A 111,732-nucleotide genomic window follows, 5' to 3' on the forward strand; every position below is an offset into this window, starting at 1 on the left:
CGGAACCTGACCGCGGACGACCTCAAGGAGAGCTACCCGGTACGGGCCGGGCTGGAGCAGGTGGCCGCCGAGCTGGCCGCCGGGCGGCTGGCCGAGGACACCGCGGCGCTGGACCGCGAGGTGGCGGCGCTGTGCGAGGCGGACCGGCACGGGGACGGCGAGGCGCAGGTGCGGCACACGGTGGCCTTCCACCGCGAGATCGTGCGCGCGGCCCGCAACGCCGTCCTGCTGCACACCTGGGAGTCGCTGGGCGTCGAGGTGTGGACGACGCTGTCGATCCGCTGGTTCAGCCCGGAGCCGCGGTCGCACGCGCGGGACCACCAGGAGATCGTGGACGCCTTCCGGCGGCGTGACCCGAGGATCGGCGAGCTGCTGAAGACGCACGTGCTGAGCTGCGCGCCCCGGGTCTGAGGCGCGGGTCCGGGGCCGCTTCCCCCTTCGATTCGGAGACAGAGCCGGCCTGGCACCCCGTGCCTATAAGGCTGGCACCCCGTGCCGACCTGCGGTTTTTCCTTCAACTTGCGTTGATCGATCATCGATCAGAGGCGTATCGTCGTACCCGGGGCGCGACACCCCTGCCTGCCAAGCACTCATCGCACCTCCCTCCTCCGTCCGGAAAGGGGCCACCCATGCCCGATCCCGTACGCCAGCCGTACAGCCAGCTCGACCAGGTCCCGGACCGCGACCCGGAGGAGACGGCCGAGTGGCGCGAGTCCCTGGACGCCGTCACCAAGGCGGCAGGGCAGCACCGCGCCGCCTACCTGATGCGCCGCGCCGTGGAGCACACCGGCGACCCGGGCCTCGCGCCGCTCGAAACCGACTACGTCAACACCATCCCGACCGCCGCCGAGCCCGAGTTCCCGGGCGACGAGGCGATGGAGGCCCGGATCACGGCGTGGAACCGCTGGAACGCGGCCGCCATGGTCACCCGCGGCTCCCGCCTCGGCCTCGGCGGCCACATCGCCACCTTCGCCTCGGCGGCCTGGCTCTACGAGACCGGCTTCCAGCACTTCTTCCGCGGCAAGGAAGCCGACGGGAGTGGCGACCAGCTCTACATCCAGGGCCACGCCTCCCCCGGCATCTACGCCCGCGCCTTCCTCGAAGGCCGCCTCACCGAGGACCAGCTCGACCGCTTCCGCCAGGAGGCGGCCGGCGACGGCCTGCCCTCCTACCCGCACCCGCGGCGCCTGCCCTGGCTGTGGGAGTTCCCCACCGTCTCCATGGGCCTGGGCCCGCTCTCCGCGATCTACCAGGCGCGCTTCAACCGCTACCTGGAGCACCGCGGCATCAAGGACACCTCGGACTCCCACGTGTGGGCGTTCCTCGGTGACGGCGAGATGGACGAGCCCGAGTCGACCGCCGCCCTGGCGCTGGCCGGCCGCGAGGGCCTGGACAACCTGACCTTCGTCATCAACTGCAACCTCCAGCGCCTGGACGGTCCGGTCCGCCCCAACTTCAAGATCGTGCAGGAGCTGGAGGCCCAGTTCCGCGCCGCCGGCTGGAACGTCATCAAGTCCCTGTGGGGCCAGGCCTGGGACGAGATCTTCGCCCAGGACACCGACGGCGCCCTGCTGCGGCGCCTGCGCGAGACCCCGGACGCGCAGTTCCAGACGTACGCCACCCGCGACGCCGCCTACCTGCGCGAGCACTTCTTCGGCTCGGACCCGTCGCTGGACCGGATCGCCCAGGGCCTGTCGGACGCCAAGCTGCTGGAGCTGTTCCAGACCTCCCGCGCCGGCCACGAGCCGCGCAAGGTGTACGCCGCGTACAAGGCCGCCGTCGAGCACAAGGGCGCGCCGACCGTCATCCTGGCGCAGACCGTCAAGGGCTACACCCTCGGCGAGGGTTTCGAGTCCCGTAACGCCAACCACCAGATGAAGAAGCTCACCGGCGAGCAGTTCCGCGCCATGCGCGACCTCCTGGAGCTGCCGATCCCGGACAGCGCCTTGGACGCGGACGTGGTGCCCTACGCCCGCCCGGACGAGAACTCCCCGGAGATGGAGTACCTGCGTCAGCGGCGCGCCGCCCTCGGCGGCCCGGCCCCGGCCCGCAAGGTCGTCGCCAAGCCGCTGCCGATGCCCGCCGACAAGGCGTTCGACGCCCTGAAGAAGGGCTCGGGCTCGCAGGAGATCGCCACCACCATGGCGTTCGTCCGGCTGGTCAAGGACCTGATGCGGGACAAGGAGACCGGCAAGCGCTGGGTGCCGGTCGTACCCGACGAGGCCCGCACCTTCGGCATGGAGTCGCTGTTCCCGTCCGCCGGGCTCTACTCCCCCGTCGGCCAGACCTACGACCCGGTCGACCGCGACCAGCTCCTGTACTACAAGGAAGCCAAGGACGGCCAAATCCTCAACGAGGGCATCACGGAGGCCGGTTCGCTGGCCGACTTCACCGCGGCGGCGACCTCGTACGCCACCCACGGCGAGCCGATGATCCCGTTCTACATCTTCTACTCGATGTTCGGCTGGCAGCGCACCGCCGACCAGTTCTGGGCGCTCGCCGACCAGTTGGGCCGCGGCTTCGTCATCGGCGCCACCGCCGGCCGTACGACGATGACCGGCGAGGGCCTCCAGCACGCGGACGGCCACTCGCACCTGATCGCCTCCACCAACCCGGCGGCGCTCTCCTACGACCCGGCGTTCGCCTACGAGGTCGCGGTGATCGTCAAGGAGGGCCTGCGCCGGATGTACGGCCCGGAGGCGGAGGACGTCTTCTACTACCTGACGGTCTACAACGAGACCAAGGTGCAGCCCGCCATGCCGGAGGGCGTCGAGGAGGGCATCCTCAAGGGCCTCTACCGCTTCAAGGAGGCCGAGCCCGCAGCTGCCGACGCGCCCCGCCTCCAGCTGCTGGCCTCCGGCACCGCCATCCACTGGATCCTGGAGGCCCAGGAGATCCTGGCCCGCGACTGGGGCGTGGCGGCGGACATCTGGTCGGCGCCGTCCTGGACGGAGCTGCGCCGCGACGCGCTGGAGTGCGACGCCGCCCGCCTGGAGGGCGAGGACCGCGTCCCGTACGTGACCCGTGCGCTGGCCGGTGCCCCCGGCCCGGTCGTCGCGGTCAGCGACTGGATGCGCGCCGTGCCCGACCAGATCGCCCCGTGGGTCGAGCAGGACTGGACCTCCGTCGGCACCGACGGCTTCGGCCTCTCCGACACCCGCGAGGCCGCCCGCCGCCACTTCGGCGTCGACGCCCAGTCGGTCGTGGTGCAGGCGCTGGCCGCGCTGGCCCGCCGCGGCGACGTGAAGGCGGAGACGGTCAAGGAGGCCAAGGAGCGGTACGGCCTGTAGGCCACCGGTACGGCCTGTAGGGCCACGAGCGGACGCGGCGGGCCGACCGCCGCGTCCGTACCCCGCGCCGGACCGCGGTCCGGCGCCCCCCGCTCCCGTGCGGAGACCACCTCAACCGCGCCCGGGGTCTCCGCACGGGATCTTCATCGGGGCAGCGCCCGGAACGGCTTCCAGGGCGGCATGATGCAGGCATGCGCGCTGCCCGGCTGATCAAAATGGTGCTGCTGCTCCAGTCACGCGCCTCGATGACCGGCGCCGAACTGGCGCGGGAGCTGGAGGTGTCGGAACGCACCGTCTCCCGCGACGTCCTCTCCCTCTCCGAGGCCGGGGTGCCCGTCTACGCGGACCGCGGCCGGGCCGGCGGCTACCGTCTCATCGGCGGCTACCGCACCCGGCTGACCGGCCTCGGCCGCAGCGAGGCGGAGGCCCTGTTCCTGTCCGGCGTGCCCGCCGCGCTGCGCGACATGGGCCTCGCCGACGCCGCCTCCGCCGCCCGGCTGAAGGTCTCCGCCGCGCTGCTGCCCGAGCTGCGGGACGCCGCGGACGGCGCCGCCCGGCGCTTCCACCTCGACGCCCCCGCCTGGTACCGGGAACCGGCCACCCCCGGCCTGCTGCCCGCCGTCGCGGACGCGGTCCGGGACGACCGGCGCATCACCACCCGCTACCGCCGCAAGGACACCGAGGTGGAGCGGGAGTTGGAGCCGTACGGCCTGGTGCTCAAGGCGGGCGTCTGGTACCTCGCGGCGCGGGCCGGCGAGGACATGCGCGTCTACCGCGTCGACCGCTTCGCGTCCGTCACCCTCCTCGACGACCACTTCACCCGCGTCCCGGACTTCGACCTGCCCGCCTTCTGGGCGGAGCGGGCCGCCCGGTTCGCCCGCTCGATCCTGCGGGACGAGGTGGTCGTACGGCTGACGGCGGCGGGCACCCGGCAGCTGCGGCACGTCACCGACCGCGCCGGCGCCGAAGAGGCCCTGGCCGCGGCGGGCGAACCCGACGAGCAGGGCCGGACCACCGTCACCCTGCCCGTCGAGTCCCTGGACGTCGCCTACGCCCAGTTGCTCGGCCTCGGCCCCGAGGCGGAGGTGCTGGCGCCTTCCGAGTTGCGGGAGCGTTTCGCCGCCACGGCAGCGCGTATGCACCAGGCGTACGGGGAGCCGGCCGGCCACTGATCCGCCGGGCCGCCTACCGGTACCCGGTCGTGTCCGCCGGCTTGCCCTCCTGCTCGACCTCGGTGAGGTAGCGCCAGGCGTCCGGCGCCGAACCGTCCACGTCCGTGAAGCCGTACTCCTTCGCCAGCCCGCCGCTGGAGAGCGCCTGCCCGTTGAAGCGCGCGACGTCCGGGTCGGCGGCCAGCGCCGCCACCGCCCGGCCGACGTACACGGGCGTCTCCGAGATGGCGAAGTGCGGGTTCTGCTCGCAGCCCGCCCGCCAGTTCTCCTCGGTGACCTTGAAGTACGTGTCCAGCATGGCTTCCGACCGCAGCCAGCCCGGCGTCACGCACACCGCCGTGCACCCGTACTCCGACAGCTCCTCGGCGAGCCCCTTCGCCATCCTGATGGGCGCGCTCTTGGCCAGGTCGTAGTAGAAGGGCTCCCGGTAGCGCCGGTTGTACTCCTCCGTACCGTCCGTCACCTCCACCACCAGCCCGCCGGGCCGGCGGACCAGCAAGGGCAGCGCGAAACTGCTGGTGACGATGTGGCTCTCCACCCCCAGCCGCAGGACGCGCAACCCCTTCCCAAGGTCGTGCTCCCACATCTTCTTCCCCCACTCGACCTGCGCGTCCCCGCCCCACAGGTCGTTGACGAGGACGTCCAGCCGCCCCTGCTCGCGGTCGATGCGGCCGGTCAGCGCCCGCACCGCGTCCGGGTCCAGATGGTCCGTCGGCACCGCGATGCCGGCGCCCCCCGCCGCCGTCACCAGTTCGGCGGTCCCCTCGATCGTCTCCGTCGCCCGGCCGACCTCGCTCACGTGCCCTCGGGTCGTACGGCCGGTGGCATAGACCGTGGCACCGGCCCGGCCCAGTTCCACCGCCATCGCCCGGCCCGCGCCCCTGGTGGCGCCGGCGACCAGCGCGACCTTGCCGGCCAGCGGCCGCGGTGTGTCCTTCGCCTCGGTCATGATTCGCTTCCCTTCACGCATGACATGACCCTCGCGTGGAAAGCCGACACCTTGTGTCCGCATTACCCGAAGGAATGTGCGTGCATAACGACACCGTCGCATCTGGGGTAGTCCACGTGCGATGCCGCCCGACAGGAACGATGCTGTACCCGTGATGGACGAGACGGAGTTCTGGGAGCTGATCGACGGCTCCCGCGAGGCCGCCGAGGGCGACCCCGAAGAGCAGGCGGACGCACTGGTCGAGCGGCTGGTGGCGCTCGACCCGGACTCCGTGGCGGACTTTGCCCGGTACTTCGAGTCCCGCTACAACCGCGCGTACAACTGGGACCTGTGGGCCGCGGCCGCCCTTCTGCTGGGCGGCGCGAGCGACGACGCCTTCGACTACTTCCGCTGCTGGCTGATCGGCCAGGGCCGGGAGGTCTTCGAGGGCGCGCTGCACGACCCGGACAACCTCGCCGAACTGCTGGACGCGTTCGACGACGAGGTCGACGGCGACGCGGAGGAGCTGGGCTACGCGGCCGACGAGGCGTACGAGCAGCTCACCGGCGCCGAGATGCCGGACCTCGGCCTGCCGCCCCAGCCGTCCGAACCGCTCGGCACCTACCTCGATCTCGACGACGACCGGGCGCTGGCGGACCGCTTCCCCCGCCTGTGGGACCGCTTCGGCGTCTGAGCGCCACCGCCCCTCAGACCAGCGCCTTCCCCATCATCACGTCGTCCACGTACGCGCCCTCCAGCAGGAACTCCCCGGGCAGCACGCCCTCCACCTCGAAGCCCGCCGACTCGTAGAGCCCGCGCGCCGGGGCGTTGTGCCCGAGGACGCACAGGGTGATCCGGCGGGCCCCCTCGTCCAGCGCACGCGCGCAGGCCGCGTCCAGCAGCGTCCTGGCCACGCCCCGGCCGCGCGCCCAGGTGTCCACGGCCAGCCCCCGGATCTGGCGTACGTGGGCGTTGCACGGCAGCGGAGTCGGCGGTACCACCCGTACGTAGCCCGCGACCCGGCCGGCGACCTCCGCCACGAGCAGGTCCTCGGGGCGGTGCCGGTCGTCGAAGAACCGCTCGTACGGGGGCTTCGGACGGGGTGTCACCGCGTGCAGGACCGACCACGTACGGCGGTCCAGGACCGCGAGTGCCTCCTCGTCGGCGAGCACGGCGGAGCGGACGAACGAATCGGACATGCGTGCCACTGTGTCATGTGCGTGCCTTCGGGGGCAGTATGGCTGCCATGCGGATCGCGATCACCGGCTCGGCCGGTCTCATCGGTACGGCACTCGTCCGCTCCCTGCGGGAGACACCACCGGACGCCGGGGGCGGCCACGACGTCGTCCGCCTCGTCCGGCACGCGCCGCGCGCCGCCGACGAGGTGCGCTGGGATCCGAAACGCCAGACGGTGGACACCGCCGGGCTCGCCGGCTGCGACGCCGTCGTGCACCTCGCGGGCGCGGGAGTCGGCGACCACCGCTGGACCGACGCGTACAAGCGCGAGATCAGGGACAGCCGCGTCCTCGGCACGGCGGCGCTCGCCGAGGCCATCGCCTCCCTGGACACCCCGCCGCGGGCCTTCGTGTGCGGCAGCGCGATCGGCTACTACGGCGACACCGGCGACCGGCGTACGGACGAGTCGGCGCCGCCCGGCGACGACTTCCTGGCCCGCCTCTGCGTGGAGTGGGAGGAGGCCGCCGCACCGGCCGTCGAAGCCGGTATCCGTACGGTCTTCGCGCGCACCGGGCTGGTCGTGGGACGCCAGGGCGGCGCCTGGGGGCGGCTGTTCCCCCTCTTCAAGCTCGGCCTCGGCGGCCGGCTGGGGGACGGCCGCCAGTACTGGAGCTTCATCTCCCTGCACGACCACATCGCCGCCCTCCGGCACCTCGTCGCCACGGACGGCCTCACCGGACCGGTCAACCTCACCGCCCCCGAACCGCTCACCAACCGCGAGGTCACGGCAGCCATGGGCCGCGTCCTGCGCCGCCCCACACCGTTCCCCGTCCCCGCGGCGGCCCTCCGCCTGGCCCTGGGCGAATTCGCCGACAACGTCCTCGCCAGCCAGCGCGTCATCCCCCAACGCCTCCTGGACACGGGCTTCACGTTCGCCCACCCCACGGTGGACGAGGCGATCCGGGCGGCGCTGACGGGGTAGACGGCGCGGGGCGGTTGGGCGGTGCCGGCCGGTTGGGCGCCACTCGCCGTGGGCGGCAGCGGTTCCGTACCGCCCACGTACCGTCCCCGTACCGCCCACGTACGTCTCCCCGCGGCACTCCGTGCCGCTTCGTGCGCCCGTGCGCTGTCTACGCGCGATCGCGCCCCCACCGCCCCGGTTCTTAGGGTTCCAACCTCACGAACTCGGCATCCCGCGCGCCGGAGCGGGGCAGAAGCCCCAGTAGCGCCGGCACCGGGACCGACCTCGGGAGGGCACGTGCTGCGCACCGCATCGACCGTGGACGTCGTCATCGTCGGGGCCGGCCTCGCCGGTCTCGCCGCCGCCCACCATCTGACCAGCGCGGGAGCCACGGTCACCGTGCTGGAGGCCGCCCCGCGCGCCGGCGGCCGGACCACCACCGATCACCTGGACGGCTTCCGGCTGGACCGCACCGGCCAACTACTCGTCACCTCGTTTCCCGAACTCCGCTCCACCCCCGGTCTCACCGGCCTGGTCCTGCGTCACTTCTCCCCCGGGCTCTGTGTCCACAACGGCCAGCGGGCGCTGCGCATCGGCGCCCCCCGGAGCACGAGGGGCGCACTTTCGGCCGCGCGCGCCCTGTCGCGCGCCGAGCGCCGCGCGGACCGCCCCACGGCCGAGGCGCTGACCGCCCGCCCCGTCTTTCCCCCGTACGTCCCCGACGGGTTCCTCCGCCCCCTGCTGACCGCCCTGCTCTGCGACCCGCGGCTCACCGGCTCCAGCCGCAACGCCGCCCTGGCCCTGCGCTCCTTCGCCCGGGGCCGCCTGTGCCTGCCCGCCGGCGGAGCCGCGGCCCTCCCCGAACTCCTCGCCGCCTCCCTTCCCCCCGGCACCGTGCGCACCTCCGTACGCGCCGTCTCCGTCTCGACCACCAGCGTCGGCACCGCCGACCACGGTGAACTGCCCTGCCGTGCCGTGCTCGTGGCCACCGGCGCGCGCGATGCGGCAGAGCTGCTCCCGGGGTTGCGGGTCCCCGATTTCCACCCGGTGACCATCGTGCACCACACCACTGACAGTCCCCCGCTCCGCGAGCCGACGCTGATCCTGCCCACCGCGGGCCCGGTCGCGCACACCTTCGTGGCCAGCGAGACCGACCCCTCGCGCGCCCCGGCGGGCCGCGCCCTGGTCACCACCACCGTGCTGGGCACGCCCGCGACGCTGCCCGCCGGCGCGCTGGACAAGTCCGTGCGGCCCCAGCTCGACCGGATCTACGGGACGTCCACCGACGCCTGGGAGCTGCTGGCCGTCCACCACGACCCGGAAGCGGTCCCGGCCATGCCCGTACCGCACGATCCGCAGCGGTCCGTCCGGCTGCTGGCCGGCCTGTACGTGTGCGGCGACCACCGGGACACCGGCACCGTCCAGGGCGCGCTGCGCTCCGGCCGCCGGGCCGCCCGCGCCGCGCTCGCCGACCTCCAGCTGCCCCCGTTCCACGAACCCTGCGAACTGTCCGCCGCCGCCTGACGCGCCGGCGGGGCGGAGCCGCCACCGCGCCCCGCCCCGCCGGCCCCTGCCGGTCCCCGCCCGTCAGCCCTTCATCGCCGCCACCCGGTCCCGGTACCCGCGTACCGCGGCCGCGTCCCGGTACGGCTCCAGCCGGCGTTCGAACTCGCGCACGTACTCATGCGCGCGCACCGACCGCATCTCGGACGCCTGGAGCGCCGCCTCCGCGCCCAGCGCGCACGCCTGCTCCAGCTCGCCCAGGCCGAGCCGCGCCGTCGCCAGCACCACCCGGCAGAACAGGCGGCTGCGCGCGAAGCCGGCGCCGCGCAGTTGCAGCGAGCGTTCCGCGTGCTGCGCCGCGGCCCTGAACTGCTGGAGGTCGCGGTGGCAGTGCGCCAGTTCGTCGGCGAGCTGTGCCTCGTCGAAGAAGCGCGCCCAGTACGGCGTGTCGTCCCCGGGACGCGCCGTCTCCAGCGCCCGTTCCGCCCGCGCCAGCGAGGCCGTGCACGCCCGTACCTCGGTCAGTACGCCGTGCCCGCGCGCCTCCGCCGAGTGCAGGAGCGCCTGCACCACGGGGGGCGCGTTGCTGCCGACCCCCTGCTGGGCCACCCGCGCCAGCTGTACGGCCTCCCGGCCGTGCCCCAGGTAGACGGCCTGCCGGCTCATGGTCACCAGGACGTACGAGCCGTACGCGCGGTCGCCCGCCGCCTGCGCCAGCCGCAGCGCCTGGACGAAGTAGCGCTGGGCCAGGCCGTGCGCGGCGATGTCGTACGACGTCCAGCCGGCCAGCCGCGTCAGGTCGGCGGCCGCCGCGAAGAGCCGCCGTCCGGCCGCCTCCCCGTAGGTGCCGCGGAGCATCGGCTCGACCTCGTGCTCCAGGTAGCGCACCAGGGCCTGGCGCGCGTGCCCGCCGCCGTAGGCGTGGTCCAGCGCGCGGAACAGTTCGCCGACCGACCTGAGCGCCTTGATGTCACCGGCGGACACCCGGTAGCCCGGCGACCGGTCGGAGCGTTCCGCGCGCTCCGGGCGCTCGGCGCGGTCCGTGCGCCCCGCGCGGTCCTGGTGACCGGGGCGCTCCATCTGCCGCTGCCGGGGCACCGACACCTGCATCCGGCCCGGCGCGGGCAGCCGGGCCGCGGCCTCCGCCGCCTCGCCGTGCGCGACCCGCTCGTCGGCCCGGCCGATCAGCCAGTCGCGGCTGGGCACCACCAGCCCGGCCGGGGTGAAGGCGATCTTGCGCAGCTCCGCGTGGCTGCCGGAGTCCTTGCGCCACAGACCGCTGACGATGTCCACCGCCTCGCTCGGCGTGGACGCGAACTCCAGCCCGGCGTACACCGGCGCGCAGGCGTCCAGGCCGAGGTCCTGTGCCGACAGCCGCCGCCCGAGTCTGCGGGTGAAGACCTCGGCGATCAGTGCGGGCGTGGTGCCTCTGGGCTGCTGTCCGCGCAACCAGCGCGTGACCGACGTCTTGTCGTACCGGAGGTCAAGACCGTGCTCCAGTCCCAGCTGATCGACTCGCCGGGCCAGCCCGGCATTGGAGAATCCCGCCTCCGCGATGAGCGCGGCGAGCTGTCGGTTGGGCGTGCGCTGTGGGGGTCGTTCCGTCATCAGCTTTACCGGTCTCCTGCCTTCCGGGCTGAGCTGCCCGGGTTCGGCTGACCCTGTCCGGCGCTGCTCCCTGCCCTCGTGGAACGGCGTGAATGTAACGGCCCGCGACGGCTTTCTCGTCGCCTTCGCCACGCGTTCATCCGATCGTGTGAGCAGGGCTCGCACTGTCCTCCACGGTTCTCCGGGAGTTCCCGCCCCGAGCCCGCACCGGCGGCCCCAGGAGCGCCTCCGGGGCTCTCGGATCACTTACGTGCGCCCGCGTACCGGGACCACGCGCCGGGCGCCTGCGGGGGCCGCCCGCCCCCGCCGTACAGTTGGCGTGGGCGCAAAGGACTCAACAAAAGTTCGAAGAGGAGCTGCCGTGACTGCGATCTCTCGGGGGGACACCCCCGCACCCGAGGGGCTGCGCTTTGTCCAGTTGGGCTTCGGCGCCGACGCCGTCGAGTACGAGACGGCGTGGCAGGAACAGCGCAGGGTGCACGCCGCCCGGTTCGCCGACGAGATCCCGGACACCTGCCTGCTGCTGGAGCACCCGCCCGTCTATACGGCGGGCCGGCGCACGGACGACAGCGAGCGCCCCTTGGACGGCACCCCGGTCATCGACGTCGACCGCGGCGGCAAGATCACCTGGCACGGCCCCGGCCAGCTGGTCGGCTACCCCATCCAGAAGCTCCCGCGCCCGGTCGACGTCGTCGCGCACGTACGGCGTCTCGAAGAGGCCATCATCCGCACCTGCACCGAGTTCGGCGTGGAGACCACCCGGGTCGAGGGCCGCAGCGGCGTCTGGGTGCTGGGTGACCCGGTCGCGGACCGCCCGTCCCTGGGCGGCCTCTCCCTCGACTTCGACCCGCGCACGGCGGACGAGGAGTTCGACGCGCGGCTGAACGGCCCCGAGTACGCCCCGTCCAACGCCGGCCAGCGCCGCGAGGACCGCAAGCTGGCCGCGATCGGCATCCGCGTCGCCAAGGGCGTCACCATGCACGGCTTCGCGATCAACGTGAACCCGGACAACACCTCGTTCGACAAGATCGTGCCGTGCGGCATCCGGGACGCCGGCGTGACCTCCCTCGCGAACGAGCTGGGCCGGGACGTCACCATCGCCGACGTCGTGCCCGTCGTGGAGAAGCACCTGCGCGACGTACTGGCGCACGCCGAGCTGCTCCCCAGGGCGGTCTAGCGGGTCCTCGCACCGCCGGAACCGGGTGCGAGGAATGCGCCCCTGCCATACGGGGTTGGCCTGCACGTAAAGACGTGCGAATTGACGGGCGTACCCTGGTGTACGCCGAAGAAACGAAGTCGTAGGGAGCCGGACGTGTCCGCTGTCGCACCCGACGGACGCAAGATGCTGCGCCTGGAGGTCCGGAACAGCCAGACCCCCATCGAGCGCAAGCCCGAGTGGATCAAGACCCGGGCGAAAATGGGTCCCGAGTACAACCACCTGCAGGGCCTGGTCAAGAAAGAGGGCCTGCACACGGTCTGCCAGGAGGCGGGCTGTCCCAACATCTACGAATGCTGGGAGGACCGCGAGGCGACCTTCCTCATCGGTGGTGACCAGTGCACCCGCCGCTGCGACTTCTGCCAGATCGACACGGGCAAGCCGCAGGAGCTGGACCGCGACGAGCCGCGCCGGGTGGCCGAATCCGTCCGGACGATGGGGCTGAAGTACGCCACGATCACCGGCGTCGCGCGCGACGACCTGGACGACGGCGGGGCCTGGCTCTACGCGGAGACCGTCCGCCAGATCCACGCCGCGATGCCCGACACCGGCGTCGAACTGCTCATTCCCGACTTCAACGCGGTCCCCGAGCAGCTCGCCGAGGTCTTCTCCTCGCGCCCCGAGGTGCTCGCGCACAACGTCGAGACGGTGCCGCGGATCTTCAAGCGCATCCGCCCCGGCTTCCGCTACGAGCGGTCGCTGGAGGTCATCACCAAGGCCCGCGAGGCCGGCCTGGTCACCAAGTCCAACCTGATCCTGGGCATGGGCGAGGAGCGCGCGGAGATCAGCCAGGCGCTCCAGGACCTGCACGACGCGGGCTGTGAGCTGATCACGATCACGCAGTACCTGCGCCCGTCGGTCCGCCACCACCCCATCGAGCGCTGGGTCAAGCCCGCCGAGTTCGTGGAGCTCAAGGAGGAGGCCGAGGAGATCGGCTACGCCGGCGTCATGTCCGGCCCGCTGGTCCGCTCCTCCTACCGCGCCGGCCGGCTGTACCAGCAGGCGGTCGAGCGCCGCCAGGTCGAGGAGTCGGCCCAGGCCGTCTGACCCGGACGAGGCCCGTTCGGCCCATGGACCGGAATGTGAAACGTGGCACAGAGTGTCATGACGCGGCCCGTACCTCCCCAGGCAGGGGCGGTGCGGGCCGCGTCAAGGTTTCATCGGTGTTTGACCGCTCGGTCATCAGTTGGTAACACCGATCCGTAACGATGGCTTCACACACCGCATCCATCCTTCCTCCAGAAGGGGAACCCCGTCATGCAGGCCGCGCCCGCTCGCGCCACCGCCGCACTCCCCCTCCCGTCGGTCACCGATGCCCTGCGCGCAGTGGAGTCACTGCTGATGCGCGGCGGGCAGCGCACCGCCCGCCGGAACGCCTGGACAGCGGTGCTGGAGGACCGGCGCCGCGCCATGGACCGGCGGGAGGCCGAACACGTACTGGAGGCCGTGGCGACCGAGGGTCCGAGCGACACGTAAACTGCGCCTCATGGCGAGGAAGGCAAAAGCAGACAGCGCTGACGGCGCTGCGAACACCGGGCGACTGAAGCAGATCGCCCAGACCTACAAGATGACCCGTCGGGTCGACCCCAAGGTCGGTCTTGTCGTCGCCGGCGTGGGCATCGTCGTATTCGGCGTTCTCCTCGCCCTCGGCTTCCTGATCGGCCACCCCGTCTACGCGGGCATCCTGGGCTTCGTGCTGGCCTTCCTCGCGATGGCGATCGTCTTCGGCCGGCGCGCCGAGCGGGCCGCCTTCGGACAGATGGAGGGCCAGCCCGGCGCGGCGGCCGCCGTACTGGACAACGTCGGCCGCGGCTGGACGGTCACCCCCGCCGTGGCGATGAACCGCCAGCAGGACGTCGTGCACCGCGCCGTCGGCAAGGCGGGCATCGTCCTCGTCGGCGAGGGCAACCCGAACCGCGTACGCGCCCTGCTGGCCTCCGAGAAGAAGCGGATGGCCCGCATCATCGCCGACGCCCCGGTCCACGACTACGTGGTCGGCGAGGGCGAGGGCCAGGTCCCGCTGAAGAAGATCCGTACGACCCTGCTGAAGCTGCCGCGCACCCTGCCCGGCCCCCAGGTGACCGCCGTGAACGACCGCCTGCGCGCGCTCGGCGACCTGATGAGCAACATGCCGGTCCCGAAGGGCCCCATGCCCAAGGGCATGCGGATGCCGAAGGGCGGCGGCGGCAAGATGCGCTGACCCTCGGCGCGCCGCACCACGACGGCGGAGGGGCCCGGGACCTTGTCGGTCCCGGGCCCCTCCGGTTTTTCAGCTGTCCGTTCCGCTGCGCCGGGGCGCGGCTGACGCCGCCCTCCCGCTCCCGCGGCTCAGATACGCACCTGTACGGCGCGGGCCAGGCGGTCGTGGAGGCCGCGGCCGTCGCGGTCCCAGATCACCGCCGGAATGATGATGACCAGCAGGACCGTCCGCAGGGCGACGCGCCACAGCGGCAGCCGCCCGCCGTCCTCGGCGACGACCCGCAGGCCCAGCAGCCGCTTGCCCGGCGTGAAGCCGACCGTGCCCACCGTCAGCAGGCTCAGTACGGCGAAGACGGCCAGCGCCCAGTTGCTGGTCGCGTTGGCCTTGCCGTCGCCGAGCAGCCCGTACGCCACGAGCATGCACAGCGCCCAGTCGACGAAGAGGGCGGCGAAGCGCCGGCCGGGACGCGCGATCGAGCCCGGCCCCTCCTCGGGGAGCCCGAGCCGCTGCCCGCGGTAGCCGAACTCGACACCCATGTCCTCGGCTGCCGCGCGGGGCCCGGAGATCCACGATCCGATTGCTTGCCTGTTGTCCACCCGTCCACGGTACTGCGACCGCATACGTTCCCCCTTTCGCGGGGCACCGGTGAGAGCCCTCTCACCCTCCGCGCGCCTGCCCCTCCCGGCGGCCCGGCCGTACGTCCCCCACCCCGCCGCACCGCGCGCGTCCCGCGCCCGCCCCTCCCGGAATGATCAATTCCGCCCGCCTCCTTCCCCGCGCATCACTCCCCGAAAAGGGCCGCGCGGCGGTTAACCTCGGCGAAACAAATGGGTCATGCTTGGGAAATCCCGCCTGCCTATGGTCGGGCAAGCGCGCCACCGCACATGGTGCGCTCCGAGTAGCAACCCCGCGTCCGCCGACCTCCGGTGACCGGGCTAGGAGGAGTTGGATGTTCCAGAACGCCGATGAGGCCAAGAAGTTCATCGCGGACGAGGACGTCAAGTTCGTCGACGTCCGGTTCTGCGACCTGCCCGGTGTGATGCAGCACTTCACGGTTCCGGCGGAGGCGTTCGACCCGACCGAGGAGCTCGCCTTCGACGGCTCCTCGATCCGCGGCTTCCAGGCCATCCACGAGTCCGACATGGCGCTGCGCGCCGACCTCTCCACCGCCCGCGTGGACCCGTTCCGCCGCGACAAGACGCTCAACGTCAACTTCTTCATCCACGACCCGATCACCGGCGAGCAGTACAGCCGTGACCCGCGCAACGTGGCGAAGAAGGCCGAGGCCTACCTCGCCTCCACCGGCATCGCCGACACCGCGTTCTTCGGCCCGGAGGCGGAGTTCTACGTCTTCGACAACGTCCGTTTCGAGACGTCGGCGAACCAGTCCTTCTACCACATCGACTCCGAGGCCGGCGCCTGGAACACCGGCTCCGAGGTCAACAACCGCGGCTACAAGGTCCGCTACAAGGGCGGCTACTTCCCGGCTCCCCCGGTCGACCACTTCGCCGACCTGCGCGCCGAGATCTCCCTGGAGCTGGACGCGGCCGGCCTGAAGGTCGAGCGCCAGCACCACGAGGTCGGCACCGCCGGCCAGGCGGAGATCAACTACAAGTTCAACACCCTCCTCGCCGCCGCCGACGACCTGATGCTCTTCAAGTACATCGTGAAGAACGTCGCCTGGCGCAACGGCAAGACCGCCACCTTCATGCCCAAGCCGATCTTCGGTGACAACGGCTCCGGCATGCACGTCCACCAGTCCCTGTGGTCCGGCGGCGAGCCCCTCTTCTACGACGAGCAGGGCTACGCGGGCCTCTCGGACACCGCCCGCTACTACATCGGCGGCATCCTCAAGCACGCCCCCTCCCTCCTGGCCTTCACCAACCCCACGGTGAACTCCTACCACCGCCTGGTCCCCGGCTTCGAGGCCCCGGTCAACCTGGTGTACTCGCAGCGCAACCGCTCCGCCGCGATGCGCATCCCGATCACCGGCTCCAACCCGAAGGCCAAGCGCGTCGAGTTCCGCGCCCCGGACCCGTCCTCGAACCCGTACCTGGCCTTCTCCGCCCTCCTCCTCGCGGGCCTGGACGGCGTCAAGAACAAGATCGAGCCCGCCGAGCCGATCGACAAGGACCTCTACGAGCTCGCCCCCGAAGAGCACGCGGGCGTCCCCCAGGTCCCCACCTCCCTCCCGGCCGTCCTCGACGCCCTGGAAGCCGACAACGAGTACCTCCAGCAGGGCGGCGTCTTCACCTCCGACCTCATCGAGACCTGGATCGACTACAAGCGCACCCACGAAATCGCCCCGATCCAGCTCCGCCCCCACCCCCACGAGTTCGAGCTGTACTTCGACATCTAAAACCCACAGGCCGAACCGGGCTCCCCGGCCCGTTCACCCGAGTGGTCTCCAGCCGTCGGCCGTGCCTTCCTCCTGGAAGGCACGGCCGACGGCTTTGTCGTGCGCGCTCTAACCACACACCCTTGCGAAATGTCAATAGGGGGGATAGCTGGGGCTGGTGGTGGGTAGAGGTGTGGCCGCTGGCGGGCGTGTGGGGGGAGTTGGCGGGGGCGGCTTCCTGGGGCGCCGGTCGTGGGACCGCGTGGGACAAGACGACGAAAGGCAGGTCGTGGTGGGGCAGCCGTTTGAATTGCCGGGGTTTTATCTGCCGTATCCGGCTCGGTTGAATGCGCATGTGGAGGAGGCCCGGCGGCATTCCAAGGAGTGGGCTCGGGGGATGGGGATGCTAGAGGGGTCGGGGATTTGGGAGGAGGGGGATCTGGATGCACATGATTACGCGTTGTTGTGCGCGTATACGCATCCGGATTGCTCGGCGGATGTGCTGGCGCTGGTGACGGACTGGTATGTGTGGGTGTTCTTCTTCGACGACCATTTCCTGGAGGCGTTCAAGCGGACGCAGGACCGGGTGGGCGGGAAGGCGTACCTGGACCGGCTGCCGTTGTTCATGCCGATGGATCCGGGGGCGGCGGTGCCGGAGCCGAGCAATCCGGTGGAGGCTGGATTGGCGGATCTGTGGGCGCGTACGGTGCCTTCGATGTCGGCGGACTGGCGGGCGCGGTTCCGGGAGAGCACCGAGCATCTGCTGAACGAGTCGCTGTGGGAGCTTTCGAATATCAACGCGGGGCGGTTGCCGAATCCCGTCGAGTACATCGAGATGCGACGGAAGGTCGGCGGCGCCCCGTGGTCGGCGGGGCTGGTGGAGTTCGCGGCGGGGGCCGAGGTGCCGGCTTCGGTTGCCGGGTCGCGACCGTTGCGGGTGCTCAAGGACGCGTTCGCGGACGCGGTGCATCTGCGGAACGACGTGTTCTCGTACCAGCGGGAGACCGAGGAGGAGGGGGAGCTCAGTAATGGGGTGCTGGTGCTGGAGAACTTCCTCGGGTGCACGACCCAGGAGGCGGCGGACGCCGTCAACGACCTGATCACTTCGCGGGTGCAGCAGTTCGAGAAGACGGTGGTGACGGAGCTGCCGGTGCTTTTCGCCGAGAAGGGGCTGATGCCGCCGGAGTGCGCGAGTGTGCTGGCTTATGCCAAGGGTTTGCAGGACTGGCAGTCGGGTGGGCACGAGTGGCATATGCGGTCCAGTCGGTACATGAATGGGGGTGGGGCGGCGGCTGAGAAGGGCGGCTGGTCGCCGTTTGCGTTCGGCGGGGTGGGGACTTCGGCCGTTGACGTGCGGAGGGCGGTGGCGGTCACCGGGGCGAAGCGGGTGCGGAATTCCACGCATGTGCCGTTCCAGCGGGTGGGGCCCTCGCAGCTGCCCGACTTCTACATGCCGTTCAAGACGACGCTCAGCCCGCACTTGGACGGGGCGCGGGTGAACGCGGTGGAGTGGGCGCGGCAGATGGGGATGTTGCGGCCGCAGGCGGGGGTGCCGCTGTCGGATGTCTGGAGCGCCGAGAAAGTGGCGGACTACGACTTTCCGTTGTGTGCCGCCGGTCTGCACCCCGAGGCGACGCCGGAAGAGCTGGATCTCGGGTCGCAGTGGCTGACGTGGGGGACGTACGGGGACGACTACTACCCGGCGGTGTTCGGGGCGACGCGGGACCTGGCCGGGGCGAAGGCGTGCACCGCGCGGCTTTCGGCGTGTATGCCCGTGGAGGACGGTGAGGCCGCGCCGGAGCCGGCGAACGCGATGGAGCGCGGGCTGGCGGATCTGTGGGTCCGTACGACGGAGTCGATGGATGCCGCGGCGCGGAAGACGTTCCGGGACAGCGTGGAGGTGATGACGGCCGGATGGATATGGGAACTGGAGAACCAGGCGCTGCATCACATTCCCGATCCGGTGGACTACATCGAGATGCGGCGGGCGACGTTCGGTTCTGACATGACGATGAGCCTGAGTCGTATCGGGCATGGGCGGCGGGTGCCGGAGGAGGTTTACCTCAGTGGGCCGATGCGTTCGCTGGAGAACGCCGCCGTCGACTACGCGACGCTGCTCAACGACGTGTTCTCGTACCAGAAGGAGATCGAGTACGAGGGCGAGGTGCACAACGGGATCCTCGTGGTGCAGAACTTCTTCGGCTGCGACTATCCGACGGCGCTCGCGATCGTCCACGACCTGATGACGTCCCGTATGCGGGAGTTCCAGCATGTGGCGGCGAATGAACTGCCGGTGCTCTATGACGACTTCGCCTTGCCGGGTGAGGCGCGCGCCTTGCTGGACGGGTACGTGAAGGAGCTGGAGAACTGGATGTCGGGGATTCTGACGTGGCACCAAGGGTGCCGGCGTTACCGCGAGGAGGACCTGATCCGGCACAAGGGGCACGGGAGGGGCCGGGAGACGAGAGACGAGGTCGGTGCCGGGGTGCGGGAGTGGGTCGGGCGGCCTACCGGGGTCGGGACTTCGGCGGCTCGGCTGGTGCCGCGGTCGGCGTGTGCGAGCACCGCCGGGTAATCGTTTCCGCGCGCTGGACGGCGTGCGGGCACGCCAGTGGCCCCTCCCGGGTAGTGGCCGGGAGGGGCCGATCAGGTCAGGTCGGGACGGGAGGCCGGTCAGGGGCGGTTGGAGTCGTCACCCGTGGTTGCGCGCCGGTGCGGCGCCTGCCGCCTCAGCGGGCGTTCTCAATGATCAGGGAACGGACCATGCGGCAGGTCGTATTGGAGGGCGGGTGCACTCCGATACGGGCCGCGGTGGAGCGGATGGTGCGGTTGCGGGCGCGCTCCGGGGTGTAGACACCGCCGTCGAGCAGGGCTATCGCCAGGCGCATGGCCTTCAGGCGGCGGTTGTGGGCCTCGTACCACTCGCGCGGGAGGCCGGCGGGCAGCGGCTTCTTCGCTACGGGCCTGGCCACCGCGGGGGTGCGGACCGTCCGTCGCGTGGCGGTCTTGCCGTACCTGCTCGGCTTCGGTACGGCGGGGTTCGTGGACAGTGTGGCTACGGCCATCGGCAACCTCCTGGGACGGCGAAGTAGCGGTCCTGGACGAGTCCGGGACTGCTTCCTTACTGCTGCCAATTTTAGTGGCCACCACTGACAAAGCCCCCTGGTCAGGCACTGCTTGGGGCCGCCGGACGGGAGTGCCGTCAGCGCGTCGCGGGGCCGCCGGAGCCGTTCGGGGCGGGAGTGGGAGCGGGCGGTGCGGAGGAGCCGGGAACGGCGGTGGGCAAGGCGATTCCGTTGCTGGAGCAGCGCAGCGTCCAGGGGGTGTCCCGGCTCGCCGGTTCGTACATGCGCACGTCCACTTCGGTGGCCGGGCGGCCGCCGGGGAGGTCGGCGTTGGCCGCGGTGCAGGCGATCTGGTGGACGGCGGTCGCCTCCATACGGGAGACCGGTACGGGAAGGAAGACGCTCACCGCGCCGCTCGCGGGGACGGCGGTGAGGCGGCCGGGCATCGGCGGCAGCGCGCTGACCAGTCCGCGCGCCCGTTCGGCTGCGGTCGGCCCCTTCACCAGTAGGTCCAGGGCCTCCTGGGGGCCGACCGGGCCGTCGGCCGGGCGGGCGGCGGCGTGGATGCCGACGGGCGAGAGGAAGAAGATGCGGGCGGTGTAGGTCGAGCTGCCCGGTTGCGGGACGCCCTGGGCGGGGGCGCCTGCCTGTACGTAGCCGGTCGGTGTGATGCCGCAGCCGGCGAGGAGGGGGAAGAGGAGAACCGCCGTGGCGGTGAAGAGGATCAGGTACAGGGCCGCGGACGGGGTCGGCCGGGTCGGGCTCCTCATGGGTGGTCCTCGGGGGCGGGGGCGGGGACAGGGCCGGGATTATCGGTGCCGGGTGCGGGCGCTGGTGCGGGCTGTCCGGGTCCCGCCAGCGGATCGAGCGGCACGTCCACGCTGAACACCGCTCCCCCGTCCGGCGCGTTGGCCGCCCGCAGGGTCCCCCCGTGCAGCCGTACGTTCTCCATCGCGATGGCCAGGCCCAGGCCGCTGCCGCCGGAGCGTACGCGGGCGGCGTCGGCCTTGTAGAAGCGCTCGAACACGTGGGGCAGGGCCTCCGGGGCGATGCCGGGCCCCCGGTCGGCGACGTCGATACGCAACCGTCCCGTTCCGGCGTACGCCGTCAGCCGTACCGGCGTACCGCCGTGCCGCAGCGCGTTGCCGACCAGGTTGGCCACGACCACGTCGATGCGGCGCGGGTCGAAGCGGGCCCGCAGGCCGTCGGGCAGCTCGGTGTCGACCTGGTCCTGCCAGCCGCGCAGTTGGAGCGTCTTGCGCAGCGCGACGGCGACGTCGATCTCGTCGAGGTGCAGGTCGGCGGCGCCCGCGTCGAAGCGCGAGACCTCTATCAGGTCTTCCACCATGCGGGCGAGTTTGGCGGTCTCGCCGCTGATGAGGCGTACGGCGTCGGCCGTGTCGGTATCCAGCCGGGCGGCGTCCTCGTCGAGGACCTCGGTGACGGCGGACATCGCGGCCAGCGGGGTGCGCAGCTCGTGCGAGACGTCGGCGGCGAAGCGGCGGGCGTTGGCCTCCATGCGACGCAGTTCGGCGTCGTCCTTCTCCAGGGCGCGGGCCATGTCGTTGAAGGTGACGGTGAGGTCGGCGAGTTCGTCCCGGCCGGTCACCGGGGAGCGGGTGTCCAGCTCTCCCGAGGTGATGCGTTCGGCGGCCTCGCGCAGCCGGCGTACGGGCAGCAGTACGCGGCGGGCGGCGAACAGCGCGGGGACGACGGCCAGCGCGAGGGCGGGCAGCGCGCCCGCCTGTGCGGCGGTGACCAGCGCGTCGACGTCGGCCTTCTCGTCGGCGAGGCTGAACTCGGCGTAGACGACGAGGCCGGAGGGCTTGCCCTTGCCGGGCGCGGAGGACGGCGCCGCGGAGCCGGACGGCGCCGCGCCCCGCCCGCCCTCGGAGGAGCGCCCCCCGGCCGCCGAAGCCCGCGCGTCGGTGAAGTCCACCGGCATGCCGATCGCCAGCCAGGGTTTCCCCCCGCGGTCCACGCGCTGGAAGATGGGCGCGTGGTGGTCGCGGACCGACGCGCGCAGGCCGTCGGTGACCGCGTCACGGCCGCCGCGCCACGGCCGCGGGACGACCGGGCCGTCCTCGTACTGCGCGTAGGTGCGCCAGTTGCGGGAGCCACCGGCCCGGTCGAGCTGCACGACGAGGTTCTGCAGGTCCTCGCGCCGGGGCGGGAAGGGCAGGTCGGGTCCGAGGGATTCCAGCTGGGCGCGCAGGTCGTGCACGGCCGTGTTCTGGGTGCGGGCCAGTATCGCGGTACGGGCCTGCCGGAAGGTGAGCGCCGCGGTGATCAGCGCGCTGAGCGCCGAGACGATGAGGAACCCGACGATGAGGCGGGTGCGCAACCCGCGGAAGCGGGTGTACGCGGCGGCCAGCCGCTCCCGGCCGCGCGACGGTGCAGAGCGTGCCGGACGGCCGTCCGGCGGCGTCTCCTCCCCGCGGGTGCTCAAAGGGGCCCGAAGCGGTAGCCGAACCCGCGTACCGTCTGGACGTACGCGGGTGCCCGCGAGTCGTCCTCGATCTTGGCGCGGAGCCGCATCACGCACGCGTCCACCAGCCTCGCGTCCCCGTAGAAGCTGTGCTCCCAGACCTGTTCGAGGAGTTGCTGGCGGCTGAAGACCCGGCCTGGCGAGTCGGACAGGAAGAGCAGCAGCTTCAGTTCGCTGGGGGCCAGCACGACTTCCCTGCCGTTCTTGGCGACCAGCAGCGCGGAGCGGTCCACGGTCAGTGCCCCGTACGTCTGAGTGGAGGGGGCGGCGGTGCCGGGCGGCCCTGGCTCCCGCGCGTCGGCCCCGGTCCCGTCCCCCTCCCCCGGCGACGCCACGCGCCGCAGCACCGCCCGCATCCGCGCCTGGAGCACCTCACCGCTCGCCGGCTTGACCACGTAGTCGTCCGCGCCGGCCTCCAGCCCGACGACCATGTCGATGTCGTCGCCGCGCGCGGACAGGATGATGATCGGGATCTGCTGTGTCTCCCGGATGCGGCGGCACACCTCCAGGCCGCTCATGCCGGGCAGCATCAGGTCCAGCAGCACCAGCTCCGGCCGGAAGCGCTCCAGCGCGGGGAGCCCGGCCTCGCCGCTGGCGGCCGCCTCGACCTCGTGGCCTCGGCGGCGCAGCGCGAGGACGACGCCCTGGCGTACGGCCGGGTCGTCCTCGATCAGGAGCACTCGTGTCATGGGGCGGGGTCTCCGAAGCGGCTGGCGAAGCGGACGCTCGTCGAAAGCGTACGGCGGGAGGGGTCGCCACCATGGTGCGCGACGCTCGTGACGCCGTGTCTCGCATTGTGTGAGGAATCGATGACGGTTGGGCACTCCCCGCCCCCCGGCCCCTGCGCTCTGCCCGCCCCCTGTCTTTACCGCACGCCGTCTCCCCGCCCCAGCACGTCGGCCTGGAGGCGCTTCTTGTCGGGCTTGCCGACGGAGGTGAGGGGGATGCGGCCGGCCTGGTGCACGGCGCGCGGCGCGTACATGGCTCCCTTGTGCGCCACGACGAACTCGGTGATCGCCTCGGGGTCGACCGTGCGCCCCGGCGTGGGGACGACGACGCAGTGCACCTCCTCGACCCGGTCCGCGGTGGTCACGCCGAAGACCGCGCAGTGCGCGACGTCCGGGTGGGTGTGCAGCAGGTCTTCGAGTTCGCCGGGGTAGACGTGGCCGCCCACGACGATGATCACGTCCTTGACCCGGTCCATCAGGAAGAGGTAGCCGGCCTCGTCCAGGTAGCCGACGTCCCCGGTGCGCACCCAGCCGTCGCGGACGACCTGCGCGGTCAGCTCGGGCTTCTTCCAGTAGCCGGTCATCATGCCCCGGGAGCGGACGTACACCTCGCCGCTGGTGTCGGGCGGGAGGGGGCGTCCTTCCTCGTCGCGGATCTCGATGTCCACGCCGGGTACGGGCCGGCCGACGGTGATCTGGCCGCCCTGTCCGGTGATGCCGTGCTCCGCCGGGCCCATCTCGGTGAGCAGCAGCGCCTCGGACTGCCCGTACCAGCCGTACAGGACCGGGCCGAGCCTCTCCATTGCCTGGCGCAGCCGGGCGGGGGACGACGGGGAGCCGCCGTAGGTAATGCGGGTGAGGCTGCTGAGGTCGGTGGTGGCCAGGGAGGGGTGGTCAATCAGTTGGTAGAGGAGGGGCGGCAGTAGCCACAGGTGGGTGATGCGCTCACGCTCCATCGCGGCGAGGACCGCACCGGGTTCGAAGCCCTCCTGGAGTACGACGCTGCCGCCGGCCGCCAGCGTCATGTCGGACAGCTGCCCGGCCAGGTGGGCCAGCGAGGTGCAGACGAGCAAGCGGGACGGGTCGCCGGCCGACTCGAAGGGGTAGGCCACCGCCTCCGCGTAGGGGCCGTGCGCCATCTGGATGCCTTTGGGCACACCGGTCGTTCCGCCGGTGTAGCGGATGCACCAGTCGTCGTCGGCGCGGGCCGCGCTCTCGACCGTGCGTCCCGAGGGGCGGGCGGCGGCAGCGGCGGTGAGGTCTTCGGCGTCGAGGCCGGTGGCGCCGGGCCCCAGCGTCAGCACCTTCGGCGCGGCGCCGTCCAGGTGGGAAAGCAACTCGGCGGCGGGCTTGGCCGATTCCGGGCCGACGAGCAGCAGCTCGGTCTCGGCGCTCGCCACGATGCGCGCCTGGGTCTCGGGGGCCTGCCCCTCGTAGAGCAGTACGATCCTGGCGCCCAGCAGGTTGACCGCGTACCTGGCGGACAGCGCCTCCGGCCGGTTACCGGCCAGCATCGAGACCGTACGGCCGCGTACGAGGCCGCGGTCGGCCAGCTCCGCCGCCATCCGGTGCACGCCGTCGTGGAATTCGGCGGCGGTGATGTCCCGCCCTTCGGCCGTGGTCAGGACCCGGTGCCCGGGGTTGTCCGCCAGTTTCTTCAGAATGCTTTCGACGTAACTCGTGAACCCTGTCATGTGTTGCGCCTCCTTGTCGTACAACGCACCGCGCGCGGCGGCGACGCGGCGCGCGCGGTGCGTGCGGATGGGGAGCGCCGAGGGCGCGATCACGACGTTAGCGGCGGGCTGCGGGAATCGGCCCGCCCTTTTTGCCGGACCGCGATGGCCGGGTCACCCCTTCGGCCATTCCCCGCTCCCCCCGAGCGGCGCGAACGACGCCTCCGCCGCCGCCAGCACCTCCGTGACGCGCAGCCCGAAGCGCGCGTCGCAGGCGTGCCCTTCGCCGGTGCGTACGGAGGCGAGGAGCGCGTCCACAGCGCGCCGGTAGGCCACCTCGGGGCCGTCCTGGCGGCGCGGGAGCGTGGTGGTGCCCGAAGTGCCGTACAGCGTGACGTTCACACCGGACGCCGCCCGCGGCGCGGTCAGGCTGACCGTCGCCGAACTCGCCGCGCCGCCCGCGTGCCTCAGCGCGAGCAGCACGGTGTCGCCGGGGCCGCGGACGGCCGTGACCTGCTCGGCGTCGCCGAGTACCGGGAGCAGCAGGGACAGCGCGTGCGGGCCGACGTCCCACAGGGCGCCCTTCTCGCGGCGCCAGGGCGAGGCCGCGTACGGGCTGTCGCTGTCGGCGCCGAAGACCGAGCCGAGCCAGTCGGCGTGCGCGGTGAACCAGCCGCCGGCCGCGACCGCCCGGTCCACCCACTCCCCCTCCGCGATCCCGAAGCGCGCGGTGAAGAAGACGACCGAGGCGACGCCCGCCCGTTCCGCCGCCTCGGCCACCGCCCGCGCCTCGGGAACGGTGGTGGCGACCGGCTTGTCCAGGAGGAGGTGCCGGCCGGCGTCGGCGGCCCGTACGGCGAGGTCCGCCTGGACGGCGGGCGGCAGGGCGATGGCGAGGGCGTCGGTGTCGGCGAACAGCTCTTCCGGGGTCGCGTACGGACGGACCCCGTGCTGCGCGGCCAGCGCGGCGGCCGCTTCCGGGCGCCGCCCCCATACGCCCGTGAAGGCGACGCCGGGGTGCGCGGCGAGGGCGGGGGCATGGACGCGCTGCGCCCAGGGGCCGGTACCGAGAAGTCCGATGCGCAAGGTCGTCGTCATGCCCGCCAGTGTGCCTGTCGGAGGTGTTGCCCTCTACGCGGCAACCGCTTCAGGACGCCATGCCGGTGCGCCGGAGGCCGGGGAGGGCGGCGGGGGTCGCCCAGCCGCGCAGTACGGCATCGACCGTTGACCGGAACGCGGTCTCGGCCGCGTCGCCTTCGAGGGCGCCGGCGAGTTCGAGGGTCACGAGCCCGTGCAGGGCGACCCACAGCGAGACGGCGATCAGTGTGGTGTCGCCCGCGAGGACGTCGTCCGCCACGGCGCGGTCGATCGCCGCGACAAGCGGCCGCACCGGGTCGCGGTCGCCGACCCGGGACGACGGTACGAAGGACTGCGCGCCACCGAACAACACCGCGTACAGGTGGCGGTGTTCGCGTCCCCACCGGCGATACGCCACGGCCAGCGCGTACAGGTCCTCCAGGGCGGTATCCGAGCCGGGAACGGCCGTCAGGTCCTGGAAGAGGCCGGCGACCGCCTGGTCGCGCACCTCGCGGATCAGCCCGTCCTTCCCCTGGAACAACGTGTAGACCGCCGCCGTCGACGTTCCGGCGGCGGCGGCCAGCGCGCGGACCGTGACCGACTCCTGGGGACGGGTGGCGAACATCTCGGTCGCGCATGCCACGAGCCGGTCTCTGACGGCGTCGTCGTTCGTTCTCGGCCTTCCCACGCGGACCAGTGTACCGGCGCTGATAACATCGTTTCAAAACGGCGTTTCAAAAAGCTGGGAGAGATCGCCATGGCACCGTCCGCCCGACACTCCTTACGCATCACCGGCCTCCTGCTGGCGGCCGCCGCCGCGGCGGCGGGGCTGATCGCCTTCTTCCTGGCGCTGCTCGTCGCCACCGACGGCGCGGGATCGGGGCTCCCCGCATGGGCCGCGACCGTCGCGGTCGCGGTCGTCGCGGCGCTGTGGCGGGGCCGCCGCCGCTCCTGGCGGGGACGGCTGGTGCCGTTCCTGCCGGTACTCGTCGCCACGGCCCTGACGCTGTCGGTGTGCGTCCCCACCGTCCCCACGACGCGCCGCCACCCGCCCGCCCTGCCGTTCGTGACCACCGAGCACTGGCGCCTGTCCACCGGCAGCCGGGTCGCGGTCTACCACTACCCGCCCACCGGCGGCAGCCCCCGGCACCACGTGCCGCTCGTCTACCTCAACGGCGGGCCGGTACGGGGCATCTCGGTGCTCGACCACCACTTCCTACAGCGGCTCGCCGGGCAGGGCTACGACGTGTACGCCTACGAGCAGGCCGGCGGCGGCCGCAGCGACCTGCTGCCCATGAACCAGTACTCGATCACCCGGTCCGTTCACGACCTCGGCGCCTTCGCCGAGAAGTTCGGCAAGCGCCGCGTCGACGTGCTGGGGTTCTCCGCGGGCGCGGTCGTACTCACCCGCGCGCTGGCCGACCCGGCCATCGCCGCCCGCCTGCGCCGGGCGGTCATCGCCGAGCCGGGACCGGTGGACGGCCCCGGTACCCGGTTCGCGGAGCAGAAGGGCCGGCCGTCGGCCCGGGGCATCGCACCGGCCATGGCCGGACCGCGCTCCACACACGTCCCGCGGTACGCGGTCGCGTTCGGCCTCATGCGGCTCGGACTGCTCAGCCCGGACAACGGGCTGGTAGGGCAGGCGGAGGGCGACAACGCCTTCACCGCCGCCGACCTCGGCAGCGACACCGCCTCCGGCTACTGCGCGCGGGACGCGCACCGCATCCCGGTCGAGGACACGGCACAGAACTTCACCTTCAGCGCCGCCGCCAGCCTCCGCATCCAGCAAACGATCAAAGACTCCCCGTCCATCGCCCCTCGGCTGAGGCGCTCCCGGACACCCGCGATGCTGATGATCGCCGAGTGCTCCTCCCAGGTCCGGCAGTGGCAGACGGCCATCCTCGCGGACAACCCCGCCGTCCAGCGCACCCAGTACATGCCCGGCGTCGGCCACCACATGTGGAACGGCCTGGGTGACAACGACCAACGAGCAGCGGCCGTCATCACCGCGTTCCTCCAGGACAAGCCCGCACCGCTGCCCGACTACCCGGGCCGAGCCGACATCCCTGCCTTCCTCAGGGACCACAAGTAGGCGGATCCCCACCGGCGAGCACGCGCGGAGCGGCCCCCTTCTCCGTGTCGCGCCCATCTGTCTTTACGGGTCGCCTCGTGCTGTTGCCGGAACAGTTCGGGACGGAAGACGTAGTACAGGGCTATCCACAAGAATTCGCCGCAACTTTCGTTGTCCGCTTCCGGTGGCGGCAGTACAAGGAGAGAACTCCTTCGCGAAGGACTCCCTCAGTGCACCCCGAGAACCGAGAGGCTCGGTGACAGCAATGCCGATCGAGTTCCACACCGCCGTGTCGAACGAGCCGGAGGAACAGCAAGTCGTCTACACCGCCGAGGAACTGGCCGTACAGCCGCCGTCCGAGGGCCCGCAGGGCGACACGGCCAGGGGCACCGCCGACGGCCTGGAGAACGTGCGTGGCTACAGCCGTCCCGAAGGCACGCCCGAGCAGCTGTGGCAGCCGCCGACCGCCGCGCTGCCGGACATCGGGGAGGCGTCCTTCGGCCCGCCCCCGGTGGCCGCCGAGACCGTGCACGGCCCGGACGACCGGGTGCAGATCACCGACACGTCCGTGTATCCGTGGCGGGTGCACTGCTCGCTGCTGATCACCGCGGCGGACAACTCCCGCTGGATCGGGACGGGCTGGTTCATCGGCCCGCACACCCTGGCCACCGCGGGGCACGTCGTCTACATCAAAAACAGCGGTGTCGCCGGGCGCGACGGCTGGGTCAAGAGCATCAACGTGATGCCGGGCCGCAACGGCAACACCCTCCCGTACGGCGTCGTCACCAGCACCAGCTTCCGTACGGTCAGCGGCTGGTCCAACAACGGCGACCAGAACTACGACTACGGCGCGATCATCCTGCCCACCAACCTCGGCAACACCACCGGCTGGTTCGGCTTCGGCGTGTGGTCCGACGCCGACCTGCTCAAGACCGTCGGCAACATCTCCGGCTACCCGGGCGACAAGCCGGCCGGTACGCAGTGGTACGACGCGCGCGGCGTGGCCTCCGTCGGTCCGCGCAAGGTGTACTACGACATCGACACGGCGGGCGGCCAGAGCGGCAGCTCCGTCTACCACTTCTACAACGGCGGCCGGTACGGCATCGCGATCCACGCGTACGGCGGCGCGGTCACCAACTCGGGCACCCGCATCACCACGCCGGTGTACAACAACTACGTGGCGTGGAAGGCGTGACCGTACGGCAACAGTGAACGGATGAAAGGTCCCGATATGGCGGTGATCTCCGGAGTCGTGGTGGACGCGGACGGCCGGGCCGTCCCGGACGCCCGGGTGTACCTGGCCGCGGGCCCGGGGTCCTTCCCCGACGTGGCCGCGCTCACCGACGACGAGGGACGCTTCGCCCTCTCCGCAGGGCCCGACGGCAGCTACACCGTCGAGTGCCGGTCGGAGCGGGGCGGCGGCGTGGCGAGCACCGCGGGCGCCGCCGTCACGGTGCGCGGCGGCGCGGCCGAGCCGGTCGAGATCCGGCTCGGCTGAGCTTCCTCCCGCCACCCGCCGGGGCCCGCCCCGGCGGGTGGCGGGAGGGGCCGGGGATGATGGAGGGCATGAAAGCGCCCTCCGCCTACGCTCCCTGGCTCACCCCGCTGTACGTCGGCGCCGTCCAGCTCGGCGCGTACGCCACCGCGCGGCTGCCCGCGCACCGGCGCGCCGAGCTGCTGCGCGCGCACTCGACCAACGTCGACAACCTGCGGGCGGGCCGCTGGCGGACGCTGGCGACCAGCGCCGTGTTCGTGGAGAGCCCGCTGCCCGTGCCGTACGGGCTGGCGCTGATCGCGGCGCTCGGCACGGCCGAGGCGGCGTGGGGCACCCGGCGCGCGGCCGGGATGTTCGCCGCCGGGCACATCGGTGCCAGCGTGCTCGTGTACGGCGGGCTGCGGGCGGCCCGCGCGCTGTCGCACCAGGCCGTCACCCCGGAAACGGAACGGGCCGTGGACGTCGGCGCGAGTTACGGCTTCTACGCCACGGTGGGCGCGCTCGCCGTCTCCGTACCGCACCGCGGCGCGCGGGCCGCGGCCACCGCCGGGCTGCTGGCGCTCGGCGCGAGCCCGGTGCTGAGCAAGCGGCGGGACTTCACGGACGCGGGGCACCTGACGGCGCTGGTGCTGGGCATGGGCGCGGGAGCCGTTTTCAGGAAGCGTCTGCGCCGTCGTCTTCGCGTCAATCCGCAAGGCGCGTGAGGGACAGATCAAGAACGGTCTGGTTGAATGGGGGCATGGCCAGCCTTACCGACACCGCGACGGGTCGCAGCGACCTTGAGCCTTTCTGGCCGTCCCGGCAGGGGCACCACTTCGACCGTCTGTGTTGCCGCGCGCACTGAGCGCGGGCCCGCACACGCCTCACCGACGCCTTCCACCGCGTCCCCAGCCCTGCCCGCGCGCACGACGTCCCCGACGCCTCTCTGCGCGAAAGAGCTGACCCATCATGACGAACCTCCGCACCCTGCCGGCCGCTTCCGCTTCCGCTGCGGCGGCCGCCGCCCCCTCCGTCCCCGGCGTGCCCGGACGGCAGCGACAGCGCCTGCGTGCCGTGGCGCCCGACGAGCTGCCACCGGTCGCCGACCTGCTCACCTCGGGCGCGACCTGGCTGCCGGCGCCGCAGCACAGCCTGCCCGCCCTGCCGGGGCAGCCGCCGATGGTCGGCTACCTCGTCCTCGTACCGGCGGAGCAGGTGCCGGGCGCCGTGCCGGTGCCGCCCGGCGGCCCGGACACCGCCGTGCCGGCCGTCACCGGCAACGAGGCCGTACGGATCGACCCCGAGCAGCGGACGGTGCACGTGCACGGCCGCCCGCTGGACCTGACGTACCTCGAATTCGAGCTGCTCGCCCACCTCGTCGCCCACCCGCACCGGGTGCACACCCGCGACCAGCTGGTGACCACGGTGTGGGGGTACGGGCACGTCGGTGACGGACGGACGGTGGACGTGCATGTCGCCAGGCTGCGCCGCAAGTTGGGCGCGGACCAGCGGTCGACGATCGTGACCGTGCGCCGCGTCGGCTACAAGTACGTACCGACCGCCTGATCCCGGCTGCTGACGGCCGCGCGTGCGAGGTCCGCCAGCGCGCGCCGGTCGTCGGTGCCGGGGCGCGGGTCCAGCGGCTCGTGCACGGTGACGCGCACCGTCAGGCCGCGCGCGCGGACCACCCGCCGTACGGAGGACAGGAATTCCTCGTCGCCGAGGAACCCCGCGACCGTACTGGGCAGCCCCAGCTGGTCGTACGAGAGTGTCACCGGCCGTACGGGAGCGCCCGCGTCCAGCGCCGCCTGGAACGTGGCCCGGCGGAAGGCGCCGTACGCGGCCGAGCACCATGTGCTGGCCTGCGGGAACACCGCCACCGAACGGCCGGAGCGCAGGAGTCCCGCCAGACTTGCCACAGTCGCGGGCAGTTGGCGCGGCCGGGCGCGGTCGATGAAACGGGTGCCGGCGCGGCGGGCGAGGGCGCCGACCAGCGGCCATTCGCCGACCTCCCGCTTGGCGAGCAGGGTCACCGGCTCGACCGCGAGGAGGGCGGGGATGTCGAGCCAGGAGATGTGGTTGGCGACGACGAGGGTGCCGGGGGGCGGTCCCGAAGAGCCCGGCAGGCGCGCTTCCCGGACCACGAGGCCCGCCGTGTCCGGCGGGGTGGCGACGTCGAGCCGTACGCCGATCGCCGCGAGCACCGAGCGCGCGTGCGCCCGCAGCCGCGCCGGTTCGGCCATCCGCTCGCCGTCCCGCAGCGCCCGGCCCGCGGCGCGCGCGAACGCGGCGCAGCGCCGGGCCGCCTCGGCGGCCGGGACGCGGGGCGCGGCGTGTGCCGCGCAACCCGGTGTGCACTCGGACCGTACCTCCCAGGTACTCACGCCCGGCTCCCGGCCGACGAGCCCTTCCGGTCCGGCCGGCCGGCCGGTTCGCCGCCGAGGAAGAAGCGGCGGTAGCGGTCGTTGAGGCGCTCCATGTCCAGCACCACGAAGAAGTCGGCCACGTCGAACTCGGGGTCGTGCGCGGGCGGCCCGCACACCCACGCGCCGATCCGCAGGTATCCGCGCAGCAGCGGCGGGAGCAGCGACGGGTTCGGGCGTGTGTCCGGCGCGGGTCCCGCGTACCGCCACGGCCGGTGCGGGGTGACGCGCAGCCCGCGCGGTGCGGCGTGCCGGGTCCGGCCCAGTTCCCACGCGGCGGCCGCGGCGGCGCCGCCGTCGCCCAGCGGCACGGAGGCGCAGCCCGCCAGGTAGCGGTGGCCGGAGAGCAGGGTGTAGCGGGCCAGCGCGGCCCACATGAGGTTGATGACCGCGCCGCCGCGGTGGTCGGGGTGGACGCAGGAGCGCCCCGCCTCGATGAGCGAGGGGCGCAGCGCGGCGAGCGCCGTCAGGTCGAACTCGCCGTCGGAGTAGAGGCGTTCGCTGCGTCCCGGCGGCAGCAGCCGGTAGGTGCCGACCACGTCGCCGGTGGCGGTGTCCGTGACGATCAGGTGGTCCGCGAGGTCGTCGACGGCGTCGATGTCGTGGCCCGCCAGGGGCGAGTGCAAGGTGGCGCCCAGTTCCTCGCCGAAGACGCGGTGGCGCAGGCGCTGAGCGGCGCGTATCCGGTCCGGTGTGTCGGCGATCGAGGTCTCGTAAGCGGCGGGCACGGACACGGACACGGGCACGGTTGCGGGGACGCTCATGGATCTCTCCGTCCGGGGAGGTCGGTACGTGTGGGGCCCGGCAAGGGCCGCGCAGCCGGCGGCACAGGGGGGACACCGGGCCCTGCGGAGTGCGGGCGGCGGCGGTACGCGGCCCGTACCGGTGGTGCCGGATACACCTCCGTTCCGGGGGTGAAACCCCATGACCTGGTCTTCTCCACGCGGCAGACTGTTCCCGTGCCCGACGTCCGGGCGCGTGAAGCGCAGGGAGCGTACGGATGAGGGTCCGCCGAACACTGGTAGCCGCGGCGCGTGGGTTCGCGCTCGCCCTCGTGACTCTCGCGGGGTCGGTCCTGCTCTTCTCGTTCACGGCCGTCTCGCTCGCGCTGCTGCCCGTGGGGCTGGGGTTCCTGGCCCTCCCGCTCGTGGTCCCCCTGACCCGCCGCTACGCCGACCTGCGGCGGGCGCTGGCGCGGGACTGGGCCGGTATCCGCATACCGGCGGGCTACCGGCCCCTGCCCGCACCGCACCGCGGCCTGCCCGGCCAGGTGCAGCGCTGCCTGCACCTGCTCCGCGACCCGGCCACCTGGCGGGAGCTGCTGTGGCTGCTGGTGGACATCGCCGCGGGGTTCTTGACGGCGCTGCTGCCCGCCGTGGTGATCGCGTTCGGCGTCGAGGGCTTCGTCTACCCGGTGCTGATCTGGTCCGGCGTGGACGCGTCCGAGACGCTCCGGTACGGGTTCCTCGCCGCCTCGGATCCGGTGGCCGTGTTCTTCATGCCGGTGCTGGGCGCCCTGGTGCTCGCGGCCTCCGTCTACAACGAACGGCTGCTGGCGCTGCACTTCCGGCTCTGTGCGGTCTTCCTCGCCCCGTCGAAGAACCAGCTGGCCGCCCGGGTGGAGCGGCTGACCGAGACCCGGCACGACGCGGTGGACGCCTCGGCCGCCGAACTGCGCCGCATCGAGCGGGACCTGCACGACGGCGCGCAGGCCCGGCTGGTCGCGGTGGGCATGGACCTGGGCACGATCGAGGCGCTGATCGAGCGGGACCCGGCCAAGGCCAAGGAGCTGGTCGCGCGGGCCCGTACGTCCTCGGCCGAGGCCCTGACCGAACTGCGGGACCTGGTGCGCGGCATCCACCCGCCGGTGCTGGCCGAACGCGGCCTCGCCGACGCCGTACGGGCGCTGGCGCTGCGCATGCCGCTGCCGGTCGAGGTGACGGGCCGGCTGCCCGGCCGGTTGGCGGCGCCGGTGGAATCGGCGGCGTACTTCGCCGTGAGCGAGCTGCTCGCCAACACCGCCAAGCACGCGGGGGCCGCGCGGGCGTGGGTGGACCTGGAGTACGCGGACGGGCGGCTGCGGATCAGCGTCGGCGACGACGGCCGGGGCGGCGCGGTGCTGCTCCCCTCGCCCTCCCCCACGCCGGACGGTTCCGGCTCCGGCCTGCACGGTCTCGAACGCCGGCTCGGTACATTCGACGGCATCTTGGCCGTCAGCAGCCCGGCAGGCGGTCCGACCCTGGCCACGCTGGAGATCCCGTGCGCGTTGTGCTCGCCGAAGACCTCTTCCTCCTGAGAGACGGTCTGATACGGATGCTGGAGGCGTTCGACTTCGAGATCGCCGCCGCCGTCGACAACGGCCCCGACCTGGCACGGGCACTGGCGGACGAGCGGCCGGACGTCGCGGTGGTCGACGTGCGGCTGCCGCCTTCCTTCACGGACGAGGGCCTCCAGTGCGCGCTGGCCGCCCGCCGCGAACGGCCCGGCCTGCCGGTGCTCGTGCTCTCCCAGCACGTGGAGCAGCTGTACGCGCGCGAGTTGCTGGCGGACGGCACCGGCGGCGTCGGCTACCTCCTCAAGGACCGGGTCTTCGACGCCGGGCAGTTCGTCGACGCGGTCCGCCGCGTGGCCGCCGGCGGCACGGCCATGGACCCGCAGGTGATCTCGCAGCTCCTGTCCCGGCGTTCCCAGGACCGGCCGCTGGCCCGGCTGACGGCGCGCGAGACCGAAGTGCTGGAGCTGATGGCCGAGGGCCGCTCCAACACGGCCATCGCCGCCAAGCTCGTCATCACCGAACGCGCCGTCGCCAAGCACACCTCGAACATCTTCGGGAAGCTGGCCCTGCCGCCGTCCGACGACGACAACCGCCGGGTCCTGGCGGTCCTGGCGTACCTGGACCAGGGCTGATCTTTGCACCTTGCACCATGGCTGGTAGGCCGCCCGGCCACCGCGTACGCTGACGATCCGTACGCAGACCCGTACGGAACGCGAGCGAGGAGTTCACCGTATGAGTGCCGCAGCTGACAAGGAGTGGCTCTACGCCCTCGACATCTCCGACGCCACCTGGCAGCGCGCCCCCGGCGAGTCCGAGGAGGCCGTGGAGATCGCCTTCCTGGAGCAGGGGGCGGTGGCGATGCGGAACTCCAAGGAGCCGGACGTGGTGCTGCGGTACACCGAGGCGGAGTGGCGCGCGTTCGTCCTGGGCGCGCGGGACGGCGAGTTCGACCTCGACCGCAAGCCGGTGGGCCCGGAGCAGTAAGCGGTCCGGGCCGCGGGGGCGCGGGGCGGGTGACCGTCCCAGGATTCACTCGTTTCACGGAACGTGGAGCAGCAGCAGGCAACAGCCCCCCGCCCGGACGGCCGCCGCACCGGCGCCGGTGACGACCCGGCCGCCTTCGTCGGCGTCGAGCAGGCCGAGGCGGCCCTCGTCGAGCACTATCCGCGACTGGTGCGCCTCGCCTACCTGGTGCTGCCGCCGACGCTGGGGCGCAACCGGCGCGTGGTGACGGCGCATGCGGTCGTCCAGCGCGCGCTGCCGCGTCGGCGCGCCCGCGTGCAGGCTCCCGTCCTGCCGGCCCAGCGCCGCCCCGGGCAGCCGGTCACCACCCCCGGTTACGCGTTCGTACGGCTGCGGGTGCTGCGCGCGGCCCTCGCCGCCGAACGGCCGCGGGTGCGGCTCCCCGTGGTGCGCCGCGACGTACCGCTGCCGCCGCTGCCCCCGCTGCTTCCGCAGGTCTGGGGGCTGCGGCTGTTCCCGCACTCCGGCGGCGCCGACGAACTCGCGCTGGACCGGACGCTGTCGGCGCTGCCGGGACCGGCCCGCGCGGCGTTCGTGCTGCGCGACCTGGAAGGGCTGGGCGACGCGGACGTGCGGGCGGTCCTGGAGGCCGCCGGGGCCGAGGACGCCGAGGACGCGCTCGCGGCGGCGGCCGGGACGGCGCCGCCCGCCGGCAGCCGGGACCGGTCGGTGCTGGAATCCCCCGAGTTCGACCCCTGCTCGCTCCAGGCCAGGCCCACCGATCTGGTGCGCCGCCGCCGGCACGCCCGGGCGGCGCTGGCGGCGGGTGCGGCGGTGCTGGCCTGCGGCGCGCTGCTGGGTCTGCCGGGCGGCGGTTGGGGTCCCGACGGCGCGGCGGCTCCCCCGTACGCCGAGAACGCGGCCGCGCGGGCCGCCCTGGACCCCTACCGGGTCACGGCAGCCGCCACCGGAGCGTGGCGGACCGCGGTGCGGCGGGACTTCGCCGCGTGGCCCGCTCGCGGCAACCGCACGCAGGACCGGGACCTGCTCCGGCGCGCGCTGGCCGTGTGGGCGAGGCCGGGCCCGGACGTACAGGTGTCGGCGACGCCGGGCACCGCCAAGGGCCCCGCGGCCGGCCCGCCGCAGCTGCTGTACGCGGGTGTGGTGGACCGTGCCGCCGTGGTGCTGCTGTACGACGGGCTGCGCGTGGTGCGCTATGCGGAACCGGCGGACGGTTCGGGCGCCGAGCAGGACAGCGGGCCCCGCGCGGCACTGGACTTCGCCCGTACCGACGGCGCGGAGGACGGGTCGGCCGCGGCCCTGGTCCTCGGCCGTTCGGACGGCAACGTCCGCTACCTCACGGCCCCGTGGGTCCGGGACGCCGAGCTGGCCGACCTGCTGAAGCCCGCCGGCGCGGCCCGGCCGCTGCCCATCGGCGAGGACGGTTCGACCGGCCCGGTACCGTCCCCGGCCCGGACCACGGACTGCACCTCCTGGCAGGCCCTGCGGATGGGCGGCGGTCTCCTGACCGATCTGGGCGAACTGGTCCCGGCACGGCTGACGTACGGCCCTCCGGAGCAGCCCGGCGACCCGGCCGGGCCGCGGGCGCGTTCGGCCTGGGCGCGGACCGCGTGCCACCTGGGCACCCTGCGCGGCCAGGGCGTACGAGCGGTCAACGACTGGGAGTTCGCGCAGCAGCAGCTGCCCGCCGGCGGCGGCAGCGCTGCGTGGGTGTGCACCCGCGCCGACACCTGGCGGGGCGCCGGCAGCCGCACGTTCGCGCAGATCCAGACGCCGGCGGCGAGCGGCCGGCCGTACGAGCCGGGTGCCGTGGTGGCGCGCTCCGAAGGCGGTCCGGGGTGCGGCCCGCGCCATCCGCTGGCGCTGGCCGGGGTGCTGTGGAAGGCACCCGGCGGGCAGTGGTGGCTGGTGGCCGCGGGCAGCGGGCAGCTCGCGGAGATCACCGCGAGCGGCGGGGTGACGGGCCGGGCGGCGGGCTCGCAACTGGCCGTTCCCGCCAAGGCGGGCGCCCAGGTCGAGCTGTCGGGGCTGCTGGGGAACGGGGTCCCGGTGTCGGGGCTGGAGTAGTCCCCTGTGGCGGGTGGGAGAAATCCGCGTGCCGGGGCTGTTGCCGATCGCGTACCCGCCAGTACATTGACGCCATGTCTAATACGGCCTCGTTGCGGCCCCGGCCGGTCGCGTCCGAGCACACCCCGCTGAAGGCACGCAACGTCGCCTTCGACTGGGCGGACACCCCCCTGCACTGGATACCCGGCGACCCGGACAGCACCCACACCATCAACGTGCTGCACCTGCTGCTGCCCGCGGGCGAGCGCTGGTTCGTGCACGTCTACAAGCAGGTGCTGCCGCAGATCCGGGACGCACGGCTGCGCGAGGACGTGATCGGGTTCATCGGCCAGGAGGCGATGCACTCCCGGGCGCACGACGACGTCCTGCCACACCTCAAGCGGCTCGGCCTGGACCCGGCCCCGTACACCGCGCAGGTCGACTGGCTCTTCGAAAAGCTGCTCGGCGACCGCACCCTGCCGCCGGGCCGGGCGCGCCGGTGGTGGCTGATGGAGCGCGTCGCGATCATCGCCGCGATCGAGCACTACACGGCCTTTCTCGGCGACTGGGTGCTCAACGCCCGGGCGCTGGACGCCCGGGGCGCCGACCCGACGATGCTGGACCTGCTGCGCTGGCACGGCGCCGAGGAGGTCGAGCACCGCTCGGTCGCCTTCGACCTGTTCATGCACGTCGACGGCGGATACCGGCGGCGGGTGCGGACCTGGGCCACCGCCTTCTCCGCGCTCGTCTTCCTCTGGCAGCGCGGCGCCCGCTACTTCATGGAGAACGACCCCTCGCTCCCGGACGGCAAGGCCAGCTTCAGGGAGTTCTTCCGCGCGGGCCGGCAGGGCGTACTGCCCGCCCCCGGCGCCATGGCCCGCTCCATCCCCCAGTACCTGAGCCGCACCTATCACCCCTCGCGCTACGGCAGTACCGAGCAGGCCGCCGCCTATCTCGCCGGATCACCGGCCGCGACCGCCGCCGAGGCTCACCCGACGAAGGCCCACCCGACAGGAGCCGCCTGAGATGCCGACCCTCCCCCGGATACGTACGGTCCTGATCACCGCGGCGGCCGCGCTGGCTGTCCGAAGGGCCCTGCGGCACCGCGTCCGGCGATCGCCGCTGTGGCCGCTGCCCGCGCTGGAGAACCCCACGTCGGGCCGGGGCCCGCACCGCTCGGGCGGCCCCCTGCGACTGCTGGTCGCGGAGCGCGCGGAGGAGGCCGAGGGCGTCGTACGGCTGCGCCTGGAGGGCGACGGGCTGCCGGGCTGGGAGCCGGGCGCACACGTGGACGTGGTGCTCCCGTCGGGCGCCGTACGCCAGTACTCGCTGTGCGGCGACCCGGCCGACACCGGCTCGTACACCATCGCGACGCGGCTGATCGCGGACGGCCGGGGCGGCTCGCGGGAGGTGCACGAGCAGCTGCGCGAGGGCACCGCCGTCGAGGTGCGCGGGCCGCGCAACCGCTTCCGGCTGGAGGAGTGCCACGCCTACCTGTTCATCGCGGGCGGCATCGGCATCACGCCGATCCTGCCGATGCTGCGGCAGGCCGAGTCCGAGGGTGTGCCGTGGCGGCTGGTGTACGGCGGGCGGTCGCGCGCCTCGATGCCGTTCCTGGAGGAGATCGAGAAGCTGGCGGGCGCGGCTTCGGACCGGGTGACGGTGGTCGCCGAGGACGAGGACGGGCTGCCCGACCTGGCGGGCGCGCTCGCCGACGCCCCGCCGCACGCCGCGGTCTACTGCTGCGGCCCCGACCCCCTGATGGACGCCGTCGCCGGGCTGCTGCCGCAGGGGGCGCGCGGGCTGACCCTCCACACCGAGCGGTTCGCGCCCGCCGCCGCGCCGCCCGCGGGCGGGAACACGGAGTTCGAGGTGGAACTGCGGCGCACCGGCCGTACGGTCACCGTCCCGGCGGACGGCAGCGTTCTGCGCGCCATCCGCGAGCAGGCGCTGCCCGACCTGCCGTACTCCTGTGAGCAGGGCTTCTGCGGCACCTGCCAGCAGCGGGTGCTCTCCGGCGAGGTGGACCACCGCGACGAACTGCTCACCGACGCCGAACGCGACGACTCCCTGCTGATCTGCGTCTCGCGGGCGCGGGGGGAACGGTTGGTGCTCGACCTCTGACGCCCTCCGGAGGCCGGTGTCCGATCTCCGGGCACCCGATTCCGCGGTGCGGCCCCGGTGGTTAGGGTGTGCGCATGACCAACGGGGCGCGCCGCAGGATGGGTGTCGAGCAACGACGTGAGCAGTTGATCGCCGTGGCGCTGGACCTGTTCAGCCACCGGTCGCCGGAAGAGGTCTCGATCGACGAGATCGCCGAGGCGGCGGGCATCTCGCGGCCGCTGGTCTACCACTACTTCCCCGGCAAGCAGAGCCTGTACGAGGCGGCGCTGCGCCGGGCGGCCGACGAGCTGGCCGCCCGCTTCGTGGAACCGCACGAGGGCCCGCTCGGTGCCCGTCTGCTCCGCGTGATGGAACGGTTCTTCGACTTCGTCGAGGAACACGGCCCCGGCTTCTCCGCGCTGATGCGCGGCGGCCCTTCCGTCGGCGCCATGGAAGCCGCGGGGTCGGGCCGGACGAGCGCGATGATCGACGGGGTGCGCCAGGCGGCGTACGAGCAGATCCTCGCCCACCTCGGCGTACAGGGCCCGGCTCCGCGCATGGAACTGGTGGTCCGCTCCTGGATCTCGCTCGCCGAGACGACGGCGCTGATCTGGCTCGACAGCCGTGCCATCCCGCGCGGCGAGCTGGAACGCCAGCTGGTGCACGACTTCGCGGCGCTGGCCGCGGTGAGCGCCGCGTACGACGAGGGCATGGCCGGCGTCCTGGCCCGCGTGCTCGCCGATGAGCCGTCCGACGGCCCGTTCGGCGACCTGCTGACCCGGCTGATGGCGCTGGCGCCCCAGCCGTTGTGACGCGCGGGGTGACGCGCGCGGGGCGGCCCGGGCGGTGTGCGACGGACGAGCCCGTTCCGGCCCGCCTCGGGCACAATCCCGCGCATGGACATGATCACCTTCCGGCTCGCCGAGGACACCGAAGCCGACGTGGCCGCCCTCGTCGCGCTCTACGACGGCGCCGCCCGCTGGATGCAGGGCCGCGGAATCGACCAGTGGACGCCCGGCGAGCGCGACGCGGAGCACTTCCGGCTGCGGATCAAGCAGGACGAGGTGTGGTTCGCCGAGGTGGCCGGGGCGGTCGCCGGCGCATGGGAACTGTGGTGGGAGGACCTGCCCGCGTGGGGCCGGCAGCCGCCCGTCGCGGGCTATCTGCACCGCCTGATGACCGACCGCCGCCTGGCCCCCGCGGGCACGGGGCGCGCGATGCTGGCCCGCGCGGAGCAGCGGATCGCCGAGGCGGGCCGCGAACTGAGCCGCCTGGACTGCAAGACGAGCAACCCGCACCTGCGCCCGTATTACGAGAGTGCCGGCTACCGGGTCGTCGGCGAGCAGCCCCACAAGGCGGGCCCGGACGGCAGCAACTACGGCGTCACGCTGCTGGAGAAGCGGGTGGGCGGGGCCGGCCGGCCGTGAACGGGCCGGGGCGGACATCCGGCGCAAGCCGGGGGCGCGCGGAGGTGTGCCGCGCAACCGGCGGCGCCGAACGGCCCTTTGTCCGACGCTTCCGGGGCTTTCGGACAACTCTCCTGCACCGCACAGTGGTACCACCGGGGGCCTGACAGCGAGGGATCACGGGGGCCATGGAGTCCGCCACGGCGGACGGATGGGGGAACCATGGGAGATCCACGGGGGACGTCGGGTCCGCGGAGCCGCCAACGGCGGACGGGCCGTCCATGGGCGGGCGGCCCATGGACGGCCCCACCAGGCGCTGCGGGGCTCGGCCGCACCGGTGTCTAGCGCGCGGCGAACACGGCGACGGTACGCGCCGGTACGGCGAACTTCCCCGTCCGCTTCTCGTACGACGCCGACTTCACGACCGGATCGGCGCCGCGCGCCTGGACGCGGTGCAGCGCGTACCGCTTGCCCGCCAGCGACGGGATGTGCTGGAGCTGCCGCTGCGGCGTGGCGTTGAAGACCACGGCCAGCTTGCCCAGAAGCATGGTCACGACACCCGGTGTCTCGCCCTTGCCCGACAGCGGGAAGGACAGGGCGGCCTGTACGGCGCCGGTGCTGGTCAGGCCGAAGGACGGTTCGGTGGCGTGGATGCGGAGCAGGTCGCGGTAGGCGGCGGAGGCGGCGGTGATCTGCGCGCATCCGGGACGCAGCGCGGGGTCGGCGAGCAGGGGGCGGGCGTACGGCCATGCGGCCTTGTTGTCGGCGGCGGGCGGCAGGCCGCGCCCGAAGCCGTTGCCGTCCCGGCAGTCCCAGTGCAGGGCGTTGAACCAGTCGCCGCTGTCGAAGGAGTTGCGGTCCAGGGACTTGGAGCGGAGCAGGTCCGTACCCGCCTGGGAGAGGGCCGGCCCCTGGGAGAGCGCGGTGGTGGCCATGGCGAGGACCTGCATACGGGCGCGGTCGGCGGCGGATGTGCCCTGCGGGAGCTTGTAGGCGAGGGCGTCGTACAGCGTCTCGTTGTCGTGGGCATCGGCGTACGCGAGGGCGTCGCCGGGTGCGCCCGCGTACCCGGCGGGCGCGCCGTTGTAGTCGACCTGCGAGCCCTTGACCGTACGGCCGGAGGAGTCCGTGAAGGTGTAGTCGGCGAGGTTGCCGGTGAGGCCGACCTTGAGCAGGTCCTGGTAGTGGAGCAGACGCGCGCGCTGTTGGGCCTGGGTGCCGTTGGCGGGCGAGGGGTTGGGGTCCGTGTAGAGGCCGGAGGCGAAGCCCTGGACGCGCGGGTCCTGGTCGAAGGGCCCGCCGCCGCGTACCGCGTCGCGTGAGCGGTCGTTGAAGGTGGCGATCCCGGTGCCCGCCATGTTGCGCTGTGTGGCCTGTACGAAGCGTGCGTCGTCCGCGACCTCGCCGAAGTTCCAGCCTTCCCCGTAGAGGACGATCGCCTTGCCGTCCACGCCGTCCTTGGCGACGGTCAGGGCGTCCAGTGCCTTGCGCACGGCGAGGATGTTGGCCTTGGGGTGGTGTCCCATCAGGTCGAACCGGAAGCCGTCGATCTTGTACTGACGGGCCCAGGTGACGATCGAGTCGACGACGAGCCGCCCCATCATCATGTGCTCGGGCGCGGTGTTCGCGCAGCAGGTGGACGTGGCCACGGAGCCGTCGTCCAGCAGCCGGTGGTAGTAGCCGGGCACGATGCGGTCCAGGACGGAGAGCGCGTCCTGCCCGCTGGCGGCGGTGTGGTTGTAGACGACGTCCATGACGGTGCGCAGTCCGGCCCCGTTCAGGCCCTGCACCATGCGGCGGAATTCGACGGTCCGGGCGCGCGGCGAGTCCGGGTCCGAGGCGTACGAGCCCTCCGGCACGGTGTAGTGGAACGGGTCGTACCCCCAGTTGTAGGCGTCGCGGGCAGCCGTCTTGCCGACGCATTCCTGCTGCCGCTCGGAGTCCGCGGGCAGCGCGGCCAGGTCGCAGCCCGGCCGCGCCTGGTCGGCGCGCCGCTCCGGGATGGTCGCGATGTCGAAGGCGGGAAGGAGGTGGACGTACGAGGTGCCCGCGTCCGCGAGGGACTTCAGGTGCCGCATGCCGTCCGACCTGCGGTCGGTGAACGCCAGGTACCGGCCGGGGTGGCGCGACGTGCGGTCCTCGACGGAGAAGTCCCGGATGTGCAGCTCCTGGATGCGGGCCCGGTTCAGCGGGACGGCCGCGGGCTTCTTGAGCTTGGCCCACCCCTTCGGCGCGAGACGCGGGTCGGCGAGGTCCAGGACGACGCTCCGCGCGGAGTCGGCGGTCAGGGCCGTCGCGTACGGGTCGGTGACCTTGTTCGTGACGAAGCGGCCGACGCCGGGCGCCCAGACGTCCACGACGTACCGGTACGGCTTGCCCGCCCAGCCACGCGTGCCCCGTGCCTGCCACACGCCGCTCGCGTCGTCCCGCCGCATCGGGACGGTCCGGCCGTCGAGTTCGAGCGCGACCGTGCGGGCGGTCGGCGCCCAGACGGAGAGCGTGGGGCGGCCGTGCCGGAAGACCGGCCCGAGCGGGACTTCGGCCGCGTTCGCGCCGTACAGGTCGTCCAGTACCCCGGGTATCTGCACGCCGGTGGTGACGCGCCGCCCGTCCGCGTCCGGCTGGACCGCGACCAGCCGGTCCCGCAGCGCGGCGCGGGCCGACCCGCGGTCGCGCGGGTCGACGGCGAATGCCGGGAAGTTCTTCAGGTGCGGGTACGCGGCCCGCTCGGCGGGGGTGAGGACCCCGGGCGTGAGCCGTATCCGCCGCCCGCCCTCCGCCCCGTACTCCAGGTGGGCGTCCGCGTGCCGGGCGCCCTTCCAGACCACGGTGTCGCGGTCGATCCACTGCGCCGCCGCCTCGGCGGGAGCCGGCGGCGGCTCGGCGGTCGCGGAGGGCGGGACGGGCAGGACCGCCGCGCACAGGGCCATGGCCACGGCTGCGACGGTACGGCGGAGGGTGCGCCTCACGTAAGGGCTCCTTCAGGACGTTCGGGGAAGCGGGGCCGGTGTCAGCCGCAGCTGCGGACGCCGACGTGCAGTGCCAGCGCCGTGTTCGGGGCGAGCGTCGCCGTGAAGCGCCCGTCCCCGCCCACCGTCACCGGCTTGCGGCCCTGTACGTCGCAGTACGTGCCGGCGGGCAGCGAGGTCTGGAAGGTGCGGCTCAGCGCGGTGCTCTCGTGGTTGACCACGGCGTAGCCCTTGTCGCCGCGTCCGAAGGCGATGGCGTCGTTGCCGTTGTCCCACCAGTTGGTGACGGCCGCGCCGTGGGTCGCGTTGCGGAAGCCGACCATGGCGCGGATCTCGGGCCAGTCGTGCTGGCACTTCCACCCGTCCTGCCAACAGGCGCGCACGGCACCCGCGTTGGGCGGCCCCGCGTCGTGGTCGCTGAACTCGTACCCGGAGTGAACGTCCGGCGCCCCGTACGGCCACGCCAGCATGAAGACGTTGGCGAGGGTGTAGTCCGCGCCGTTCTTGTAGCTGAGTGTCGTGCCGTTGCGCTCGGTGTCCCAGTTGTCGACGAAGACGCCGGACAAGCCGGAGGGCAGATACGCCCAGCCCTCCCCGAAGTTCTTCAGGTACGCCAGTTTCTCGTTCTGGAAGACGCGCTTCAGGTCCCGCCCGTACCGGAATTCCTGTACGTCGCCGTTGCCGAGGTACTCGGTGGGCGAAACCGCCTCGCCCTCCCCGTAGATCGCCTCCTGCTTCCAGTACACGGACGGGTTCGTCAACTGCCGCTTGATCGCGGCCAGGTCCTCCGCCGGCATGTGCTTGGCCGCGTCGATCCGGAACCCGTCCACGCCGAGCGACAGCAGGTCGTTGAGGTATGTGGCGATCCGGGACCGCACGTACGGCTCGGCGGTGTCCAGGTCGGCCAGGCCCACCAGTTCGCAGTGCTGTACGTTCCAGCGGTCGCGGTAGTCGGTGATCTGCGCGGTGCAGTCGTCCATGTCCGGGGAGCGGTAGACCCCCGGGTAGTCGTACTTCGTGTACGGCGACCCGCCCGTGCCCGTGCCCGATCCGGCCGACATGTGGTTGACCACCGCGTCGGCGACGACCTTCACGCCGGCCGCGTGGCAGACGTCCACCATGCTCTTGAAGGCCGCCCGGTCGCCGAGCCGCCCGGCGATCTTGTAGCTGACGGGCTGGTACGAGGTCCACCACTGGCCGCCCTGGATGTGCTCGGTGGCCGGTGACACCTCCACGTAGCCGTAGCCCGCGGGGCCCAGGACGTTCGCGCACTCGCGGGCGACCGAGTCGTAGCGCCACTCGAACAGTTCGGCGGTCACGTCTCTGGCCCCGGGCGGCGCCGCGTTCGCGGGCTGCGGCGGCGGCGCGAGGACGACCGCCGCCGCACCGGTCAGAAGGGCGAGGGCGGCGGCCACGGGTCTGCGTGCGGGCCGGCGCCGGCGGGTAGGGGTCATCGTGCCTCCTGAGGGGGTGGGAGGTGTTCGCCCGCTGTTCTATCCGCCGTGGTTGATTGTTGCAAGAGTTTGCGCAAGAGATTGCAACGGCGTTACGGCGGTCCCCACCACCAAAGCGCCGCGCCCGGCGGGGCGTACAGCCCTGAGGCCGCACGTCCCGCCGGGCGCGGGGGAATTCGGGACTACTTCGACCAGCCGGTCCACGTACCGCTCGCCAGGCGGTGGCGGTACCAGCGGTCGCCGTCGTTGCCGACCACGCCGATGGTGGGCGTCCATGTGCCGTTCCCGTCGACGCGCACGCCGCTGCGGGCCCCGCCGCCCAGGGACTGCCAGTTGCTCCAGGAGTTGCCGGAGCCCCAGCGGGTCCAGACGGCGAAGTCGCTGCCGATGATGAACACCTGCTTCGAGCCGTCCGGGAAGGTCGCCCAGGCCTCGCCGTACTCGCAGATGTAGTCGCCACCGAGGCCGGACACGTGGCAGTAGCCCGAAGCGGCCGGAGCGGCGGCCTGCGCCGGGGACGCCACGCCCGCCAGGGCGGCACCGGCCAGCAGGACGGTCGTCGCCGCGAGGGCGGGCTTGCGGAGGATGGAGAAGGACACGGGAACTCCTTGGCTGTTCGGTGCCGGGTGGAGTGCCGGGCGGCCCTCGCCGCCGCTCCCGTTCCGAGGCGGGAGCGACGGGCGGGCGGGCCGCTCGGCACACCACGAGACTGGCAGGCGCCGCGAAGGGTCCCCTAAGCGTCGGCTAACCGCGTTCCGATAGCGCGCGCTTGGGTGCCGGACGATTGGCCTGGTTTCCCCTCTTGACCCGATATCGATCAACATAAGCTCGTCCTGGGCCGTGGACCGATCAACACCGGCGCCGTGGGCCGACGAACGAGGGGTACGCATGGAGTTCCGGGTGCTGGGGCCGGTCACCGCCGTGACGGAGTACGGCAGACCCCTCCCGCTCGGCCCCGCCAAACGCCGCAGCCTCCTGGCCATGCTCCTGCTGAGCCCCAACTCGCCCGTCACCGTCGAGCGGCTGACCGAGGCCCTGTGGGACGGGGAACCTCCCCGGCACTTCCGCACCATGGTGCAGAGCCACGTCTCCGGGCTGCGCGCGGCGCTCGCCGAGCACCGGGCACCGGCACACGGCATCGAACTCGTCACGCAAGGGCGGGCGTACGCCCTGAAGGTCCCCGACGCCCTGGTGGACGCGCACCGCTTCGAGCACGGACTCCGGCTCGCCCGCGCACAGCGCGAACCGGCCGGGGCCGTACCGCTTCTCCGGGAGGCCCTCGCGCTCTGGCGGGGCCCCGCGCTCACCGGAACGCTCCCCCACCCGCCCCTCCAGAACGCCGCCCACGTCCTGGACGAGCTGCGGCTGACCGCCGTCGAAGAACTGGCCACCGCCCACGCGCTGGCCGGGGAGCACGCCGCCGCGGCAGCCGTCCTGCGGCCCGAGGCCGCCGCGAACCCGCTGCGGGAGTCCCTGGTCGCGGCGCTGGCACTGGCCCTGGGCCGGGCGGGCCGCCGCCCGGACGCGCTGGAACTGTTCCACCGCACCCGGCGGCTCCTCGCCGACCAGCTCGGCATCGATCCCGGAGCAGCGCTCGCCGGCGCGTACGCGGCCCTGCTGCGGGAGGACGCCCCGGAGCCCGCGCGGGTGCCGGTCGCCGTCGCCGCGCGCCCCGCGACGCGCCCACCCGCCGACGCCCCCGGCACACCGCCCCCGCCCGACCGCCCCTCCACCGCTCCTCACCTCCACCCGCCCGAACCCCAGTTGCTGCCCCGCCGCCCCCGGGGCTTCACCGGGCGCGAGGACGAACTGACGGCGCTCGACCGGGCCGCGTCCGACGCCCCGGACGCGATCGTCATGATCACCGGCAGCGCGGGCGTCGGAAAGACCGCGCTCGCCGTCCACTGGGCACACCGCCACCGCACGACCTTCCCCGACGGCCGGCTCTTCGCCGACCTGCACGGCTACAGCCCCCTGCCGGCCCGCGAGACCACCGACGTCCTGCGCGACTTCCTCCTCGTGCTCGGCGTCCCCACCGAGCGGATGCCCGGCACGCCCGACTCCCTCGCCGCCCGCTACCGCGAACTGACCACCGGCCGCCGCATGCTGGTCGTACTGGACAACGCCCGCGACGCCGACCAGATCCGCCCCCTGTTACCCGGCGGCGCTCACTGCCTCACCCTCGTCACCAGCCGCCACCGGCTCGCCGAACTCGTCGCCTCGGACGCCGCCCGCCCCGTCCCCCTCGCCGAACTCCCCGCCGCGCAGTGCGCCGAACTGCTCGCCGCGGTCCTCGGCCGCGCAGCGGTCGACGCCGAACCCGAGTCCGCCGCCCGGCTCGCCGGCCTGTGCGGCGGCCTCCCCCTGGCCCTGCGCGTGGCCGCCGCCCGGCTCGCCACCCGCCCGCACCGGGGCCTGGCCGCCTTCGCGGACGAACTCGCCGACGAGCACACCCGGCTCGACCTGCTCAACGCCGGCAGCATCGGGGTCGCCGCCGCCCTCGGCCTCACCGTCCAGCACCTGCCCGTACCGGCCCGGCAGCTGTTCCACCGGCTCGGCCCGCACACCGGCGCCACGCTCGACGCCCCCACGGCCGCCGCGCTGGCGGGCTGCCTGCCCAGCCAGGCGGCCACCGCACTGGACCAACTCGCCGCCGCCCAGCTCGTCGTCGAGACCGCGCCCCAGTCGTACGTCCTGCACGACCTCGTACGGCTCTACGCCCGCAGCCTGTCCCCCGGGTACGACCCCGAGGCGCTGCTGCGCCTGCTCGACCACTGGCTGCAAACGCTCGTCGCGGCCGTCGCCGCCGCCGAGCCCGTGAGCGAGCCGTGCTGCGACCTGCCCCGCGACCTCCGGCGCGCCGCCTCCGTCAGGAAGTTCGGCGACCGCACCAGCGCGCTCGCCTGGTTCTCCGCCGAACGGGACACCCTGCGCGGAGCGGTCGAAGCGGCCGTCGCCGCCGAACTGCACGACCGGGCCTGGCGCCTCGTACTCCTCCAATGGCCCCTCATCCTGTGGCAGGTACGCGACGGATGGGAGCCGCTGCTCAGACAGGGGCTCGCCGCCGCGGTACGGGACGAGAACCCCGGCGCCCAGTCCCGCGCCCGCGCCCTGCTCGGCTGGGTACTGTCCGAGGAGGGAAAGCACGACCAAGCACTCGCCGAACTCGAACACGCCCCCGCCCTCGCCGCGTCGGCCGGCGACCCGGCCGGAGAGGCGACCGCGCTCCTCAACCTCGCCGCCGCCCTGATCCAGCGCGGCGACCGCCGCCGCCCCCACGGCCTCCTCCTGCGGGCCCTGGCCCTCGCCGAAGAACTCCGCGCCACCGAGACGGTGGCCCTGGCACACCTGCACCTGACACGGCACCTGCTCTCCGTCGGCGCCCCCGAGGCGGCCGCCGGTCACGCCGTACGCGGCCTGGCCCTGACCGCCCCGCCCTACCCCGCCCCGCGCCGCGTGCTCCTGCGGACGCTGTACGGCGAGGCGCTGGCCGCGTCGGGCCGCGCGGGCGAGGCCGTACGACAGCTCCGCGACGCGGCCGAGGAGGCCCGCGAGCACGCGTACGAGGCCGGGGAGACGGCGGCACGGGCGGCACTGGCGGCCGTGCCGGCCACGGGGCACGGAACGTGCCGGTGATGCGCTAGACGTGGGTACCCGGCACGAGGTCCAGCTCCGCGCGCACGGTCTTGCCGACCGACGCCCGGTCGAGGACCGCCCACCGGGTGGCGAGCGCCGCCACGACGACCAGGCCGCGCCCGCCCTCCTCGTCGCCCCGCGCCGCCGCGACCGCCTCCGGCCCCGGCGGCCGCCGCTCGCTCCGCGTGTCCGTCACGTCGATCCGCAACGTCCCGCTCCGCGCGAGCCCACCGACAACCGCGAGCCGCAACTCGAAGTCCCGCCCGGGCACGCGGCCGTGCGTCACGGCGTTCGCCGCCAATTCCCCGACCACCGCCCCGACGTCATCGGAGAACGAGGTCCCATAAGGAAACCCCCAAGCATCGAGCCGATGCACGGCCAGATGCCGCGCGAGACGTGCGCCCAGCCGCGTACTGCTGAAGCGCTGGGTGAACACACGTACGGTGACGGGGGGCTGGGGCGGAGTGGGGGTTAGTTGGGCTTGCATGGGCACCACGGTCGCGGTTGGACGGTGGGGTGACCAGGGTTTCCACCCGTACGGAAAGTCAGCGTACGGGCACATGGAGTGGACAGTACGGGTAACAGACCGTGACCATGGCCCAGTTGTGCGCTTAGACACCGGAGGTGCCGGACCATGACAGGTAGCACGGGCAGCAACGAGCCGGAATGCACGGACAGCCTCAAGAGCTTCGGTGCCGTGGCCAAGGTCTTCCGAGAACGGGCCGGGCTGACGCAGGAGGAACTGTCCCCGCTGGTGCGGTTCTCCCCGCAGACCGTCGCGTCCATCGAACAAGGCCGCAGGCTCCCACCGCCGGAGTTCGTCGAGCGGGCGGAGGGGGTGTTGGACGCGTTCGGGGTACTGCGCGCTGCGGCGAAGCACTTGGCCCGTCGGCCTGGGCTGGCAGCGTGGTTCAGGCAGTGGGCAGCCTTGGAGGAACGGGCGATCAACCTGTACACATACGAATGCCGCATGGTCCCGGGCCTCCTGCAGACCGAGGCCTACGCACGCAGCCTGTTCCACAGCCTGGTGCCCCCGCTGGCTGACGAACAGGTCGAGATCCAGCTCAAGGCGCGGCTGGAACGCCAACGTCTACTCCGGGAGAGGCCGAACACCACGTTCAGCTTCATCCTTGAAGAGTCGCTGTTCCTTAGGCGCACCGGCGGCGCGGACGTCACCCGGGAGCTCATCGGACATGTGTTGGAGTGCGCGACTCTGCGGAATCTGGAGATTCAGGTCATGCCGTTGGTGCAGGAGGATCATGCCGGGCTCGGTGGGCCCATGCAACTACTGGAGACCCCAGACAACCAGTGGTTCGGCTACTCCGAGGGACAGCGCACTGGCCACCTGATCTCGGATACCAAGGAAGTCAGCGTGCTGCAAAGGCGGTATGCCAGGATGCGATCGCAGGCCCTTACGCTGGAAAAATCCGTGAGCCTGCTGGAGCGGATCCGAGGAGCGCTATGAGCACCACTGAACTGTCCTGGCACAAGTCCAGCTACAGCAGCGGCGACGGCGACAGCTGCGTTGAAATCGCCACCAGCCCCTCTGCCGTCCACATCCGCGACTCCAAGGACAGGCAAGGGCCTAGGCTCATCATCCCGGCGGACGCCTGGAACGCCTTCCTCTCCTACGCCACCCGGCACGCAACCTGACCCGATCCGTCGTTGACCGCCGTCCCCGGCGGCAGTTGCATGGGGCGTGGTCGTGATGTGGCGTCTAGGGACGGTGGGGTCGATGGCGTACGACGCCCTTGAGCGCAAGTTCAGCATTCTCTTCGACTGGTTCGACCAGACCGACGACGGTTGGTTGACCAGCGAGGACTTCGAGCGGATGGCCGGGCTGTTCACGGCGGTGGCGCGGCCCGGGGACCAGGCGAACAGGACCGCGCTGCGGGCGGCGTTCGTACGGTGGTGGGACGTGTTGCGTGACGCCGGCGGTGTGGACGCCGAGGGGCGGGTGGGGCGTCAGGCGTTCATCGACCTGATGCGCTCGCACGTCACCGACCCGAAGACCTTCGAGCACGTCGTGCTGCAGATCGTCGACGCGCTCATGCGGGCCCTGGACACCGACGGCAACGGCAGGCTCACCGCCGACGAGTACGTACGGATGTACGACGCGCTGGGCATCGACCCGGCGACCTCGACTCCCGCCTTCCACCGGCTGGACCGGGACGGCGACGGCGCCGTCAGCCACGCGGAGTTCCGTACGGCCATCGAGGAGTTCTACCTGAGCCCCAACCCGGAGGCCCCCGGCAACTGGCTGCTCGGGTCGCCGCTCGCGCCGAGCTAGCGGCCGCGGCGTCAGGCGGACGGGGCCGGTTCGTGCACCGTCACGAAGACGCCGCGTGCCTTCCGCCCCGACGGCTGCTCGGTCCAGGTGGCGCTGACGTGGCCCAGCGCCGGCACGGCGGCCTCGGCGCCCTCGGTCAGGACGCGGCGTACGCGCAGGATGAGCGGCCGGGTGGACCGGATGAGGATGTCGCTCGCGTCGGCGCTCTGGTCCACCGCTTCCGGTCCTGGTACCGCCCCGTGGCCGGTCTCCGTGAAGTGCGGGAGGACGGTGGGGTCGAGGGTGTCGCTTTGGCTCTGGGCGTGCGCCTCGGCCTCGCCGGTGAGGAGGGCGAAGAGCTGGGTCACCAGGACCGGGTCGTGGGTGCCGTCGTAGGCCCAGCGCTTGCCGAGTACGCCGTGCTCCAGGGTGCCGACGAGGGCGTGGTCGGCGCCGGGCAGCGGTGCGCCCCGGTAGGTGAGCGGCACGTGGTAGCGGACCGGCTCGGGTCCGGAGGTGTCGGTGGCCACCATGAACTCCATGCCGACCTCGCCCTCGGGGTCGTCGAGGCGGAAGCCGCCCGCCTTGGCGAGGTCCGGCGCGGACCCGTCGCCCGCGTACCAGGGCTGGGCGGGGAGCCAGGCGGCGAGCAGCTCCAGCTTGGTGGGCGAGAGGGTGGTGTTGTGGATGATGGCCATGGTCCGGCACCTTCCCCTTGTGGTTGGTGGGGCTAGAGGGTTTCGGGGGCATCCTGCCACCGGGCCGTCGATCCCCGCACCACCAGCTCCGGTTGGAAGACGAACTCCGTGTGCCGGTCCGGCGGGCGGTCGCCGTCCGCGCGGGCGCGGATCTCTTCGATCAGCGCGTCCACGGCCGCCGAGGCCATCGCCCGTACCGGCTGGCGCACGGTCGTCAGCGGCGGGTCGGTGAAGGCGATGAGCTGGGAGTCGTCGAAGCCGACGACGGAGACCTGGGCCGGCACGCCGAGGCCGCGTTGGCGCGCTGCCCGTACGACGCCGAGCGCCATCAGGTCGCTGCCGCAGACGACCGCCGTGCAGCCCGCGTCCAGCAGGGACACGGCCGCCGCGTGGCCGCCTTCGACTCCGAAGAGGGTGTGGCGTACGAGGCGTTCGGCCTGCCCCCACCGCAGGCCGAACGCCTCCGTGAGGGCCGCGGTGAAGCCTTCGGCCTTGCGGCGCGAGGGTACGTAGCGGGCCGGGCCGACGGCCAGGCCGATGGTGCGGTGGCCGAGTTCGGCGAGGTGGCGTACGGCCATGCGGGCCGCGGCCCGGTCGTCGGGGGAGACGAACGGCGCGGCGATGTCCTCGTGGTAGCCGTTGATGAGGACGTACGGGACGCCACGGCCGGTGAGGCGGGCGTAGCGGGTGGGGTCGGTGGTGCTGTCGGAGTGGAGGCCGGAGAGGAAGATGATGCCGGTGACGCCGCGGTCCTCCAGTTGCTCGACGAGCTCGTCTTCCGTGGCGCCGCCGGGGAGCTGGGTGCACAGGACCGGGGTGTAGCCGTGGCCCGCGAGAGCTTGTTCGATGAGCTGGGCGAAGGCCGGGAAGATCGGGTTGGTCAGTTCCGGGACGATCAGGCCGACCAGCCCTGCGCTGGTGCGGCGCAGGCGTACGGGGCGCTCGCCACCGAGGAGGTCGAGGGCGGCCAGGACCCGCTGCCGGGTGCCGCGGGCCACGCCCGCCTTGCCATTGAGCACCCGGCTGACGGTCGCCTCGCTGACCCGGGCCTGCGCGGCGATGTGGGCCAGGCGGGGGCCGTTGCCCCCGCCCGGCGGCACGTCGGGTCGGTCGGTCACGCTTCCCACCACACGGCGGAGTCCGCCGGGAGGGCCGGTTCGTCGTCGATGGTGAGGAGGTCGGCGGAGGACAGCAGCGGCCGCCAGGCCGGCCCGGCGTGGGCGCTTACCGGTTCCGATGTCGTGTTGACCGTGCAGACGAAGCCGCCGGGGCGGCGGAACGCCAGCACGCCTTCGGGCGCGTCCAGCCACTCGACCCCGTCGCCCGCGCCCAGGGCGGGGTGGGTTCGGCGCAGCTTGAGCGCGGCGCGGTACAGCTCCAGCATGGAGGCCGGGTCGCCGGTCTGGGCGGCGACGCTGAGGTGTGCCCACTCCGGCGGCTGCGGCAGCCAGCTGCCGCCCGTGCCGAAGCCGTACGGGGCCGTGTCGCCGGACCACGGGATGGGGACGCGGCAGCCGTCGCGCAGGCCGTCCTGGCCGTCGCCGCGGAAGAAGGCCGGGTCCTGGCGGACCTCGTCGGGCAGGTCGGTGACCTCGGGGAGGCCCAGTTCCTCGCCCTGGTAGACGTAGGCGGAGCCGGGCAGCGCGAGCATGAGGAGGGCGGCGGCGCGGGCGCGGCGGGCGTCGCCGCCGAGGCGGGTGGCGTGCCGGACCACGTCGTGGTTGGAGAGGACCCAGGTGGTGGGCGCGCCCACCGGGCGCATCGCGTCGAGGGAGGCGTCGATGACGGCGCGGAGTGCGGCCGCGTCCCAGCCGGTGTTGAGGTAGTGGAAGTTGAAGGCCTGGTGCAGTTCGTCGGGGCGGAGGTAGAGGGCGGTGCGGTCGGCGCTGGGGGTCCAGGCTTCCGCGACGCCGATGCGGTCGCCCGCGTACTCGTCGAGGACGCGGCGCCAGGAGCGGTAGATCTCGTGGACGCCGTCCTGGTCGAAGAAGGGCAGGACCTGGTTGCCGAGCAGTTTGAGCTGGTCGGTGCGGCCCATGTCGGGCAGGCCCGGCGCCTTGACGAGGCCGTGGGCGACGTCGATGCGGAAGCCGTCCACGCCGAGGTCGAGCCAGAAGCGCAGGATGGAGCGGAACTCGTCCTGTACGGCGGGGTGTTCCCAGTTGAAGTCGGGCTGTTCGGGGGCGAAGAGGTGCAGGTACCACTCGCCGTCGGCGACGCGGGTCCAGGCGGGGCCGCCGAAGACGGATTCCCAGTCGTTGGGCGGGAGTTCGCCGTTCTCGCCGCGGCCCTTGCGGAAGTGGAAGCGGTCGCGGAGCGTCGAGCCGGGGCCTTCTTCCAGCGCCTGCCGGAACCAGGCGTGCCGGTCGGAGCAGTGGTTGGGAACGACGTCGACGATGACGCGCAGGCCCAGGGCGTGGGCGCCGCGGATGACCGCTTCGGCGTCGGCGAGGGTGCCGAAGGCCGGGTCGATGACGCGGTAGTCGGCGACGTCGTACCCGGCGTCGGCCTGCGGGGAGGAGTAGAAGGGGCTGAGCCAGACGGCGTCGACGCCCAGGTCCCTGAGGTAGGGCAGGCGGCTGCGGATGCCGGGGAGGTCGCCCATGCCGTCGCCGTTGCCGTCGGCGAAGCTGCGCGGGTAGACCTGGTAGATCACCGCGTCGCGCCACCACTGGGTGGCACCGGGCGCGGTCGCTCCGGTGGCGTTGTGCTGGGTGGTCATGTCATCCCTTGGTGGTACCGGAGGTCAGTCCGGCGACGAGGTGGCGCTGGGCGAAGGCGAAGACCAGGGCCGCGGGTACCGCGATGATCACGGCGGCGGCGGTCATCGATCCCCAGTCGTTGACGTACTGGTTGACGAAGGTCTGCAGGCCGCCGGCGAGGGTCAGGTTCTCCTCGCCGGTCATGAAGGCGGAGGCGTACGCGACCTCGGCCCAGGCCGTCACGAAGGTGTAGAAGCCGGTGACGGCCAGGCCGGGGCGGGCCAGCGGCAGGACCAGGCGCCAGAAGGTGCCGAAGGGGTTGAGGCCGTCGACGCGGCCGGCCTCGTCGATCTCCACCGGGATGGTGTCGAAGAAGCCCTTCATCATCCAGGCGCAGAAGGGGACGGCGATGGTCAGGTAGGTGACGACCAGGCCGGCGGGCTGGTTGAGCAGGCCCAGGTCCGCCAGCAGGTTGTACAGCGGCACGATCAGTACGGCCACCGGGAACATCTGCGTGATCAGCAGCAGCCACATCAGCGGGCGCATCCCGGGGAACCGGAAGCGGCTGACGGCGTAGCCGGTGGTGGCCGCGGCGAAGACGCCGACGACGGTGGTGATGCCGACGACGACCACCGAGTTGCCGAACCAGGTCAGGAACTGGGTGTCGGCGACCACGTGCCGGTAGTTGGCGAAGGTGAAGTTGGTGACCGGCTCGGTGGAGAAGGCGTCGTTCTTCGGCTTGAAGGAGGTGACGAGCAGCCACAGCGGCGGGAAGACCGCGACGGCGGCGGCGATCAGCAGGGTCAGGTGCAGCCCGACGGAGGCCAGCGGGCTCCTCGTGCCGCGCGGGGACTTGGCCATCACCACACCTCTCCCTGCTTGCGGAGCGCGCGCCGGTAGACCACCGCGACGACGGACAGCAAAAGCAGGATCAGTACGCCCCAGGCGGCCGAGCCGGCGAAGTCGCGCGGGCTGTCGACGAAGGAGAGCCGGTAGGCGTACGTCACCAGGATCTCCGTGGCGTCACCGGGGCCGCCCCGGGTGAGCAGGAAGATCACGGGGAACATGTTGAACGTCCAGATGGTGGAGAGCAGGATGACGGTGCTGCTCACGCCGCGCAGGCCGGGCAGGGTGATGTGGCGGAACCGCTGCCAGGCGCCGGCGCCGTCCATCTCCGCGGCCTCGTACAGCTCGCCGGGGATCGACTGGAGGCCGCCGAGCAGCGCGACGAGCATGAACGGTACGCCCAGCCATACGTTGACGGCGATGACCGACAGCTTGGCCCAGGTCGGGTCGTTGAGCCACGGCACCGCGTCGATGCCGCCGCCCGCCAGCACCTTGTTGAGCAGGCCGTTCTTCTCGTTGTAGAGCAGCCGCCAGGTGAAGACGGAGACGAAGGCGGGGATGGCCCAGGGCAGGATCAGCGCCAGCCGGTAGAAGGTGCGGCCGCGCAGCGTGCGGTTGAGCAGGTTGGCGAGGGCCAGGCCGATGGCGAAGGTGAGGCCGACGCAGGCCACCGTCCACAGCACGGTCCAGCCGAGCCGGCCCCAGAAGACGCCGTCGCCGAGGATGGCCGTGTAGTTGTCCAGGCCGGTGAACTCGTACGTGGCCGGGATGTGGTTCATGCCGATGTTGCGCTCGACGTTGGCCTCGTTGGCGTCGGTCAGCGACAGGTACAGGCCGCGGACCAGGGGGTAGCCGATGATGACGCCGATGACGAGCACCACCGGGGCGACCATGGTCCAGGCGTACCAGTGGGTGCCCAGGGCTCTGCGTACCCGGCCCGGCGGCGATGTGCGCCGGGCCGCGGGTACCCGTACGGCGTCCGTCACTTGTAGTCCTTGAGGATCTTGCGGTAGCTGTCGCCGACGGCCTTGGCGGCCTGCTCGGGCGTGCTGGACCCGGTCAGGACCTTGTTCATCTGGACCTTGATGGGCTCGAAGAGCGCGTTGCCCTCGGCGATCCAGGGGCGCTGCACGGCCTTGTCGACGGCGGGCTTGAAGAAGCCGACCATCTCGTTGTTCTTGACGGCCGGGACCTCGTAGACGGACTTGCGGGTGGGCAGCAGGCTCAGCTTCTCGGTGGTCTGCTGCTGGATCTTCGCCGAGCTCATGTACTTCACGAAGGCGTAGGACGCCTGGAGGTTCTTCGAGCCCGCGTAGACGGAGAGGTTCCAGCCGCCCTGCGGGGAGCCCTGGGAGGCGCTGCCACCGGGCACGGGCGCGACGCCGAGGTTCTTCGCGTCCTTGAACTCCTTGCCCGCGCGGACGCCTTCGATGTCCCACGGGCCGCTGACCGCCATCGCGACGCTGCCGTCCTTGAGGGCCTTGAGCTGGTTCTCCTGGCCGTCGGTGGCGTCGGTGACGGCGGCCTTGGAGTCGACCAGGTCCTTGATCAGCTTGAACGCCCGGACGCCGGCGTCGTCGTCGATCGTGACGATCTTGTCGCGCGCGTCGACCAGGTCGCCGCCCTCGCCGTAGAGGTAGGGCAGGAACCAGTACGGGTCGTCGCCGCGCAGGTACAGCGCGGTGGCGCCGGTCTTCTCCTTGATCTGCTTGGCGGCGGCGGCCAGCTCGGCGAAGGTCTTCGGGACCTGGACGCCGGCCTCCTTCAGGAGCCGCTTGTTGTAGAAGAGACCGAGGGTGTCGGTGACCTGCGGCGCTGCATACGTCTTGTCCTTGAACCCGGTGCTGCCGAGGGCCTGCGGGAGGTAGTCGCCCGCGTTGTCCAGGGCCGGGGTGCCGTCCAGCGGGGCGAGGTAGCCGAGGTTGGCGAAGTCGGCGACCCAGGCGACCTCGGTGCGCATCACGTCGGGCGCTCCGGCGCCGGCGCCCGCCGCGTTCTTGAACTTGGCGTTGGCCTCGCCGAACGCCACGCTGACGTACTTCACGTCGACCTTGGGGTGCTCCTTCTCGAAGCTCTCGGCCAGCTGCTTGTACGTCGCCTTCTCGGCGTCGTTGGAGGTGTCCCAGAAGGTCACGGTGCCCGACAGCTCGCCCCCGCTCTGCCGGCCGCCCCCGCCGCCGTCACCACCGCACGCTGTCGCTGCCAGTGCCAGCCCCGCGACCAACGCGGTGGCCGCTATGCCACGCCGCATGTGAACTCCTTAGGGAAACGCCCGAGATGGCGCCGGAACGCCTCGCTCGGCCGTTCGGAACGCCTGTGATGGCGGACAGGAACGTAACAGCGCGGAAATGAAACCGAAAGGCCTTGCGGCAATTTTCTGCAAGACTGCTGGCAGAACTTGCAGGGGGCGGCGCCCGCGCATCCCGCGCCCACCGCGCGCCACCAGGCCGCTCACCAGGGCCCTCGCGAGCCCCCGTGCCGTCACCCGGGGTGTACCCCGAGCGTTGAGCCGGTGAACGACCGTCCGTCCTCCGAAGCCCGGACCCTGCAAGACGACGCATGGACGCTCCGCCCGAAACACCCCACTCTCGAACAGGGATGCCAGATGCCCCAGGAGCTCACCTCCACCGATACCGCGCACCTGACGGCCGGCCGCGGCGGCCGTCCGGGCTGGTGGCGCGACGCCGTCATCTACCAGGTGTACGTCCGCTCCTTCGCCGACTGCGACGGCGACGGCATCGGCGACCTGCGCGGCGCCAGAGAACGCCTGCCCTACCTCAAGGAGCTGGGCGTGGACGCCGTCTGGCTCACCCCGTTCTACGCCTCGCCGCAGGCCGACGGCGGGTACGACGTGGCCGACTACCGCTCCGTCGACCCGCTGTTCGGCAGCCTCCAGGACGCCGACGACCTGGTGCGGGCGGCCCACGCGCTGGGCCTGCGGGTGATCGTCGACATCGTGCCCAACCACACCTCCGACCAGCACCCCTGGTTCCGGGACCCGGAGCTGGCCCGGCAGCGCTACGTCTTCCGCCCCGGCAAGGGCGCGTACGGCCAGCTGCCGCCCAACGACTGGGAGTCGGTCTTCGGCGGGCCCGCCTGGACGCGTACGGACCGCGGCGACTGGTACCTGCACCTGTTCGCCCCGGAGCAGCCCGACCTGAACTGGGAAAACCCGGACGTACACGCCGAGTTCGAGTCCATCATGCGGTTCTGGCTCGACCTCGGCGTCGACGGCTTCCGCATCGACGTGGCCCACGGCATGATCAAGGCACCGGGCCTGCCCGACATCGGCCACAAGGAGCAGGCCAAGCTCATCGGCAGCCAGGTACTGCCCTTCTTCGACCAGGACGGCGTCCACGAGATCCACCGCGCCTGGCGCCGCCTGCTGGACTCCTACCCCGGCGAACGCATCGGCGTCGCCGAGGCGTGGGCCCCCACCCCCGAACGCCTCGCCCTGTACGTACGCCCCGACGAGCTGCACCAGGCGTTCAACTTCCAGTTCCTGACCGCCGACTGGTCCGCCGCCTCGCTGCGCGCCGTCATCGACGCCTCCCTCGCCGCGACCACCTCGGTCGGCGCCACCACCTCCTGGGTGCTGTCCAACCACGACGTGGTCCGGCACGCCACCCGCCTCGGCGGCCTGCAACGCGCCCGCGCCGCCACGCTCACGATGCTCGCGCTGCCCGGCTCGGCCTACCTCTACCAGGGCGAGGAGCTGGGCCTGCCGGAGGTCACCGACCTGCCCGACGAGGTGCGCCAGGACCCGGCGTTCTTCCGCGGCGACGGCCAGGACGGGCACCGCGACGGCTGCCGGGTGCCGATGCCCTGGTGCGGCGACTCGGCGGCGTACGGCTTCGGCCCCGGCGGCAGCTGGCTGCCGCAGCCCCGCGCCTGGAAGGACCTGTCCGTACGGGCCCAGACCGGCGACCCCGGCTCCACCCTGGAGCTGTACCGGGCGGCGCTCGCCCTGCGCCGCGACCACCCCTGCCTCGGCGACGGCGGCCTGGACTGGGCCGAAGCCCCCGACGGGCTGCTGGCCTTCACCCGCACCGGCCGCACGGGCCGCACGGAACTGCTGTGCACCCTCAACACCCTGGACCGCGCCGTCGAACTCCCCCGCCCCGGGCGGCTGCTGCTCGCCTCGGCCACCGTCCCCGCCGAGGGCGGCGTGGTCCTGCTGCCCGGCGACTCCTGCGCCTGGTGGGCCGTCTGACCGCCGGTCTCGCGCGGCCCGCCGGGCGCGGCACGGACCGCGGGCGGTGCGGGCAGCGTGGGCAATCCGACAGGCGACCGGTACAGTCCCCTCCATGACCGCCCGGCTGGCCGACATCGCAGCGCAGGCGGGTGTCAGCGAGGCCACCGTCAGCCGGGTGCTCAACGGGAAACCCGGTGTCTCCGCCACCACCCGCCAGTCCGTGCTGGCCGCCCTCGACGTGCTCGGGTACGAGCGGCCCGTGCGGCTGCGGCAGCGCAGCGCCGGTCTGGTCGGCCTGATAACGCCGGAGCTGGAGAACCCGATCTTCCCGGCCTTCGCGCAGGTGATCGGCCAGGCGCTGACCCGCCAGGGCTACACGCCGGTGCTGGCCACCCAGACGCCGGGCGGCTCCACCGAGGACGAGCTGACCGAGATGCTGGTGGACCGCGGCGTCGCCGGGATCATCTTCGTCTCCGGACTGCACGCGGACACCTCGGCCGACATGCGGCGCTACGAGCAGCTGCGCGGCCAGGGCGTGCCCTTCGTCCTGATCAACGGCTTCTCCGACCGGGTGCAGGCGCCCTTCGTCTCGCCGGACGACCGGGCCGCGATCCGCCTGGCCGTCACCCACCTGGCGGCACTGGGCCACCAGCGGATCGGGCTCGCGCTCGGGCCGAAGCGCTTCGTGCCCGTCCAGCGCAAGATCGAGGGCTTCCTGCACAGCATGCGCGAGCAGCTCGGCCTGGACCGGGAGGCGGCCCAGGAGCTGATCCAGCACTCCCTGTACACCCTGGAGGGCGGGCAGGCCGCGGCCGGCTCGCTGATCGACCGCGGCTGCACGGCGGTGGTGTGCGCCAGCGACATGATGGCGCTGGGCGCGATCAGGGCCGCCCGGCAGCGGGGCCTGGACGTGCCCCGCGAGGTCTCCGTCGTCGGCTTCGACGACTCCCCGCTCATCGCCTTCACGGACCCGCCGCTGACCACGATCCGGCAGCCGGTGACCGCGATGGGGCAGGCGGCGGTGCGCGCCCTGCTGGAGGAGGTCGGCGGCACCCCGGCCCCGCACAGCGAGTTCGTCTTCCACCCCGAGCTGGTCGTGCGCGGTTCCACCGCCTCCGCGCCGAAGGCCGGCCGGATTCCCGGTCCGGCCGTCTCCTCTGATAAGGATGGAAGCCGTGCGGGTTCTCAGGGTCCCGCGTCCCCCTAAGGTGCTACCCGGGGCCCTTCGGGACCCGACCAGAGGGTGATCGGCCGCCGACCCCTTTCTGGCAGACTGTCTGCCTATGGGTGAAGCGCATGTGAAGACTCTTGACGGCCGTACGGCCGTGCCGCCACCCACCGAGGAACGCGTGCCGAACGTGTCCTCCGGTGGCCGGCTGGCCCGCCTGCGCTCTCCCCGGTCCCCGCGGCTCTGGTTCGAGATCCTCTTGATCGCGGTCAGCTACTGGGTGTACTCCCTCATCCGCAACGCGGTGCCCGAGCAGAAGGCCCAGGCGCTGAAGAACGCGGACTGGATCTGGCAGGCCGAGCAGGCCCTCGGCATAGCGGTGGAGAAAACCGTCAACCACGCCGTGGACTCGGTGACCTGGCTCATCGTCTCGATGAACTATTACTACGCCACGCTGCACTTCATACTGACCATCGGCGTGCTGGTCTGGCTCTACCGCTGGCACCCCGGCCGGTACGCGGCCGCCCGCCTCGCGCTCTTCGCCACCACGGGCGTCGCCCTCCTCGGGTACTACTTCTACCCGCTGGCGCCGCCCCGCCTGATGGACGGCGGCGGCTTCATCGACACCGTCATCGTCCACCACACGTGGGGCTCGATGGCCTCCGGCAACCTGGCCTCGATGTCCAACCAGTACGCGGCGATGCCGTCGATGCACATCGGCTGGTCGCTGTGGTGCGGCGTGATGATCGCGCTGATCGCCAAGCCGGTGTGGGCCAAGGCGCTGGGCCTGCTCTACCCGGCCACGACCCTGATGGTCATCGTCTCCACCGCCAACCACTTCTGGCTCGACGCGGTGGGCGGCATACTGTGCCTGGCCTTCGGGATCGGCCTGGCCTTCGCCTGGTACGCGGCGCTGCCGCACCGGCTGCCGCGGCTGCCTCAGCCCGCCGCCCCGTAGAAGATCTCCTCGACCACCGCGCGGGCCCTGCGGGTCGTCCGGCGGTAGTCGTCCAGCATCTCCCCGACGTGCCCTTCCTCGTACCCGAGGTAGCGGCCGACCGCCGCCAGCTCGCGCGCGTCCGAGGGGAACGTGTCGCCGGGACGGCCCCGTACCAGCATCGCCGCGTTGCGCACCCGGGAGGCCAGCACCCACGCCTCGTCGAGGATCTGCGCGTCCTCGGTGGTGAGCAGCCCCGCGGTGCGGGCCGCGGCCAGGGCCTCGCGGGTACGGGTCGTGCGCAGGCCCGGTCGGGCCCAGGCGTGCTGCATCTGGATCAGCTGCACGGTCCACTCGACGTCGCTGAGACCGCCACGGCCCAGCTTCGTGTGCGTGGTCGGGTCGGCGCCGCGCGGCAGCCGCTCCGTCTCCATGCGGGCCTTGAGCCGCCGGATCTCCCGTACGGCGTCCTCGCCCAGGCCCTCCACCGGGTAGCGCAGCGGGTCGACCAGCTCGATGAACCGCTCCCCCAGCCCGGCGTCGCCCGCGACCGGCTCGGCGCGCAGCAGGGCCTGCGCCTCCCACACGAGCGACCAGCGCCGGTAGTAGGCGGCGTAGGAGGAGAGGGTGCGCACCAGCGGGCCGGTCTTGCCCTCCGGGCGCAGGTCGGCGTCGATCGGCAGCGGCGGGTCGGCGGACGGCAGCTGGAGCAGGCGGCGCATCTCGTTGGCGACGGCGTGCGCCGCCTTGGCGGCCTCCTGCTCGTCGGCGCCCTCGCGCGGCTCGTGCACGAACAGCACGTCGGCGTCGGAGCCGTAGCCCAGCTCCCGGCCGCCGAAGCGGCCCATGCCGATGACGGTGAAGCGGGTGGGCAGGGTGTCGCCCCACTGGTCGCGCACGGCGGCGCGCAGCGCGCCCGCGATGGTGGCGGCGGTCAGGTCGGAGACGGCGGTGCCGACCACGTCGGCGGCGTGCCCGCGGTCCGCCTGGGCCGGATGGCCTTCCGTGCCGTACGCGCCGATCAGGTCGGCGGCGGCCGTACGGAACAGCTCGCGGCGCCGTACCCCGCGGGCCGCGGCGGCGGCCTGCTCGGCACCCTCCGCGCGGCCGACAGCGGCCAGCACCTCCTGCTCCAGCGCGGCACGGCCGCGCGGCTGCAAGCCGTCCTTGGCGCCGAGCAGCGCGACCGCCTCGGGGGCGCGCAGCAGCAGGTCGGGGGCGAAGCGGCCGGCCGACAGGACGCGGGCCAGGTTCTCGGCCGCGGCGCCCTCGTCGCGCAGCAGCCGCAGGTACCAGGGCGTCTTGCCGAGCGCGTCGGAGACCTTGCGGAAGTTCAGCAGGCCCGCGTCGGGGTCGGCGGAGTCCGCGAACCAGGCGAGCAGGACCGGCAGCAGGGTGCGTTGGATGGCGGCCTTGCGGGTCACGCCGGAGGCCAGCGCCTCCAGGTGGCGCAGCGCGGCGACCGGGTCGGCGTACCCGAGCGCTTCGAGGCGCTGGCCCGCCGCCTTGGCGGAGAGCCGGGTGCTGCCGGGCTCCAGGTGGGCCACGGCGTCCAGCAGCGGCCGGTAGAACAGCTTCTCGTGCAGCCGCCGCACCTCGCGGGCGTGCCACTTCCACTCCTTGCGGAGCGTCTCCACCGGCTCGGTGCGCAGGCCCATGGAGCGGGCCAGGCGCCGCAGGTCGGGGGCGTCCTCCGGCATCAGGTGCGTACGGCGCAGCTTGTAGAGCTGGATGCGGTGTTCGAGCGTGCGCAGGAAGCGGTACGCGGCGTCGAGCGCCTTGGCGTCCTCGCGGCCGACGTAGCCGCCCGACGCGAGGGCCGAGAGGGCGTCCAGGGTGGTCGGGCTGTGCAGGGTCGCGTCGCCGCGGCCGTGCACCAGCTGGAGGAGCTGCACGGCGAACTCCACGTCGCGCAGGCCGCCGGGGCCCAGCTTCAGTTCGCGGTCGACCTGGGCGGCGGGGATGTTCTCCACGACGCGGCGGCGCATCTGCCGTACGTCGGTCACGAAGTTCTCGCGCTCGGAGACCTGCCAGACCAGCGGGGTGACCGCGGCCACGTACTCCTTGCCCAGTTCCTCGTCGCCCGCCATCGGCCGGGCCTTCAGCAGCGCCTGGAACTCCCAGGTCTTGGCCCAGCGTTCGTAGTAGGCGAGGTGGCTGTTGAGGGTGCGTACGAGCGGCCCGTTGCGGCCTTCGGGGCGCAGGTTGGCGTCCACCGGCCAGATCGTGCCCTCGGCCGTGACGTCGGAGCAGATCCGCATCAGCCGGCCGGCCAGCCGCGTCGCGGCCTGGAGCGCCTTGGCCTCCGCCGTCCCGTCGCGCGCCTCCGCGACGTAGATGACGTCCACGTCCGAGACGTAGTTCAGCTCCCGGCCGCCGCACTTGCCCATGCCGACGACCGCCAGCCGGCAGGCCGCGGCGTCGGTGGGCTGCTCCTCGCAGGCGATCTCCAGCGCGGCGCGCACCGTCGCGGTCGCCAGGTCGGCCAGCTCCGCCGCGGTCTCGGCCAGATCGGTCGTGCCGCACACGTCGCGCGCCGCGATGCCCAGCAGGCACCGGCGGTAGGCGGCCCGCAGCGCGTCGGGCCGCGGCCGGTCCCGGCCCCGCTCGCCCCAGATGCCCTCGGCGAGCGCCGCCTCGAACTCGGGCGTGGTCGGGTGCAGGTCCGCCGCCTCGTAGGTGACCAGCGAGTGCCAGTCGTGCGGGTGCCGCACGAGGTGGTCGCCGAGCGCCTCGGAGGCGCCGAGCACGCCCAGCAGCCGGTCGCGCAGCGGCTTGGCGGTGATCAGGGTGCTCAGCAGCTGCTGCCGCTCGTCCGGGTCCTGCGCCTCCACCATCCGTACCAGCGCGGTCAGCGCCAGGTCGGGGTCGGCGGTGGCGCCCAGCGCCTCCAGGAGCACCGAGTCGTCCCGTACGGCGGCCAGTTCGGGCGCGTCCAGCAGGCGCCCGGCCGCCGACGGGTCGGTGAAGCCGTACCGCAGCAGCCGGGAGAAGGCGCTGCTGCGCCGCCCCTGGTTCTGCGGAGCGGGGTGCGCGGTCACAGGACCGGCAGCATCTTGCGCAGCTCGAAGGCGGTGACCTCGGAGCGGTACTCCTCCCACTCCTGCTTCTTGTTGCGCAGGAAGAAGTCGAAGACGTGCTCGCCGAGGGTCTCCGCGACCAGTTCGCTGCGCTCCATCAGGTCGATGGCCTCGCCGAGGTTCTGCGGCAGCGGCTCGATGCCCATGGCGCGGCGCTCGGAGTCCGACAGCGCCCACACGTCGTCGTCGGCGCCGGCCGGCAGCTCGTAGCCCTCCTCGATGCCCTTGAGGCCGGCGGCGAGCAGCACCGCGTACGTGAGGTAGGGGTTGGCGCCGGAGTCGATGGAGCGGACCTCGACCCGGGTGGAGCCCATCTTGCCCGGCTTGTACATGGGCACGCGGATGAGCGCGGAGCGGTTGTTGTGGCCCCAGCAGATGTACGAGGGCGCCTCGCCGCCGGCGCCCGCGGTGCGGTTGGCGCCGCCCCAGATGCGCTTGTAGGAGTTGACCCACTGGTTGGTGACGGCGGAGATCTCGCCCGCGTGCCGCAGCAGGCCGGCGATGAAGGAGCGGCCGACCTTGGAGAGCTGGTACTCGGCGCCGGACTCGTGGAAGGCGTTGCGGTCGCCCTCGAAGAGCGAGAGGTGGGTGTGCATGCCCGAACCCGGGTATTCCGAGAACGGCTTGGGCATGAACGTCGCCTGCACGCCCTGCTCCAGCGCGACCTGCTTCATCACCAGCCGGAACGTCATGATGTTGTCGGCGGTGGACAGCGCGTCGGCGTACCTGAGGTCGATCTCCTGCTGCCCTGGCGCGCCCTCGTGGTGGCTGAACTCCACCGAGATGCCCATCGATTCGAGCATGGTGATCGCCTGGCGGCGGAAGTCCATGCCCACGTTCTGCGGGGTGTGGTCGAAGTAGCCGGAGGAGTCCGCGGGGCTGGGCCGGGTGCCGTCCACCGGCTTGTCCTTGAGCAGGAAGAACTCGATCTCGGGGTGGGTGTAGAAGGTGAAGCCGAGGTCGGAGGTCTTGGCCAGGATGCGCTTGAGGACGTAGCGCGGGTCGGCGTAGGACGGCGAGCCGTCCGGCATCAGGATGTCGCAGAACATCCGGGCGGTGCCGGGGGCCTCGGCGCGCCACGGCAGGATCTGGAAGGTGCCCGGGTCCGGCTTGGCGATCATGTCGGACTCGTACACCCGCGCGAAGCCCTCGATCGCGGAGCCGTCGAAGCCGATGCCCTCGTCGAACGCCTGCTCAAGTTCGGCGGGCGCCACCGCGACGGACTTCAGGAACCCCAGCACATCGGTGAACCACAGTCGTACGAAGCGGATGTCGCGCTCCTCCAGCGTTCGGAGCACAAACTCCTGCTGCTTGTCCATGGCTCACCATTCCTTGCAGGTCAATCGGCCTGTCCGCACCCCGTCGGACAACGAGGTGTGGCACACCAGTATCACGGGAGGGGGTTACCGTCACATTACGCACCCTCGGCCGAGATCAGAACTGCCGGGCCGGGAGGCGGCGGCGGCAGGTTTGGCCGGAAGCGGCGGGCGGTACCCCGGGAGAGGAAGATCCGGACCGTCCGGTTCCGCGAGGAGAACCCCGTGCCCGACCGTTTCGACGTCACGGCCGTGACGTTCCACTTCGACCCCGTGTGCCCCTGGACCTGGCGCACCGCGCAGTGGCTGGTGGACGCCACGGGACGGCGGGGCATCCCGCTCTTCTACCGCGCCTTCGACCTGACCGGCGGCGCGCCGCCGGCCGAGCTGCCCGACGAGCGGCGCGCGGCGGCGGCCGGCAGCCGCTGCCTGCTGCGGATGACCGAGGCCGCGCACGCCGACGGCCGGGACGCGCTGGCCGGCGCCGTATACGCCGTCTACGGCGCGGCGGTCCACGACGGCGGCGCCGACCCGACCCCGGAGCTGGCCGAGCGGGCCCTGTCGGAGGCGGGCGGCGGGGCGTACGCCGCAGCGCTGCACGACACCGCGCTGGACCGGCCGGTGGCACGGGCGCGCGAGGAGGCGCAGGAGTTCTCCGGCGAGGACGCGGGCTCGCCGGTCACGGTCCTCACCACGGCCGCCGGCGCACGCGGCTTCTTCGGCCCCGTGGTGGCACCCGCGCCCACCGGCGCGGCCGCCGACCGCCTGTGGGACGCGGTCGCCGGCGCGGCGTCCGTACCGCAGTTCTTCGAGGTGCGCGCGCGGCGGACCGCGAAGCCCTAGTCGGGCCGGCGTTCGCGCGGGCCGTCTTCCAGGTCCGGGTCGGTGGCCAGGGACAGGACGGCCGTGGCGACCGCCTCCGGGGCGTCGGCCATCACCAGGTGCCCGGCCGGGGCGGCCACCGCGAAGGCGCCGCCGAGCTGGGTGGCCAGCCCGCGCTGGCGTTCCAGCCAGCGCAGCTCGCGCGGGGTCTCGCTGCCGTCGTACGCGGCCAGGATCGTCACCGGCACGCCCCGCAGCGGATGCCCCGGGCGCAGCGCGGCGACCTCGGCGGCCTGGTAGGAGTACGTGGCGTTCTCCAGGGCGCAGGCGCGCAGCACCCGGCTGGTGCGGTAGCTGCCGGACTCGTACGGGTCCGGCGGATGGTTGCGCACGGTCGAGGCCCGGGTGGTCAGGCGGCGCGCGGCGGGGCCGAGGGCGCGCGGCAGCCCGGCCGCCGAGAGCACGGACGCCAGGCCGCCGGCCCAGGCCGTACGGACGGCGCGCGGCAGCCGCGGGCGCGGGTCCTCCTCCACGCTCCCGTCGACGAGGACCAGGCCCGCGACGCGGTCCGGGTACAGCCGGGCGAACGCCTCGGCGTGGAAGGCGGCCAGCGAGTGGCCGACCACGGTGCACGGCCCCGGCAGCCCGAGCGCGTCCAGGACGCGCGCGATCCGGGCCGCCTCGCCCGCCGCGGTGGGCGGGCCCTGGGCGGGCGCGCTCAGCCCCAGCCCCGGCCGGTCGAAGCGGACCACCGTACGGTGCGGGGCGAGGCGGACCGCGACCTCGTCCCAGTCGAACCAGCTCATGCCCAGGCCGCCACTGAGAACGCACACCGGGCCGCCGCCCTCCCGCAGGACGTGCAGCACCGCCCCGTCGACGCGCAGCATGCGTCCGGGGGCGGGCCCCGGGCCGTCCGGGAAGCCCTTGCCCGCGCCGTTCCTCGTGTCCCGCCGTCCCTTCCGCCCGCCGTCCCCGTTCATGCCGTGTCCCCTTCCCTCCCCGTAGTGGTGCCCGCTCGCCCGACGCACCACGCGAGCAGCCCCACGTACAGGGCGACGAGCAGGACCTGGAGGCGCTGGCCGACGCCGAGCGCCCAGGTGCCGTGGCCCTCGGTGAAGGCCGCGATGGAGCTGAGCGTCCAGGCGGTGGCGGCGAGTTCGGCCAGCGTCAGCCACGGCGCGAGGCGGCCGAGCGGCGGCCACCAGCCGTACCGGCGGGCGGCGGCCGTCAGCAGGACCAGCGCGGCCAGAGCGCCCACCATGGCCAGCGAGCTGCTGATCGCGTGCGCGGTGTGGGTGGCGGGCACCAGGCCCGCGGTCTCGCGGGCCGCGCACTCCGGGTCGCTGGTCGGCGCGCAGCTCAGCGGCAGCCGGGAGTCGACGGCGGTGGCGGCGCCGAAGAGGGCGAGCGCCGACCAGCCGGCGGTCGCCCAGGGCCGGCGCGGGAGGGTGCGGAGGGCGGCGAGGGCGCCGGCCAGCACGAGGAGTCCGGCGAGCAGGTCGGTGGCGCGGAAGAGCCCGCCGAGCGGCTGGTCGGCGGCGGCCAGTTCGCTGACGTACGTCCGGATCGGGTCGAGGCCGGTGGACAGGACCACCTCCAGGAGCCAGGCGGTGTACGCCACCGCACCGAGCAGGAGGAGTACGGGGGCGGCGCGGCGGCGCTTGCTCGTCTGCACGGACATCCTGGTTGGTCGGGCTCGGAGGCCAGGGGCGCTTGCAAAGGTCAAGAATAGGCAAAGTGGGCGCGGCCCGGGGCACCTGGGGGCGGCATACCCCTGAGGGGTAGGGTGCTGGACAGTGGCACCGGGAGGACCGTCGACATGCCGTACGCAGTGCGAGGACAGGGCAAGGCCGCCGCGTGGTGCGGCCGCCTGCTGCTGTTCGCCGCGCTGCTCGTCGGCATCGTCGGCATGCACACCCTGGGGCACCCGGTGGGCGGGCACGGATCGGCCCCGGCGCCGGCGGCCCACCAGCAACAGCCCACCCACGAGGCGCAACCGTCCCATCAGCCCTCGCAGCACGCCCAGCACGCCTCCTCCCCTTTCTCCCCGTCCTCCCCCTCCTCCTCCACCGCCGACGACCACCACGCCATGAACCCCGGCGCGGTCTGCCTCGCCGTGCTCTCCGTCTGGGTGCTCGCCCTCGTCCGCACCGGCCGGCTGCTCGGGCGGCAGGCGGTCGATCTCCTGGCCGCCGTACGGGCCCGGCTGCTGCGCGGCCTGCGGCCGGAACCACCGCCGGTCCCCCGGCACAAACACCTCGCCCGGCTCTCGGTCCTGCGCGTGTAGCAGCGCGGCCGGCCGCCGACGCCTGCGCGCGTCCGCGACCCGGCTCCCACGCGCTCACCACAGACCGCACTCCACCACGAGGTGTTTCTTCAGCATGCGTACGCACACCCGCCGCGCCGTACTCGGCGCGGGCATCGCGGCCGCCGGCAGCGGCCTGCTCGCCGCCTGTTCCGCAGGCTCGGACCCGGCCGGCAACGGCCACTCCGGGCACGGCAAACCGGCCGGGACGCCGGGCGGTTACGTCTCCCCCGACGGCCCCGAAGTGGCCGCCGCCGAGGCCAAGCGCGGCTCGGGCCCGGTACGGAAGGTCGCGCTGACCGCCACCGCCGCCCGGCTCGACCTCGGCGGCCGTTCGGTCGCCACCTGGGCGTACGGCGACGAACTGCCCGGCAAGGAGGTCCGCGTCACCGCGGGCGACACCCTGGAGCTGGCCCTCGCCAACCACCTGCCCGAGGCCACGTCCCTGCACTGGCACGGCCTGGCGCTGCGCAACGACATGGACGGCGTGCCGGACCTGACGCAGCGCGCGGTCAAGGCGGGCGGCTCGTTCACGTACCGCTTCGCCGTCAGCCACCCCGGCACGTACTGGTTCCACCCGCACTCGGGGGTGCAGCAGGACCGCGGCCTGTACGCGCCGCTGATCGTCGAGGACCCGAAGGAGCCCCTCGCCTACGACAAGGAGTGGGTGGTCGTCCTGGACGACTGGGTCGACGGCGTGGACGGCAGCACGCCGGACGCGGTGCTGGCCGAACTCTCCAAGGGCATGGGCGGCATGGACCACGGCTCCGGCGGGATGGGCCACGGCGCGCACTCCATGGGCGGCCGCGAGGAGCCGTCGCCCACCGGGCCGTCCCGCATGATGATGGGCGCCACCAGCAAGCTGCTGGGTGGCGACGCGGGCGACGTGGCGTACCCGTACCACCTCGTCAACGGCCGTACGCCCCAGGACCCGCAGACCTTCCGCGCGCGGCCCGGCGACCGCGTCCGCATCCGGTTCGTCAACGCGGGCGGCGACACCGCCTACCGGGTCGCGCTCGGCGGCCACACCATGACGGTCACGCACACCGACGGCTATCCCGTCACCCACGCCCCGGCGGACGCCCTACTGCTGGGCATGGGCGAGCGCTACGACGTGGTGGTGACGGCCAAGGACGGCGTCTTCCCGCTGACCGCGCTCGCCGAGGGCAAGAAGCGCACCGCACTGGCCCTGCTGCGCACCGGCGGCGGCGCGGCGCCCGACGCGTCCGTACAACCGGACGAGCTGGACGGGCGGCTGCTGACGGCCGACCGGCTCAAGGCCGACGGTTCCGTACGCCTGGCACCCCGCGAGCCGGACCGCACCCTCCGGTTCGACCTCACCGGCTCGATGGCGAAGTACGACTGGGCCGTCAACGGCAAGAAGTACACACCGGACCAGCGCTATCCGGTGCGGGCCGGTGAGCGGGTACGGCTGTCGTTCCGCAACAACACCACGATGTGGCACCCGATGCACCTGCACGGCCACACCTTCGCGCTGCCGGACGGCGGCCCCCGCAAGGACACCGCGATCGTGCTGCCCGGCCGCCGGCTGGACGTCGACCTCGACGCCGACAACCCGGGCCTGTGGATGCTGCACTGCCACAACGTCTACCACGCGGAGTCGGGAATGATGACGGTCCTCGGCTACCGGAAGTAGGCATACGCGAGCGGGGCCGGCCCGTCACCGGCCCCGCTCGCGCGCTTCCGGCCCTCGGAGAAGGAAGCGCTCCTAGCCCTTGAGGAAGGAGTAGTCCTTGACCTTCCCGTTGTCGTCGACGTGGACGGTGGCCGTCGACATGGCCGAGTCCATCGTGTAGGTGGCCTTGCCCTGGTCACCGAAGTCGCTGGTGATCGGCCCCGGGTTGTCGCCGGAGAGCACGCCGACGGCCTCGCCGTCCGGGTCCAGGACCGTGGCGGTGCCCGCCTTGCCGTCCCACGCGAGGGTGTAGTGGTTGGCGATCTTCACCTTTTTCACGCCGTGCGACGCGGCGGCGGACGCCGCGGGGGCGGGGGCCGCGGAGTGCGCCGGGGCGGCGACCGCGGCGGCGACCGGTACGGCGACGGCGGCACCGGCCGCCACGGTGACGACCGCGGCGCGCAGGCCCGCCCGCTTGCCGGTGCGGGCGGCGGAGACGGGCGCGGACTCGTCGGCCCTGCGGCTGGCTGCGAAGAACATGCTGCTCCTTGCTGTGGGTGCGACGTCCGGGGCCGAGCCCGGACCTGGCGTGCGGGCCCGTGGAGACCCACGCCAGGAACGCTAGGAAGCCGCTGTTGCCGCTTCCCGGCCATCGGGTAACAGCCACCGCGCGGCCGTGGCACAGGGCCGTTGCACACAGCGGGCACACAGCGGGCGCACAGCTCGCGCTCATCCGGTGCTTACGGACGCCCGCGGGCGGGTTCCGGAGGGTGCCGGTCCGGCCGCCGAGACTCCCGCCGTCCGACGGGGCGGACAACGAGAGCGGCCCCCGACCACGGTCGTGGTCGGGGGCCGCCCCGGGGCGCCGGTCCGGCGGGGCCGGGTCAGCTCACCCGGTCCGGCAGTTCCGCCGGTACGTCGTCGGTGTCCTCGCTGCTCGCGACGATGCGCGAGGACGCGGAACCGCCGCGGTCGAGCAGCCCGGCGGTCACCGCGATGCCCAGGCCGACGACGGCCAGGACCGCGCCGACCAGCGCCGGGGAGGTCCAGCCCCAGCCCGCCGCGATGGCCACGCCACCGATCCAGGCGCCGCCCGCGTTGGCCAGGTTGAACGCCGAGTGGTTGGACGCCGAGGCCAGGGTGGGCGCGTGCCGGGCCTTCTTCATGACCAGCATCTGGAGCGGTGTCGTGGTCATGAAGCCGACCGCGCCCAGGACGGCGACGCACACCAGGGCCGCCCACTGCACGTGCACCGCGTAGTTGAAGACGACCAGGGTGACGGCGAGCGCCGCGAGCGCCCCGTACAGGGTGGGCCGCAGCGCGCGGTCGGTCAGCGGTCCCGCGGCCAGCGCGCCCAGCGTCATGCCGGCGCCGAAGAGCGCCAGGACGAACGGCACGGAGTTCTCGGCGAAGCCCGCGACCTCGGTCATCATCGAGGCGAGGTAGCTGTAGACCGCGAACACGCCGGCGAAGCCGAAGACCGCGGTGACCAGGCCGAGGACGACCTGCTTGTTGCCCATGGCGCGGATCTCGTGGGCCACGCCGCCGCGCTCCTCGCGCGGCATGTGCGGCACGAGCCGGGCCAGCGAGGCCATCGCGACCAGGCCGATGGCGGCCACGACCAGGAAGGTCGCGCGCCAGCCGAGGTGCTGGCCGAGCAGCGTCGCGGCGGGCACGCCGACGATGTTGGCGACGGTCAGCCCGAGGAACATGGTGGCCACCGCGCGGGCCTGCCGGCCTTCCCTGACCAGCCGGGCGGCGACGACCGCGCCGACGCCGAAGAACGCGCCGTGCGGCAGTCCGGCGAGCAGCCGGCCCGCGATCAGCAGGCCGAAGTTGGGCGCCAGGGCCGAGGCCAGGTTGCCGACCGTGAAGACGGCCATCAGCAGCAGGAGCATCCGCTTGCGCGGGATGCGCGACCCGAGGGCGGTCAGCAGCGGCGCGCCGATGACGACACCGAGGGCGTAGGCGGAGACGAGATAGCCGGCCGTGGGCACGGACGTACCCAGGTCGCCCGCGACATTGGGCAGCAGGCCCATCATCACGAACTCAGTCGTGCCGATGCCGAAGGCGGAGACGGCCAGCGCGAGCAGCGCCAGGGGCATGAGAGACCTTTCGAAACGGTGCGTACGGACACCCGGGCACGCCGAAGCGGTTTCGCTGGGGCGTGGGGTGTCCATACGACGGTACGCGGCTGGATGTCCGTAAGTTCTTCTACGGAACAAAGTCTCTCAGGGCATTCATTCCGCCGGGAGAACGGAAAGTGACGGAGGAGGGGCGACGGCGCTCGCGCGGCCCTTGACGGAGGGGAAACGGCCGCCCCCTGCCGGGGGCGGCGGCCGTTCCGGCTTTGTCAGATCTTGACCGAGGCGGCCAGCGGAAGGTGGTCACTGCCGGTCCTGGGCAGCGTCCAGGAGGAGACCGGGTCGATCCCCTTCATCATGATCTGGTCGATCCTGGCCATCGGGAAGCCGGCCGGCCAGCTGAAGCCGAAGCCGTCGCCGGCCGCGCCCTGCGCCGAGCGCAGCTGCGAGGTGACCGGGGCCAGCGAACGGTCGTTCATCGTGCCGTTCAGGTCACCCAGCAGGATGACCTGCTTGACGCGCTCCCGGGCGATCGCCTCACCGAGGGCGGCGGCGCTGTTGTCGCGCTGGTTGGCGGTGAAGCCCGCGTTGAGCTTGACCCGTACCGACGGCAGGTGCGCGACGTAGAAGGCGACCTCCCGGCCGTCGGGCGCCTTGACGGTGGCGCGCAGCGCCCTGGTCCAGCCCATCTTGATGTTCACCGGCGCGGCGTCCGAGAGCGGGTACTTGCTCCACAGCCCCACCGTGCCCTGCACCGTGCGGTACGGGTACGCCTTGGCCAGCCCCTCCTTGTACTTGGGCAGCGCGTCGCCGGTCAGCTCCTCCAGGGCCACCACGTCCGCGCCGGACTTCACGATGTCCTTCGCGGTGCCCGCGGGGTCGGGGTTGTCGGCGTCGACGTTGTGGGTGGCGACGGTCAGGTTGCCGCCGGTGCCCTTCTTGTCCGTGACCTGCCCGCCGAAGAGGCTGACCCAGACGACGGCGGGCAGCAGCAGCGCGACGATCGCGGTCGTGGAACGCCGCAGCACGGCGGCGATCAGCAGCACCGGGACGCCGATCATGCCGAGCCACGGCAGGAACGTCTCCAGCAGGCTGCCGAGGTTGCCCACGGTGTTGGGGACGTGCGCGTGCACGATCATCAGCAGGCCGAGCAGGAGCGCCAGCACCGCGAGCACGATGCCCCGGCGCCACATGCCCTCCGGGCGCCACCAGTCGCGCAGGCGCCGCGCTCGGGAGGCGGTCCGCTCAGGGTCTTGGCCCTGCCCCGACTCCGTCATGTATGCCTGCGCCATGCCGCTGCCCTCACTGCCTTGCTCCGTACGCCCCGCCTGTGGTCTCCGACCCTAGGCGATGGTCCGTAATGTGCTTTCTTAGAAGTGAGGACGGCGCGCTGACGCGTCCGGGTTCCTGCTCCGGGGACCATCGCGGCCGCTGTGACAGAACGGGCATAGTCCCGTCATCGAGCGGTCAGCTGGTGTCGTCTTTTGCGCACGGTTGTCGCTTCGGGGCGGGTACGCCGGGGACGCCGCGACGTCTACGTCCGGGGCCGTACGCCGTCCAGCACCGTGTCGACGATCTCCTCGGCGAGCCCCTCCGGCAGGTCCGCCCACTCGTGCAGCAGGGCCCGGGACAGCACCGGGCCGACGAAGAGGTCGGCGAGCAGGTCGGTGTCCCGGTCGGTACGGATCTCCCCGCGCTCCATGCCGCGGCGCAGTACGGAGAGCAGCACCTCGCGGCGCGCCTGGACGACCGTCTCGTGGTACTCCCGCCACAGCGCCGGCTGCGCCTTGACGTGGGTGACGACGGTGCGCAGCAGCGCCGAGTTGCGCTTGGCCAGGCCGCGGATGCGCAGGAACTCGATGATGCCGACCAGGTCGTCGCGTACCGACTCGCCGGCCGGCGGCGGGATGTCGGTGTCCAGCGAGCGCATCACGTCGAGCATCAGCTCGCTCTTGCCCGGCCAGCGCCGGTAGACGGTGGCCTTGCCGACGCCCGCCTGGCGGGCGATGCGCTCCATCGACAGCTCGCCGATGGAGACGCCGTCCTCGATCAGGTGCAGCACCGCCTCGATGATCGCGGTGTCCGCCGCGGCGTTGCGGGGACGGCCCCGGCGGGGGTCGGCCCCCTCCCCCGCGGCCCGGGTGCCCGCCGCCTCCCCGGTCGTGCCCGCCGTCCGGCTGCCGTTCATGTCCGTACCTTCGCCTCATCCCGGTCCGCACGGTCCGCGCCGTGCGCACCGGCCCCCATCCTGCCCGGCAGGAAGGCCGCGACCACCACGGCGCCGAGCACCGCCACACCGGCCGAGCCGAGCGCGGTGACGTGCATGGCGTGGACGAACGCGCCGTTCGCCTCGTCGGCCAGCGCCTTGCCCGCGGGGCCCAGCTGCCGGGCCAGGCCGAGCGTCGCCTCGATGGACTCGCCCGCCGCGTGCCGGGCCCCGTCCGGCAGGCCGGGTACGGAGTTCAGCGCGCCCTCGATGCCGTCGCGGTAGACGGTGGACAGCAGCGAGCCCAGTACGGCGACCCCGAGCGTGCCGCCGACCTGCCGGAACGTGTTGTTCAGCGCCGACCCGGAACCCGCCTTCTCGCGCGGCAGCGACTGCATGACCGAGACGGTGACCGGCGGCATGATGTGCGCCATGCCGGTGCCCTGGATGAAGAAGAGCACCTCCAGCACCCAGATCGGGGTGCCGGTGTCCAGGAGCAGGAAGCCGGCCATGGTGACGGCGACCAGCAGCATGCCGACCGTGCAGACGGCGCGCGAGCCGAAGCGGTCGACGACGAGCCGGGCCCGCGGCGCGAAGATCATCTGGGCGGCGGCCAGCGGCAGGATCAGCAGCCCCGCCTGGAGCGGCGTGAAGCCGCGCACGCTCTGGATGTAGAAGACGACGAAGAACGTGACGCCCATCAGCGCGAAGAAGACCAGCGCGATGGCGCCGACGGCGGCGGAGAAGGCCGGCTTGCGGAAGAGACTGACATCGATCGACGGGTGATCGATGCGCTTCTCGTACAGCACGAAACCGACCAGGACGAGCACGCCGCCCAGGACCGTGCCGAGCACCTGCGGGTCGGTGAAGTCGGCGAGCTGGCCGCCCTTGATGATCCCGTACACCAGCAGCACCAGGCCGACGACGGAGAGCAGCACGCCGACCGGGTCCAGCTTCCCCGGCCGCGGGTCCCTGGAGTCGGGCACCAGGAGGAGTATCGCGACCAGCGCGACGAGCACGATCGGAACATTGACGAGGAAGACCGAACCCCACCAGAAGTGGTCCAGCAGCAGACCGCCCGCGATCGGGCCGATCGCGATGGCCAGGCCCACGCCGCCCGCCCAGATCCCGATCGCCTTCGGCTGCTCGTCCCGCTCGAAGACGTTCATCAGGACGGCGAGGGTGGCGGGCATCACGAAGGCGCCGCCCAGCCCCATCACCGCGCGGAAGGCGATGAGCTGCCCCGGCGACCCGGAGACGGCCGCCAGCACCGAGCCGATGCCGAACACCACCAGGCCGAAGAGCAGCACCTTCTTGCGGCCCAGCCGGTCGCCGAGCAGCCCGGAGGTGAACAGCAGCCCCGCGAAGACGAGCGTGTAGGAGTTGATCGCCCACTCCAGCTGGCTCTGCGTGGCGCCGAGGCCGGCGGGGGCCGGGGTGGCGATCGTCTTCATCGCCACGTTCAGGATCGAGTTGTCCAGCACCACGATCAGCAGGCTGAGCATGAGGACGGACAGGATCGCCCAGCGGCGGCGGTGGACGTGCTCGGGTACGTGCCGGGAGGCGCCGGATATGCCGGAGGGTTCGGAAGCGTCGGAAGCACTGGCCATGACAGCGAGCGTACTCCTTTAACGATACGGGCCCGTTCCGTATCGCATACGGCCGCCGGACGGGCGGCCTCCCCCCGCCGGCGCCCCTTTCCCTCCGGCCGCCGGGCGTGCCAGCATGGAAGGGAGTCCGGAGACGCCGTCAGGGCGCTTCGAGATGACGAACAGGAGCCGTCACCATGACGCAGCTTTCGCCTGCCACGAACCCGGCCGCCGAGGGGACCGCGGCGCCCGCCGGGACCACCGGGAAGCCCGCATCCGACAGCAGCAAGTCGCTGTACGGGGGCAAGAGTTCGCGGCGCATCACCGTACGCGACATCGCCGCCGCCAAGGAGCGCGGCGAGAAGTGGCCGATGCTCACCGCCTACGACGCGATGACCGCCTCCGTCTTCGACGAGACCGGCATCCCCGTCCTGCTGGTCGGCGACTCGATGGGCAACTGCCACCTCGGCTACGAGACCACCGTGCCCGTCACGATGGACGAGATCACGATCCTGTCCGCGGCCGTCGTCCGCGGCACCAAGCGCTCCCTGATCGTCGCCGACCTGCCCTTCGGCGCCTACCAGGAGGGCCCCGTCCAGGCCCTGCGCAACGCCACCCGCCTGGTCAAGGACGCCGGCGTCGGCGCGGTCAAGCTGGAGGGCGGCGAGCGCTCCGCCCACCAGATCGAGCTGCTGGTCTCCGCGGGCATCCCCGTCATGGCGCACGTCGGGCTGACGCCGCAGTCCGTCAACGCGTACGGGGGCTACCCGGTGCAGGGCCGCGGCGAGGAGGCGGCCCAGCAGCTCCTGCGCGACGCCAAGGCCGTCCAGGACGCGGGGGCCTTCTCCGTCGTCCTGGAAGCCGTACCGGCCGAGCTGGCCGCGGAGGTCACCCGCTCGCTGCACGTCCCGACGGTCGGCATCGGCGCGGGCGCCGGCTGCGACGCGCAGGTCCTGGTGTGGACCGACATGGCGGGCCTGACCAGCGGCCACGTACCGCGCTTCGTCAAGCAGTACGCGAACCTCCGCGCGACCCTGGGCGACGCGGCCAAGGACTTCGCCGAGGAGGTCGTCGGCGGCGCGTTCCCGGCCCGGGAGCACTCCTTCCGCTGACGCGGGGCCCCCGCCGCCACGGCGGCGGGGGCGTCCGCCGGCCCGCTGTCGGCCGGATGTCGGTCGTTTGTCAGTGGGGTCTGCCACCTTGGTGGCATGACGCGAAAGACGATATCCAACGGCGCGGGGAACGCCGTCGAAGTGCGGGGGCTGGTCAAGCACTTCGGTGATGTGAAGGCCGTGGACGGGGTGGATCTCGACGTACGGGAAGGCACCGTCCTCGGCGTGCTGGGGCCGAACGGTGCGGGAAAGACGACGCTGGTGCGCTGCCTGTCCACCCTGCTGGTGCCGGACGCCGGCACGGCGACGGTGGCGGGGTACGACGTGGTGCGCCAGCCCCGCGCGCTGCGCCGCACGATCGGGCTCACCGGCCAGTACGCCTCGGTCGACGAGAAGCTCTCCGGCCGGGAGAACCTGTACATGATCGGGCGGCTGCTCGACCTCTCCCGCAAGGACGCCCGCGCGCGGGCGGACGAGCTGCTGGAGCGGTTCTCCCTGACCGAGGCCGCCGGGCGGCCCGCCGCCAAGTACTCCGGCGGTATGCGCCGCCGCCTGGACCTGGCCGCCTCGATGATCGGCCGGCCCGCGGTGCTGTACCTGGACGAGCCGACGACGGGCCTGGACCCCCGCACCCGCAACGAGGTGTGGGACGAGGTCCGCGGCATGGTGCGGGAGGGCGCGACGGTCCTGCTGACCACCCAGTACATGGAAGAGGCCGAGCAGCTCGCGCACGAGCTGACGGTCATCGACCGCGGCCGGGTGATCGCCGAGGGCAAGGTCGACGAGCTGAAGACCAAGGTCGGCGGCCGTACGCTGCAGATCCGCCCGGCGCTGGCCGCCGAGCTGGACCGGATGGTCGGCGCCATCGCGCAGGCCGGCCTGGACGGCGTCGCGGGCGCCACCGCCGACCACGAGGACGGCGTGGTGAACGTGCCGATCGTCAGCGACGAGCAGCTCTCCGCCGTGGTCGGCATGCTCGGCGAGCGGGGCTTCGTGATCTCCGGCATCAACACCCATCTGCCCAGCCTCGACGAGGTGTTCCTGGCCATCACCGGTCAGAAGAGCTCGGAGGCCGACGGCGGCCCGCAGGACGGTCCGCGGGACCCGCAGGGCGTACAGGACAAGCAGTTCGAGGAGGTTCCGGCATGAGTGCCGCGACGGTGACGGCGCCGGGCAAGCCGCAGCGGCCGGGTGCCGACGAGGGCCGGCTCGGGCTCCGGGCCCATCTGCGTCACACGAGCGCCCTGGTGCGCCGCAACGCGATGCAGATCAAGAACGACCCGGAGTCGATGTTCGACGCCCTGCTGATGCCCATCGTCTTCACGCTGCTGTTCGTGTACGTCTTCGGCGGCGCGATGGGCGGCAGCCTGGGCGGTGACCGCTCCGCGTACATCAACTACATCATTCCCGGCCTGCTGGCCATGGGCGGTCTGAACATCGCCATGTCGGTCGGCTCCGGCGTCAACGACGACTTCAACAAGGGGGTGATGGACCGCTTCCGCACGATGCCGATCGCCCGTTCCTCGGTGCTGACGGCGAAGATGCTCGTGGAGTCCGGGCGGATGCTGGTCTCCACCGTCATCCTGCTGGCGCTGGCCTTCCTGATCGGCTTCGACCTGGAGACCGGCCCGCTCCAGCTGCTGGCGGCCGTCGCCCTGGCGCTGCTCTTCGGCTCCTCGCTGACCTGGATCTTCATGCTGCTGGGGCTGACCATGAAGACCCCGCAGGCGGTGCAGGGCGTCGGCTTCATGGTGCTGATGCCGCTGCAGTTCGGCTCCTCCATATTCGCCCCGCCCACGACGATGCCGGGCTGGATGGAGGCGTTCACCAAGATCAACCCGCTGTCGAACCTGGCGGACGCGGCCCGCGCCCTGATGAACGGGCACGGCGCGGTCGCCCACCCGGTGCTGATCACCCTGGCCTGGACCGCCGGCATCACCCTGGTGTTCGCGCCGCTGGCCGTGAACAAGTTCCGCAAGAAGACCTGACGCGTCACCTTCGCCCGGCGCGCGTCAGATGAGGGCGGTGGCTTCTTCGAGAGAGAGGCCGCCGCCCTCGGCGTGCGCCCGTTCGTAGGCGGCGTCGTCGCCCAGCGCCGCGCGCGTCTCCGCCTCGGCCGCCGCCCGGTTCTTGCGGATGATCCGCTGCGGCCGGTGCGAGCCGGAGCGGAGCGCGTCGTACGCGCCGATCAGCCGCGCCGCGTCCGTGCCGCCGGCCGCCGCGCCCCGCACGCCCAGCAGCGCCCGCGCCCCGGTCAGGAGCTGGACCACCGGCAGGTCGGGCGCGACGATCTGCGTCAGTTCGTCCTGGAACAGCGCCATGGCCGACCGGGCCCGGGGCAGCATGTCGGGGGCGAACCTGCCTTCCTCGATGTCCAGGGCGATCAGGGACATCGTCAGCACGCCCTTGAACAGTTCCGGTCCGCGCTGGCCGAACGCCTTGCGCGCCTCTTCCAGGTGACCGCGCGCTTCCCGGAGCCGGCCGGCGCACGTGAGGTGCATCGCGAGCGTCAGATGGGCGAACGGCACCGCGTCGCGGCCGCTGTTCTGCTCCTTGGCCAGCTCCAGCACCTCGTACAGCATCCGCTCGCCGGTCGCTTTGTCGTCGGCCTCGACCAGCACGCTGCCCAGCCGGGTCTGGAGCAGCAGGACCTGGCTGCGCGCCCCGAGGTCCTCGGCGTAGCGGATGGCCGCCCGGTAGTCCTCGGCGGCCAGCTCGTACTCGCCGCGCGCCTCGCGGGACTCGCCGCGCCCCGCGATGGCCTCCGCCGCGCCCCACGCGTCCCCCAGCCGCACGAAGATCTCCAGGGACTCGTCGGCGTCCCTGCGGGCCTTGCCCAGGCCGCCCGGCCGGTCGTTGAAGATCTTGGCGCGCAGTTGGAGGACGAAGGCCAGCTCCCATTCGTAGCCGTACTCGCGGCAGGCGCTTACCGCGTCCTCCGTCATCTCCGCCAGGTCGTTGAACCGGCCCGTCAGCAGCACCGCGTAGAACCACATCACGCCCGGCAGCTTGCAGGTCTGCGGCATGCCGCTGCGGTAGGCGGCCAGGATGCCGGTCAGCTCGTCCCGCCGGTCCTGCTTGCGCAGCACCTCGATGCCACTCTCGACGCTGGCCAGCCCGACCAGCCGGATGCCGCGGCGCGCTTCCTTGAGCTGCTCGGGGTCCATCGGCGGCGGCGCGTCGATGGGCCGGGCGTGCAGGACGGGCGCCGGTTCGACGGGCAGCGCGAACGGATCGGGGCCGAGGGCCGCCACCGCCGCCGACCAGGCGCGGGCGTCGGCGCGGTGGTCGCGCAGCGTCCAGAACCACTGGAGCGAGAGCAGCAGGCACAGGGCCTCGTGCTCGTCGTGGGCGGCGACGGCCCGGCGCAGCGCGGTCCGCAGGTTGTCGTGTTCCAGTTCCAGGCGGTCCAGCCAGGCGCGCTGCTCGGGACCGCGCAGCAACGGGTCGGCTTTGCGGGCGAGTTCGCGGTAGGCGACCAGGTGACGCCGTTCGGTCGCGGGCCGCTCCCCCGCCTCGTCCAGGCGCTCGCCGGCGTACTCCGAGACGGTCTCCAGCAGCCGGTAGCGCATCCGCCCTTCGCCGTCCTGGGCCGCGACCACCAGCGACTTGTCGATCAGCGAAGCGAGCAGGACGGCCACGTCGCGGGGCGCCACCCGCGCCCGGCAGCCCGCCTCCCCGTCCCCGCAGACCTCCTCCGCGATGACCAGGTCGCAGCCGCCGGAAAAGACCGACAGCCGGCGCAGCACGGCCCGTTCGGCGTCGTCGAGCAGGTCCCAGGACCAGTCCACCACCGCGCGCAGCGTCTGCTGCCTGGGCAGTACGGTGCGGCTCCCGCTGGTCAGCAGCCGGAACCGGTCGTCCAGCCGGTCGGCCAGCTGGCGCGGGCCGAGCAACCGCAGCCGGGCGGCGGCCAGTTCGATGGCGAGCGGCAGCCCGTCGAGCCGCCGGCAGATCTCGGCGCAGGCGACCGGGTCGTCCTCGATACGGAACCCGGGCCGCGCGGCGGCCCCCCGGTCGGCCAGCAGCCGCAGCGCGACCGGGTCGGGCAGCGGTTCCACCGGCCGCAGCGCCTCTCCCGGCACGGCCAGCGGCTCCCGGCTGGTGGCCAGCACCGTCACGCCGGGGCACTCGGCCAGCAGCCGGTCCGCCAGTTCGGCGGCGGCGCCGATCACGTGCTCGCAGTTGTCGAGGACCAGGAGCATCCGCCGGTTCGCGCAGAACTCGGCGAGCTGGGCCATCGGGTCGTACGCGGACGGGTCGGTGGCGGCGCGCAGTTCCTCTGCGGTGGAGCCGCGTACGACGGTCTCGCGCGCTCCGAGGGCGGTGAGCACGGCTTCCGGCACGGTCTGCGGGTCGTCGACGGGCGCCAGCTCGGCGAACCACACGCCGTGTGCCCAGGCGTCAGGCGCGGCAGCGGCCGCCGCCTCGGCACTCTCCTGCGAGAGCCGCGTCTTGCCGGCACCGCCAGGGCCCAGCAGGGTCACCAGGCGGTGCGCGGCCAGGTCGGCGCGGATCGCGGTCAGGTCGTCTTCCCGGCCCACGAAGGAGGTCGGCCGGGACCGCAGATTGCCCGGCCGGGCGGCGGCCCCGTTACGGACGCCATTCGCGGCACCGCTCGTGGGGGGCACCCCCGCGCTCCGCCCACCACCCCCCACCGACGACCTCACGCCCACTTCCGCCACCGCCGACCGATCCGCGGCACCCCCCTCCGACCGCAACAACTCCCCATGCAGCTCCCGCAGTTCAGGCCCAGGATCGGCGCCCAGGCGGTCGGCGAGCACGGCTCGTACCGAGGCGTACGCGTCGAGCGCCTCCGCCGTACGGCCCGCGGCCCGAAGGGCGCGCAAGCGCAGCGCCTGGAGCGGCTCGTCCAGCGGATGGTCGGCGCACAGGGCCGCCAGCGCGGGCAGCGCCTGGCCGGCACGGCCGAGGGCGACCTCCGCCGCGAGCCGCGCACGGCGGGCGTCCAGGTGGCCGCGCTCGGCACGCGCCGCCTCGCCCGCCGCCTCCGGGAGGTCGGCCAGCGCCGGGCCGCGCCAGAGCGCGAGGGCGTCGTCGAGCAGCACGGCGGCCTTGACCGCGTCGGCGTCCGCCAGCGCCTGCGCCCCCTCGGCGGCGAGCTGGTCGAAACGGTACAGATCCACGTCGGCGGGGGCGGCGCGCAGCCGGTACCCGCCGTGTACGGAGTCGATCGCGTCCCGGCCCACGGACCGGCGCAGCCGCGCTATCAGAGCCTGCAACGCGCCGGTGGCGTCGGCGGGCGGCTCCGGGCCCCAGACGTCGGCGATCAGCAGGCCGGCGGCGAGCGCCCGGCCGGGGCGCAGCGCGAGCGCCGTGAGGAGTGCGCGCAGGCGCGGGCCACCGAGGACGACGGGCGTACCGTCGCTCCGGTGGGCCTGGGCGGTGCCGAGGATTCCGTAGCGCACCGGCCCATTGTCCTTTACGGGCGGTGGTTTCACGCGCGGCGCTCCTCTGTGGACGGTGGTTTCACGCGCGGCGCTCCTCGCGCGCCACGTCCACCTCGACGATCACGCCGCACTCGGCACGGTGGTAGGCGCACCGGCCCCCGCCGTCCTGCGCCCGCGGGCCGGCGCCCGGACCCGTACCGTCCGCTTCGTCCTCGACGCGGCCGGCGAACCACCTCGGGCAGTCCTCGACCGGGCGCAGCCACCGCTCACCGGGCACCGGCTCGGCCGCCCGGTACCCCACGACCACCACCTGTATGGACCGGACCCGCCCCGCGACCCAAGGGGCCCCCGACCCCTTCTCCGGCGCGCCACCGTGCAGCGTGGCCACCCGCAGCCTCCCCCGCCCGTCCAGGCAGTCGGCCCAGATCTCCGCGTCGGCGGCCGGCACGTCCTCGAAGACCAACGGCCAGGCGACCTCGTCACCGACCGAGAAGGGCTTGCCGCAGCACTCCAGCTCCCAGCTGCGGTGGAAGATCCTTACCGTCCGCCCCGTGCCCGAATCCGTCATGGGCCCAGCCTCCCGGAACTCCCCGCCCGCCGCCCGCCGTTTTCCGTGCACGGCCGGCCGGTCCGCGGATACGGTCGGTGCTGCCTGCCACAGAGCCACCGGGAGCACCAGAAAATGACCACAGCAGCACAGCGCGCCGACCGCCGCATCAGTCCGGTCTTCCTCGCGCTCGTCGCCGTCATGGCGGTGTCCGGGTGGGCCGTCTGGACAGGACGGCTCGCGGCGAGCACCGGCTTCGCCGTCTTCCTGTTCGTGGTCTCCGGCTGGATCGTCTCCCTGTGCCTCCACGAGTACGCCCACGCCCGTACCGCCCTGCACAGCGGCGACATCTCCATCGGCGCCAAGGGCTACCTCACCCTCAACCCCCTCAAGTACACCCACGCGCTGCTCAGCATCGTGCTGCCGGTGCTCTTCGTCATCATGGGCGGGATCGGCCTGCCGGGCGGCGCGGTGTTCATCGAACGCGGCCGTATCCGCGGCCGCTGGCGGCACAGCCTCGTCTCGGCCGCCGGCCCGCTCACCAACATCCTCTTCGCGGCCGTCGTCTCGGCCCCCTTCTGGCTGGGCGCGATGGACGGCGTACCGCAGCCGTTCCGCTACGCCCTGGCGTTCCTGGCCCTCCTCCAGGTCACGGCCGCCATCTTGAACTTCGTCCCGGTCCCCGGCCTGGACGGCTACGGCGTCATCGAGCCCTGGCTCTCCCCCAACCTCCGCCGCCAGGTCGAGCCCTTCGCCCCCTTCGGCCTGATCGCCGTCTTCGGCCTGCTGTGGATCCCGGAGCTCAACCACGTCTTCTTCAACGCCGTGGACGCCATCCTGCGCGTCCTCGGCATCACCAACTGGGACACCTACTGGGGCCAGGAGCTCTTCAGGTTCTGGCAGGGCGAGCCGGCACTCCGCTGAGCCGGCTCACCCCCGCCCCGCCCGTTACGGGGCGGCCCGCACGACGTTGCGCGGGCCGCCCAGCCAGACCCGCTCCCCGTCACCGTCCACCGTCAGCCCGAACCCGTCCCGCTCCGGCTTCTCCAGCTCGTGCCACCGCAGGAACTGCTCCCGCACCTCGTCCCACAGCGCGCGCGGACCGTACTGCTCCACCGCGTACGTCCGGGCATCCGGCACGTACTCGACAGTGGCCCACGATTTCCCGTCGTCGGAAACGCACCACAAAGTGGCCTCTTCGCTCCCGTCGTCCGCCGTGCACCACCGGTACCAGGCGTCGGTGACACCCAGCCCGATGAAGAACGCCGGATCATCCTGGATGACGTTCTGCGGCGGAATATCGGTAACGCCGTGCGTTCCCTCCTGTCCCTCGCGGTAGACGTCCGCGATACGACCGGCGCCGCCGCGCTGCGTACGGTCCCACATGAAATCCGGATCGCCGGAGAACGAGCCGTACGCCGTCCCGCCCGCGACGGTCAGCGTCACGAAAGAACCGTTGAAGAAACTGCTCCCCCAAGGCGCCACGATCCGCCCGTCAGGGCACTGCTCCACCCACGCCCACGGAATGCCGCGCACCGAGCACGTGCAAATGATCCGGTCGTACGGCGCACCCTCCCGCCACCCGTCACGGCCATTACCGAGAATCGCCGTCGGCTGGAAACCGGCGCGTTTCAGATTCGCCACCGCCACGGACCGTACCGCCTCGTCCACTTCCACCGTCGTCACGTGACTCTCCCCGATCCGGTGGCACAGCCAGGCGGCGTTGTACCCCGTCCCGGTACCGATCTCCAGCACGCGGTGGCCGGGGGCAACGGCCAGCAGTCCCAGCATGTCGAGCATGATCGACGGCATGGACGAGGACGACGTGAACAGCCGGAACGCCCCATCGGCCGACGGCCGCCCGTCGTTGACCTGCGTCACGACGGGCGCGTCCGCGTAGACGGCCCGCAGCCAGCTCTCCGGGGCGGCGGCGAAGTCGTGCCCTTCGAACACCGCAGGGACGAACAGGCCCCGGTCCACGGCAGCCACGGTCTGCCGCCACGGCGCGGGCACCGCGCCCATGTTCTCCAGCGTCTCGACGAGCTGCCGTTGCGTAGTCATCCGCCCTCACTTCTTCGGCTTCGGCGGTTCGAACGGCTTCGTCGGCCCCGGCGGCTTGTCGCGGTGACCGTCACCACCAGCGGTGTCCGGCTTGCCGGAGTGGCTGCCGCCCTTTGTGCCCATGCCTGCCTCCCGGTGGCGCGGATGCCGGCAGATTTCGTGGCTTGCGGCCACGGCCACGGTGACCAGCCCCGCTTGCCGCGCCTCGGCACGACGCGCGGCCTCCGCCGCACAGCGACGACACCCGGCCTCCGGAGCGGGGTTGAAGCCGTCCGCGTAGGGATCCAGAAGATACACGGGCGGGTCGAGCGTTCCTCGGTGTTCGTTCGCAGGGACATCGTCGGGCGTATCGTGGGACACGGACAGTGGTGACGTGGTGACTTGGCGGTGACTCGTGGTCGCACAGTTCGGGGAACAGGTCCGCAGCGCTCTGAAGGTCCGAGGCATATCCATCCGCGAGGCGGCGCGCCGACTCACTTACGATCCGGCGTACTTGAACCGAGTGCTCAACGGTCGCCAAGCCCCCTCACCCCAGCTCGTCAAGCGGCTGGACCGCCTGCTCGGCGCCGAGGGCTCCGTCGTGGGCCTCGCGGCGTCCCTGACCCCCGACGACCACGGGCGCATCAGCCGCTCCATCGCGCGCCCGGCCAGGCTGGACCGGCAGGCGGTCGACGCGCTGGCCGGTGTTCTGGCGGCGCAGCGAAGGCTGGACGACGCGGTGGGGGCGGCGCCGCTGATCCATCCGACGGAGGCGCAGCTTCTCACCGTGAAGCAGCTGCTGCGCGACGCTCGGGGGCCTCACCGGGACGCGCTGCTCGGCGTCGTCGCGGAGTACGTGCAGTTCGCCGGGTGGCTGCACGCGTCAGCGGGGAATTACGTGCAAGCGTCGGTGCACCTGTACGACGCGGTGGAGCTGGCGGACGAAGCGGGCGAGGGCACACTGGCGGCTCAGGCGCTCAACTTCCGCGGCTACATCGCGCGCCGCCAGGGACGTCCGACAGCCGTCGCGCGATGGTTCGACGCCGCGTACCGTACGCCGGGCGCCCATGCCGCTCAGCGTATGGGCGACGCGGCCCAGGCGGCTCAGGGATACGCCCAGCTGGGAGAGCACGAGACGGCTAAACGCCTCCTGGGCGAGGCGGGAAGACTCGCCGACGCCGCTCGCGAGCAGCCGCCCGGGACGGCGTACTGGCTGACGCCGGACTTCCAGCGGCTCTCACTCGGCCTGGCGCACTTGGGAATGGCGGAGTACAGCACCGCCGCGGACCATCTCCGCTCCGGGTTGGACGGGCTCCCCGCCGAGCAGCACCGTGCCGACTGGACCGCTGAGTACCGGGCGGCGCTGCAAGAGGCGGAGAGCGCTCGGTGAGCGGGGGGCGGTTGACCGGGCCCCGGCCCGGTCGGCGGCGCCTCAGGCCGCCGGCGCCGTCCCCTCGCGCTTGGTGCGGTCCAGCTTGGCCTTGCGTACGTAGAACCACGCCATGTTGCTGGAGATGCCCGCCATCAGGATCCATACGATGCCGAGCCAGCTGCCCTCGGCGAAGGAGACCACGGCCGCGGCGACGGCGAGGATGCAGACGACGAGGGCGAAGACGGCGAGGCGGGGCATGGGGTCGGCTCCTGTGCGAAGGGGAGGTATGGGGGTTTTCCTCCAGTGTCCCCCATGCCCCTCGGGGCGCAGGGCCGGGGGCGGCCCCGGGGGCCGCCCCCGGAGAAGGGCGGGTCAGTCGCCGTCCGCTCCGGTTCCGGTGACATAACGGCGTGCCCCGCGCCGGCCCGCGTGGCGTCGCTTGCGGCTGCCGGCCTTGACGATCAACCACTGCATGGCGTCACGTTCCCTTCGGTGGCGGAGAGGGATGCGGGAAGAGCCGGACTACACGTCCGTGATCCGCAGGCCCGCGTGGGCCTTGTAGCGGCGGTTGGTGGAGATGATGTTGGCCACCAGGGATTCCACCTGGTGGGCGTTGCGCAGGCGGCCCGCGTAGATGCCGCGCATGCCGGGGATGCGGGCGGCCAGGGCCTGGACCTGGTCCGTGTCGGCGCGGGATTCGCCGAGGACCATCACGTCGGTGTCGATTTCCTCGATCTCCGGGTCCTGGAGGAGGACGGCGGAGAGGTGGTGGAAGGCGGCGGTGACCCGGGAGTCGGGGAGCAGGGCCGCGGCCTGTTCGGCGGCGCTGCCCTCCTCCGGCTTGAGCGCGTAGGCGCCCTTCTTGTCGAAGCCGAGGGGGTTGACGCAGTCGATGACCAGCTTGCCCGCCAGTTCCTCGCGGAGGGATTCGAGGGTCTTGGCGTGGCCTTCCCACGGGACGGCCACGATCACCACGTCGCTGCGCCGCGCGCACTCGGCGTTGTCCGCGCCCTCGACGCCCTGGCCGAGTTCGCCGGCGGCGGCCTGCGCGCGCTCGGCGGCCCGCGAGCCGATGATCACCTTCTGGCCCGAGCGGGCGAGCCGGTAAGCCAGGCCGCGGCCCTGGTCGCCGGTGCCGCCGAGGACGCCGACGACCAGGCCGGACACGTCCGGCAGGTCCCAAGGGTCCCGCTTGAGTGCCTTCTTGGCTTCGGTCGCGACATTCACGGGCTGTGCGTCGCCGGTCCGCGCATCGTCAGGAGTAGTCATGACAGCGATACTGTCACGCCTTCACGCTGCCCTCGGTGAGCCCCGTACGCCAGTAGCGCTGGAGGACGGTCATCAGCACCATCAGCGGCAGTACGGACAGGAACGCGCCGCCGACCGTGTACTGGTACAGCTCCGGCTGCCGGTCCGCGTAGCCCGTCCAGGAGGTCAGGCCGAGCTGGATCGGGTACAGGTCGGAGTCGGAGAGCATGACCAGCGGCAGGAAATAGTTGTTCCAGATGTGGACGAATTGGAAGAGGAAGACGGTGACCAGGGCCGGGGTCATCAGACGCAGGCCCAGGCCGGCGAAGATGCGGGCCTCGCCCGCGCCGTCGATGCGGGCCGCCTCCAGGAGCGAGTCGGGTACGGCGGCCGCCGCGTAGATCCGGCAGAGGTAGACCCCGAAGGGGCTCACGACGCTGGGGAGCAGCACCGCCCAGTAGGTGTTGGCCAGGCCCATGGAGCTGAAGAGGAAGTAGAGGGGCAGGGCGAGGGCGGTGCCGGGGATGAGGACGCCGGCGAGGACGAGGTTGAAGACGGCTTCCCGGCCGGGGAACGGGAACTTGGCGAGCGCGTAGCCGGCCGCGGCGGAGAGCAGGGTGGCGGCGAGCGCGCCCACGCCCGCGTACAGGAGGGAGTTGGCGAACCAGCGGAGGTAGATGCCGTGGTCGTAGGTGAGTACGTCGCCCAAGTAGGCGAACGGGCGCGGGTGGGCGAACCAGAAGCCGAAGGTGCCGAAGAGGTCGGCGCTGTTCTTGGTGGCGGAGACGACGAGCCAGTAGACGGGGACGAGGAAGTAGGTCGCGGCGAGGGTGAGGAGGGAGGCGGTGATGATGCGGTAGCGGAGGGGTGGGCGGGTGGCGGCCCCGGCGGAGGGGCGCGCGGTGGCCTCGCTCACGGTGATCCGGCTCACCTGTCGCTCCCGTCGCCGCGCTGCCCGACCAGCCGCAGGAAGCCGAAGGACAGTGCGCAGGCGACCAGCGCCAGCAGCACCGCCTCGGCCGCGGCGACGTGCTGGTTGTTGCTGACGAACGCCTCGCTGTAGGCGTGCAGGTTGGGGGTGAAGCCGGAGTCGATGGTGGCGGCGAGGGGCCGCAGCACCATCGGCTCGGCGAACAGCTGGAGCGTGCCGATGATGCTGAAGACGGTGGTCAGCACGAGCGCGGGCCGGATCAGCGGGATCTTGATGTGGCGGGCGATGTGCCAGGCGTTGGCGCCGTCGATGCGCGCCGCCTCGTACAGCTCCTCCGGTACGGCCTTGAGCTGGGAGATCAGTACGAGCATGTTGTAGCCGGTGAACTGCCAGGTGACGATGTTGGCGATGGACCACAGGACGGTGTCGCGGGCCAGGAAGTCCACGTCCCAGCCGAGCGATCCGGCGATTTCGACCAGCGGGCTGATGCCCGGTACGTACAGGAATCCCCACAGGATGGACGCGATGACGCCGGGGACGCCGTACGGCAGGAAGAAGGCGCTGCGGAAGAAGGTGACGCCGCGTGCGCTCGCGCTCTCCAGGAGGAGCGCGAGTACGGTCGCCAGCGCGATCATCAGCGGTATCTGCACGACACCGAAGAGCAGGACCCGGCCGAATCCGGTCAGGAAGCGGTCGTCGGCGAGCGCGTGCGCGTAGTTGGCGAGGCCCGCGAAGACCTCGCGCTCCCGGCCGCCCAGGCCGAGGGGGCCGGTGCGCTCGGTGCGGTGCAGGCTCTGCTGGACGGCGTAGACGATCGGGGCGAGGAAGCAGAGGAGGAAGAGGAGGAGGAAGGGGAGGACGAAGGCGGTGGCGACGCGGGCGTTGCGGGCTTCCGAACGGGTGAGGCGGGGGCGGCGGGCGCGCCGTACGTGTTCGGTGGCGGCCCGGCTCCGGCCCGGTCCGCTCGCCCGCCGCTCTCCCCTCGCGCTCACCCGCCGCTCTCCACCTTCAGCCCCTTGCCCCGCAGGTCGGAGACGGTCTGCGCCTGTACGGTCCGGAGCACCGACCGGAACGTGCCGCCGCTGTCGAGCACTTCGGTGAAGGCGTCGCCGAGCCGCTGGTAAAGGGTGTCCACGCCCGGCCCCCACTGCCAGCTCGTGTCCACGTGCGCGCCCGCGTCCGCGAAGACCTTGCTGTACTCCTGCCCGCCGAAGAAGTCGCGGTACACGTCGAGGTCGGTGGTGGCGTAGCCCTTCTTGGCGCTCGGGAACCCGTAGCCGCCCTTGATCAGCAGCGCGATGGAGCGCGGGTCGGAGTTGAGCCAGACGGCGAAGTCCAGCGCGTCCTTGGGGTAGGCGGCCTTCGCGAAGACGGCGGTGGTCGAACCGCCCCAGTTCGCATGGGCGTCGGCGCCCTTCTGCCACTGGGGCAGGGGCGCGACGCGCCACTTCCCCGCCGTGCCGGGCGCGTTTCCCGCGAGCAGCGCGTCACCCCAGCTCGCGCCGATCCAGGCGGGGACGGCGCCGGTCTGGATGTCCTTGTACCAGGCGTTCTGCCGGTCCGGAATGGTCTTGACCAGCTTGCGCCGCACCAGGGACTCCCAGTAGTCGGCGACCTTGCGGGTGGGCCCGTCGTCGATGTGCACGGTCCAGGTGTCGCCCCGCGCCGCGTACCACCTGGCGCCCGCCTGCCAGGCCAGGCCGGCGAAGCGGTTGCCGTTCGTGGGGGCGAACGTCTCGATCCAGGCGCCCTGCCGGCGGACGGCCTTGGCGGCCTCCTCGTACTCGTCCCAGGTCTGCGGGAGCTGGATGCTCCACTTGTCGAAGAGGTCCTGGCGCAGGAAGAAGCCCATCGGGCCGGACGCCTGCGGAACGGCGTAGACGCCCTTGCCGAACACCGACTGCTGCCACTGCCAGCCCACGAACCGGTCCTTGTAGCGGGCGGCGCCGAGCGCGGACAGGTCCATCAGGGCGTTGTCGAGAAGGAAGCCGGGGACGACGGGAAACTCGATCTGGGCGAGATCCGGCGGGTTCCCGGCTTTGACGGCGGCGTGCATCTTGGCGTACTGGCGGCCGTCGACCGCGGATACCTTCTCCACCTCGACGCGCACGTCCGGGTGCTCGCTGTTCCACAGGTCCACCGGCTTGTCGATGCCCGGCACCCAGGACCAGAACGACAGCCGGATCCGCTGGCCCTTCTCGCGCTCCTTCGGGGCGGCGCCGTCCCCGTCACCGCCGTCGCCGCAGCCGGCGAGCGGGAGGCCGGCGGCGGCCGCGGCGGCCCCGCCGAGCAGGGTCCGGCGCCGGATCCGGGGCGCACGGGCACTGTCGTACGAACCGGTGCTCATGCCAGCTCCTCCACGGGGATGCGGCGGAAGGTGATCGTCGAGTAGGCGCTGAAGTCGCCCGTCTCGTAGAGCAGCCCGACGGTCGCGGCGTCGACGCGTACGAGGTCGGAGTAGGCGGCCGGGAGCCCGTCGACGGTGTATGCGTCGTACCAGGTCAGGCCGCGGTCCCGGCTGGCCCGTACGGTCATCAGGGCGCGGGCGTCCGGGTCGGCGGGGCCGGAGAAGAGCAGGACGCCGGGCTCGTCCAGGTGCAGCACGCTGCCCTCGACGACGGGCCCGGCCAGCCCGGCCTGCGGCCGGAAGGGCCTGACCAGCTGCTCGCCGCCGTGTACGGGTGCGGAGTGCGCGTCGGCGCGGTTGCCGGGGGCCGGGGAGTCGTTGCGGGTGTTGAAGTAGAGGGTGCCGTCCGGGAATTCGGCGGCGGTGGTCTCGTTGGCGTTGATGTAGCCGTTGGGGTTGCTGTCGGTGTAGCCGATGCGCCAGTTCGCGCCGTCGTCGTCGCTGAGCAGGACATGGCCGCCGTTGTAGCGGCCCTCCGTGCCGTTGTCGCCCGGGACGGTGGGGGCGATGGAGTGGTTGGCGGGGACGACCAGGCGACCGGCGTGCGGGCCGTGCCGGAGTTGCAGGGCATGGCCGGGGGTGGTGGCGTACCAGCGCCAGTTGGAGCGCTTGGCCTGCGCCGTGATCTCGTACGGCGGGCCCCACGTGACGCCTTCGTCGTCGCTGCGCTGCACCCAGACGCGCCGCCCGTCCGCCGCCGGCACCAGGCCGCGGCGGATGCGGTCCTCGGTGGCGGTGGCGGCGCTGCGCACGTGCACCAGCAGGACCCGGCCGCCGTCCAGCACGACCGGGGCCGGGTTGCCCGCCGTCCCGGTGCCGTTGCGCGCGGCGACCTGGAGCGGCCCCCAGGTGCGGCCGCCGTCGGCGGAGCGCTTCAGCACGATGTCGATGTCGCCGTGGTCGGCGGCGCTGTGCACCCGGCCCTCGGCGAAGGCGAGCAGGATGCCCGGACCGCCGCCGGCCGGGGGGCGGCTGGTGACCACGGCCGGGATGCGGAAGCTCGCGTACCCCTCGGACCCGGCGCGGAACGGTAGGGAAGTCTCGTGAGCCATGGGCCCTCCCCGACGGCCGGACGTAGGACGTCCTCTGTCAGCGTGACCATAGGGAGGCCCCCACGGGCCGTCAAGGCGCGTCACACGTCCGGCGGACCGGCCGGTGCGACCGCGTTCCCACCGCGTTCCCACCGTGTCCTCACCACGTCCCCGCCGTAAATGCGTTGCCCGCCGGCCGGTGCCGCCGCACGATGGTCCGTCGTGACCGAGAAAGACCACCCCCCACCACGCTCCCGCCGCGCCGCCGCGCTGCTGCCCGACCTGACGCCGTGGCGCTCCTCGCCCGACTTCCGCCGGCTGTGGTGCGCCGGGGCGGTGACCGTGTTCGGCTCGTTCCTCACCTTCGTCGCGGTGCCGTTCCAGCTCAAGGAGCTGACCGGCTCGACGCTCGCGGTCGGCGCGATGGGCGCGGTGGAGATCGTGCCGCTGATCGTCTTCGGTCTGTACGGCGGCGCGCTCGCGGACTCCATGGACCGCCGCAAGCTCATCGTGTGGACCGAGGCGGCGCTCGGGCTGCTGTCGGTGCTCCTGCTGGTCAACACGCTGCTGCCCGATCCGCTGAGCTGGCCGCTGTACGTGATCGTGGCCGCCGCCAGCGCGCTGACCGGGCTCCAGCGCCCGGCCCTCGACTCGATCGTGCCGCGCATCGTCCCGCACGACCAGCTGCCCGCGGCCTCCGCGCTCAACGCCCTGCGCTGGCAGGTCGGCGCCATCGCCGGGCCCGCGCTGGCCGGTGTCCTGCTCGCCTACGCGGGGCTGCGCTGGGCGTACGCGATCGACGCGGTCACGTACGCGGTCTCCGTGGCGCTCGGCGTCCGCCTCGCCCCCTCGCCCGCCTCGCACGACGCGGAGAAACCGTCCCTGCGCGGCATAGGGGAGGGCGCGCGCTACGCCTGGAACCGCAAGGAACTGCTCGGCACGTACGCCATCGACGTCACCGCGATGCTCTTCGCCTTCCCGATGGCGATCTTCCCGTTCCTCGCGGACGACCTAGACGCGCCGTGGTCGCTGGGGCTGATGTACGCGGCGCTGCCCGTCGGGTCCTGCCTGGTCAGCCTCACCAGCGGATGGACCTCGCGGGTGCACCGGCACGGGCGGGCGGTGCTGTTCGCCGCGGCGGCCTGGGGGCTGGCGATGACCGCGGCGGGCTGGGTGCCCAACGTCTGGCTCGTGCTGCTGTGCCTGGCCGCGGCCGGGGCGTGCGACATGGTCAGCGGCATCTTCCGCTCCGCCATGTGGAACCAGACCATCCCCGACGAGCTGCGGGGCCGGCTCGCGGGCATCGAGCTCCTGTCGTACTCGGTCGGGCCCCAGCTCGGCCAGGTCCGCTCCGGCGGCATGGCGGCCGTCACCTCGGTACGGACCTCGGTCTGGGCGGGCGGCCTGCTCTGTTTCGCCGGGGTGGCGGCGCTGGCGCTGGCCCTCCCGAAGCTGCTGGCCTACGACGCGCGGACGAACGAGCACGCGGTCCGCATGCGGGCGGCCCGCGCACAGCCGGAGCCGACGGCGGCAGCGTAGCCCGAGGGCCGGCGCGGACTTCCCGCGACGGCCCTCCGGCGGCTACGCGGAGCCTTCGCGGCCCTTCTCGTGCCACCGCGGGTCCGTCTCCCACTCCTGGTTGCGCTCGCGCGCGGTCTCCATCGCGTGGGCCGCCTCTTCGCGTGTCGCGTACGGGCCGAAGCGGTCGGCGGCGCGGCACTCGGGGCCCTCCTCGACCGTTCCGTGCTTGAGGCAGTAGTACCACTCGCCGGGCTTGCCGGCTCCCCGCCCCTTGAACAGCGCCATCACGGCCTCCTCTGTGCGACTCATGTGCCGCCATCCTGCCCGATGGGCCGCGGATACACTCGCTGGCATGTCTGGCCAGTCGCTTCTTGTCCCGGGGAAGATTTCCCCCACCCGCCCCGTCCCCGCCTCGATCCCGCGCCCCGAGTACGTGGGCAAGTCCGCACCCACCCCGTACACGGGCCCGGAGGTGCAGGACGCCGAAACGATCGAGCGGATGCGCATCGCGGGGCGGATCGCCGCCCAGGCGATGGAGGAGGCCGCCAAGCTGATCGCGCCGGGCGTGACCACCGACGAACTGGACCGGGTCGCCCACGAGTTCATGTGCGACCACGGCGCGTACCCGTCCACCCTCGGCTACCGCGGCTTCCCGAAGTCCCTGTGCTCCTCGGTCAACGAGGTCATCTGCCACGGCATCCCCGACTCGACCGTCCTTCAGGACGGCGACATCGTGAACCTGGACGTGACCGCCTACATCGGCGGCGTGCACGGCGACAACAACGCCACCTACCTGTGCGGCGACGTGGACGAGGAGTCGAAGCTGCTGGTCGAGCGGACCCGCGAGGCCCTCAACCGGGCGATCAAGGCGGTGAAGCCGGGCCGCCAGATCAACATCATCGGGCGGGTCATCGAGTCGTACGCCAAGCGGTTCGGCTACGGCGTGGTCCGCGACTTCACCGGTCACGGGATCAACTCGTCCTTCCACTCCGGACTGATCGTCCCGCACTACGACAGCCCGCATCACACCACCGACATCAAGCCCGGCATGACGTTCACCATCGAGCCGATGCTGACGCTGGGCACCTACGAGTACGACATGTGGGAGGACGGCTGGACGGTGGTCACGAAGGACCGCAAGCGCACCGCCCAGTTCGAGCACACCCTCGTCGTCACGGAGACCGGCACGGAGATCCTCACGCTGCCGTAAGGGAGATCCGCATGCTGCCGCAAGGGGGCAGCGGCGGCCGAGGCGGTACCGCGCGCCGACGCGAGGGCGCGCGGTACCGCTTTTTCCTGCCCGGCTCCCGCGCCCCCGGCTTCTCCCGCTTCCCCCGGCTTCTCCTGCTTCCCCTGCGCCACGGTGGTCAGCACGCGTAAGGTTTTACCGACAGGACGTCGGGAACAGGTTGACTTAGGTAAGCCTAACTAAGCACAATCTGATCCCGTACGCACCCCATCGGTCCCCGGAGGTCCGCCTTGGCCGCGCCCAGCTCGACCCCGTCCGTGCCCGCCGATACGGCAGTGCCGTTCTCCACACTGATCCGCACCGCGTCGCACGAACAGCACACGGAGGCCGAGAACTCGTCCTTCATGGGCGACATGCTCGGCGGCAGGCTCGGCGTCACGGCCTACCGGCGCTACACCGAGCAGCTGTGGTTCGTCTACCGCGCGCTGGAGGGCGCCTCCGAGGCCCTCGCGGAGGACCCGGTCGCCGGGCCGTTCATCCGGCCGGAGCTGGCCCGCACGGCCGAACTGGAACGGGACCTCGCGCACCTCGGCGGCCCTTCGTGGCGCACCGGCCTGGAGCCGCTGCCGGCCACCGCCGCGTACGCCGACCGCGTCACCGAATGCGCCCGCCGGTGGCCCGCCGGCTATGTCGCGCACCACTACACCCGCTACCTCGGCGACCTCTCCGGCGGGCAGATCATCCGCGGCACGGCCGAGAAGACCTGGGGCTTCGCCCGCAAGGGCGACGGAGTGCGCTTCTACGTCTTCGAGGGCATAGGCAACCCCGCCGCCTTCAAGCGCGAGTACCGCGAGCTGCTGGACGCGCTGCCGGTCGACGACCTGGAGAAGCAGCGGGTGGTCGACGAGTGCAAGCGCGCCTTCGCGCTGAACACGGCGGTCTTCCGCGAGCTCGGGGAGGAGTTCCCGCTCAGCGCGTGAGCGGGCGGGCGCCGCCCGTCAGGGCCGCCCCGGCACGGGCAGGACGCGGCCGCCCACGGCGATCGTGCCGTCCCGGCAGGGGCGCGTCAGGATGCGGGAGCCGGCGCCCTGGCGGATGTCGAGGGCCCGGCCCAGCTCGTGGGTGAGGGTGAGGGCCGCGGCGCCCGTGGCCTCGTCCTCGGTGATGCCGTCGCCGCGGCGCGGGAAGAAGCGGGCGCGCACGGTGCCCGCGCCGCGGTCCTGCCAGGCCCACACGTACAGCGGGCCCTCCCCCGGCGGCGGACCCGCCAGTGCCGCCACGTCCGCCACCGTCCGGTACTCCTCCGTACGGCGCCCCGTGACCCATTCCGGGCGCCCGCGCACCCACACGCACTCCCCCTCGTACGTGACCGGCACCTCCCCGGCCGGCGGCCGCAGGGTGTCCACCGGGCGGCCGAGGTGCCGCAACAGCCAGGCCACGCCGACCAGGGGATGACCGGCGAAGGGCAGCCGCACGCTGGGCGTGTGGATGTCGACACGGGCACCGTCCGCGCCGTCCACGCCGTCCGTACCGTCCATGAACACGGTCTCGCTGAAGCCGAGTTCGGCGGCCAGGGCCCGGCGGGCCGCCTCTCCCGGCACGGCGGCGCCGTTCCGTACGACGCCCAGTTCGTTGCCACCCCGGCCGTCGGGACCGCAGAAGACACGCAGGACGTGCAGTTGGCGCGGCTGTGTCCGGCGGGGCGTGTGAGGTGCTGGCATGGGGACATTCTCGCTCCCGCGCGTTCCCGGGAACGCCGGAGTACCCGCCGCGCGGAGGCCTGCGCGGCGGGTACGGTCCCCAGAGCCCGGGGGCGCCTGTGTGTGGGGTGTGGGGGAGGCGGCCCCAGGGGGTGCGGACCCGGGGATGTGGGGGGGGTGGGGTCGGGCCGGTGGTCAGCGGGTGGCGCGGCGGCGTACGGCGTACGTGGCGGCGCCGCCCGCCGTGATCAGCACGGCGGCCACGCCGGCCAGCGTGCCGTTCGGCGTGGAGGAGCCGGTGGCCGCGAGCGAGGCGCTGCCGCTGGTGAAGCTGGCGCCGCCGCCGGCCGTACCGTCCGGTGTGCTCGACGCGGCTCCGGAGGCCGGGAGCTGGGCGCCGGGGTCGACGGTGACGACGGCGGTCACCGGGTCGAGGGCCTGGCCCGCCGGGTAGTTCTCGAACGCCTTGGCGCCCGCCGCGGTCAGCGTGGCCGGCACGTTCTTGAGCGTGACCACGCCGTTCTCGGCGGTGAGGGCACCGGCCGGGATCTTGAGGTCGGCGACCGCCATGCCGGGGGTGTCGGTGACCTTGCCGGTGGCGCGGGACTTGGCCGAGACGTCCGCCACCAGCGTGCCCTTGGTGCCGGTGGCCTTGACCTTGAGGTTGGCGAACTTCAGGTCGAGGGCGCCCTCGTGCCCCGTGAAGCGGACCGAACCGTTGAACTCGGCGGCGATGGCGGCCTTGGCGCTGTCGTACGTACCGTGGCCCTTGGGGAAGCGGTAGCCGGCGGCGGAGGTGGTGGCGCCGCCCGCGAGTTCGGCCTTGCCGTGGGCGATGGGGCCGGTGACGTAGTCGCGGAAGGACTTCTTCACGCCCCAGTCGAGGTTGCCGTCCACGATCTTGCCGGCGGCGGCAGCGGAGGGGGTGCCGGTCCCGGAGGAGGGCGTGGCGGCGGGCTGCCCGGCGGGCTTCTTGCGGGGAGTGGCCGGGGCGGTGTCCGGGTGGGAGCCGGACGCGCTCCCGGACGTGGCGCCCGGCTGCTCCTCCGCCTTGCCGCCCTGGCTGCCGTGGCTGCCCTGCCCGTCCTTGCCGCCGTGCCCCTCCCGGCCGTCCTCGCCGCCCTTGCCGGGCGAGCCGGCGGGCGTCACGGACAGGGTGGCCGGGTCGAGTTCCTGGCCCTCCTTGTACATGTCGTTGAACGCCTTCGCGCCCTGGGCGGTCAGTTTCACCGGGATCTTCGCGAACGTCATCGCGCCGCCCGCGCCGCCGCCCGGCCGGATGCCCGACAGGTCCAGCGAGGCCAGGGGCACGTCGCCCTGGGTCTTGCCGGCCGCCGTGATGTCGGCGGTGATGGCGCCGGACGTGCCCTTCGTGGCGACCTTGAGGTCCGCCAGCTTGATGTCGAAGCCGTGCGCCTTCGAAGTGAAGCGGACGCTGCCCTTGAAGGTGGTGGCGACGGCGTGCGTGCTCGTGTCGTACGTGCCGGTGCCACCGGTGAAGGTGAACGGGCCGTTGCCGGGGGCCTGGCGGGCGCCGTCGGCGGTGGTGATGTCGCCCAGCGCCATGCCCTTGACGTACGTGCGGAAGGACTCTTTGACGCCCCAGTCGAGGGTGCCGTTCTTCAGGTCCGGCTTCGGCGCCGCGGGGGCGGCCGTCGCGGTGGACGGCAGGCACAGGGCCGCTGTGGTGGCGGCGGTGGCGATGGCTGCCGCGAGGGCGAGCGGGCGGCGTATGGCGGTCATGGTCGGTGGCTCTCCTTTGGGAGTGGGGGTGCGGGCGTGCGGTGGAGGGTCAGTCCTGCGGGGGTGCCGTGGGGGTCGTACGCCGGCGGGCGCGCAGGACGAGGAAGGCGGCGACGGCGACGAGCAGCGCGCCGGCCGCGATGGCGAGGGTGAGGGTGCGGGCGGAGACGGACGAGTCGGAGGCGGCCTGCCCGGTGGGGGCGGCCTGCTTCGCCTGCTCGCCGCGCCCGGCGGCGGACTTGGGGTCGGTGCCGAGGTCGGGGAGTGCGGGGAGCGCGGCCTTCTCGTCGACGGCCACGGCGAGCGAGACGGGGTCCATGGCGGTGCCCGCCCGGTACATGCCGCCGAACGCCCTGGCGCCTTCGGCGGTGAGTTCCGTGGGCACTTCGGTGAGCTTGATCAGGCCCTTCTCGGGTGTCAGGCGCTTCGCCTCGAAGGTGGCGAGCGGGGTGCCCCCGGTGGTCGTGCCACCGGTCGTGACGTCGGCGGCGAGGGTGCCGCGGCCGTCCTTGACGGTGACGGAGACCGCGCCGAGGGTGAGGTCCAGGTTCTTGCCGGTGAAGCGGAGGGTGCCGGCGAAGTCCGCGTCGAGGGTGCCCGCCGCGGCGTCGTACGTGCCCTTGCCGCGCGGGAAACGGAAGAGGGCGCCGCCGTCCTGGGCGCCGCCGGACAGCTGCCAGCGGCCGTGGGCGATGCCGCCGGTGACGTATTCGCGGAAGGTGCGGCGGACGCCCCAGTCGACGGCGGCGTCGGCGACGGCCCCGCGTTCGGGGTTCCCGTCCGTGTCGCTGTTGTCCGGAGGGCCGGTCTGCGGACCGGGCTTCGCGTCCGTGCGGACGTCGGCCGACAGGCTCACCGGGTCGAGCTGGGTGCCTTCCGTGTAGTAGCCGGCGAAGGCCCGCGCGCCCTGAGCGGTGAGCTTCGCGGGGACGTCGGCGAGCGCGATGGGCGTGCCGCCGCCCCGGGTGTCGACGCCGTCGAGGCCGAGCGTGGCGAGTGGCACCCGCGCGGCCGTGGTGACCTTGCCGGTGCCCTTCTCCTTGCTGGTCATGTCGGCGTAGAGGGTGCCGTGTCCGTCGGCGACGGCGACCTGGGGGCGGCTGATGGTCAGGTCCAGTTCGTACGAGCCGTCCGGCTTGCGGTGGCCGGTGAAGTGGACGCCGCCGGAGAAGCCGGCCGTCAGGGCGCCGCTGTCCGGGTCGTAGCTGCCGGTGGCGGTGTGGAAGCGGAACCGGCTGTCGCCGACCGTGGCGGCGCCGCCTGTCAGGTTCCAACTGCCGTGGGCGATGGGCCCGGTGACGTACGACTGGAAGGAGGACTTGATGCCCCAGTCCAGCCTGCCGCCCGCTACGGTGCGGGCCGCCGCCTGCGCGGGGGACGCGCCGGCCACCGGCAGCGACGCCGCCGGCAGTGCCACCAGGACGGCGGCGGCGAGCAGGCGGGCGCGGCCGCGGATACGGCCGCCGGCCGGTCTGAACGGCAGCATCAGGGACCCCTCCAGGGCTAGCGATTAAGGTAAGGCTAACCTAAGCTAAGCGCGGTCGAAGCGGAACCCCGGCAGTCACCCGGAGCACCGGCCGCACCACCGGACCCCGGCGAACTCGCGTCCACAGAAAGGCGGGACAGTGCCAGCAACCTTCCGGGAGCAGGGGAGCCGGCGCCTGCCGCGCCCCCTCGGCGCACTGGCCGCCGCCCTGGCCCTCGCCCTCGCGCTCGCCGGCTGCGACGGCGGCGCGGACACCGCCGCCTCCCCCGAGCGTCCCGCGGCCCGGCCCGCGGCCGACCGCGTCGAGCCGCTGTCCGGACCCGCGCCCCGGCCCGAACTGCCCGCGACCGTACGCTCCGCCGACGGCCACGACACGACGGTCCGCGAGGCCGGCCGGATCGTGCCCCTCACCGGATCCCTCTCGGAGATCGTCTTCTCCCTCGGGCTCGGCGACCGGGTCGTCGCACGCGACATCACCGCCACCTTCGACCAGGCGAAGAAGCTGCCCGTGGTGACCCGCGCGCACGACGTCTCGGCGGAGAACGTCCTCTCCCTCAAGCCCGACGTGGTGCTCGCGGACACCACCACGGGACCGGCGGAGGCCGTCGCGCAGATCCGCGACGCCGGCGTCCCGGTCGTCACCTTCGAGCCCGCGACCGAACTGGCCGACGTGGACACCCGGATCGGCGCGGTGGCCGCGGCGCTCGGCGTACGGAAGGCGGGCGACGCGCTGAAGTCCCGTACGGACCAGCGGATCAAGGCCGTCCGGAAGGACATCCCGCACGGTGCCGAGGCGGCGGCCGACCGCCCCCGGGTGGCGTTCCTCTACCTGCGCGGCCCGGCCTCCGTCTACCTGCTCGGCGGCGCCGGGTCCGGCGCCGACTCGCTGATCGAGGCGGCGGGCGGCATCGACGCGGGCAAGGAGTCGGGGTTGAAGAAGGACTTCACGCCGATCACGAGCGAGGCGCTGGCCAAGGCGGCGCCGGACGTGATCCTGGTAATGACCAAGGGCCTGGAGTCCGTCGGCGGGGTCGAAGGGCTGGTGAAGATCCCCGGCGTGGCCCAGACACCGGCCGGGATGGACCGGCGGGTGGCCTCCGTCGACGACGGCGTGCTGCTCAACTTCGGGCCGCGCACGGACGCCGTGCTGCGCTCCCTCGTGCGGCAGATCCACGCCAAGGAGAAGTGAGATGACGGCCCCTCCCCGCGCCGCGGCGCCCGGCACCGCCGCGCCCCTCCCGGCAGCCGCCGGCGCCCTCCCCCGCGCCCGCCGGCTCCGCGGCCGCACCGCCCTGCTGACCGCCGGGCTCGCCCTGGCCCTGATCCTCTGCTGCCTGCTCTCCGCCGGTCTCGGCGCGTACCGCATCCCGCTCGGCGACGTCGTCGGCTCGCTGCTGCACCGGCTGCACCTGGGCGGCGCGGAGCTGGACCGGGTCGCCGAGAGCGTGCTGTGGAACGTGCGCCTGCCGCGGGTCGTCCTGGCGCTGCTCGTCGGCTCCTCGCTCGGCTGCGCCGGCGCCCTCATGCAGGGGGTGTTCGGCAACCCGCTCGCCGAACCGGGCGTCATCGGCATCTCGTCGGGCGCGGCGGTCGGCGCGGTCGGCGCCATCGCGCTCGGCCTCGGCTTCCTCGGCACCTGGACCGTACCGGCCTGCGCGTTCGCCACCGGCCTGCTGACCGTCCTGATCGTCTACACGCTGTCCCGCTCCGGCGGCCGCACCGAGGTCGTCACGCTGATCCTCACCGGCATCGCGGTGAACGCCTTCGCGGCGGCACTGATCGGCCTGTTCATCTTCTCCGCCGACAACGCCCAGGTCTCCCAGATCACCTTCTGGCAGCTCGGCTCGCTGTCCGGGGCCGTCTGGCCCAAGGTGCTGGCGGTCCTGCCCTGCGCCCTCGCCGGGCTGGCCCTCGCGCCCTGCTACGCACGCAAACTGGACCTCCTGGCACTCGGCGAACGCCCCGCCCGGCACCTGGGCGTCGACGTGGAGCGGCTGCGCGTCGTCCTCATCGTGGTCGTCGCCCTGCTCACCGCGGCCGCCGTGGCGGTGGCCGGCGTCATCACCTTCGTCGGCCTGCTGGTCCCGCACCTGCTGCGGATGGCCGCCGGGCCCGGACACCGCTTCCTGATCCCCGGCAGCGCCCTGGGCGGCGCCCTGGTCCTGGTCGCCGCCGACCTCGCCGCCCGCACCGTGGCCCAGCCGGCGGAGCTGCCGCTGGGCGTCCTGACCGCCCTGTTCGGCAGCCCGTTCTTCTTCTGGCTGCTGCGCAGGACCCGCCGCAAGCAGGGAGGCTGGGCATGAGCCGCGGCCGGTTCCCGGCGCCGGGCCGGTGGTTCGCGGGGCGCTCCCGTACGCTGCCCGGGCCCGTCGCCGAAGGCACGGCGTACGCACGGGCCCGCGGCCTCGGTGTGCGGCTGGGCGGCCGTACGGTCCTGGACGGGGTGGACCTGGAGGTCACGGCGGGCCGGGTGCTGGCGCTCGTCGGGCCGAACGGCGCGGGCAAGTCCACGCTGCTCGCCGCGCTCGCCGCCGACCAGCCCGCCACCGCGGGCGAGGTACGGGTCGACGGCCGCCCGGCCCCCGCCTGGACCGCGCCCGAACTGGCGCTGCGCCGGGCGGTCCTGCCGCAGTCCGCCGCCCTGGCCTTCCCCTTCACGGTGGAGGAGGTCGTACGGATGGGCCGCGCGCCCTGGGCCGGGACGCCGCGCGAGGACGAGGACGGGGCCGCCGTCGCGGAGGCGATGGCGGCGACCGAGGTGGCCGGCTTCGCCGGGCGGCCGTTCTCCGCGCTGTCCGGCGGCGAACGGGCCCGGGTGGCGCTGGCCCGCGTCCTGGCGCAGCGCGCCCCGTTGCTGCTGCTCGACGAGCCGACCGCCGCGCTGGACCTGCGCCACCAGGAGCTGGTGCTGCGGGTCTGCCGGGAGCGGGCGGCGGCGGGGGCCGCGGTGGCGGTCGTCCTGCACGACCTGGGGCTGGCCGGGGCGTACGCGGACCGGGCGGCCCTGCTGCACGACGGCACGGTCGCGGCGCAGGGCCCGCCCGCCGAGGTGTTCGAGGCGGAGCTGCTGAGCCGGGTCTACCGGCAGCCGGTCGAGGTGATCGGGCATCCGCGCACCGGAACACCCCTGGTCATGCCCCTGCGTGAGCGCTGAGGCGCGGCCGGTGGCGGTCGCGCCGGTGCCGCGCGCGGGCCCGTACCGGTCCCCGCGCTCGCCGGCGGCGGCTTCCCCGGTAGTGTTGCGCCGAATCGTGCCACCCCGGCGGCCGCCCAGGCCGCCCCGGCCCCGGTCGCCCCGAAGGAGCCCGAGCCCCATGACACGCAGGTCGCCGTTCCGGGTGCCCGTAGCGATGACCGCCGCCGGCGCGGCGCTGCTGACCCTGAGCGGGTGCATGACCGTGCACGGCGAGCGGGAGATGCTCCCCGCGGTGTCGAAGGCCGAGGCCGGCAAGGCGCTCCAGCAGTTCGTCGACGGCTTCAACACGTCCAACAGCAAGCTGGACCCGAAGGTGAACCCGACGTACGAGACGGATTCGCTGCTCGCCGTCGACCAGGCGCTCATCAAGGCGGGGCACGCGATCAGCCCGCAGGGCAACCCCAAGTTCCCGCCGCTGACGCTGCGCAACCCGACCTTCACCGTGCCCAAGCAGGCGGGCTGGCCGAAGGTGTTCCTCGCGGACGCGGTCAGCAACCGCAACAACGCGCGGTGGTTCCTGGTGTTCACCCGGGACTCGGTCGGCGCGAAGTGGAAGGCCGGCTACCTGTCCGCGCTGGCCGACAAGGAAGTCCCGCAGTTCAAGACGGACAAGGACGGCTTCGCCGAGGTGGTGCCGGCCGACGCCGGGGACTCGGGCCTCAAAGTCGCGCCGGGGAAGCTGGGCGAGACGTACGCGGCGTATCTGAACACCGGCAAGGGCGACGTCTTCGCGCCGGGCCCGCACACCGACCGGTGGCGGTCCCTGCGCGAGAAGCAGGGGCGGCAGCCGGGCGCCCGCATCCAGTACGAGGACCAGGCGTCCGGGTTCGCGCCGGTCGCGCTGCGGACCAAGGACGGCGGGGCGCTGGTCTTCTTCTCGACCTACTACCACCAGCAGAAGACCGTCGCCGAGGGCTCGCGGATCAACATTCCCCCGGAGATAAAGGGGATCATGGACGGTCCGGCGAAGACGTCCAACCGGATGACCTTCACGACGCTCTCCGAGCAGGTGGTGAAGGTCCCGGCGGCAAGCTCTCAGGAGAAGATCGCTTTCCTGCACCGGCTGGAGGCCAAGACCTCCGCCAAGTCGCTGTAGGGCCCGCTCAGCGGCCGATCGGCCAGGCCGCCGCTTCGTGGTCGTGGTCGGGCTGCCGGTCCGCGTACTCCGCGCAGGCGTCGGTGAGGGTCTCCAGCAGCGTGAGCGGGTCCGGCACCGGGCGCTCGGGGCCGCGCAGCCAGGCCACCGCGGGCTGCTCACCGGGCAGGCGGGAGGGCGGCAGGAGCACGTAGCTGCCGCGGCAGTGCCAGCGCAGGCCCGGGTGCTCGTCCATCGTCTCCGGATGGCAGTCCAGCTCGCAGGGCCACCACTCGTCCTCGTCGTCCGGGGTGCCGCGGGTGGCGGTGAAGAACAGCATCCGGCCCTGCCCGAGCGCCGCGCCGCTCAGCGCGACCGGGCCGACGTCGATGCCCGCCGCCTCCAGGCGCTCCAGCGCGCTGCTGCCCGCCTCGACGGGGACGTCCAGGACGTCGTGGGCGATGCCGGTGGCGGTGATGAAGTTGGCCTGCGGATAGGCGCGCGCCCAGGCGGCGACCTTCTCCCGGTCGGTGCTGGCGACGGTCTGCCAGCCGAAGGAGACGGGGTGCCGGCCGGGCGTGGGACAGCCGATGCGCTCACAGGAACAGCCGTAGCCGGAGGGGTGGGCTGCCGGGGCGAGCGGGAAACCCGCGTCGGCGACCGCCAGCAGCAGGTCCTCGCGGCTTTGTGCGGCCGCTGATCCCGTGTCCGTATCGCCGCCGTCCGAACCGCTCTTCGGCCGGCGAAGCCACTGGGAGAACCTGCTCTTGCGTTCCATCTATCCCCTCACTTCGAGCGGTGGTCTGGGATCAATGCTGCCACCATCCTCCTCCTCGGGTGACCGGAGTACGGATCCGGGGTGGCCGATGAACGGGCGAATCACATTATTCCGGGTGTTATCCACGCCCTTTCGTTCATCTTCCTTTACCTTGCACGCCCCCCGCGGGACCCCGGCGCCTCACCCGGGCACGTCAGCCGCGCGGCCGCAGCCCGGCGAGCGCCAGGTCGACCAGCGTGTCGACGAACTCGTACGTCAGCTCGCCGGTCCGCATCAGCCAGCGCTGCGAGAACGGGCTCAGCACCATTTCGGCCGCCACCCGCACGTCCACGTCCCGCCCGATCTCCCCGGCCTCCTGGGCGGCCCGCATCCGGTCCACGTAGACCTTGATGCCGGGCTCCAGCAGCCGCTCCACGAACCGCGCCGACAGCTCCGCGTCGTTCGCGCCGGCCACCGCGAGGGCGCGGTAGGGGGCCTGCCACGCCGCGTCGTTGAACTCGTCGGCGGTGGCCCGCAGGACGAACTTCAGGTCGGCGGCGAGATCGCCGGTGTTCGGCAGTCCGGCCTCGTACCCCTCGACGTCCTGGGTGAACGCGTCCAGCAGGACGGCGGCCTTCGAGGGCCACCAGCGGTAGATCGTCTGCTTGCCGACGCCGGCGCGGGCGGCGATGCCCTCGATCGTGAGCTTCTCGTAGCCGACCTCGCCGACGAGGGAGAGGGCGGCTTCGAAGATGGCGCGGCGCGAGCGTTCGCTGCGGCGCGTGGAGTCGGGCGCTGTTTTGTTGGCCATGCCGGAAGTCTACCGACGCATGAGGCGAGACGTATCGTCTTGACAAGACGCAACGTCTCGCGCAGACTCGACAGCGAACGAGACGAAACGTCTCGCTAGTCGACGGACGAAGGAGACGACCCTCATGAGCAAGGGCAACGCGAGCGGCATGCTCGGCGTCGGCGGCACCCGCAGCAAGCTCTCCCGCGGCGCGCTGCGCGGCGGCCGGGGCGGCAGCGGCGTGGGAGGCGGCACGGACGCGATGGCACAGCGACGCGCCCTGCTGCGCAAGCTCCGGGAACAGCGCACCGACCGGCAAACTCCCTAGGGTTCGGATTCACCCGGCCGGATCACTGCGCCAACGGCTCCTCACCGTGCACGATTTGAGCGCGTACACCACCCCGTACGCACATCGAGTCCCACGCACCCTGAGGAGCCTTCCTTGCGTATACCCCAGCGCAGCGCCCGGCCCCGGCGTTACCTGATGTGCCCGCCGGCCCACTTCAAGGTCAGCTACTCCATCAACCCCTGGATGGACCCGGACAAACCCGTCGACCTGCCGCTGGCGCTCGCCCAGTGGGAGGTACTGCGCGACCGCTACCGCGCGCTCGGCCACACCGTCGAGGAGCTGCGGCCCCACCCGGACCTGCCCGACATGGTCTTCGCCGCCAACGGCGCCACCGTCGTGGACGGCCGGGTGCTGGGCGCGCGGTTCGCCTTCGAGGAGCGCCGCGGCGAGGAGGCCGTGCACCTCGCGTGGTTCCGCGAGCACGGCTTCACCGAGATCCGCGAGCCGGAGAACGTGAACGAGGCCGAGGGCGACTTCGCGGTCACCGCCTCCTGGCTGCTGGCCGGGCGCGGCTTCCGCAGCAGCCCGCTCTCGCACGCCGAGGCGCAGGAGTACTTCGGCCGCCCGGTCATCGGCCTGGACCTCGTCGACCCCCGCTACTACCACCTCGACACGGCGCTGTGCGTCCTGGACGACACGACCGACTCCGAGGTCATGTACTACCCCGGCGCCTTCTCGGCGGGCAGCCGGGCCGTGCTGGCCCGGCTGTTCCCCGACGCCCTGATCGCCTCGCGGGCGGACGCCGAGGCGTTCGGCCTGAACTCGGTGAGCGACGGCCGCCACGTGCTCCTGCCGCAGGCCGCCGTGGGGCTGTTCGAACCGCTCCGCGAGCGCGGCTACGAGCCGATCGGCATCGACATGACCGAGCTGCTCAAGGGCGGCGGCAGCGTCAAGTGCTGCACGCAGGAGCTGCGCTCAGCCTGACGTCCCGCCGTCCCACGCGTCGCCCCACTCGGCGTTCCTGGCGGCCTTGTAGCGCTCGCCGTGCCGCTTGGTGACCGTTTCCCGCCGCAGCCCCACCTCCGTGCACAGGTCCAGCAGGACCTGCCCCTTCCGGAGCTGGGGTTTGCGGACGATCCGGGACGGCGCCCGGCCCGCGGCCGCCGCCGGCCGCACCGCCGCCACGTAGCTGAACTTCTCGTCCTCGTACGGCAGCGAGCCGCCCTTGACCTGGCGGTGCAGCGAGGAGCGGGTCACCCGCGCGGACATGTGGCACCAGTCCTCGCCCGGCACGATCGGGCACACGGCGCTGTGCGGGCACGGGGCGACGACGCGCAGCCCGGCGTCCGTCAGCTGCTCGCGGGCCTCGCGAATGCGCAGGTAGCCGTCCGGGGTGCCGGGCTCGATCAGGACGACGGCCCGCGCGCCCGCCGCCGCGCCGACGACCGCCCTGCGGGCCTCCGGGCGCAGCTCGCCGAGCACGTACGAGACCGTGACCAGGTCCGTGCCCTCCGGGACCGTCATGCCCTCGCCGATGACCTTCCGCTGCCAGTCCGTGTCCGGCAGCACGCCCGCCGCCAGCTCGCGGCCCAGCTCCAGCGCCGGTTCGGCCCAGTCGTACACGGTGGTGCGGTGGCCCGCCCAGGTGGCGGCCACCGCCCAGGTCGCGGCCCCGGTGCCGCCGCCGACGTCCACGTGGGAGGCGGGCGAGAAGTCCGGCAGCCGCGCCGCGAAGGCGTCCAGCGCGTGCCGCACGGCCTCGAAGGTCGCGGGCATCCGGTAGGCGGCGTACGCGGCGACATCCGCGCGGTCCCTGAGCACCGGGGCGTCGGTGGGGGTCCGGCCCCGGTAGTTGGCGATCAGCCGGTCGACGGCCCGCGCGGCCTGCGTGGGCGGCAGGCCGTCGAGCAGGCCGGCCAGTGCGGCGCGCAGTTCGTCGTGCATTCCGGCAATTTTACGGTGCCGGGGCGGCGGCTCCGGACGCGTCTCACAGCCCTTCGAAGGCGGCGGGGCCCGCCCCCGGCGCCCTGCGGCCCGCCCGTACCGCCCGCGCCAGCCGGGTCGCGGCCGCGGCCCGCGGCGCGCTGCCCGCCTCGCGCCGCCGCGGATGGACCGTGTTGGCCAGCAGCACCAGGAAGGTGTCGGTCGCCCGGTCCACGACCAGGCTCGTACCGGTGAACCCGGTGTGCCCGGCCGCGCCGCGCCCCGCCAGCTCGCCCATGAAGTACGGCTGGTCGACGCCGAAGCCGAGGCCCGGCGGGTCCAGCAGCAGCGCCACCGACTCCTCGCTCAGGATGCGGGCCGTGCCGTACGCGCCGCCGCTGAGCAGGGTCCGGCACAGCACCGCCAGGTCCTGTGCCGTCGAGAACAGGCCCGCGTGCCCGGCGATGCCGCCCAGCGCCCACGCGTTCTCGTCGTGCACCGCGCCGCGCACCAGGCCCCGGTCCGCCTTGGCCCACGGCCGCCGCTGGTCCTCGGTGGCGGCCACGCCCGCCGGGGCCAGCGGCCCGAACGACGTGCTGGCCAGGCCCAGCGGGCCGGTGATCCCCTCCCGTACGAGGGCGTCCAGCCGCAGCCCGGTGAGCCGCTCCAGCACCAGCTGGAGGGCGATGAGGTTGAGGTCGGAGTAGCGGTATGCCCCGCCCGCCGGGCCGGCGGGCGCCGCCGCCTCCTCCCACAGCAGCGCCAGCTGGGCCGCGCGGCCCCTGCGCTCGTGGAACGGCAGCTCGGGGCGGAGTCCCGAGGTGTGGGTGAGCAGCCTGCGGACCGTGATCCCGGCGGCGAAGCCCGGCAGCCACCCGGCCGCCTCGGCGTCGAGGTCCAGCAGGCCCCGCTCGGCCTGCTGGACCGCCACGACGGCGGTGTACAGCTTGGTCAGCGAGGCCAGGTCGAAGACGGTGCCGACGCGCATCGGCTCCCAGCGTTCCCGGGGCAGCTCCACGCCGCGGTCGCGCTCCGGGTCGTATCCGGCGTAGCGCAGCGCCCAGCCCGCCGCCTCCTCCGCCGCGACGACCGGACCGCGCCCGGCGAGCACCACGGCCCCCGCGCACCAGGGCTGCGGGCCCTCGGTCGCCTCCCGTACCCCGCGCACGAGCCGCCGCATCCAGGCGGGATCGAGTCCCGCCCTGGCGGGGGTGCCGCGTCGTAGCCTCGGTGCGTTCAGAGCCTGGTCCTCTCGCCGGTCCCGGTGGCGGTCTCCTCCCTACGCTGCCACGGGCGGCACAGTCCCAGGAAGCTCAGCAGCGCCAGTACGCCACAGGCGAGCTGGACCAGGGCCATCGGTACGGCGGTGTGCTCGCCCGCGATGCCGACCAGCGGCGACGCGACCGAGCCCAGCAGGAAGGTGGAGGTGCCCAGCAGCGCCGAGGCGGAGCCCGCCGCGTGCCCGGAGCGCAGCAGCGCCTTGGTGTTCGCGGACGGCATGACCAGGCCCATGGCGGACATCAGGACGAACAGCCCGGCGGCCATCGGCCACAGCCCGACCTCGCCGAAGACGCCGCCCGCCATCAGCAGGAGCGCCGTCGCGGCGGCGGTGATCAGGCCCAGGCCGATGCCGAGGACCACGTCCAGGCTGACCCGGCCGACCAGCACCTTGCCGTTGATCTGGCCGACCAGCACCAGGCCGACGGAGTTGACGCCGAACAGCAGGCTGAAGGTCTGCGGGGAGGCGCCGTAGATCTCCTGGATCACGAAGGGCGAGGCGGAGATGTACGCGAACAGGGCGGCGAAGGCGAACGCGCCGACGAGGAGGTAGCCGGAGAAGGCGCGGTCGGCGAGGAGGGTGCGCATGGTGTGCAGGGCCTCGCCGAGACCGCCGGAGTGCCGCCGCTCGGGCGGCAGCGTCTCGTGCAGGCGGCGCCAGACCAGCAGGGTGAGCAGCACGCCGACGACGGTGAGCACGACGAAGACGCCGCGCCAGTCGGTGATCCGCAGGATCTGCCCGCCGATCAGCGGCGCGACGACGGGGGCGACGCCGGAGATCAGCATCAGGGTGGAGAAGAAGCGGGCCATCGCCACGCCGTCGTACAGGTCGCGGACCACCGCCCGCGCGATGACGATGCCGGCGGCGCCGGCCAGGCCCTGGAGCAGGCGGAAGGCGATGAGCAGTTCGGCGTTGGTGGCGAGGGCGCACAGCGCGGTGGCCAGCACGTACAGGACCATGCCGACGAGCAGCGGGCGGCGGCGCCCCCACTTGTCGCTCATCGGCCCGACGACCAGCTGCCCCAGGGCCATGCCCGCGAGGCAGGTGGTCAGGGTGAGCTGGACGGTGGCGGCCGGGCTGTGCAGCGCGTCGGTGACCTCCGGCAGGGCCGGGAGGTACATGTCCATGGAGAGCGGCGGCACCGCCGTCAGGCCGCCGAGGACGAGGGTGACGAGCAGGCTGGTGCGGCGGGACGCGGCGGGCGGTGCCGGCGCGTCCCGCCCGGCTATCGGAACGCTGTCCTGGGTTTCTACCGCTCCGGTACCGGAGTCCGTCATGAGTGTCTCCATGGATGATTGATGTCTGGACCATGGTGTCACGCACGGAACGGGCTCCGGCGCCCTTTCGGCCAGGACCTTGGTACCGGGCCCGCGGTCCTAGGACCGCGCACGGGCCGGTCCGCGAGCCCACCGGCCCCGGCGGGCTCAGGCCGGCTTGAGCCCCGGGTCGCCCGCCTCGGTCACGAACGACCCCGCCGTGCTCACCGGCGCCCCCGGCACCGTCACCTTCGACACCGTGCGGAAGTCGGCGCGCGCCTTCTCCCGGTCCAGCGTGACGGTCACGTAGCCGCGCCTGCCGTTGTAGAACTTCATGTGCGGGTTGGCCGCCATGTACGTGCCCCAGTTGGCGGGCTTGTCCGCGCCGTCCTCGCCGCTGGCGATCGAGGTGGTCACGAACTCCACGCCCGCGGTACGCGACTTCTCGTCCCGGAAGTCCCGCTTGACGTCGAACGCGTAGTGCACGTGCACATCGCCGGTCAGCACGACCAGGTTCTCCACGCCCGCCGCCTCAGCCCCCTTCAGCACCCGCTCGCGGGAGGCCGGGTAGCCGTCCCAGGAGTCCATGCTGAGCTTGTAGCCGGGGCCGGTGGCGTTGCGCCGCTCGGAGAAGGTGACCTGCTGCGGCAGCACGTTCCACAGCGCGGAGGACGACCGCCAGCCGTCGACCAGCCAGCGCTCCTGCTCCTTGCCGGTCAGGGTGCGGGCGGGGTCGGCCGAGTCGGGGCCCGGCGCGTGCCAGCCGTCGCCGTACGCCTGGTCGGAGCGGTACTGGCGGGTGTCGAGGACGTCGAACTGCGCCAGCTGCCCGTAGTGGACGCGGCGGTAGAGCCGGGCGTCCGGGCCGTGCGGCTGCTGGGGGCGGCGCAGCGGCTGGTTCTCCCAGTACGCGCGGTACGCGGCGGCCCTGCGCAGCAGGAACTCGCCCTTGGGGTCGTTCTTCTCGCTGATGTCGTCGGCGTAGTTGTTCTCCACCTCGTGGTCGTCCCACGTGACGATGAACGGGTGCGCGGCGTGCGCGGCCTGGAGGTCGGGGTCGGACTTGTAGAGCGCGTAGCGCAGCCGGTAGTCCTCCAGCGTCACCGTCTCGCGGTTGAAGCGCGCCGGCAGCTTGCGGTCGGTGTACTTCCGGGCTCCGCCGGCGGCGTCCACCGGGTACTCGTACAGGTAGTCACCGAGGTGGAAGACCACGTCGAGGTCCTCGTCGGCCAGGTGCCGGTGCGCGGTGTAGTAACCGTCGTGGTACGCCTGGCAGGAGACGACGCCCAGGCGCAGTTCGGCGAGCTTGGCG

The 111,732-nt window shown here is 72.8% G+C and carries 101 protein-coding genes (2 of these 101 running past the window's edge); 49 read left to right on the forward strand and 52 right to left on the reverse strand.

Features of this window, described 5'->3' with window-relative positions; translation table 11 throughout:
* The 3 genes from ACH4K4_RS18980 to ACH4K4_RS18990 form a co-directional block, all read left to right on the forward strand.
* Positions 1-411 carry the 3' portion of a GntR family transcriptional regulator gene (locus tag ACH4K4_RS18980; RefSeq protein ID WP_365848327.1) on the forward strand. It extends 213 nt beyond the left edge of the window, so the window shows 411 of its 624 coding nt (coding positions 214-624); its start codon lies beyond the left edge, outside the window; the stop codon is at positions 409-411.
* Between the two features lie 218 nt (positions 412-629).
* Entirely contained in the window at positions 630-3,290 is a 2,661-nt protein-coding gene (gene aceE / locus ACH4K4_RS18985; protein ID WP_398168535.1) for a pyruvate dehydrogenase (acetyl-transferring), homodimeric type, read from the forward strand.
* Positions 3,291-3,481: 191 nt separating this feature from the next.
* Positions 3,482-4,462 (forward strand): helix-turn-helix transcriptional regulator, encoded by a 981-nt coding sequence (locus ACH4K4_RS18990; protein ID WP_398168537.1) that lies wholly within the window; start codon positions 3,482-3,484, stop codon positions 4,460-4,462.
* 13 nt (positions 4,463-4,475) lie between these two features.
* Here the strand turns inward: ACH4K4_RS18990 and ACH4K4_RS18995 are convergent, their stop codons facing one another.
* Positions 4,476-5,411, reverse strand: coding sequence for an SDR family oxidoreductase (locus tag ACH4K4_RS18995; RefSeq protein WP_398168538.1), 936 nt, complete (start codon positions 5,409-5,411; stop codon positions 4,476-4,478).
* A gap of 154 nt (positions 5,412-5,565) precedes the next feature.
* Between ACH4K4_RS18995 and ACH4K4_RS19000 the strand changes: the two genes are divergently transcribed.
* Positions 5,566-6,084, forward strand: coding sequence for a DUF4240 domain-containing protein (locus ACH4K4_RS19000; protein WP_398168711.1), 519 nt, complete (start codon positions 5,566-5,568; stop codon positions 6,082-6,084).
* A gap of 13 nt (positions 6,085-6,097) precedes the next feature.
* Here the strand turns inward: ACH4K4_RS19000 and ACH4K4_RS19005 are convergent, their stop codons facing one another.
* Positions 6,098-6,589 (reverse strand): GNAT family N-acetyltransferase, encoded by a 492-nt coding sequence (locus ACH4K4_RS19005; RefSeq protein WP_398168540.1) that lies wholly within the window; start codon positions 6,587-6,589, stop codon positions 6,098-6,100.
* Between the two features lie 38 nt (positions 6,590-6,627).
* Here ACH4K4_RS19005 and ACH4K4_RS19010 point away from each other — a divergent pair, with 38 nt between their 5' ends.
* Both ACH4K4_RS19010 and ACH4K4_RS19015 read left to right on the forward strand, forming a co-directional pair.
* Entirely contained in the window at positions 6,628-7,548 is a 921-nt protein-coding gene (locus tag ACH4K4_RS19010; RefSeq protein ID WP_398168542.1) for a TIGR01777 family oxidoreductase, read from the forward strand.
* Between the two features lie 276 nt (positions 7,549-7,824).
* On the forward strand, positions 7,825-9,051 hold the full coding sequence (locus ACH4K4_RS19015) for an FAD-dependent oxidoreductase (protein ID WP_398168544.1): 1,227 nt from the start codon (positions 7,825-7,827) through the stop codon (positions 9,049-9,051).
* A gap of 63 nt (positions 9,052-9,114) precedes the next feature.
* Here the strand turns inward: ACH4K4_RS19015 and ACH4K4_RS19020 are convergent, their stop codons facing one another.
* Positions 9,115-10,638 (reverse strand): regulator, encoded by a 1,524-nt coding sequence (locus tag ACH4K4_RS19020; RefSeq protein ID WP_398168545.1) that lies wholly within the window; start codon positions 10,636-10,638, stop codon positions 9,115-9,117.
* Positions 10,639-10,999: 361 nt separating this feature from the next.
* Here ACH4K4_RS19020 and lipB point away from each other — a divergent pair, with 361 nt between their 5' ends.
* From lipB to ACH4K4_RS19040, 4 genes are all read left to right on the forward strand, one after another.
* The gene (lipB, locus tag ACH4K4_RS19025) at positions 11,000-11,815 is read left to right on the forward strand and encodes a lipoyl(octanoyl) transferase LipB (protein ID WP_398168547.1); all 816 of its coding nucleotides are present in this window, start codon (positions 11,000-11,002) and stop codon (positions 11,813-11,815) included.
* 135 nt (positions 11,816-11,950) lie between these two features.
* The gene (lipA, locus tag ACH4K4_RS19030) at positions 11,951-12,901 is read left to right on the forward strand and encodes a lipoyl synthase (RefSeq protein WP_398168548.1); all 951 of its coding nucleotides are present in this window, start codon (positions 11,951-11,953) and stop codon (positions 12,899-12,901) included.
* 210 nt (positions 12,902-13,111) lie between these two features.
* Positions 13,112-13,330 carry a hypothetical protein gene (locus ACH4K4_RS19035; RefSeq protein ID WP_360134982.1) on the forward strand — a complete coding sequence of 73 codons (219 nt, stop codon included), beginning with the start codon at positions 13,112-13,114 and terminating at the stop codon, positions 13,328-13,330.
* Between the two features lie 10 nt (positions 13,331-13,340).
* The gene (locus tag ACH4K4_RS19040; RefSeq protein ID WP_398168550.1) at positions 13,341-14,054 is read left to right on the forward strand and encodes a DUF4191 domain-containing protein; all 714 of its coding nucleotides are present in this window, start codon (positions 13,341-13,343) and stop codon (positions 14,052-14,054) included.
* A gap of 128 nt (positions 14,055-14,182) precedes the next feature.
* On the opposite strand, the gene ACH4K4_RS19045 is transcribed toward ACH4K4_RS19040, so the two are convergent.
* Complete coding sequence (locus tag ACH4K4_RS19045) at positions 14,183-14,650, reverse strand: RDD family protein (RefSeq protein ID WP_398168552.1); 468 nt, start codon at positions 14,648-14,650, stop codon at positions 14,183-14,185.
* A gap of 353 nt (positions 14,651-15,003) precedes the next feature.
* Between ACH4K4_RS19045 and glnA the strand changes: the two genes are divergently transcribed.
* Together glnA and ACH4K4_RS19055 are read left to right on the forward strand one after the other, a co-directional pair.
* On the forward strand, positions 15,004-16,413 hold the full coding sequence (gene glnA, locus ACH4K4_RS19050) for a type I glutamate--ammonia ligase (protein WP_398168553.1): 1,410 nt from the start codon (positions 15,004-15,006) through the stop codon (positions 16,411-16,413).
* A gap of 271 nt (positions 16,414-16,684) precedes the next feature.
* Positions 16,685-18,967, forward strand: a complete 2,283-nt coding sequence (locus tag ACH4K4_RS19055) for a germacradienol/geosmin synthase (RefSeq protein ID WP_398168712.1) — start codon at positions 16,685-16,687, stop codon at positions 18,965-18,967.
* Between the two features lie 154 nt (positions 18,968-19,121).
* On the opposite strand, the gene ACH4K4_RS19060 is transcribed toward ACH4K4_RS19055, so the two are convergent.
* From ACH4K4_RS19060 to ACH4K4_RS19090, 7 genes are all read right to left on the reverse strand, one after another.
* Positions 19,122-19,457, reverse strand: a complete 336-nt coding sequence (locus ACH4K4_RS19060; protein ID WP_398168555.1) for a hypothetical protein — start codon at positions 19,455-19,457, stop codon at positions 19,122-19,124.
* A 137-nt stretch (positions 19,458-19,594) separates the two neighbouring features.
* Positions 19,595-20,227: a hypothetical protein gene (locus ACH4K4_RS19065; RefSeq protein WP_398168557.1), complete on the reverse strand. Its 633-nt coding sequence runs from the start codon at positions 20,225-20,227 to the stop codon at positions 19,595-19,597.
* Positions 20,224-21,831: a sensor histidine kinase gene (locus tag ACH4K4_RS19070; RefSeq protein ID WP_398168713.1), complete on the reverse strand. Its 1,608-nt coding sequence runs from the start codon at positions 21,829-21,831 to the stop codon at positions 20,224-20,226. The genes ACH4K4_RS19065 and ACH4K4_RS19070 overlap by 4 nt, the downstream gene beginning before the upstream one ends.
* A gap of 71 nt (positions 21,832-21,902) precedes the next feature.
* Positions 21,903-22,634 (reverse strand): response regulator, encoded by a 732-nt coding sequence (locus ACH4K4_RS19075; protein WP_398168559.1) that lies wholly within the window; start codon positions 22,632-22,634, stop codon positions 21,903-21,905.
* Between the two features lie 176 nt (positions 22,635-22,810).
* Positions 22,811-24,367, reverse strand: coding sequence for an AMP-binding protein (locus tag ACH4K4_RS19080; protein WP_398168560.1), 1,557 nt, complete (start codon positions 24,365-24,367; stop codon positions 22,811-22,813).
* A gap of 153 nt (positions 24,368-24,520) precedes the next feature.
* Positions 24,521-25,444 (reverse strand): Gfo/Idh/MocA family protein, encoded by a 924-nt coding sequence (locus ACH4K4_RS19085; RefSeq protein ID WP_398168562.1) that lies wholly within the window; start codon positions 25,442-25,444, stop codon positions 24,521-24,523.
* 49 nt (positions 25,445-25,493) lie between these two features.
* The gene (locus ACH4K4_RS19090; protein ID WP_398168564.1) at positions 25,494-26,111 is read right to left on the reverse strand and encodes a TetR/AcrR family transcriptional regulator; all 618 of its coding nucleotides are present in this window, start codon (positions 26,109-26,111) and stop codon (positions 25,494-25,496) included.
* A 69-nt stretch (positions 26,112-26,180) separates the two neighbouring features.
* On the opposite strand from ACH4K4_RS19090, the gene ACH4K4_RS19095 reads away from it, so the two are divergent.
* The 5 genes from ACH4K4_RS19095 (at position 26,181) to ACH4K4_RS19115 (ending at position 30,534) form a co-directional block, all read left to right on the forward strand.
* Positions 26,181-27,515, forward strand: coding sequence for an alpha/beta hydrolase (locus ACH4K4_RS19095; RefSeq protein WP_398168566.1), 1,335 nt, complete (start codon positions 26,181-26,183; stop codon positions 27,513-27,515).
* Positions 27,516-27,759: 244 nt separating this feature from the next.
* Entirely contained in the window at positions 27,760-28,689 is a 930-nt protein-coding gene (locus ACH4K4_RS19100; RefSeq protein ID WP_398168567.1) for a trypsin-like serine peptidase, read from the forward strand.
* A gap of 21 nt (positions 28,690-28,710) precedes the next feature.
* Complete coding sequence (locus tag ACH4K4_RS19105) at positions 28,711-28,992, forward strand: carboxypeptidase-like regulatory domain-containing protein (RefSeq protein ID WP_398168569.1); 282 nt, start codon at positions 28,711-28,713, stop codon at positions 28,990-28,992.
* A gap of 68 nt (positions 28,993-29,060) precedes the next feature.
* The gene (locus ACH4K4_RS19110; protein WP_398168570.1) at positions 29,061-29,693 is read left to right on the forward strand and encodes a rhomboid-like protein; all 633 of its coding nucleotides are present in this window, start codon (positions 29,061-29,063) and stop codon (positions 29,691-29,693) included.
* A gap of 244 nt (positions 29,694-29,937) precedes the next feature.
* Complete coding sequence (locus tag ACH4K4_RS19115) at positions 29,938-30,534, forward strand: winged helix-turn-helix domain-containing protein (protein ID WP_398168572.1); 597 nt, start codon at positions 29,938-29,940, stop codon at positions 30,532-30,534.
* Here ACH4K4_RS19115 and ACH4K4_RS19120 read toward each other — a convergent pair.
* Positions 30,510-31,352 (reverse strand): lysophospholipid acyltransferase family protein, encoded by an 843-nt coding sequence (locus ACH4K4_RS19120; protein WP_398168573.1) that lies wholly within the window; start codon positions 31,350-31,352, stop codon positions 30,510-30,512. The two genes, ACH4K4_RS19115 and ACH4K4_RS19120, sit on opposite strands and share 25 nt — an antisense overlap.
* Entirely contained in the window at positions 31,349-32,155 is an 807-nt protein-coding gene (locus ACH4K4_RS19125) for a GNAT family N-acetyltransferase (RefSeq protein WP_398168575.1), read from the reverse strand. Before ACH4K4_RS19125 ends, ACH4K4_RS19120 begins: the two co-directional genes overlap by 4 nt.
* Positions 32,156-32,391: 236 nt before the next feature.
* Between ACH4K4_RS19125 and ACH4K4_RS19130 the strand changes: the two genes are divergently transcribed.
* From ACH4K4_RS19130 to ACH4K4_RS19165, 8 genes are all read left to right on the forward strand, one after another.
* Entirely contained in the window at positions 32,392-33,687 is a 1,296-nt protein-coding gene (locus tag ACH4K4_RS19130; protein WP_398168576.1) for a sensor histidine kinase, read from the forward strand.
* On the forward strand, positions 33,651-34,298 hold the full coding sequence (locus tag ACH4K4_RS19135; protein WP_398168578.1) for a LuxR C-terminal-related transcriptional regulator: 648 nt from the start codon (positions 33,651-33,653) through the stop codon (positions 34,296-34,298). Before ACH4K4_RS19130 ends, ACH4K4_RS19135 begins: the two co-directional genes overlap by 37 nt.
* Before the next feature lie 100 nt (positions 34,299-34,398).
* Positions 34,399-34,650: a DUF397 domain-containing protein gene (locus tag ACH4K4_RS19140; RefSeq protein ID WP_398168579.1), complete on the forward strand. Its 252-nt coding sequence runs from the start codon at positions 34,399-34,401 to the stop codon at positions 34,648-34,650.
* 63 nt (positions 34,651-34,713) lie between these two features.
* Positions 34,714-36,717: a hypothetical protein gene (locus ACH4K4_RS19145; protein WP_398168581.1), complete on the forward strand. Its 2,004-nt coding sequence runs from the start codon at positions 34,714-34,716 to the stop codon at positions 36,715-36,717.
* 74 nt (positions 36,718-36,791) lie between these two features.
* On the forward strand, positions 36,792-37,721 hold the full coding sequence (locus ACH4K4_RS19150; RefSeq protein WP_398168583.1) for a metal-dependent hydrolase: 930 nt from the start codon (positions 36,792-36,794) through the stop codon (positions 37,719-37,721).
* 1 nt (position 37,722) lies between these two features.
* Positions 37,723-38,820, forward strand: coding sequence for a PDR/VanB family oxidoreductase (locus ACH4K4_RS19155; protein ID WP_398168585.1), 1,098 nt, complete (start codon positions 37,723-37,725; stop codon positions 38,818-38,820).
* Between the two features lie 74 nt (positions 38,821-38,894).
* The gene (locus ACH4K4_RS19160; RefSeq protein ID WP_398168586.1) at positions 38,895-39,611 is read left to right on the forward strand and encodes a TetR/AcrR family transcriptional regulator; all 717 of its coding nucleotides are present in this window, start codon (positions 38,895-38,897) and stop codon (positions 39,609-39,611) included.
* Positions 39,612-39,695: 84 nt separating this feature from the next.
* A complete protein-coding gene (locus tag ACH4K4_RS19165) occupies positions 39,696-40,226 on the forward strand; it encodes a GNAT family N-acetyltransferase (RefSeq protein ID WP_398168587.1) in 531 nt (176 codons plus the stop codon).
* A 320-nt stretch (positions 40,227-40,546) separates the two neighbouring features.
* Here ACH4K4_RS19165 and pulA read toward each other — a convergent pair whose 3' ends face one another.
* The 3 genes from pulA to ACH4K4_RS19180 all read right to left on the reverse strand — a co-directional run bounded on the left by pulA (position 40,547) and on the right by ACH4K4_RS19180 (position 45,227).
* Positions 40,547-43,174, reverse strand: coding sequence for a pullulanase-type alpha-1,6-glucosidase (gene pulA / locus ACH4K4_RS19170; RefSeq protein WP_398168588.1), 2,628 nt, complete (start codon positions 43,172-43,174; stop codon positions 40,547-40,549).
* A gap of 41 nt (positions 43,175-43,215) precedes the next feature.
* Positions 43,216-44,628 (reverse strand): alpha-amylase family protein, encoded by a 1,413-nt coding sequence (locus ACH4K4_RS19175; RefSeq protein WP_398168589.1) that lies wholly within the window; start codon positions 44,626-44,628, stop codon positions 43,216-43,218.
* Between the two features lie 182 nt (positions 44,629-44,810).
* Positions 44,811-45,227, reverse strand: a complete 417-nt coding sequence (locus tag ACH4K4_RS19180) for a hypothetical protein (protein ID WP_398168590.1) — start codon at positions 45,225-45,227, stop codon at positions 44,811-44,813.
* 289 nt (positions 45,228-45,516) lie between these two features.
* On the opposite strand from ACH4K4_RS19180, the gene ACH4K4_RS19185 reads away from it, so the two are divergent.
* The gene (locus tag ACH4K4_RS19185; protein WP_398168592.1) at positions 45,517-48,264 is read left to right on the forward strand and encodes a BTAD domain-containing putative transcriptional regulator; all 2,748 of its coding nucleotides are present in this window, start codon (positions 45,517-45,519) and stop codon (positions 48,262-48,264) included.
* Between the two features lie 4 nt (positions 48,265-48,268).
* Here ACH4K4_RS19185 and ACH4K4_RS19190 read toward each other — a convergent pair whose 3' ends face one another.
* Positions 48,269-48,751 carry an ATP-binding protein gene (locus ACH4K4_RS19190; protein WP_398168594.1) on the reverse strand — a complete coding sequence of 161 codons (483 nt, stop codon included), beginning with the start codon at positions 48,749-48,751 and terminating at the stop codon, positions 48,269-48,271.
* Positions 48,752-48,898: 147 nt separating this feature from the next.
* Between ACH4K4_RS19190 and ACH4K4_RS19195 the strand changes: the two genes are divergently transcribed.
* From ACH4K4_RS19195 to ACH4K4_RS19205, 3 genes are all read left to right on the forward strand, one after another.
* Entirely contained in the window at positions 48,899-49,729 is an 831-nt protein-coding gene (locus ACH4K4_RS19195) for a Scr1 family TA system antitoxin-like transcriptional regulator (protein ID WP_398168596.1), read from the forward strand.
* Positions 49,726-49,917: a DUF397 domain-containing protein gene (locus ACH4K4_RS19200; protein ID WP_398168597.1), complete on the forward strand. Its 192-nt coding sequence runs from the start codon at positions 49,726-49,728 to the stop codon at positions 49,915-49,917. Before ACH4K4_RS19195 ends, ACH4K4_RS19200 begins: the two co-directional genes overlap by 4 nt.
* Positions 49,918-49,999: 82 nt before the next feature.
* Positions 50,000-50,554, forward strand: coding sequence for an EF-hand domain-containing protein (locus tag ACH4K4_RS19205; protein ID WP_398168599.1), 555 nt, complete (start codon positions 50,000-50,002; stop codon positions 50,552-50,554).
* A gap of 11 nt (positions 50,555-50,565) precedes the next feature.
* Here the strand turns inward: ACH4K4_RS19205 and ACH4K4_RS19210 are convergent, their stop codons facing one another.
* The 6 genes from ACH4K4_RS19210 to ACH4K4_RS19235 all read right to left on the reverse strand — a co-directional run bounded on the left by ACH4K4_RS19210 (position 50,566) and on the right by ACH4K4_RS19235 (position 57,030).
* Complete coding sequence (locus ACH4K4_RS19210) at positions 50,566-51,231, reverse strand: 1,4-alpha-glucan branching protein (protein ID WP_398168601.1); 666 nt, start codon at positions 51,229-51,231, stop codon at positions 50,566-50,568.
* Positions 51,232-51,263: 32 nt separating this feature from the next.
* Positions 51,264-52,349 carry a LacI family DNA-binding transcriptional regulator gene (locus ACH4K4_RS19215; protein WP_398168602.1) on the reverse strand — a complete coding sequence of 362 codons (1,086 nt, stop codon included), beginning with the start codon at positions 52,347-52,349 and terminating at the stop codon, positions 51,264-51,266.
* The gene (locus tag ACH4K4_RS19220; protein ID WP_398168603.1) at positions 52,346-53,953 is read right to left on the reverse strand and encodes a glycoside hydrolase family 13 protein; all 1,608 of its coding nucleotides are present in this window, start codon (positions 53,951-53,953) and stop codon (positions 52,346-52,348) included. Before ACH4K4_RS19220 ends, ACH4K4_RS19215 begins: the two co-directional genes overlap by 4 nt.
* 1 nt (position 53,954) lies before the next feature.
* The gene (locus ACH4K4_RS19225; protein ID WP_398168604.1) at positions 53,955-54,794 is read right to left on the reverse strand and encodes a sugar ABC transporter permease; all 840 of its coding nucleotides are present in this window, start codon (positions 54,792-54,794) and stop codon (positions 53,955-53,957) included.
* A complete protein-coding gene (locus tag ACH4K4_RS19230; RefSeq protein ID WP_398168715.1) occupies positions 54,794-55,672 on the reverse strand; it encodes a carbohydrate ABC transporter permease in 879 nt (292 codons plus the stop codon). Before ACH4K4_RS19230 ends, ACH4K4_RS19225 begins: the two co-directional genes overlap by 1 nt.
* Positions 55,673-55,761: 89 nt before the next feature.
* Complete coding sequence (locus ACH4K4_RS19235) at positions 55,762-57,030, reverse strand: extracellular solute-binding protein (protein ID WP_398168606.1); 1,269 nt, start codon at positions 57,028-57,030, stop codon at positions 55,762-55,764.
* A 354-nt stretch (positions 57,031-57,384) separates the two neighbouring features.
* On the opposite strand from ACH4K4_RS19235, the gene ACH4K4_RS19240 reads away from it, so the two are divergent.
* The 3 genes from ACH4K4_RS19240 to ACH4K4_RS19250 all read left to right on the forward strand — a co-directional run bounded on the left by ACH4K4_RS19240 (position 57,385) and on the right by ACH4K4_RS19250 (position 61,100).
* Positions 57,385-58,992, forward strand: coding sequence for a glycoside hydrolase family 13 protein (locus tag ACH4K4_RS19240; protein WP_398168608.1), 1,608 nt, complete (start codon positions 57,385-57,387; stop codon positions 58,990-58,992).
* Between the two features lie 94 nt (positions 58,993-59,086).
* Positions 59,087-60,181 (forward strand): LacI family DNA-binding transcriptional regulator, encoded by a 1,095-nt coding sequence (locus ACH4K4_RS19245; RefSeq protein ID WP_398168609.1) that lies wholly within the window; start codon positions 59,087-59,089, stop codon positions 60,179-60,181.
* A 76-nt stretch (positions 60,182-60,257) separates the two neighbouring features.
* The gene (locus ACH4K4_RS19250) at positions 60,258-61,100 is read left to right on the forward strand and encodes a phosphatase PAP2 family protein (protein ID WP_398168610.1); all 843 of its coding nucleotides are present in this window, start codon (positions 60,258-60,260) and stop codon (positions 61,098-61,100) included.
* On the opposite strand, the gene ACH4K4_RS19255 is transcribed toward ACH4K4_RS19250, so the two are convergent.
* Both ACH4K4_RS19255 and ACH4K4_RS19260 read right to left on the reverse strand, forming a co-directional pair.
* On the reverse strand, positions 61,082-64,120 hold the full coding sequence (locus ACH4K4_RS19255; protein WP_398168611.1) for a bifunctional [glutamine synthetase] adenylyltransferase/[glutamine synthetase]-adenylyl-L-tyrosine phosphorylase: 3,039 nt from the start codon (positions 64,118-64,120) through the stop codon (positions 61,082-61,084). The genes ACH4K4_RS19250 and ACH4K4_RS19255 overlap by 19 nt on opposite strands.
* Complete coding sequence (locus ACH4K4_RS19260; protein ID WP_030670291.1) at positions 64,117-65,478, reverse strand: glutamine synthetase family protein; 1,362 nt, start codon at positions 65,476-65,478, stop codon at positions 64,117-64,119. Before ACH4K4_RS19260 ends, ACH4K4_RS19255 begins: the two co-directional genes overlap by 4 nt.
* 222 nt (positions 65,479-65,700) lie before the next feature.
* On the opposite strand from ACH4K4_RS19260, the gene ACH4K4_RS19265 reads away from it, so the two are divergent.
* The gene (locus ACH4K4_RS19265) at positions 65,701-66,318 is read left to right on the forward strand and encodes a hypothetical protein (RefSeq protein ID WP_398168612.1); all 618 of its coding nucleotides are present in this window, start codon (positions 65,701-65,703) and stop codon (positions 66,316-66,318) included.
* On the opposite strand, the gene ACH4K4_RS19270 is transcribed toward ACH4K4_RS19265, so the two are convergent.
* The gene (locus tag ACH4K4_RS19270; RefSeq protein ID WP_398168716.1) at positions 66,315-67,184 is read right to left on the reverse strand and encodes an alpha/beta fold hydrolase; all 870 of its coding nucleotides are present in this window, start codon (positions 67,182-67,184) and stop codon (positions 66,315-66,317) included. The genes ACH4K4_RS19265 and ACH4K4_RS19270 overlap by 4 nt on opposite strands.
* A gap of 89 nt (positions 67,185-67,273) precedes the next feature.
* Positions 67,274-67,978: a DUF998 domain-containing protein gene (locus ACH4K4_RS19275; RefSeq protein ID WP_398168613.1), complete on the reverse strand. Its 705-nt coding sequence runs from the start codon at positions 67,976-67,978 to the stop codon at positions 67,274-67,276.
* 138 nt (positions 67,979-68,116) lie between these two features.
* On the opposite strand from ACH4K4_RS19275, the gene ACH4K4_RS19280 reads away from it, so the two are divergent.
* A complete protein-coding gene (locus ACH4K4_RS19280; RefSeq protein WP_398168614.1) occupies positions 68,117-68,584 on the forward strand; it encodes a DUF6153 family protein in 468 nt (155 codons plus the stop codon).
* A gap of 94 nt (positions 68,585-68,678) precedes the next feature.
* Complete coding sequence (locus ACH4K4_RS19285; RefSeq protein ID WP_398168615.1) at positions 68,679-70,259, forward strand: multicopper oxidase family protein; 1,581 nt, start codon at positions 68,679-68,681, stop codon at positions 70,257-70,259.
* A gap of 72 nt (positions 70,260-70,331) precedes the next feature.
* Here the strand turns inward: ACH4K4_RS19285 and ACH4K4_RS19290 are convergent, their stop codons facing one another.
* From ACH4K4_RS19290 to ACH4K4_RS19310, 5 genes are all read right to left on the reverse strand, one after another.
* Positions 70,332-70,778 carry a hypothetical protein gene (locus ACH4K4_RS19290; RefSeq protein WP_398168616.1) on the reverse strand — a complete coding sequence of 149 codons (447 nt, stop codon included), beginning with the start codon at positions 70,776-70,778 and terminating at the stop codon, positions 70,332-70,334.
* A gap of 344 nt (positions 70,779-71,122) precedes the next feature.
* Positions 71,123-72,343, reverse strand: a complete 1,221-nt coding sequence (locus ACH4K4_RS19295; RefSeq protein ID WP_398168617.1) for an MFS transporter — start codon at positions 72,341-72,343, stop codon at positions 71,123-71,125.
* A gap of 248 nt (positions 72,344-72,591) precedes the next feature.
* Positions 72,592-73,599 (reverse strand): endonuclease/exonuclease/phosphatase family protein, encoded by a 1,008-nt coding sequence (locus tag ACH4K4_RS19300; RefSeq protein ID WP_398168718.1) that lies wholly within the window; start codon positions 73,597-73,599, stop codon positions 72,592-72,594.
* Positions 73,600-73,856: 257 nt separating this feature from the next.
* The gene (locus ACH4K4_RS19305) at positions 73,857-74,510 is read right to left on the reverse strand and encodes a TetR/AcrR family transcriptional regulator (RefSeq protein WP_398168618.1); all 654 of its coding nucleotides are present in this window, start codon (positions 74,508-74,510) and stop codon (positions 73,857-73,859) included.
* Positions 74,507-76,138, reverse strand: coding sequence for an MFS transporter (locus ACH4K4_RS19310; protein WP_398168620.1), 1,632 nt, complete (start codon positions 76,136-76,138; stop codon positions 74,507-74,509). The genes ACH4K4_RS19305 and ACH4K4_RS19310 overlap by 4 nt, the downstream gene beginning before the upstream one ends.
* A gap of 176 nt (positions 76,139-76,314) precedes the next feature.
* Here ACH4K4_RS19310 and panB point away from each other — a divergent pair, with 176 nt between their 5' ends.
* The 3 genes from panB to ACH4K4_RS19325 all read left to right on the forward strand — a co-directional run bounded on the left by panB (position 76,315) and on the right by ACH4K4_RS19325 (position 79,217).
* Positions 76,315-77,229, forward strand: coding sequence for a 3-methyl-2-oxobutanoate hydroxymethyltransferase (gene panB, locus ACH4K4_RS19315; protein ID WP_398168621.1), 915 nt, complete (start codon positions 76,315-76,317; stop codon positions 77,227-77,229).
* A 96-nt stretch (positions 77,230-77,325) separates the two neighbouring features.
* Positions 77,326-78,378 (forward strand): ATP-binding cassette domain-containing protein, encoded by a 1,053-nt coding sequence (locus ACH4K4_RS19320; protein ID WP_398168623.1) that lies wholly within the window; start codon positions 77,326-77,328, stop codon positions 78,376-78,378.
* Positions 78,375-79,217 carry an ABC transporter permease gene (locus tag ACH4K4_RS19325; RefSeq protein WP_398168624.1) on the forward strand — a complete coding sequence of 281 codons (843 nt, stop codon included), beginning with the start codon at positions 78,375-78,377 and terminating at the stop codon, positions 79,215-79,217. The genes ACH4K4_RS19320 and ACH4K4_RS19325 overlap by 4 nt, the downstream gene beginning before the upstream one ends.
* Before the next feature lie 24 nt (positions 79,218-79,241).
* Here the strand turns inward: ACH4K4_RS19325 and ACH4K4_RS19330 are convergent, their stop codons facing one another.
* Both ACH4K4_RS19330 and ACH4K4_RS19335 read right to left on the reverse strand, forming a co-directional pair.
* Entirely contained in the window at positions 79,242-82,658 is a 3,417-nt protein-coding gene (locus ACH4K4_RS19330; RefSeq protein WP_398168625.1) for an AfsR/SARP family transcriptional regulator, read from the reverse strand.
* 61 nt (positions 82,659-82,719) lie between these two features.
* Complete coding sequence (locus ACH4K4_RS19335; RefSeq protein WP_398168626.1) at positions 82,720-83,208, reverse strand: DUF6578 domain-containing protein; 489 nt, start codon at positions 83,206-83,208, stop codon at positions 82,720-82,722.
* Between the two features lie 114 nt (positions 83,209-83,322).
* On the opposite strand from ACH4K4_RS19335, the gene ACH4K4_RS19340 reads away from it, so the two are divergent.
* Positions 83,323-84,111: a site-2 protease family protein gene (locus tag ACH4K4_RS19340; RefSeq protein ID WP_398168627.1), complete on the forward strand. Its 789-nt coding sequence runs from the start codon at positions 83,323-83,325 to the stop codon at positions 84,109-84,111.
* 24 nt (positions 84,112-84,135) lie between these two features.
* Here ACH4K4_RS19340 and ACH4K4_RS19345 read toward each other — a convergent pair whose 3' ends face one another.
* Together ACH4K4_RS19345 and ACH4K4_RS19350 are read right to left on the reverse strand one after the other, a co-directional pair.
* The gene (locus ACH4K4_RS19345; RefSeq protein WP_398168628.1) at positions 84,136-85,248 is read right to left on the reverse strand and encodes a methyltransferase domain-containing protein; all 1,113 of its coding nucleotides are present in this window, start codon (positions 85,246-85,248) and stop codon (positions 84,136-84,138) included.
* A 6-nt stretch (positions 85,249-85,254) separates the two neighbouring features.
* Positions 85,255-85,608 carry a hypothetical protein gene (locus ACH4K4_RS19350; protein ID WP_398168630.1) on the reverse strand — a complete coding sequence of 118 codons (354 nt, stop codon included), beginning with the start codon at positions 85,606-85,608 and terminating at the stop codon, positions 85,255-85,257.
* Between the two features lie 34 nt (positions 85,609-85,642).
* On the opposite strand from ACH4K4_RS19350, the gene ACH4K4_RS19355 reads away from it, so the two are divergent.
* Positions 85,643-86,617 (forward strand): multiprotein-bridging factor 1 family protein, encoded by a 975-nt coding sequence (locus ACH4K4_RS19355; RefSeq protein WP_398168631.1) that lies wholly within the window; start codon positions 85,643-85,645, stop codon positions 86,615-86,617.
* A gap of 42 nt (positions 86,618-86,659) precedes the next feature.
* Here the strand turns inward: ACH4K4_RS19355 and ACH4K4_RS19360 are convergent, their stop codons facing one another.
* The 6 genes from ACH4K4_RS19360 to ACH4K4_RS19385 form a co-directional block, all read right to left on the reverse strand.
* On the reverse strand, positions 86,660-86,857 hold the full coding sequence (locus ACH4K4_RS19360; protein WP_398168632.1) for a hypothetical protein: 198 nt from the start codon (positions 86,855-86,857) through the stop codon (positions 86,660-86,662).
* Positions 86,858-87,121: 264 nt separating this feature from the next.
* Positions 87,122-87,868 carry an NADPH-dependent F420 reductase gene (gene npdG, locus ACH4K4_RS19365; RefSeq protein WP_398168633.1) on the reverse strand — a complete coding sequence of 249 codons (747 nt, stop codon included), beginning with the start codon at positions 87,866-87,868 and terminating at the stop codon, positions 87,122-87,124.
* 13 nt (positions 87,869-87,881) lie between these two features.
* Positions 87,882-88,778: a carbohydrate ABC transporter permease gene (locus tag ACH4K4_RS19370; RefSeq protein ID WP_398168635.1), complete on the reverse strand. Its 897-nt coding sequence runs from the start codon at positions 88,776-88,778 to the stop codon at positions 87,882-87,884.
* Positions 88,775-89,770 carry a carbohydrate ABC transporter permease gene (locus ACH4K4_RS19375; RefSeq protein ID WP_398168636.1) on the reverse strand — a complete coding sequence of 332 codons (996 nt, stop codon included), beginning with the start codon at positions 89,768-89,770 and terminating at the stop codon, positions 88,775-88,777. Before ACH4K4_RS19375 ends, ACH4K4_RS19370 begins: the two co-directional genes overlap by 4 nt.
* Complete coding sequence (locus ACH4K4_RS19380) at positions 89,767-91,125, reverse strand: ABC transporter substrate-binding protein (RefSeq protein ID WP_398168637.1); 1,359 nt, start codon at positions 91,123-91,125, stop codon at positions 89,767-89,769. Before ACH4K4_RS19380 ends, ACH4K4_RS19375 begins: the two co-directional genes overlap by 4 nt.
* On the reverse strand, positions 91,122-92,237 hold the full coding sequence (locus tag ACH4K4_RS19385; protein ID WP_398168639.1) for an exo-alpha-sialidase: 1,116 nt from the start codon (positions 92,235-92,237) through the stop codon (positions 91,122-91,124). The genes ACH4K4_RS19380 and ACH4K4_RS19385 overlap by 4 nt, the downstream gene beginning before the upstream one ends.
* A gap of 159 nt (positions 92,238-92,396) precedes the next feature.
* Here ACH4K4_RS19385 and ACH4K4_RS19390 point away from each other — a divergent pair, with 159 nt between their 5' ends.
* On the forward strand, positions 92,397-93,755 hold the full coding sequence (locus tag ACH4K4_RS19390) for an MFS transporter (protein ID WP_398168640.1): 1,359 nt from the start codon (positions 92,397-92,399) through the stop codon (positions 93,753-93,755).
* Between the two features lie 42 nt (positions 93,756-93,797).
* Here ACH4K4_RS19390 and ACH4K4_RS19395 read toward each other — a convergent pair whose 3' ends face one another.
* The gene (locus ACH4K4_RS19395) at positions 93,798-94,022 is read right to left on the reverse strand and encodes a hypothetical protein (protein ID WP_398168720.1); all 225 of its coding nucleotides are present in this window, start codon (positions 94,020-94,022) and stop codon (positions 93,798-93,800) included.
* A 67-nt stretch (positions 94,023-94,089) separates the two neighbouring features.
* Between ACH4K4_RS19395 and map the strand changes: the two genes are divergently transcribed.
* Together map and ACH4K4_RS19405 are read left to right on the forward strand one after the other, a co-directional pair.
* Complete coding sequence (gene map, locus ACH4K4_RS19400; protein WP_398168641.1) at positions 94,090-94,947, forward strand: type I methionyl aminopeptidase; 858 nt, start codon at positions 94,090-94,092, stop codon at positions 94,945-94,947.
* A gap of 269 nt (positions 94,948-95,216) precedes the next feature.
* Positions 95,217-95,906 carry a heme oxygenase (biliverdin-producing) gene (locus ACH4K4_RS19405; RefSeq protein WP_398168643.1) on the forward strand — a complete coding sequence of 230 codons (690 nt, stop codon included), beginning with the start codon at positions 95,217-95,219 and terminating at the stop codon, positions 95,904-95,906.
* A gap of 18 nt (positions 95,907-95,924) precedes the next feature.
* Here the strand turns inward: ACH4K4_RS19405 and ACH4K4_RS19410 are convergent, their stop codons facing one another.
* From ACH4K4_RS19410 to ACH4K4_RS19420, 3 genes are all read right to left on the reverse strand, one after another.
* A complete protein-coding gene (locus ACH4K4_RS19410) occupies positions 95,925-96,647 on the reverse strand; it encodes a PhzF family phenazine biosynthesis protein (protein WP_398168644.1) in 723 nt (240 codons plus the stop codon).
* Positions 96,648-96,821: 174 nt separating this feature from the next.
* Positions 96,822-98,369, reverse strand: coding sequence for an HtaA domain-containing protein (locus ACH4K4_RS19415; RefSeq protein WP_398168645.1), 1,548 nt, complete (start codon positions 98,367-98,369; stop codon positions 96,822-96,824).
* Between the two features lie 49 nt (positions 98,370-98,418).
* Complete coding sequence (locus tag ACH4K4_RS19420; protein ID WP_398168646.1) at positions 98,419-99,855, reverse strand: HtaA domain-containing protein; 1,437 nt, start codon at positions 99,853-99,855, stop codon at positions 98,419-98,421.
* A 139-nt stretch (positions 99,856-99,994) separates the two neighbouring features.
* On the opposite strand from ACH4K4_RS19420, the gene ACH4K4_RS19425 reads away from it, so the two are divergent.
* The 4 genes from ACH4K4_RS19425 (at position 99,995) to ACH4K4_RS19440 (ending at position 104,147) form a co-directional block, all read left to right on the forward strand.
* Positions 99,995-101,044 carry a hemin ABC transporter substrate-binding protein gene (locus ACH4K4_RS19425; protein ID WP_398168648.1) on the forward strand — a complete coding sequence of 350 codons (1,050 nt, stop codon included), beginning with the start codon at positions 99,995-99,997 and terminating at the stop codon, positions 101,042-101,044.
* Between the two features lies 1 nt (position 101,045).
* A complete protein-coding gene (locus ACH4K4_RS19430; protein WP_398168650.1) occupies positions 101,046-102,158 on the forward strand; it encodes a FecCD family ABC transporter permease in 1,113 nt (370 codons plus the stop codon).
* Complete coding sequence (locus ACH4K4_RS19435; RefSeq protein ID WP_398168651.1) at positions 102,155-103,009, forward strand: heme ABC transporter ATP-binding protein; 855 nt, start codon at positions 102,155-102,157, stop codon at positions 103,007-103,009. The genes ACH4K4_RS19430 and ACH4K4_RS19435 overlap by 4 nt, the downstream gene beginning before the upstream one ends.
* A 160-nt stretch (positions 103,010-103,169) precedes the next feature.
* A complete protein-coding gene (locus ACH4K4_RS19440) occupies positions 103,170-104,147 on the forward strand; it encodes a hypothetical protein (RefSeq protein ID WP_398168652.1) in 978 nt (325 codons plus the stop codon).
* Positions 104,148-104,154: 7 nt separating this feature from the next.
* Here ACH4K4_RS19440 and ACH4K4_RS19445 read toward each other — a convergent pair whose 3' ends face one another.
* Together ACH4K4_RS19445 and ACH4K4_RS19450 are read right to left on the reverse strand one after the other, a co-directional pair.
* On the reverse strand, positions 104,155-104,904 hold the full coding sequence (locus tag ACH4K4_RS19445; protein ID WP_398168654.1) for a bifunctional DNA primase/polymerase: 750 nt from the start codon (positions 104,902-104,904) through the stop codon (positions 104,155-104,157).
* A 193-nt stretch (positions 104,905-105,097) separates the two neighbouring features.
* A complete protein-coding gene (locus ACH4K4_RS19450; RefSeq protein WP_398168656.1) occupies positions 105,098-105,694 on the reverse strand; it encodes a TetR/AcrR family transcriptional regulator in 597 nt (198 codons plus the stop codon).
* A gap of 124 nt (positions 105,695-105,818) precedes the next feature.
* Here ACH4K4_RS19450 and ACH4K4_RS19455 point away from each other — a divergent pair, with 124 nt between their 5' ends.
* Positions 105,819-106,001, forward strand: coding sequence for a DUF6243 family protein (locus ACH4K4_RS19455; RefSeq protein WP_398168658.1), 183 nt, complete (start codon positions 105,819-105,821; stop codon positions 105,999-106,001).
* 114 nt (positions 106,002-106,115) lie between these two features.
* Positions 106,116-106,946, forward strand: coding sequence for a dimethylargininase (gene ddaH, locus ACH4K4_RS19460; protein WP_398168660.1), 831 nt, complete (start codon positions 106,116-106,118; stop codon positions 106,944-106,946).
* Here ddaH and ACH4K4_RS19465 read toward each other — a convergent pair.
* The 4 genes from ACH4K4_RS19465 to ACH4K4_RS19480 all read right to left on the reverse strand — a co-directional run.
* A complete protein-coding gene (locus ACH4K4_RS19465; protein WP_398168662.1) occupies positions 106,938-107,906 on the reverse strand; it encodes a small ribosomal subunit Rsm22 family protein in 969 nt (322 codons plus the stop codon). The two genes, ddaH and ACH4K4_RS19465, sit on opposite strands and share 9 nt — an antisense overlap.
* Before the next feature lie 43 nt (positions 107,907-107,949).
* Entirely contained in the window at positions 107,950-109,065 is a 1,116-nt protein-coding gene (locus ACH4K4_RS19470; RefSeq protein WP_398168663.1) for a serine hydrolase domain-containing protein, read from the reverse strand.
* A gap of 56 nt (positions 109,066-109,121) precedes the next feature.
* Positions 109,122-110,441, reverse strand: coding sequence for a multidrug effflux MFS transporter (locus ACH4K4_RS19475; RefSeq protein ID WP_398168664.1), 1,320 nt, complete (start codon positions 110,439-110,441; stop codon positions 109,122-109,124).
* A 147-nt stretch (positions 110,442-110,588) separates the two neighbouring features.
* Positions 110,589-111,732: the 3' portion of an alkaline phosphatase D family protein gene (locus ACH4K4_RS19480; RefSeq protein WP_398168666.1), read on the reverse strand. It continues 536 nt past the right edge of the window; only the last 1,144 of its 1,680 coding nucleotides appear in the window; its start codon lies off the right edge, out of view; the stop codon is at positions 110,589-110,591.

Source organism: Streptomyces sp. NPDC017529, from assembly GCF_044329785.1.
Taxonomy (GTDB): Bacteria; Actinomycetota; Actinomycetes; order Streptomycetales; family Streptomycetaceae; genus Streptomyces.

What these genes read in the sequence shown, in the direction of transcription:
- aceE (WP_398168535.1), top strand. Translation starts at nt 630, where the DNA reads ATGCCCGATCCCGTACGCCAGCCGTACAGCCAGCTCGACCAGGTCCCG.
- ACH4K4_RS18990 (WP_398168537.1), top strand. Translation starts at nt 3,482, where the DNA reads ATGCGCGCTGCCCGGCTGATCAAAATGGTGCTGCTGCTCCAGTCACGC.
- ACH4K4_RS18995 (WP_398168538.1), bottom strand. Translation starts at nt 5,411, where the DNA reads ATGACCGAGGCGAAGGACACACCGCGGCCGCTGGCCGGCAAGGTCGCG.
- ACH4K4_RS19000 (WP_398168711.1), top strand. Translation starts at nt 5,566, where the DNA reads ATGGACGAGACGGAGTTCTGGGAGCTGATCGACGGCTCCCGCGAGGCC.
- ACH4K4_RS19005 (WP_398168540.1), bottom strand. Translation starts at nt 6,589, where the DNA reads ATGTCCGATTCGTTCGTCCGCTCCGCCGTGCTCGCCGACGAGGAGGCA.
- ACH4K4_RS19010 (WP_398168542.1), top strand. Translation starts at nt 6,628, where the DNA reads ATGGCTGCCATGCGGATCGCGATCACCGGCTCGGCCGGTCTCATCGGT.
- ACH4K4_RS19020 (WP_398168545.1), bottom strand. Translation starts at nt 10,638, where the DNA reads ATGACGGAACGACCCCCACAGCGCACGCCCAACCGACAGCTCGCCGCG.
- ACH4K4_RS19035 (WP_360134982.1), top strand. Translation starts at nt 13,112, where the DNA reads ATGCAGGCCGCGCCCGCTCGCGCCACCGCCGCACTCCCCCTCCCGTCG.
- ACH4K4_RS19040 (WP_398168550.1), top strand. Translation starts at nt 13,341, where the DNA reads ATGGCGAGGAAGGCAAAAGCAGACAGCGCTGACGGCGCTGCGAACACC.
- glnA (WP_398168553.1), top strand. Translation starts at nt 15,004, where the DNA reads ATGTTCCAGAACGCCGATGAGGCCAAGAAGTTCATCGCGGACGAGGAC.
- ACH4K4_RS19060 (WP_398168555.1), bottom strand. Translation starts at nt 19,457, where the DNA reads ATGGCCGTAGCCACACTGTCCACGAACCCCGCCGTACCGAAGCCGAGC.
- ACH4K4_RS19065 (WP_398168557.1), bottom strand. Translation starts at nt 20,227, where the DNA reads ATGAGGAGCCCGACCCGGCCGACCCCGTCCGCGGCCCTGTACCTGATC.
- ACH4K4_RS19075 (WP_398168559.1), bottom strand. Translation starts at nt 22,634, where the DNA reads ATGACACGAGTGCTCCTGATCGAGGACGACCCGGCCGTACGCCAGGGC.
- ACH4K4_RS19080 (WP_398168560.1), bottom strand. Translation starts at nt 24,367, where the DNA reads ATGACAGGGTTCACGAGTTACGTCGAAAGCATTCTGAAGAAACTGGCG.
- ACH4K4_RS19085 (WP_398168562.1), bottom strand. Translation starts at nt 25,444, where the DNA reads ATGACGACGACCTTGCGCATCGGACTTCTCGGTACCGGCCCCTGGGCG.
- ACH4K4_RS19095 (WP_398168566.1), top strand. Translation starts at nt 26,181, where the DNA reads ATGGCACCGTCCGCCCGACACTCCTTACGCATCACCGGCCTCCTGCTG.
- ACH4K4_RS19100 (WP_398168567.1), top strand. Translation starts at nt 27,760, where the DNA reads ATGCCGATCGAGTTCCACACCGCCGTGTCGAACGAGCCGGAGGAACAG.
- ACH4K4_RS19105 (WP_398168569.1), top strand. Translation starts at nt 28,711, where the DNA reads ATGAAAGGTCCCGATATGGCGGTGATCTCCGGAGTCGTGGTGGACGCG.
- ACH4K4_RS19110 (WP_398168570.1), top strand. Translation starts at nt 29,061, where the DNA reads ATGAAAGCGCCCTCCGCCTACGCTCCCTGGCTCACCCCGCTGTACGTC.
- ACH4K4_RS19115 (WP_398168572.1), top strand. Translation starts at nt 29,938, where the DNA reads ATGACGAACCTCCGCACCCTGCCGGCCGCTTCCGCTTCCGCTGCGGCG.
- ACH4K4_RS19125 (WP_398168575.1), bottom strand. Translation starts at nt 32,155, where the DNA reads ATGAGCGTCCCCGCAACCGTGCCCGTGTCCGTGTCCGTGCCCGCCGCT.
- ACH4K4_RS19130 (WP_398168576.1), top strand. Translation starts at nt 32,392, where the DNA reads ATGAGGGTCCGCCGAACACTGGTAGCCGCGGCGCGTGGGTTCGCGCTC.
- ACH4K4_RS19140 (WP_398168579.1), top strand. Translation starts at nt 34,399, where the DNA reads ATGAGTGCCGCAGCTGACAAGGAGTGGCTCTACGCCCTCGACATCTCC.
- ACH4K4_RS19150 (WP_398168583.1), top strand. Translation starts at nt 36,792, where the DNA reads ATGTCTAATACGGCCTCGTTGCGGCCCCGGCCGGTCGCGTCCGAGCAC.
- ACH4K4_RS19155 (WP_398168585.1), top strand. Translation starts at nt 37,723, where the DNA reads ATGCCGACCCTCCCCCGGATACGTACGGTCCTGATCACCGCGGCGGCC.
- ACH4K4_RS19160 (WP_398168586.1), top strand. Translation starts at nt 38,895, where the DNA reads ATGACCAACGGGGCGCGCCGCAGGATGGGTGTCGAGCAACGACGTGAG.
- ACH4K4_RS19165 (WP_398168587.1), top strand. Translation starts at nt 39,696, where the DNA reads ATGGACATGATCACCTTCCGGCTCGCCGAGGACACCGAAGCCGACGTG.
- ACH4K4_RS19175 (WP_398168589.1), bottom strand. Translation starts at nt 44,628, where the DNA reads ATGACCCCTACCCGCCGGCGCCGGCCCGCACGCAGACCCGTGGCCGCC.
- ACH4K4_RS19185 (WP_398168592.1), top strand. Translation starts at nt 45,517, where the DNA reads ATGGAGTTCCGGGTGCTGGGGCCGGTCACCGCCGTGACGGAGTACGGC.
- ACH4K4_RS19190 (WP_398168594.1), bottom strand. Translation starts at nt 48,751, where the DNA reads ATGCAAGCCCAACTAACCCCCACTCCGCCCCAGCCCCCCGTCACCGTA.
- ACH4K4_RS19195 (WP_398168596.1), top strand. Translation starts at nt 48,899, where the DNA reads ATGACAGGTAGCACGGGCAGCAACGAGCCGGAATGCACGGACAGCCTC.
- ACH4K4_RS19200 (WP_398168597.1), top strand. Translation starts at nt 49,726, where the DNA reads ATGAGCACCACTGAACTGTCCTGGCACAAGTCCAGCTACAGCAGCGGC.
- ACH4K4_RS19205 (WP_398168599.1), top strand. Translation starts at nt 50,000, where the DNA reads ATGGCGTACGACGCCCTTGAGCGCAAGTTCAGCATTCTCTTCGACTGG.
- ACH4K4_RS19210 (WP_398168601.1), bottom strand. Translation starts at nt 51,231, where the DNA reads ATGGCCATCATCCACAACACCACCCTCTCGCCCACCAAGCTGGAGCTG.
- ACH4K4_RS19220 (WP_398168603.1), bottom strand. Translation starts at nt 53,953, where the DNA reads ATGACCACCCAGCACAACGCCACCGGAGCGACCGCGCCCGGTGCCACC.
- ACH4K4_RS19225 (WP_398168604.1), bottom strand. Translation starts at nt 54,794, where the DNA reads ATGGCCAAGTCCCCGCGCGGCACGAGGAGCCCGCTGGCCTCCGTCGGG.
- ACH4K4_RS19230 (WP_398168715.1), bottom strand. Translation starts at nt 55,672, where the DNA reads ATGGTCGCCCCGGTGGTGCTCGTCATCGGCGTCATCATCGGCTACCCC.
- ACH4K4_RS19235 (WP_398168606.1), bottom strand. Translation starts at nt 57,030, where the DNA reads ATGCGGCGTGGCATAGCGGCCACCGCGTTGGTCGCGGGGCTGGCACTG.
- ACH4K4_RS19240 (WP_398168608.1), top strand. Translation starts at nt 57,385, where the DNA reads ATGCCCCAGGAGCTCACCTCCACCGATACCGCGCACCTGACGGCCGGC.
- ACH4K4_RS19245 (WP_398168609.1), top strand. Translation starts at nt 59,087, where the DNA reads ATGACCGCCCGGCTGGCCGACATCGCAGCGCAGGCGGGTGTCAGCGAG.
- ACH4K4_RS19250 (WP_398168610.1), top strand. Translation starts at nt 60,258, where the DNA reads ATGGGTGAAGCGCATGTGAAGACTCTTGACGGCCGTACGGCCGTGCCG.
- ACH4K4_RS19260 (WP_030670291.1), bottom strand. Translation starts at nt 65,478, where the DNA reads ATGGACAAGCAGCAGGAGTTTGTGCTCCGAACGCTGGAGGAGCGCGAC.
- ACH4K4_RS19270 (WP_398168716.1), bottom strand. Translation starts at nt 67,184, where the DNA reads ATGCTGCGCGTCGACGGGGCGGTGCTGCACGTCCTGCGGGAGGGCGGC.
- ACH4K4_RS19275 (WP_398168613.1), bottom strand. Translation starts at nt 67,978, where the DNA reads ATGTCCGTGCAGACGAGCAAGCGCCGCCGCGCCGCCCCCGTACTCCTC.
- ACH4K4_RS19280 (WP_398168614.1), top strand. Translation starts at nt 68,117, where the DNA reads ATGCCGTACGCAGTGCGAGGACAGGGCAAGGCCGCCGCGTGGTGCGGC.
- ACH4K4_RS19285 (WP_398168615.1), top strand. Translation starts at nt 68,679, where the DNA reads ATGCGTACGCACACCCGCCGCGCCGTACTCGGCGCGGGCATCGCGGCC.
- ACH4K4_RS19290 (WP_398168616.1), bottom strand. Translation starts at nt 70,778, where the DNA reads ATGTTCTTCGCAGCCAGCCGCAGGGCCGACGAGTCCGCGCCCGTCTCC.
- ACH4K4_RS19295 (WP_398168617.1), bottom strand. Translation starts at nt 72,343, where the DNA reads ATGCCCCTGGCGCTGCTCGCGCTGGCCGTCTCCGCCTTCGGCATCGGC.
- ACH4K4_RS19300 (WP_398168718.1), bottom strand. Translation starts at nt 73,599, where the DNA reads ATGACGGAGTCGGGGCAGGGCCAAGACCCTGAGCGGACCGCCTCCCGA.
- ACH4K4_RS19305 (WP_398168618.1), bottom strand. Translation starts at nt 74,510, where the DNA reads ATGAACGGCAGCCGGACGGCGGGCACGACCGGGGAGGCGGCGGGCACC.
- ACH4K4_RS19310 (WP_398168620.1), bottom strand. Translation starts at nt 76,138, where the DNA reads ATGGCCAGTGCTTCCGACGCTTCCGAACCCTCCGGCATATCCGGCGCC.
- panB (WP_398168621.1), top strand. Translation starts at nt 76,315, where the DNA reads ATGACGCAGCTTTCGCCTGCCACGAACCCGGCCGCCGAGGGGACCGCG.
- ACH4K4_RS19320 (WP_398168623.1), top strand. Translation starts at nt 77,326, where the DNA reads ATGACGCGAAAGACGATATCCAACGGCGCGGGGAACGCCGTCGAAGTG.
- ACH4K4_RS19325 (WP_398168624.1), top strand. Translation starts at nt 78,375, where the DNA reads ATGAGTGCCGCGACGGTGACGGCGCCGGGCAAGCCGCAGCGGCCGGGT.
- ACH4K4_RS19335 (WP_398168626.1), bottom strand. Translation starts at nt 83,208, where the DNA reads ATGACGGATTCGGGCACGGGGCGGACGGTAAGGATCTTCCACCGCAGC.
- ACH4K4_RS19340 (WP_398168627.1), top strand. Translation starts at nt 83,323, where the DNA reads ATGACCACAGCAGCACAGCGCGCCGACCGCCGCATCAGTCCGGTCTTC.
- ACH4K4_RS19345 (WP_398168628.1), bottom strand. Translation starts at nt 85,248, where the DNA reads ATGACTACGCAACGGCAGCTCGTCGAGACGCTGGAGAACATGGGCGCG.
- ACH4K4_RS19360 (WP_398168632.1), bottom strand. Translation starts at nt 86,857, where the DNA reads ATGCCCCGCCTCGCCGTCTTCGCCCTCGTCGTCTGCATCCTCGCCGTC.
- npdG (WP_398168633.1), bottom strand. Translation starts at nt 87,868, where the DNA reads ATGACTACTCCTGACGATGCGCGGACCGGCGACGCACAGCCCGTGAAT.
- ACH4K4_RS19380 (WP_398168637.1), bottom strand. Translation starts at nt 91,125, where the DNA reads ATGAGCACCGGTTCGTACGACAGTGCCCGTGCGCCCCGGATCCGGCGC.
- ACH4K4_RS19385 (WP_398168639.1), bottom strand. Translation starts at nt 92,237, where the DNA reads ATGGCTCACGAGACTTCCCTACCGTTCCGCGCCGGGTCCGAGGGGTAC.
- ACH4K4_RS19390 (WP_398168640.1), top strand. Translation starts at nt 92,397, where the DNA reads ATGCGTTGCCCGCCGGCCGGTGCCGCCGCACGATGGTCCGTCGTGACC.
- ACH4K4_RS19395 (WP_398168720.1), bottom strand. Translation starts at nt 94,022, where the DNA reads ATGGCGCTGTTCAAGGGGCGGGGAGCCGGCAAGCCCGGCGAGTGGTAC.
- map (WP_398168641.1), top strand. Translation starts at nt 94,090, where the DNA reads ATGTCTGGCCAGTCGCTTCTTGTCCCGGGGAAGATTTCCCCCACCCGC.
- ACH4K4_RS19410 (WP_398168644.1), bottom strand. Translation starts at nt 96,647, where the DNA reads ATGCCAGCACCTCACACGCCCCGCCGGACACAGCCGCGCCAACTGCAC.
- ACH4K4_RS19415 (WP_398168645.1), bottom strand. Translation starts at nt 98,369, where the DNA reads ATGACCGCCATACGCCGCCCGCTCGCCCTCGCGGCAGCCATCGCCACC.
- ACH4K4_RS19420 (WP_398168646.1), bottom strand. Translation starts at nt 99,855, where the DNA reads ATGCTGCCGTTCAGACCGGCCGGCGGCCGTATCCGCGGCCGCGCCCGC.
- ACH4K4_RS19430 (WP_398168650.1), top strand. Translation starts at nt 101,046, where the DNA reads ATGACGGCCCCTCCCCGCGCCGCGGCGCCCGGCACCGCCGCGCCCCTC.
- ACH4K4_RS19435 (WP_398168651.1), top strand. Translation starts at nt 102,155, where the DNA reads ATGAGCCGCGGCCGGTTCCCGGCGCCGGGCCGGTGGTTCGCGGGGCGC.
- ACH4K4_RS19440 (WP_398168652.1), top strand. Translation starts at nt 103,170, where the DNA reads ATGACACGCAGGTCGCCGTTCCGGGTGCCCGTAGCGATGACCGCCGCC.
- ACH4K4_RS19445 (WP_398168654.1), bottom strand. Translation starts at nt 104,904, where the DNA reads ATGGAACGCAAGAGCAGGTTCTCCCAGTGGCTTCGCCGGCCGAAGAGC.
- ACH4K4_RS19450 (WP_398168656.1), bottom strand. Translation starts at nt 105,694, where the DNA reads ATGGCCAACAAAACAGCGCCCGACTCCACGCGCCGCAGCGAACGCTCG.
- ACH4K4_RS19455 (WP_398168658.1), top strand. Translation starts at nt 105,819, where the DNA reads ATGAGCAAGGGCAACGCGAGCGGCATGCTCGGCGTCGGCGGCACCCGC.
- ACH4K4_RS19465 (WP_398168662.1), bottom strand. Translation starts at nt 107,906, where the DNA reads ATGCACGACGAACTGCGCGCCGCACTGGCCGGCCTGCTCGACGGCCTG.
- ACH4K4_RS19470 (WP_398168663.1), bottom strand. Translation starts at nt 109,065, where the DNA reads ATGCGGCGGCTCGTGCGCGGGGTACGGGAGGCGACCGAGGGCCCGCAG.
- ACH4K4_RS19475 (WP_398168664.1), bottom strand. Translation starts at nt 110,441, where the DNA reads ATGACGGACTCCGGTACCGGAGCGGTAGAAACCCAGGACAGCGTTCCG.